The following is a 101803-nucleotide window of genomic DNA, read 5'->3' on the forward strand; positions in this document are numbered from 1 at the left end:
CCCTGATCGCGCGGCGCGACCTGCTCCGCGCGCTCGAGCGTGCCGGGGCCGAGGCCGCGACGGCGCGGGACGACGCCGGGGAGGCCGCGGACGCGCTCGATCGGGCGCTCGCCGAGGCCGGCTTCGCCGGGGTGGACGACCTCCGCGCCGCCGCGCTGCCCGTCGCGGAGCGGGAGGCGATCGAGACGGCCGTGCACCGCCACGACCAGGCCAGGGCGGCGGCCACGGCGCAGCTGGCGGAGCACGACGTCGCCGCGGCGCCGACGGCGCCGGCCGAGGTCGACGCGGCGGCGGAGGCGAAGCGGCTGGCGCTCGAGCAGCAGCGGGCGGCCCTGCAGAGGGAGGCGGACCTCGCGACGAGGGCGCAGCACGCCCTGGCGCTCGCCACCCGTGTGGCGGAGACGGTCGCGGCGACCGCGGGCGCCCGCGAGCAGCTGCGGGTCGCCGCTCCCCTGGCCACTGCGGTCCGAGGCGGCAACGCCCGGCGCATGCGGCTCGAGGCCTACGTGCTCGCGGCGCGCCTCGAGCAGATCGTGGCGGCCGCGAACCTGCGGCTCGCCACCATGACCGACGGCCGGTACACGCTGCGCCACGACGACGCGCTCGCCGAACGCGGCGCCCACTCGGGGCTCGGCCTCGAGGTGATGGACGAGCACACCGGCAGGACGCGGCAGATCGCCTCGCTCTCGGGCGGCGAGACCTTCCTCGCCTCCCTCGCCCTGGCGCTCGGGCTCGCGGAGGTCGTGTCGGACGAGGCCGGCGGCGTCCGGCTCGACACGCTGTTCGTGGACGAGGGCTTCGGCTCGCTCGACCGGCAGACGCTCGACACCGCGATGGAGACGCTCGACTCGCTCCGCGCAGGCGGCCGGGTGGTCGGGCTGATCAGCCACGTCGAGGGCATGCAGGAGGACATCCCGGCCGGTCTGCACGTCGAGCGGGAGGCCGACGGGTCCAGCTCGGTACGGATGCGGGTGGCCCTGACCGCGGTGTGACCCGCGACCGCGGCATCAGTCGCGGGCGGCGACGACCTGGGCGAAGCGCGCGCGGTAGCCGCCCTGCGTCAGCACGACGGTGCCGTCGTCGCGGTCGTCCACCCGGACGACCGCCGGCGCCGATCCGTCTCCGAGGAACAGCCGCGCCGCCCACGGGTCGACCGAGCCGGCGCCCTCGCACGCCTTCTGGCGCATCACCGCCCCGGTGAGGCGGTACCGAGCGGCCGAGACCGCGACGTCGGCCTCGCCCCCGTTGCAGTCGCCGCTCCAGAGGAGGTGGTCCCGGCCGCCGGTCCGCTCGATCCGATAGGTGATCGACCCGCCGCTCGGCGCGCTCGCGTCCTGCCCGTCGACCGAGCCGTCGAGGGACACGAGGACCACGCAGCCGTACGGGCCGGCCTCGAGCGCGTCCGTGCAGGGGGCGAGGCGCCTCCCCTGCCCGCCGCCGGTCAGCAGCACGACCGTCACCACGACCACGGCGACGACCGCGGTCGTGACCGCCGCGAGCACGATCGGCGGCACGCGGCGGAGCACGCTCAGACCGGCTCCGGCGCGAGCAGCGCCGCCACCCGCTCGACGACCTCCGCGACCGGCGTCGGGGTGCGCTCGCCGCTCGCCCGGTCCCACACCTCGACCATGCCGTCCGCGAGCCCGCGCCCGACGACGACGACGGTCGGCATCCCGAGCAGCTCGGCGTCGGCGAACTTGACGCCGGGCGACGCCTTGCGGTCGTCGACCAGCACGTCGGCGCCGCGCAGCTCGAGCTCGCGCCCGATGCGCTCCGCCTCCTCGAGCGTCGCCTCGTCCTTGCCGGTGGCGACGACGTGCACGTCGAAGGGGGCGATCGAGCGGGGCCACACGAGGCCCTTGTCGTCGGCGTTCGCCTCGGCGACGAGCGCCAGGTCGCGGGTCACCCCGATGCCGTAGGAGCCCATTGTGACCGTGACCAGCTTGCCGTTCGGGTCCAGCACCTTGAGGCCGAGCGCGTCGGCGAACTTCCGGCCGAGCGCGAACACGTGCCCGAGCTCGGTGCCGCGCGCGAGCTCGATGGGCCCGGAGCCGTCCGGCGCGGGGTCGCCGACCCGCACGTCGGCGACCTCCGCGGTTCCGTCGGGGGCGAAGTCGCGACCCGCGACCAGCGAGAGCACGTGCCGCTCGTCCTCGTTCGCCCCGGTGACCCACGCGGTGCCGTCGACGACGCGGGGGTCGACGAGGAAGCGGAGCCCGCTCGCCGAGTCGGCGCCGAGCACCGGACCGGTCGGCGACCAGGGGCCGATGTACCCCTTCACGAGCGCGGGGTGGGCGGCGAAGTCCGCCTCGGTCGCCGCCTCGACGACGGCCGGGTAGAAGGCCGCCTCGGCGCGCTTCAGGTCGGCGTCGCGGTCGCCCGGGATGCCGACGACGACGACCTCGCGGCGGCCGTCGACGTGGGTGAGCGCGAGCACGACGTTCTTCAGCGTGTCCGCGGCGCTCCAGGCGCGGCCGTCCTCGCGCGGGTGGTGGTCGTTCAGCAGGTCGACGAGCGTCGCGATCGTCGGCGTCGCGGGCGAGTCGAAGACGGCCGCTGCCGGCTGGCCCTCGATCTCGCTCGGCGCGGGCGCGAGGGTGCGGAAGGCCTCGACGTTCGCGGCGTAGCCGCCGGCCGTGCGGACGAACGTGTCGTCGCCGATCGGCGTCGGGTGCAGGAACTCCTCGCTGCGGGAGCCGCCCATCGCGCCCGCGTGGGCCGAGACGATCACGTAGTCGAGGCCGAGGCGGCGGAAGATGCGCTCGTAGGCGTCGCGCTGCAGGTCGTAGGAGGCGGTGAGGCCCTCGTCGTCGACGTCGAACGAGTACGCGTCCTTCATCGTGAACTCGCGTCCGCGCAGCAGGCCGGCACGTGGCCGCTCCTCGTCCCGGTACTTGTCCTGGATCTGGTAGATCGTGAGCGGCAGGTCCTTGTACGAGGAGTACAGGTCCTTCACGAGCAGCGTGAAGACCTCCTCGTGCGTCGGCGCGAGCAGGTAGTCGTCGCCCTTGCGGTCCTGCAGCGTGAAGATCCCGTCGCCGTACTCGGTCCAGCGACCGCTCGCCTCGTAGGGCTCGCGGGGCAGCAGCGCCGGGAAGTGGACCTCCTGGGCGCCCGCTGCCTCCATCTCCTCGCGGACGATCGCCTCGACCTTCGCCTTCACGCGCAGGCCGAGCGGCAGCCAGGCCCAGAGCCCGGGGCCCTGACGGCGGATGTACCCGGCGCGGACGAGCAGCCTGTGGCTGACGAACTCCGCGTCCGCCGGGTCCTCGCGCAGGGTGCGGAGGAACAGCCGGCTCATGCGCGTGACCACGGTGGACGAGCCTAGCGAGCGCCCGCCCCCCGCCCGGAACGCCGCGAGCCCCGGGCTGCGGGGTGCCCGGGGCTCGCGGTGAGGCGGGCGTTCGGGCCGCGCTGGTTCCTCACGCTAGGAGACTCAGGCCCGCCGCGCCGGTCGTGCCGCGCCCCCAGTCCGGGGCGCGCTGCGGGTCAGACGGTCACGACCTCCGGGGTGCCGGTCGCGCCCGGACCCATCTCGTCCGCGATGCGGTTCGCCTCGTCGATGAGGGTCTGGACGATCTCCGCCTCCGGGACCGTCTTGATGACCTGCCCCTTCACGAAGATCTGGCCCTTGCCGTTGCCGGACGCGACGCCGAGGTCGGCCTCGCGGGCCTCGCCCGGGCCGTTCACGACGCAGCCCATGACCGCGACGCGCAGCGGGACGCTCATCCCCTGCAGGCCCTCGGTGACGCTGTCGGCGAGGGAGTAGACGTCGACCTGCGCGCGCCCGCAGGAGGGGCAGCTGACGATCTCGAGCTTGCGCTCCCGGAGGTTCAGCGACTGCAGGATCTGCAGGCCGACCTTGACCTCCTCGGCGGGCGGGGCGGACAGCGAGACGCGGATGGTGTCGCCGATGCCCTCGGACAGCAGGATCCCGAACGCGGTCGCGGACTTGATCGTGCCCTGGAAGGCGGGGCCGGCCTCGGTGACGCCGAGGTGCAGCGGCCAGTCGCCTCGCTCCGCGAGCAGGCGGTACGCCTTCACCATGACGACGGGGTCGTTGTGCTTGACCGAGATCTTGAAGTCGTGGAAGTCGTGCTCCTCGAACAGGCTCGCCTCCCACACGGCGCTCTCGACGAGCGCCTCCGGGGTGGCCTTCCCGTACTTCTCGAGCAGACGCGGGTCGAGGCTGCCGGCGTTGACGCCGATGCGCAGGGAGACGCCCGCGGCCTTGGCGCGCCGGGCGATCTCGCCGACCTGGTCGTCGAACTTCCGGATGTTGCCGGGGTTGACGCGGACGGCGGCGCACCCGGCGTCGATCGCGGCGTAGACGTAGTTCGGCTGGAAGTGGATGTCCGCGATGACGGGGATCTGGCTCTTCTTCGCGATGATCGGCAGCGCCTCGGCGTCGTCGCGGGACGGCACGGCCACGCGCACGATGTCGCAGCCGGAGGCGGTGAGCTCCGCGATCTGCTGCAGCGTCGCGTTGATGTCCGGCGTCGGCGTCGTCGTCATGGACTGCACGCTGACCGGGGCGTCGCCGCCGACGAGCACCTTGCCGACCTTGATCTGGCGCGACTTGCGTCGCGGCGCCAGGACCTCGGGGGCGGGCTTCGGCATGCCGATGTTGAGAGCGGGCACAGTGCCTCCTTACGGCCTCAGGCTAATCGGCGGGGCCTGGACCGCTGCGCAGCCCGCCCCGGGGCCGCGCCCGCGTCCCGGCGCGAGGCTGCCACCGACGGCCCGCCGCGCAGCAGTCCTGGACGCGCGCGCTCGCGCCCTCAGCACGAGGCTGCAAGCCGGCGGCCCGCCTCAGGGCCGTCGTGCAGCAGTCTTGGACGCGCTCGCGCGTCCAAGACCATCAACTCAGAACAGCTGGACCGGGCGGACGATGTCCGCGTAGATGAGCAGCAGGCTCATCCCGCCGAGCAGGATCGCGACGGCGAACGTCAGCGGCATCAGCTTCGCCGTGTCGACGGGGCCCGGGTCCGGCCGGCGCAGCAGGCGGGCGAACCCGCGCCGCACGGCCTCCCAGAGGGCGCCGATCACGTGGCCGCCGTCGAGCGGCAGCAGCGGGACGAGGTTGAAGACGAAGAGGGCGATGTTGAGGCTGCCGAGGATCCCGATGAGGCTCGCGGCCTTCGAGACGATCGGCACCTCCTCGTTCGCTGCGATCTCGCCGGCCACGCGGCCGACGCCGACGACGCTGATGGGGCCGTTCGGGTCGCGCTCCCCGCTGCCGAACGCCGCCTGGGCGACCCCGACGAGGCGCGCCGGCAGGTTCACGATCACGCCGGCGACCGAGGTGACGTTGTTCCACACGGCGGGCACGACGGCGGTGACCGGCTGCTGCTGCAGCGCCTGCGTCGGCGCGATCCCGATGAAGCCGACCGTCGTGGTCCGGGTCGTGCCGTCCGCGTTCCGCACGACGTTGCCGAGCCGGTCGGTGACCGCCACCCGGTTCGTCCGCGGCGTCACCGTCACCTGCTCCGTGGCACCGGCGGCGGTGCGGACGGTCAGGTCGACGGGCGTGCCGTCGGAGGCGCGGATGACGCTCGTGATGTCCGTCCAGGTCCGCACGGCGGTGCCGTCGATCGCGGTGATCGTGTCGCCCGGGCGCAGCGCGGTGCCGGCCGCCGGCGCGGCGGGGTCGTCGGCGGTGCAGGTCTGCCGCGCCTGGGTCGCGGGCACGACGCACTGCGAGATCGACGCGACCGTCGTGGTCGGCGTGTACACGCCGAAGCCCATGAGGACGATGCCCGTGAAGAGGATCCCGAGCAGCAGGTTGACGAAGGGGCCGCCGAGCATGATGACGATCCGCTTCGGGACGCTGAGCCGGTAGAAGGCGCGGGCCTCCTCGCCCGGCTGGATCTGCTCGGCGCTCGAGGTGCGGGCGTCCTGCACGAGCGTGCTGAAGAAGCCGGTGGAGGCGGTGCGCGCGCGGGAGGGAGCCGCCTCCTCGACGGCCTCCTCGACCGCCTCGCCCACGGTGCCCGCGGGCTGCATCAGCCGGCCGCGACGGCCCGCCTTCTCCGGCGGGAACATCCCCACCATCGAGATGTAGCCGCCGAGCGGGATCGCCTTCAGCCCGTACTCGGTCTCGCCCCGGCGCCTCGACCAGACCGTGCGGCCGAACCCGATCATGTACTGGGTGACGCGGACGCCGAACAGCTTCGCCGGCACCAGGTGCCCGACCTCGTGCAGCCCGATCGAGAGCACGACGCCGACCGCGATCACGACGACGCCGGCGATGTAGAGCAGCACCTCGGTCACGACGGGCAAGGGTACGTCCCGGCCACCGCCCGCCCGCGCGGTTCAGCGGCACGCCGCTATGAAGCGCCCGAGCATCGCCCACGAGCTCCACGGCGGCGCGGCCGCGGTCGGGGCGACCACCCGCGGCGACGGAGGAGACCCCTGCTTGCGCCGGTCAGGCGCGGGCGGCGATCAGCCCGTCGGCCGCCTCGCGGGCGCGGCGGTCGGCCGCGAGGACGGCGTGACGGTCGATGCGGCCGCCCTCCTCGGGGACGCGGTCGAGCACGTCCTCGATCAGCGGCACGACGTCGAGGAAGCCGATGCGGCCGCCGTGGAAGGCGTGCACGGCCTGCTCGTTCGCGGCGTTGAACACCGCCGGCCGCGTGCGCCCGGCCTCGCCGACCCGCTTCGCGAGCGCGACCGACGGGAAGGCCTGCTCGTCGAGCGGCTCGAAGGTCCAGGCCTGCGGGCGCGTCCAGTCGAGCGGCGCCCCGACCCCGGGCACCCGGTGCGGCCAGTCGAGGCCGAGCGAGATCGGCAGCCGCATGTCGGGCGGCGACGCCTGCGCGATGGTGGCGCCGTCGGTGAACTCCACCATCGAGTGCACGATCGACTGCGGGTGGACGACGACGTCGATCGCGGTGAACGGCACGTCGAAGAGCAGGTGCGCCTCGATCACCTCGAGCCCCTTGTTCACGAGGGTCGCGGAGTTCGTCGTGACCATGAGCCCCATGTCCCAGGTCGGGTGCGCGAGCGCCTCGGCGGGCGTCACGCCCGTCAGCGACTCGCGGGTGCGCCCGCGGAACGGGCCGCCGCTCGCGGTCAGGACGAGGCGCCGCACCTCCCCGTGCGTCCCGGAGGCGAGGCACTGCGCGAGGGCGGAGTGCTCGCTGTCCACCGGCACCACCCGGCCGGCCGCCATCATCGGCTTCACGACCGGGCCGCCGATGATCAGCGACTCCTTGTTGGCGAGGGCGAGCACCGCGTCGCCCTCGAGCGCCGCGATCGTCGGCCCGAGACCGGCGGCGCCCGTGATGCCGTTCACGACGACGTCCGCCGCCGTGTCGCGCACGAGGCGTTCCGCGTCGTCCGCGCCGAGCGCGGTCGCGGTCACGCCGAAGCGCTCGGCCTGCGCGGCGAGTCCGGCCGCGTCGCGGCCGGCGGCGAGGCCGACGACCTCGAACCGGTCCTCGTTCGCCGCGATGACGTCGAGCGTCTGGGTGCCGATCGAGCCCGTCGACCCGAGCAGCAGGACGCGGCGGCGCGCCTGCCCGCTCATCGCGGCGCCTCCGGGTGGTGGTGCACCGGGAAGCTCACGGAGTTGGCGATGAAGCAGAGCCGGTTCGCCTCGGCGTGCAGGGAGTCGGCGAGCGCCCGCTGCGACTCATCTGCCAGCTCGACGCGGGGGTGCAGGTCCACGCGGAGGAAGCGGCCCGCCTCGTCGTCGGTGACCTCCATCTCGCCGGTGGCGCGGTCGGAGAACCCGGTGACGACGACGCCGTGCTTGACGGCGACGTGCAGGTAGGACAGCAGGTGGCACTCGCTCAGCGCCGCGAGCAGCAGCTCCTCCGGGTTCCAGCGGGCCCCGTCGCCGCGGAACGGCACGTCGGCGGAGGCGAGGAGGTCCGGCTTGCCGTCGGCGCGCAGCAGCACGTCCCGCCCGTAGTCGCGGTAGCCGGTCGTCCCCGCGCCGCGGTTCCCGGTCCACTCGGCGGTCAGCGCGTACGCGTGCCTCGATCCCACGCGACCCATTGTCCGGGGTCCTGCCGTCGAGGACGCCGCGTCGTCGGGATGCGCAGCCGGGCGGGACCGCCGCCGGGGGGCGGGCGATGCGGCGCCCGCCCTCGACCGGGTCAGGACGCGCGCTGGGTGGCGAGCACGTCGATCACGAAGACCATCGTGTCGGTGCCCTTGATGTCGCCCTGGCCGGCCTTCCCGTAGCCGTCCGCCGGCGGGATGATCGCCACGACCTGCGAGCCGACCTTCGTGCCGACCAGCGCCTCGCCGAAGCCCTTCACGACCTGGTTCGTGGCGAAGGTCGCGGGGGCGCCGCGGGACCAGGAGGAGTCGAACTCCTTCCCGTTGCGCCAGAGCACGCCCTCGTACTGCACGGTGACCTGATCGCCCTCGCGCACCGTCTCGCCGTCGCCGACCTTGCTCTCCGCGATCTTCAGCGTCGTCGGCGGGTCGGTCGCGGGGATCTTCACCGTCGGACGGCCGTCGGCGGCGAGCGTGACGGTGGGGAAGCCCGAGGGCAGCGCCTTCGGCGTGCCGGTCGCCTTGCTGGGCTGCAGCCCGAGGACGTCCCCGACGAACACGAGCGAGTCGCCCGCCTTCACGCCGATCTGCTCGGCGCCGGTGTCGCCGAAGGCCTGGGAGGCGGGGATGACCGCGGCGAAGCGCTCCCCCACCTTCGTGCAGCTCAGCGCCTGGACGATCCCGGGCAGCAGCGTGCCGTCGATGGGGAACACGGCGGGGCCGCCCCCGTAGCCCTGCGAGTCGATCCGCTTGCCGCTCGTCCCGTCGTACATCGTGTAGGCGACCTGCACCCGGTCGCCCTGCTCGATCGTCGTGCCGTCACCCGGCGTGAGGACGCTCCGCTGCGTCGCCGTCGCGTCGATGCCCTTCTTGAAGGACACCGCGGGCTCGACGCTCTTCCCCTTGTCCGTCACCGAGACGGCCTTCGACGCCGCGCCCGGCTGCGCGCAGGCGACGGCCGTCGCGGAGGCGGAGGGCGTCGCGCCCGTGCTCGCGCTCGGCGACGACGACGACCCGCCGCTCTGCGCGGCGGTGCAGCCGGCCGTCAGCAGCACGGTCCCGAGCGCGACGACGGCGGACAGGGTCTTGCGGGAGCGGAGCACCCGAGCATCCTGGACCACCCGGGCGACGGCCCTGCGCGGGCGCGACGGTTCTCACGCTCCTCTTCGACGGCCGTGACCCTCGCGGGCTTCTTAGACTGACGCCGTGACCAGCGTGCTGCCGTCCACCGACCTCGCGACCGACCTGACCGGCCGCCGGATCGTGACGGAGGTGCCGGGGCCGAGGTCGCTCGCGCTGCACGAGCGCCGGCTGGCCGCGGTGCCGGTCGGCGTCAGCTCGATGCTGCCGGTCTACATCGCCCGGGCGCACGGCGCGGTCGTGGAGGACGTCGACGGCAACCGCTTCATCGACCTGGGCGCCGGTATCGGCGTCACGACCATCGGGCACACCGACGAGGCCGTCGTCGCCGCGGCGCGCGCGCAGCTGGGCGACTTCCTGCACACGCTCTTCACGATCACGCCCTACGAGTCCTACGTGAGGGTCGCGGAGCTGGTCGCGGAGCGCACCCCCGGCTCGTTCGCGAAGAAGACGGTGCTCGTGAACTCCGGCGCGGAGGCGGTGGAGAACGGCGTGAAGATCGCCCGCAAGGCGACCGGACGACGCGCGGTGGCCGTGCTCGAGCACGCCTACCACGGGCGGACGAACCTGACGATGGCGATGAACTACAAGGCGTCCCCGTACGGGCTCGGGTTCGGGCCGTTCGCCGGCGACGTGCACCACGCGCCGAGCTCGTACCCGTACCGCGACGGCCTCACCGGCGCGGAGGCCGCCGCGCGGACGATCGGCCACCTCGAGAAGCACATCGGGGCGGAGGACCTCGCGATCCTGGTGGTCGAGCCGATCCAGGGCGAGGGCGGGTTCCAGACGCCCGCCGACGGGTACCTGCCGGCGCTGCAGCGCTGGGCGAACGAGCACGGCGTCGTGATCGCCGCCGACGAGATCCAGAGCGGCATGGGACGCACCGGCGCCTGGTTCGCGAGCGACCACTTCGGCTTCGAGCCCGACCTGGTCTTCTTCGCGAAGGGCGTCGCGGGCGGGCTCCCGCTGGCCGGCGTGACGGGGCGGGCCGAGATCATGGACGCCGCGCAGCCCGGCGGGCTCGGCGGCACCTTCGGCGGCAACCCGGTGGCCGCCGCGGCCGCGGTCGCGGTGATCGAGCGGATCGAGGAGCAGGGGCTGCTCGCCGAGGGCCGGCGCATCGAGGCGACGCTGCGGCCGGCGCTCGAGGACCTGCAGCGGGACTTCCCCGTGATCGGCGACGTGCGGGGCATCGGCGCGATGCTCGCGATCGAGCTCGTGCAGCCGGGGACCAAGGAGCCCTACCCGGCGGCGGTCGCGACCGTCTCGGCGTACGCCGGGCAGCACGGCGTGCTGCTGCTCACCGCGGGGACCTGGGGCAACGTGCTCCGCTTCCTGCCGAGCCTCGCGATCACGGACGAGCAGCTGCTCGACGCGGTCTCGGTGATCCGCGAGGGCCTCGCGACCCTTCCCTGACGGCGGAGCGATCGCGCCCTGGGCCCGGCGCTCCCCGACCGACGGACGGGCGCGGGAGTCAGGGGCGCGGGAGGCGGACGCGCCGAGGCTCGCCCTCCGGAGGCAGGAGGACCACGTCGTCGGGTCCGTCGACGGGCGGCAGCGGCTCCGCGCGGCCGAGCAGGCTCCTCAGCTCCCCGGGGCCGACCCGGTCGACGAGAACAGGCGCATCGGCGCGCAGCCGGTCGAGCGCCTGCCACCGGGCCTGCCACGCCGCGGCAGAGCCGACGACCACGCCCGCCGGGATCGAGTCGGCCGCGTCCGGCGACGCGGTCGGCACCCCCGCCGCGCGGAGCGCCGACTCCCGGTCGAGCGGACGCCCGGAGAGGAGCGCGAAGCGCCCCGCCGGCAGCGGCGGCACTGGGGCGAGCGGCGCGACGTCCGGCGGCGCGGTCGTCAGCCCCACCTGCACGAGGTGGCCGGCGTAGCGGCCGCGCCCCGGCGGTGCGGTGGCGACCCAGGTGTCGCGGCGGCCGGTGAGCGCGAGGTGGTCCTCGAGCCCGACGCGCAGCACGAGCACCTCGTCCGCGAGCCCGAGCAGGGGGCGCAGCGGCAGCCCGCTCCAGGCTCCCGGGCCGCGCATCGCCAGCACCGTCGGGGCGGCGCTCCGGTCGCGGAGCCGCGCGACCAGCCGCTCGACCGCGCTCGCGGCGTGGGTCTCGCCCAACCGGTCGAGCACCTGGTCGAGGTCGTCGACGAGGAGCGGCTCGTCGAGCCGGGCCAGGGCGTCCCACACGGCGGCTGCGGACGGGGGCTGCACCGCCGCTCCGAGGCCCGAGGCCGCGGCCGCGAGCGCGCTCGTGCGCCCGGACCCGGGGTCGCCGAGGATCAGCAGACGCGGCCGGCCGGGCGCGGCCCACCCGAGGACCGGCTGCCGCTGCTCCTCCGGCAGGTCGATCAGCCCGAGCGGCACCAGGCCCGCGGGGGCGTCGGGCAGCGCGAGCCGGTCGGGCAGCGGCGGCAGCCAGCACGGCTGGGCCCTCGGACCCGCGTGCCGGCCGCGCAGCGCGGCGACGGCCCGCTCCACCGCCTCCGGCTCCACGACCGGGACGCGCACGCGGCGGGGCCCCTCGACGGCGAGCACGGCGGCGCCGACGGGCTCGCGGCCGACGCGGGCGGCCGCGTCCGAGCCGACCACGGCCCGGCTGTCCTCGGCGCTCTGGACCCGCAGGCTCACCCGCACGCCGCAGTTCGCGAGCACCTCGTCGCGCACGGAACCGCCCGGCCGCTGCGTGCACAGCACGAGGTGCACCCCGAGGGACCGCCCCCTCGCCGCCAGGTCCGCGAACAGGGCGGCGAGCCCGGGCGACCGATCGACGAGCGCCCGGTACTCGTCGACGACGACGAGCAGCCGCGGCAGGCCCGCCGCCACCGCGTCGGCGACGCCGGCGTCCCTGGCCGCCTGCTCGCGGCGGCGCAGCTCGGCGCCGAGGCTCGCGACGGCGCGGTCCGCCTCGGCCGCGTCGAGGTCGGTGACGACGCCGGCGACGTGCGGCAGCGGCAGCAGCGGGTCGAAGGCGGCGCCGCCCTTGCAGTCCACGAGCAGCATGGCGAGCGCCCCGGGCGGGTGCGATGCGGCGAGGGCGAGCAGCCAGGCGGTCAGCAGCGCGCTCTTGCCGCTGCCCGTCGTGCCGCCGACGACGGCGTGGGGGCCGTCGCGGACGAGGTCGACCTCGACGGGGCCGTCCGCGTCGACGAGGAAGCGCGCCGCGAGCCCTCGCGGCGGCGCCGGATCCGCCAGCAGCGCCGAGAGCGGGACGGCACCGTCCGACGCGACCGCGGTCCCGTGCGCGGCGGCGGTCAGGTAGGCGGGGCGGAACTCGCGGACGACGCAGGCGGCCGCGGGTCCGCTCGCGTGCAGCACGGTGGCTGCGCCGTCGGCGAGGAGCCGGACGACGAGGTCGGCGGAGCCGCCGGTCGCCGCGTGCAGGACGGTGCAGCCCTCCGATCCGCCGCTGCCGCGCAGCCGGGCGACGGAGACGGCGCGGCCGAACGCGGCGACGAGCGGCGCGGGCCCGGTGACCGCGACGGTGGTGACGGCGGGCACGACCACGGGTGCGCCCGGCAGCACGCGGCCGGCCGCCAGCAGGTCGCGCTCCCGCTCGTCCGCGGGCGCGCCCGTCACGAGCGGTTCGCAGGGCACGTCGCCGGTGCCGATGCACAGCTCGCCGGACGCAGGCCGGCCCGCCCAGTCCTCGGACGTCTCGGCGAGCAGCGCCGCTCCCGGGCTCCGGCGCACCGCCTCGGCGACGGCTGCGGCGCGGCGCGCGGCGAGCTCCCGCTCGAGCGTGTCGAGCGCCTCGTCGTGCCGCCGGCGGTCGCGCCGCGTCCTGCGGCGCAGCTGCAGCCGCCCGTCGAGCACGGCGGCGACGGCGAGCACCGGGCTGAACACCGCGAGCAGCAGCACGGTCGGCGTGCCGAGCACCGCGAACAGGACGAGCGCGATGCCGACCGGGGCGACGACGCCGATCAGCGGGAAGGGCGGCGGGTCGGGCGGCTGCGGCCGGGTCGGGAGCGCCAGTCGGTCGATCACGGCGGCAGCGTGCCGTGCCCGACCGGCCCGCGGTCCGCCGGGCCGCGCTCCGGGCGGCGCGCGCCCCGTTCCGCGGCCTGGGGAGGAGCGGACTCAGCCGTCCGCGGGCTCGACCTCGATCACGTCGACGACGACGACGGTGACGTTGTCGCGGCCGCCGGCCTGCAGCGCCGCGTGCACGAGCGCCTGCGCGGTCGCCTCCGCGGGCGAGCCGGCCGCGACGAGGGCGTGGATGCGCTCCTCGCCCAGCTCCTTGCTCAGCCCGTCCGAGCAGGCGAGCAGCCTGAGGCCCGGCTCGACCGGCATCATCCAGTAGTCCGGCATCGGCGGCTCGTTGAAGCCGATCGCCCGCGTGATGACGTTGCTGTCCGGGTGCGTCTCGGCCTGCTCGCGGGTGATCGCCCCCGCGTCCACCAGCTCCTGCACCACCGAGTGGTCGACGGTCACCTGCTCGAACTCGTCGCCGAGGCTGCGGTAGACGCGGGAGTCGCCCACGTTGAACACCGCGAAGTACGGGTCGTCGCCGGACACCGTCAGCGCCATCCCGGTGACGGTCGTGCCCGCGCCGGTCAAGGACGTGCCCTCGAGGTGCGCGATGTCGTGGGAGGCCTGGGCGAGCGCCAGCCCGATCGCGGCGGGGGTGACGAACCCCTCGTGCGAGACGGCGCCGAGCCGGGTCACGACGGCGTCGCTCGCGAGGTCTCCGGCGGCGTGCCCGCCCATGCCGTCCGCGACCGCGAAGATCGGCGGCGTGGCGACCAGGCTGTCCTCGTTGACCTGACGGCGGTGCCCGACGTCGGTCGCGACGCCCCAGGCGAGGACGACGGCACCGCGCCCGGACGGCAGCGCGATGCGCCGGGGGCCGCTGCTGGCACCGATCTCGGTCACGGTCTGCTCCTTTGCGGCACGACCGGGGTCTGGTCAGCGATGGGCGAGGATCTCGATGACGTTGCCGTCGCCGATGTCGATGAGCGTACCGGGAACCACGTGCAGCGACTCACCCGACTCGAGGCGGCGGACGCCGCTGCCCGGCTGCCGGACGACCGTCCCGTTCGTCGACTCGAGGTCGGTGAGCACGAGCCCCTGATCGGTCGGGCGCAGCTCGATGTGCGTCGCGGACACCTCGCGGCTCGGGCTGTCGACCCGCACGAGCCGCGGCAGCATCGGGCCCGTCACCCGCGGGCTGCGCGGCTGGCGGCCGACGTAGACCGGCGAGTCGACGCGCTCCGGCTCGCGGTCCCCGACGCGGAACGCCGCCGCCTGCGCGGTCTCCGGCGTCGGTGCGGTGGCGGGCGGCTCGCCCCGGTGGCGCCTGAGGGACGCGGCGCGCCGGCCGAGGTCGCCGAGCACGTTCGTGTCGTGGGGGTCGAGCTGCTCCAGCTGCTCGAGGCTCGGGTACTGCCCCGACGCCGGCCGCTGGACGGGGGTCGGCGCCGACCGGGGCGCGAGCGGTTCGAGGGTCCAGCCGAGCCACGGGCCGAACACCACGCCGCCTTCGAGCGGCAGGTCGCCGGGTGCGGGCCGCAGGTCGCCCGGGGACCGCTGGAGCGGCCCGAGCGCGAACCGCTCGACCCCGGCCAGCTCGGCGACGTACCAGGGCTCGTTCCCGCGGGCGTCGACTCGGCGCATGCGCCCCGCCACCGACACATCGGCGCACCCGGTGCCGCGGACGACGAAGGTGGTGGTGCGGCCCGGGGCCGCCAGCGCGAAGGCGTCGACCGCGGACACGCCCCGGACCGGGATCGCGCCGACGAGGGCGTCGAAGCCGAGCGTCGGGTCGGCCGCGATCCGCCAGAGGGTGCTCATCGTCGAGACGGAGGTCGCGGGACCGAAGGCGCCGATGAAGCGGTCCGTCACCAGCAGGCGCCAGTCCGCCCCCGGCGACACCGGCTCGGGCGAGTAGAAGGCCCCCGAGGTGCGCGGCTCGACGCCCCGCTCGACGCCCGCCCCCGCGGCCCTGCGGCCGTGCACGGCCTCCACTCAGGCCCCGCAGCGGGGCGCGGGGCGCGGTCCGCGAGCGCGGGCCTTCGAATCGAGCGTGACACGGTCCCCGGGTCCCGATCCCATACCGGGAACCTATCGCGCGCGACCCCGCCCCGGCGCTCCCGCGCCCCGCGCGCTGCGCCGCTCGACGGGGACACGACCGCGCGGCGGGGCCGACACGCCGCGTGCACGAGGCGGCATCCGGCGTGTCGGCCGACCGCGGGAGGCCCCGGTCACGCGACCGCGCGAGCGGAGCGCTCCTCGACGGCCCAGCGGATCGGCACGGGCGGCAGGTCGGCGAACGCCTGCGTCCGGGAGGGGCGACCCTCGGTCGTCGGCAGCACCGTGTAGAGCCGGTGCTTGACGAACTCCATCGCCCCCTCCGGCGCGCGCTCCGCCCGGCGCAGCAGGCGGATGCGCCAGGAGTCGGGCCTGCGGCGGAGCGCCTCGGCGTCCCCCTGCGTCCGCGGGTCGGCGAGGGCGAGTGCCCAGAACTCGACGTCGGTCATCGCCGCGATCCTCGCTCGGGCGGCGGCACCGGCGCCCGCCAGCAGCGTGCGGGCGATCCGCTCGACCACCGCGTAGGCGACCACGTTCGAGGCGGCGCACTGCGACGCGGCCTCGTTGACGGCGTAGCCCGCCAGCAGCTCCGCCGTCCGCGCGTCGGTGTCGATCACGCCGTCGACGAGCCGCAGCCGCTCGAGCAGGCGGGCGGCCGGCTCGACCGCCCAGCCGTTGACCTGGCCGCTGCGCCCGAACGAGTCCAGGTGGTCGAGCCCGAGCAGCCCGGCCGAGCGTCGCGCAGCGGATCCCTCGTGCTGGTGCCGCGCGACCTCCTCGGCGTCGAGCCCGTGCCGCGCCAGCACGGGCGCCAGCTCGGCGAGGCGCTCGTCGCCGAGATCGTGGTGGTGGAAGCCCCCGGCGTGCTCGAAGGTGTGGCTGAGCGGCAGGTGCCCGATGTCGTGGAGCAGCGCAGCCGACCGGGCGAGGGCGTCGTCGGGGGCGAAGTGCGCCGTGAGCGCGAGGACGCCGAGCGAGTGCTCGAGGCGGGAGTAGGCCTGCACGGTCGTCCAGGCGGCGGCGCCGGCGTGCGCCACGTGGGCGAGCCTGCGGACCCACCAGGTGCGCAGCAGCTCCCGCTCGACCGGCAGCAGCTCGACGCGCACGCGCCAGAGCGGATCGGTCCAGACGCCCGACCCCGCGACGAGATCACCGCTGCAGTGCCCCATCGGCGCACGCTAGCGGGCCGGACCGCTCCTCCCCAGGCGCCCTGCCGCCGGCTTCCCGGATCCGCCTCCGTCCGCGCTCCGATGCGAGCGGCTGCGCTCCTACGGTGCGGCCGTGCTGAGCGACCCTGCGACGATGACGACCGTGAGCGCGACGACCGGCGACGACGGACGGCCCCGCTGCCCGTGGGCGGTCGGCGACCTGTACCGGGCCTACCACGACGACGAGTGGGGCGTCCCGCTGCACGGCGACTGCGCGCTCTTCGAGAAGCTGACGCTCGAGGGCTTCCAGAGCGGCCTGTCCTGGATCGTCGTCCTCCGGAAGCGGGAGACCTTCCGCACCGCGTTCGCCGGCTTCGACCCGGCCGCGGTCGCCGCCTTCGGCGACGAGGACGTCGAGCGGCTGCTCGCCGACGCCGGCATCATCCGCAACCGGCAGAAGATCGAGGCGGCGATCGGCAACGCGCGCGCCCTGGTCGCGCTGCAGGAGCGGGACGGCGACGACGCGCTCGACCGGTTGGTCTGGTCCTTCGCCGACGCGGCGCGGGCGGAGCACGTCGCGCCGGACGACCTCGCGGACGTGCCCGCGCAGACCCCGGCGTCGAAGGCGCTCGCCAAGGCCCTGCACGCCGAGGGACTCCGCTTCGTCGGCCCGGTCACGGTCTACTCGCTGATGCAGTCCGCCGGACTCGTCGACGACCACGTCGCCGGCTGCTGGCGCGCCGCCGCCCGCTGATGCGCGCCTCAGGTGCAGCTGCGGCGCATCGGTGCGCCGCAGCTGCACCTCAGCGCCGCAGCGGCGCCTGCTCGACGCGGAGGACGACGTCGGCGGGGCCCCGGGGCTCGAGCGGGACCCCGGCCGAGGCGGCCCAGGCGAGCAGGTCGTCGCGCGAGCCGACCTCCGCGCGGGTCTCCGCGAGGCGGCGCGTCAGCGCGCCCTTCGCGTGCTTGTTGAAGTGGTTCAGCGCGCGGCCCTCCGCGGTCTCCACGTGGAGCAGGGCGCTGCCGACGGGCGCGGCGCCGAGCGCCGCGTAGGCCGCGCTGCGGGCGTCGAGGACCCACTCCCCCGTCCCGGCGAGGGCGTCCGCCACGGCGTCGCGCCAGTGCGCCTTCAACGACAGCCCGGGCAGCGCGGTCGAGCCCGACAGCCGGTAGCGCGGGATGCGGTCGCCCGCCCCGAGCAGCCCGAAGAGCGCCGACGCGATGACGACGTGGCGCTCGATCCACGCGCGGCCGCCGTCGTCGAGGGATGCCGCGTCGAGCCCGTCGTAGAGCACGCCGGTGTACCGCTCGATGGCGGGCCGGGTCGGGCCGCTCGTCAGCACGCGGTTCCAGGCCGCCTCGTGGGCGTTCGTCCGCCCGAGCTTCAGGAGCGCGGGCGCGTCCTGAAGCGGCACGCGCCGCAGCGCGGCCGCGGCGGCACGGCGGCGTCCGCGCAGCGAGGGGAAGGACAGCGACGCGGGATCGAGCGCCCCGTCGCCGCCCTCCGACTTCGTCTCCGAGGGCGGCAGCAGGATCAGCATCGGCGTTCTGGTCCCGTTCCGGACATCTGAGCCCGCCGCAGCGGGCTCGGATGTCCGGAACGGGCCCGGGTGGAACGGATCAGGCGAGGGCCGCGGCGCGCGCCGCGATCGTCACCGTGTCGTTCTCGACCGAGATGAAGCCGTCCTCCGCGTTCGCGGTGACCCGGCCGCCGTCGGCGGCCGTGATGCGCACCTCGCCGGCCGCGAGCACGCCGAGCAGCGGCTGGTGCCCGGCCAGGATGCCGAGCTCGCCCTCCTTGGTGCGGGCGACGACCATGCGCGCCTGCCCGGACCACACCTGCTCGTCGGCCGAGACGACGGTGACCGTGAGATCGGCCATCGTCAGCGGTTCTCCTTCTCGATCTGCGCGGCCTTCTCCTCGACCATGCTGATCGAGCCGACGTTGAAGAACGCCTGCTCGGGCACGTCGTCGAAGTCGCCCTTCACGATCGCGTCGAACGACTCGACGGTCTCCTTCAGCGGGACGGTGGAGCCCTCGATGCCGGTGAACTTCGTCGCCATGTACGTGTTCTGCGAGAGGAACTGCTGGATCCGGCGCGCGCGGGCGACCGTGATCTTGTCCTCCTCCGACAGCTCGTCGACGCCGAGGATCGCGATGATCTCCTGCAGCTCCTTGTTCTTCTGCAGGATCTGCTTGACGCTCGTCGCGACGCGGTAGTGGTCCTCGCCCAGGTACCGCGGGTCGAGGATGCGGCTCGTGGACGTCAGCGGGTCGACCGCCGGGTACAGGCCGCGCGACGCGATCTCGCGGGAGAGCTCCGTCGTCGCGTCGAGGTGCGCGAACGTCGTCGCCGGCGCCGGGTCGGTGTAGTCGTCCGCGGGCACGTAGATCGCCTGCAGCGAGGTGATCGAGTTGCCGCGCGTGGAGGTGATGCGCTCCTGCAGCTGACCCATCTCGTCCGCCAGGTTCGGCTGGTAGCCCACCGCGGACGGCATGCGGCCGAGCAGGGTCGACACCTCGGAGCCGGCCTGCGTGAACCGGAAGATGTTGTCGATGAAGAGCAGCACGTCCTGGTTCTGGACGTCGCGGAAGTACTCCGCCATCGTCAGCGCGGACAGCGCGACGCGCAGGCGGGTGCCGGGCGGCTCGTCCATCTGACCGAAGACCAGGGCGGTCTTGTCGAAGACGCCGGCCTCCTCCATCTCGCCGATGAGGTCGTTGCCCTCGCGGGTGCGCTCGCCGACGCCCGCGAACACGGAGACGCCGCCGTGGTTCGCCGCGACGCGGTAGATCATCTCCTGGATGAGGACGGTTTTGCCGACGCCGGCACCGCCGAACAGGCCGATCTTGCCGCCCTGCACGTAGGGGGTCAGCAGGTCGATGACCTTGATGCCCGTCTCGAACAGCTGCGTCTTCGACTCGAGCTGGTCGAACGACGGCGGCGTGCGGTGGATCGGCCAGCGCTCGGTGACCTCGATCTGCTCACCGGGCTCCGCGTTCAGCACCTCGCCGATCACGTTGAAGACCTTGCCCTTGGTGACGTCGCCGACGGGCACGGAGATCGGGGCACCGGTGTCGCGCACCTCCTGGCCGCGGACCATGCCGTCGGTCGGCTTCAGGGCGATGGCGCGCACCAGGTCGTCACCGAGGTGCTGGGCGACCTCGAGCGTGATCTCGGCGGCGTCGTCCCCGATCGTGATCGTGGTCTTCAGCGCGTTGTAGACCTCGGGGATCGCGTCGTGCGGGAACTCGATGTCGACGACCGGGCCGGTGACCCGGGCGACTCGGCCGACGCCCGGCTCGCGGGTCTCCGTCGGCTCAGGAGCGGTGAGCGTCATGACTGGTGGTCCTTCCTCAGCTGCTCGGCTGGGTTCACGTGCTGGACAGCGCGTCCGCGCCGCCGACGATCTCGGAGATCTGCTGCGTGATCTCCTGCTGCCTCGCGTTGTTCGCGAGCCTGGTGTACTCGCGGATCAGCTTGTCCGCGTTGTCGCTCGCCGCCTTCATCGCCCGCTGCGTCGCCGCGTGCTTGCTCGCCGCGCTCTCGAGCATCGCGGAGTAGATCCGCGACTCGATGTACACGGGCAGCAGCGCGTCGAGCACCTCGGTGCTGTCGGGCTCGAACTCGTAGAGGGGCAGGACGTCCTGCTCCCCCGGCTCCTCGACGCCCTCGACGATCTCGAGCGGCAGCAGCCGCAGGATCTCGGGGGTCTGGGTGAGCATGGAGACGAAGCGGTTGTAGACGATGTGGATCTCGTCCACGCCGTCGTCGGCCGAGTCGCGCACGAACTGCTCGACGACCGCGTCCGCGATCTCCTTCGCGGTCTGCGCGTCGGGGTTGTCCGTGCCGCCGACCCAGTCGCGCTCGAAGGCGCGGCGCCGGAACCGGTAGTACCCGACCGCTTTGCGACCGACGAGGTAGGAGACGACCTCCTTGCCCTCGCCGCGCAGCAGCTCCGCGAGCTCCTCGCTCTTGCGCAGCACGTTGGCGTTGAAGGCGCCGGCGAGACCGCGGTCCGAGCTGAACACGACGATCGCGGCGCGGGTCGGGTGCTCCGACTCGCGCGTCAGGATGTGGTCGACGTTGGAGTACGTCGCCACCGCCGACACCGCACGCGTCACGGCGCGCGCGTAGGGCAGGCTCGCCGCCACGCGCTGCTGCGCCTTCGCGATGCGCGACGCCGAGATCAGCTCCATCGCGCGGGTGATCTTCTTCGTCGTCTGCGCGCTGCGGATGCGCCCCCGGTAGACGCGGACCTGGGCCGGCACGGCTAGCGCCGTCCGCGCGTGATCTGCGCCTGCTCGACGTCCTCGCGGTCCGCCGCCTCGAACGACTCCTTGCCCGCCGATGCGAGCGGCTTGCCCTCGCCGGTGGTGAACTGCCGCTTGAACTCGTCGACCGACTCGTCGAGCGCCTTCGCGGTGTCGTCGTCGAGCACGTTCGTCTCGCGCAGGGTGTCGAGCACCTTCGTGTTGTTCTTCAGGTACTCGATCAGCTCGCTCTCGAAGCGCAGCACGTCCTCGACCGCGACCTCGTCGAACTTGCCGTTCGTGCCGGACCAGATCGAGACGACCTGCTCCTCCACGGGGTACGGCGAGTACTGCGGCTGGCGCAGCAGCTCGGTGAGGCGTGCGCCCCGGGCGAGCTGGCGGCGGCTGGCGGCGTCGAGGTCGGACGCGAACATCGCGAACGCCTCGAGCGAGCGGTACTGGGCCAGCTCGAGCTTCAGCGTGCCGGAGACCTTCTTGATGCTCTTCACCTGGGCGTCGCCGCCGACCCGGGACACCGAGATGCCGACGTCGACCGCGGGGCGCTGGTTCGCGTTGAACAGGTCGGACTGCAGGAAGATCTGGCCGTCGGTGATCGAGATCACGTTGGTCGGGATGTACGCCGAGACGTCGTTCGCCTGCGTCTCGATGATGGGCAGGCCCGTCATCGAGCCGGCGCCGAGCTCGTCGGACAGCTTCGCGCAGCGCTCCAGCAGGCGGGAGTGCAGGTAGAAGACGTCGCCCGGGTAGGCCTCGCGGCCCGGCGGGCGGCGCAGCAGCAGCGACACGGCGCGGTAGGCCGCGGCCTGCTTCGACAGGTCGTCGAACACGATCAGCACGTGCTTGCCGTCGTACATCCAGTGCTGGCCGATGGCCGAGCCGGTGTACGGGGCGAGGTACTTGAAGCCGGCCGGGTCGGAGGCGGGAGCCGCGACGATCGTCGTGTACTCGAGCGCGCCGGCCTCCTCGAGGGCGCCGCGCACCGAGGCGATGGTCGAGCCCTTCTGGCCGATCGCGACGTAGATGCAGCGGACCTGCTTGGTCGGGTCACCCGAGTCCCAGTTGGCCTTCTGGTTGATGATCGTGTCGATCGCGATCGCGGTCTTGCCGGTCTGGCGGTCGCCGATGATCAGCTGGCGCTGGCCGCGGCCGATCGGGATCATGGCGTCGATCGCCTTGATGCCGGTCTGCATCGGCTCCTTGACGCTCTGGCGCTGCATGACGCCGGGCGCCTGCAGCTCGAGGGCGCGGCGCTCCGTCGTCTCGACGGCGCCGAGGCCGTCGATCGGGGCGCCGAGCGGGTCGACCACGCGGCCGAGGTAGGCGTCGCCGACCGGGACCGAGAGCACCTCGCCGGTGCGGCGGACCTCCTGGCCCTCCTCGATGCCGGTGAACTCGCCGAGCACGATGACGCCGATCTCGTCCTCGTCGAGGTTCAGCGCGAGTCCGCGCGTGCCGTCCTCGAAGACGACGAGCTCGTTCGCCATCACGTTGGGGAGGCCCTCGACGTGGGCGATGCCGTCGGCGGCGTCCACGACGACGCCGACCTCCGTCGCGGAGGCGCGGCCCGGGTCGTAGGCGGCCGCGAAGTCCGCGAGGGCGCTGCGGATCGCGTCGGGGCTGATGCTGAGGTCGGTCATCGTCGATGTCCTTGCACTTGTAGTCGGAAGGTCAGCCGGCCAGCCGCTGGCGGAGGTCGTCGAGCCGGGCACGCACGGTCCCGTCGATCACCTCGTCGCCGACGGTGACGCGCACCCCGCCGACGAGGGCGGGGTCGATCACCTGGTTGACCGAGATTTTACGCCCGTAGGCGGTCTGCAGCCGGTCCGCGAGGGCATCCGCCTGCGCGTCCGTGAGGGGCCTCGCGACCTGCACGACGGCGACGAGGAGCCCGCGGGCCTCCGCCACGACCTGCTGGGCGTGGCGCATCCCCTCGACCGGCTTGCGGCCGCGGGGCAGGAGCACGACGTGCCGGACGATCTCGCGGGTCGCGGGCTTGGCGTCCGTCAGGACCGCGTCGACGAGCGCCGTGCGCGCCTCGGCGGGCGCCGCCTGCCCGCCGAGCGCGAGCTCGAGCACGCCGTCGGAGGCGATGGTGCGCTGCACCACGAACAGCTCGCGCTCGAGGCCGTCGCCCCGGGCGCCGGCGGCGAGCGCGCGGAAGCCGAGCTCCTCGATGCCGCCCACCAGGTCGTCCGCGTCGGACCAGCGGCCGGACACGAGGGCGGCGAGCAGCTGCCGCGTCTGCGGCTTGGACGCGGCGAAGACGCGCGAGACCAGGGCCTCGCGCTGCTCCTCGGGCACGCCGGGGTCGGCGAGCACCGCGGTCAGCTGGTGCGAGGAGGCGACGGCGCGCGCGGCCGCGAGCAGCTCGGGGCCGATCGCGGCGTCGGGCCGCTTCAGCGCCGTCAGCGCCTCCACGGCCCGGGCGGTCGATGCGCGGGTGGCGGCGCCCATCAGCGCTCCCGTCCGCTCATCGGCCGGTGCCCGCGCGCTCGGTCTCGAGGTCGGCGAGGAAGCGGTCCACGTAGGCGGTCGCGTTCTCGTCCTTCGCGAGGTGCTGACCGATCACGCCGGAGGCGAGGTCGAGCGCCAGCGAGCCGACCTCCTGCCGCAGCTCGGACTGGGCCTTCGCGCGGCTCGCCTCGACCTGCGTGTTCCCCTGCGCGACGATGCGGTCCGCCTCGGACTGCGCCTGCTGGCGCGCCTCGGCGACGATGCGCTTCGCGTCGTCGCGGGCCTGCTCGCGGATGCGGCCGGCCTCGACCCGCGCCTCGGCGAGCTGGGCGTTGTAGCGCTCGAGCGCCTCGTCCGCCTCGCGCTGCGCGGCCTCGGCCTTCGCGATGTTGCCCTGGATCGCCGACGACCGCGCGTCGAGCAGCGCGTTCATGCGCGGCAGCCCGACCTTCCAGACCACGATCGCGATCACGATGAAGATGACGAGCGACCAGACGACGTCGTACAGCTCGGGGAAGAGCGGCCCCAGCGAGGTCTGCCCGCCGGAGGGCTCCGCCGCCATCAGGATGACTCCACCCATGACGAGTCCTTTCTCGGAGTTCGAAGGGGTGGGATCAGGTGAAGATGAAGCCGGTGGCGATGCCGATGAGGGCGAGCGCCTCGGTGAACGCGATGCCGATGAACATCTGCGTCTGCAGGCGGCCCTGCAGCTCGGGCTGCCGCGAGGTGCCCTCGATCGCCTTGCCGACGACGATGCCGACGCCGATGCCGGGGCCGATGGCCGCGAGGCCGTAGCCGACCGTCGCGATGTTGCCGGTCAGGGCAGCGAGAACGGTGGTGTCCACTGTCGTGTTCCTTTCATGGTCGGCGGGCGTCTCGCGCCAGCCGGGTCGGTCCGGCCCCCTGGGCCGGGAGGTCAGTGCTCCTCGGCGAGCGAGAGCTGGAGGTAGACGGCGGTGAGCAGCGCGAAGATGTACGCCTGCAGGGCGGCGACGAACAGCTCGAAGAGCGTGAAGGCGAAGCCGAAGACGAGGGTGCCGACGCCGAACAGCGAGAGCAGGTTCGGCCCCTGCTGGAAGAAGAAGAACCAGGTCGCCGAGAAGAACAGCACGAGCAGCAGGTGCCCGACGAGCATGTTCATCGTGAGCCGGAGCGTCAGCGTCACCGGCCGGAGGATGAACGTCGAGAAGAACTCGATCGGCGTGACGATGAAGTAGAGCGGCCACGGCACGCCGGGCGGGAACAGCGAGTTCTTGATGAACGCGCCCGGGTGCTTCTTCAGCCCCGCGTAGATGAAGGCGACCCAGGCGATCACGGCCATCACGATCGGCAGGCCGATGACGCTCGTCCCCGCGATGTTGAGGAAGGGGATGACGCTCGTGACGTTCATCCCGATCGTCACGAAGAAGATCGTGGTGATCAGCGGCAGGAAGCGCCGGCCGTCCTTCTCGCCGAGGATCTCGTAGGCGATGTTGTTCCGCACGAAGTCGAACGGCAGCTCGACGAGCGAGGAGCCGCGGCTCGGCACGACCTTGAGCGCACGGGTGCCGAGCACGACGAAGAGCACGAGCACGAGCATCACGAGCAGCCGGATGATCATGATCCGGTTCAGCGCGAAGGGGGTGCCGGCGAAGAGGACGATCGGCGGGAAGAACTCGGCGATCGACGGTGCATGGAACCCGCCGCCGTCTTCGGCGGCCTGCAACAGGGTCAGGGCGTAACGCAGGGTTCTCTCCATGGTCGTGGACGCGTCGTCGCATCACGCGGTCAGGGCGCCCCAAGCCTAGCGGACCGGCTCGCGCCCCAGGAATCGGGGGCGGGGATCAGCGCCGCGGGGAGCCCACGGGGATGCGGGCGCGCCCGACGACGAGCACGTCGACGACCAGCGAGGCGATCACCGTCGCGGCGACCGCGCAGAACAGGACGACCGGTTGCACCCACGGCTGGTCCCTGAGCGCGAGCATCGCGAGCAGGAAGACCACGAACTTCACGAGCCAGCCGCCGAGCAGCGCGGCGAAGAACGCGCTGGACTCGAGGCCGCCGAAGCGGTCGGCGACGAGCAGGCTGGCGGCGGTCACGCCGAGGAAGAGCAGGGCGAAGCCGGCCCCGACGACGCCGGAGAGGACGCCGGGCCAGCCGGTCAGGATCCCGCCGACGATCGAGGCCGCGAGCGCGATCGCCGCCGCCGCGATCGCGCCCTGCGCGAGCGCGCGGCGCATCACGCTCGACGCGGTGTCGAAGCCGCCGCTCATGCGGAGCGCTCCTTCGGCGAGGCCGGACGGTCGCGCGATGCGCGGTCCAGCGGGTCGAGCACCGCGATCTCCCTCGTCGTCGCCGCCTGCGGCCTGGTCTGCACCTCGTACTCCCGCCGCTTCCGGTGCGACAGCGGCGCGAGGGTCGCGATCGCGCAGACGACGAGCCCTCCCCCGATGAAGGACCAGGCGATCGTGAGGTCCGGCACGACGAAGAAGAGCAGGGACCCCACCGAGATCACCGCCGTCCAGGCGTAGAAGATGAGCGTCGCGTGCAGCCGGGAGTGCCCCATGTCGAGCAGCCGGTGGTGCAGGTGCTTCCGATCCGCGCTGAACGGGCTCTTGCCCGCCGCGATCCGCCGCACCACCGCCGAGCTGAAGTCGAGGACGGGCACGATCAGGATCGCGATCGGCAGCAGCAGCAGCATGAAGGACGGGGCGTACTGCGCCCGGGAGTAGCCCTCCGCCGTCTGGAACGTCTGCGGGGTGATCGAGGTGGTCACCGCGATCGACGCGACGGCGAACATCAGCCCGACCAGCAGGCTGCCCGCGTCGCCCATGAACAGGCGCGCGGGGTGCCAGTTCAAGGGCAGGAAGCCGAGGCACGCGCCGCACATCGCGGCGGACAGCAGCGTCCCGAGGCTGAAGTAGCTGGAGGCGCCGGTGGCCTGCAGCAGCATGTAGCTGTAGAGGAAGAAGGCGCCGTTCGCGATCACCGCGACGCCGGCGACCAGCCCGTCCAGGCCGTCGATGAAGTTCATCATGTTCATCACGACGACGATGACGACGAGCGTGAGCGCGAGTGAGGACCAGGACGAGGCCACCAGGATCCCGACGTCCCCGCCGACGGGCAGGTCGGTGATCTGCAGGCCGCCGAGGTAGGCGAGCAGGCCCGCCGCGATCAGCTGGCCGATCAGCTTGGTCGTCCAGTCCAGGTCGAAGAAGTCGTCGAGCACGCCCATGACGACGATCAGGGTCGCGGCGCAGAGGATCGCGATGATCTGCGGCTCGTTGCCCTGGAAGACCAGCCGGAACCAGTCCGTCCGGGTGGAGATCACCCAGGCGACGAGCATCGCCGAGAGCAGGCCCGTGTACATGGCGATGCCGCCGAGGCGCGGCGTGGGCCGCGTGTGCACGTCGCGCTCGCGGATCTCCGGGTGCAGCCGGAAGCGGATGCCGACCTTCCACATGACGATCGACATCAGGAAGCTGACGACCGCGGCGATCAGGCCGACCAGCAGGGTGACGATCATCCGGCGCCCCGCGGGCGCTCGTCGTCCGCGGCCGGGTCGTCGGGGACCGCGGTCTCGTCCTGCGGCTCCGGCTCGTCCTGCGACTCCGGCTCGGGCTCGGCGGCGATGAACGCCTCCGGCACGACGGCCTGCAGCGCCTCGGCGAGGATGGCGCCCTCGCGCAGCACGACGAGCGGCCCGGTGCCGTCGACGAGACCGGTCGCGTCGATGATCGTGGACGGCAGCGCGCCCGGCGTGCTGCCGGCGTCGAGGTAGACGTCGACCGCGTCGCCCAGCATGCCGAGCGCGTCCTGCGCGGTGGTCGCAGCGGGCTGCCCGGTCAGGTTGGCGGAGCTGACGGCGAGCGGCCCGGTCTCCGCGAGCAGCTCCAGCGCGATGCGGTCGTCCGGCATCCGGAGCGCGACGGTGCCGCCGGTCTCCCCCAGGTCCCAGACGAGCGTCGCGCGGGCCGGGAGCACGATCGTCAGCGCGCCCGGCCAGAAGGCGTCCGCGAGACGGTTCACGGCCTCGGGCACCTGCTCCGCCAGCGCGTCGAGCGTGCTGCGGTTCGGCACCAGCACCGGCGGCGGCGCCTGGCGCCCGCGGCCCTTCGCATCGAGCAGGGCCTGCACGGCGGCCGGCTGGAACGCGTCCGCGGCGATGCCGTAGACGGTGTCCGTGGGCATGACGACGAGATCGCCGCGTGCGATCGCGGCGCGTGCCTCGCGCATGCCCGGCAGCAGGGTGACCGGGTCGGTGCAGTCGACCACCGTCGCCATGGGCCTCACTGTAGCCCGGCGCCCCCGCTCCCCCGGGCACGGCCCGCCGCGGCTGGGGTCGACACGCGGGCCCTGCAGGGGAGCGGGAGGCCGTGCTCAGCGGAGGCGGGCCGTCGTGACGCGGTCGCGGCCGGTCAGGTCCGGGTGCGTGGCAGCCTCGACCCAGCGGTGCCCGAGAAGCGCGCGGACCGCTTCGCCCTGCAGCTCGCCGTGCTCCACCGCGAGCCCGCCGCCCGGGCGCAGCAGGCGCTCGGCCGTCGCGACGACGGCGCGCATCGGATCCAGGCCGTCCGCGCCGCCGTAGAGGGCGACGGCCGGGTCGAAGCGGTCGACCTCCGGGTCGCGCGGCACCATCCCGTCGGGCACGTACGGCGGGTTTGAGACGACCACGTCCACCGAGCCCTCCCACTCGGGGACGGCGTCGGCGAGGTCGCCCTCGACGATGCGCGCGTTGGGGGCACCGACCGTCGCGGCGTTGCGGCGCGTCCAGGGCAGCGCGTCGGGGCTGCGCTCGACGCCGACCACCTCGACGTCGGGGCGCTCGAGCGCGACCGACAGGGCGATCGCACCGCTGCCGGTGCCGAGGTCGACGATTCGGCCGGCGCCGGCGGGCAGCAGGCGCAGCACGTGCTCGACGAGCACCTCCGTCTCGGGCCGCGGCACGAAGACGCCCGGGCCGACCGCCAGGTCGATCCGGCGGAAGTGCGCGACGCCGGTGAGGTGCTGCAGCGGCTCGCGGGCGCCGCGGCGCAGCCCGAGCTCGCGGAACCGCGCCGCCTCGGCGACCGACAGCGACGAGCCGACCAGGGCGAGCGCCTGCGCGCGGCCGCGGGAGACCCCGAGCACGTGGGCGAGCAGCAGCTCCGCGTCCACGCGGGGCTGCGGCACCCCGCCGAGGCGCAGGTGGTCGACGACCGCGGCGAGGGCGACGTCGGCGCGGCGCGGGTCGGAGGCGTGCATCGCCTCCATCCTCGCGGTCACCGGCGCCGGGCGACGACGGCGTAGAGGGGGTCGCCGCCGTAGCGGCCGCCGCGGTCCGGACCCGGTGGCGTGCGCAGCGACGCCTCCGGCTCGGTGAAGCCGCCCGCCTGCCGCAGGTACTCCGCCGCGATCGCGCACCGCTCGTCCTCCGAGGCCAGGAGCCAGCCTCGCACGGCCTTCGTCGGGAAGAGGCGGTTCGAGAAGGTCAGGACGACGGGCGCCCCCGGACGCAGCACCCGCGCGGCCTCCGCCAGCACGGCCACCGGGCGGACGAGGTAGTCGATCGAGACGCAGCACAGCACCGCGTCGAACGACCCGTCGGGGAACGGCAGGGCCGTCTCCTCGTTGAGGTCCTGCACGACGCGCTCCGCCGCCTGCGGGTTCGCGTCGAGCTCGGCGCGGTTCAGGCCGAGCACGGCGAGGTGCTCCGGCGTCGCGCGGAGGTGCGAGACCCACGACGACATGAGGTCGAGGACGCGGCCGGACACCCCGAGCTCCTCGTACAGGGCGCCGACGGCGTCGATCGCGCCCGCGTCGATGTGGGTGACGAGGCGCGGAGCGCGGTAGAAGCGCGTGTCGGCGGACTCGTCGTCGCGGGCGAAGAAGCCGGGCGGGAACTGCACGGGGTCAGTCTGCGGCCGGTCCGCGGGCCGGGGTGGTCTCGAGGCTCCTTCGTCGCACCTCGACCAGCGGGGGGCGTCCGCGCCGGTCTGCCGAGTCATCGGGGTGCCGGGTGCGCCGGAGTCGCGGAGGTGGTCGGCGTGCGTTTTGTAGGAGGTTCTGCAGCGCGTCGCCTGGTGAACGATGCGCTGGCAGAACCTCCTACAAAATCTCGTGGGCTGGGGCTGGGGCTGGGGCTGGGGCTGCGGGCTGGGGCCGCCAGCCGGGTCAGTCCGCGAGGGCGGCGAGTCGGGCGGCCTCGTCGGCCTCGATCGCGCTCGTCACGATCGGGTCGAGGGCGCCGTCGAGCACCGCGTCGAGGTTGTACGCCTTGTACCCGGTGCGGTGGTCGCTGATCCGGTTCTCCGGGTAGTTGTACGTGCGGATCCGCTCGGAGCGGTCCACGGTGCGCACCTGGCTGCGCCGCGCGACCGACGCCTCGGCCTCCGCGGCCTCCTGCTGCGCCGCGAGCAGCCGAGCCCGCAGGACGCGGAGCGCTGCTTCGCGGTTCTGCAGCTGGCTCTTCTCGTTCTGCATCGACACGACGATCCCCGTCGGCAGGTGCGTGATCCGCACCGCCGAGTCGGTCGTGTTCACGCTCTGCCCGCCGGGACCCGACGAGCGGAAGACGTCGATCTTCAGGTCGTTCGGGTCGATCGTCACCTCCTCGGGCTCGTCGACCTCGGGGAAGACGAGCACGCCGACGGCGGAGGTGTGGATGCGGCCCTGCGTCTCCGTGCGCGGCACGCGCTGCACGCGGTGCACGCCGCCCTCGTACTTCAGGTGCGCCCAGACGCCCTGCGCGGGCTCGTTCGACGACCCCTTCACCGCGACCTGCACGTCCTTGTAGCCGCCGAGGTCGCTCTCGGTCCGCTCGAGCAGCTCGGTGCGCCAGCCCTTCGACTCCGCGTAGTGCAGGTACATCCGCAGCAGGTCGGCGGCGAACAGCGCGGACTCCTCGCCGCCCTCGCCCGCCTTGATCTCGAGGATGACGTCGCGCCCGTCGTCCGGGTCGCGCGGGATCAGGAGGCCGCGCAGCCGGTCGGCCGCCGCGGTCTCCGCCGTCTCGAGGTCGGGGATCTCGGCGGCGAACGCCGGGTCCTCCGCCGCCAGCTCCCGGGCCGCCGCGAGGTCGTCGCGGTACTGCCGGTAGGCGTCCCACGCGCCGACGATCTGCGCCAGCTCCGCGTAGCGGCGACCGACCCGGCGCGCGCGGCCGGCGTCGGCGGGCAGCGCCGGGCGGACGAGCTGCCGCTCCAGGTCGGCGTGCTCGGCGACCAGCGGCCCGACGGCCGCGAAGGGCTCGGCCGCGTCGGTCACTTCCCGCTCGGCAGCGACTTCTGCATCTGCACCAGGAACTCGACGTTCGAGGCGGTCTCCCGCAGCTTCGACACGACCGTCTCCAGCGCCTCCTGCGGCTCGCGACCCGCGAGGGCGCGCCGCAGCTGCCGGGTCACCTTGACCTCGTCGGGCCCGAGCAGCTGCTCGTCGCGGACCGTGCCGCTCGCCGACACGTCGACCGCCGGGAAGATCCGCTTCTCCGCGAGGGCGGACGACAGGACCAGCTCGCTGTTCGCGGCGCCGCGGAACTCGGCCAGCACGACCTCGTCGGCCTCGCCGGTCTCGGTGAGCGCCGTCGCCAGCACGGTCAGCGAGCCGCCGTTCTCGACGTTGCGCGCCGCGCCGAACAGCTGCTTCGCGGGCAGCAGCGCCGCCGCGTCCAGCCCGCCGCCCAGCTGTCGGCCCGCAGCGGGCACGGTCTGCGCGTAGGCGCGGGCGAGGCGGGAGATCGAGTCGAGCAGCACGACGACGTCGTAGCCCAGCTCGACGAGGCGCTTCGCCCGGTCGATCGCGAGCTCGGCGACCGTCGTGTGGTCCTCGGCGGGCCGGTCGAAGGTCGAGGCGATGACCTCGCCCTTCACGGTCCGCTGCATCTCCGTGACCTCCTCCGGCCGCTCGTCGACGAGCACGACCATCAGGTGGGCCTCGGGGTTGTTCGTCGTGACGGCGTTCGCGATCGCCTGCAGCAGCAGGGTGCGGCCGCTGCGCGGCGGCGCCACGACGAGGCCGCGCTGGCCCTTGCCGATCGGCGCGACCAGGTCGACGACGCGCGTCGAGATCTTCTGCGACTCGGTCTCGAGGCGCAGCCGCTCCTGCGGGAACAGCGGCGTCAGCTGGGCGAAGTCGACGCGGCCCTCGGACTCGGCGACGGGCAGCCCGTTGATCGAGTCGACCTTCACGAGCGCGTTGTACTTCTGCCGGCTCGGCTGCTCCTGCTCCGGGATCTGCCGGATCGAGCCCACGACGGCATCGCCGCGGCGCAGGTGGTACTTCTTCACCTGGCCGAGGGAGACGTAGACGTCGTTCGCGCCCGAGAGGTAGCCGGAGGTGCGGACGAACGCGTAGTTGTCCAGCACGTCGAGGATGCCCGCGATGGGGATGAGCACGTCGTCGTCGCGGACCTCCGGCTCGTCCCACTCGCCGCCGGAGCCGCGGCGCTTGCGGTCGCGGTAGCGCCCGCGGCGGCCCTCGCCCTCCTGCTGCTGCTCGGCTCCGCCGCGCTGGTCGCCGCCGCGCTGGTCACCGCCGCGCTGCTGCTCCGGCTGCTCCGCCTTCTGCTGCTGCTGCTGCTGACCACGCTGGCCGGACTGCTCCTGCTGCGCGTCCTTCTGCTGCTGCTGGTTGCCGCGACCCCGGCCGCGCCCGCGCCCGCGCCGACCGCCGCTCTGGCGCTCGCCCTCGTCGCCCTCGGACTCGCCCTCGCCGCCGTCGCGGCGCTGCAGCTCCTGCAGGTCCTCCGCGATGCCCGTCAGGCCCGCGTTCACGTGGTCGGCCGCGGCCTTCGGCGCCCCGGAGCCGCGCTGCTCCGCCGCCTCGTCGCCGATCTCGGCCCCGCCGGCCGCCTCGTCGGGCGACACCGCGTCGGACTCCTGCTCGGGCCGCTCGGGCTCCTGCTCCGCGGCGGGCTGGGACGCGCCCGCGTCGGACGCCGCCCCGTCCTCGGCCGTCGCCGCCGGCTCGGCGGGCGTCTCGACAGGGGCGGGCTCCGCGGGTGCCTCGGGCTGCGGCTCGGCCGGCGCCCCGGGCTCGTCCTGCTCCGCGGCCTCCGGCTGCGCGGCGGCCGGCTCGGCCTCGTGCTGCTCGGCCGCCTGCTGCTCGGTGTCCTGCTGCTCGGTGTCCTGCTCGACGGCGTCCGGGGCGGCCGCGCCGCCCTCCCGCTCGTCGGCCTCGACGGTGTCGTACCGCTCGTTGATCGCGTCCACGAGTGCGCCCTTTCGCATTCCGGTGGTGTCGCCGACGCCGAGCGACGCCGCGAGGTCGCGCAGCTCGGCCACCCGGAGGGCTGCGAGACGGCTGCGGGGGACGCGGGGGCGTGGTTCGACTTCAGTCACGATGATTTCGCTGGGTCCTCACGGCCCCGTGGGGCGAGACGGGTCCCTCCCGCGCCCCGGTGCCCGCGCGGGTGACCTGAGGCCAGACCCGCGCCGACTGCTCCGGCCTCTGAGAGGGCCGGAAGGCACCGTCCGCACTCCTCAGGAGGGAGCACGCAGGACGGGTGCCTGCTGGTCCCGAAGCGTAGCACCCTTGATGTCGACGGCGGGGAGGATCGCCTCCCACCGGTGCTCCGCGGCGGACCTGACGAGGGCGGCGGCCTCGAGCCGGCGCGACGGGTCGCTCGCGAGCACGAGGATCGACGGCCCCGCGCCCGAGACGACGGCGGCGTGCCCGGCGGCGCGCAGCAGCGCGATCATGCGGTCGGTCTCCGGCATCGCGCTCGCGCGGTACGACTGGTGCAGCCGGTCCTCCGTCGCGGTGTGCAGCAGCTCGGGCGACTGGATCAGCGCCGCGATCAGCAGCGTCGAGCGGCTGACGTTGAAGATCGCGTCCGCGTGCGGCACGTTGACCGGCTGCAGGCTCCGGGCGAGCGCCGTCGACATCGTGTGCTCGGGCACGAGCAGCAGCGGCGAGACGCTGCGGTGCGGCAGCAGGCGCTTGTGCTGCGGCCCGTCGTCGCCCGTCCAGGCGATCGTGAGGCCGCCGAACAGCGCCGGCGCGACGTTGTCCGGGTGCCCCTCCATCGCCGTGGCGATACCGAGCAGCCGGTCCCCGTCGAGCTCGACGATCCCCGCGAGCAGGCCGGACGCCGCGACGACGCCGCTCACGACCGCGGCGCCGGAGCTGCCGAGGCCCCGACCGTGCGGGATCGTGTTGCGGGCGACGAGGTCGAGGCCGGGCGGGGCCTCCCCCACCTCCGTGAAGACGCGCAGGATCGCCTGCACGACCAGGTTCGACTCGTCGGTCGGCACCTCGCCCGCACCGACGCCGTGCACCTCGACGCGCGCGCCGGGCACCTCCGACGCCGTCACGGTGAGCACGTCGTAGACGCTGAGGGCGAGGCCGAGGGTGTCGAAGCCGGGGCCGAGGTTCGCGGTCGTCGCCGGCACCTCGACCGTGACGCTGCGCCCCGCCGGGACGCGGGAGGCGGTCACGTGGTCGTCAGCCCCAGCGTCTCGGCGACCGCCGCCGGGTCGACGGGCACGCTGGTCGGCGTCGCCTCCTCGCCGCCCGGGCCCTTCAGCGCCCACTGCGGGTCCTTCAGCCCGTGGCCGGTGACGGTCAGCACGCAGGTCGAGCCCGCGGGGATCTCCCCCGCGTCGGCGCGCTCGAGCAGCCCCGCGACGCTGATCGCGCTGGCCGGTTCGACGAAGATCCCGACCTCGGCCGACAGGACGCGGTGCGCGGCGAGGATGCCGGCGTCGTCGATCGCGCCGAAGTAGCCGTCCGAGTCCGCGTGCGCCTCGAGCGCGAGCCGCCACGAGGCCGGGTTGCCGATGCGGATGGCCGAGGCGAGCGTCTCCGGGTCGCGCACCACGTGCCCGACGACGATCGGCGCGGAGCCGGCCGCCTGGAACCCGAACATGCGCGGCAGCCGGGTGGTCGCGCCGCGGTCCAGCTCCTCGCGGTAGCCGCGATGGTAGGCGGTGTAGTTGCCCGCGTTGCCGACGGGGATGAAGTGGAAGTCGGGCGCGTCCTCCAGCACCTCGACCACCTCGAACGCAGCGGTCTTCTGCCCCTCGATGCGGTCGTTGTTCACGGAGTTGACGAGGTGCACCGGGTACTGCTCGGCGAGCCCGCGCGCGAGCTCGAGGCAGTCGTCGAAGTTGCCCTGCACCTGCAGCAGCTGCGCGTCGTGCGCGATGGCCTGCGACAGCTTGCCGAGCGCGATCTTGCCCTCCGGGACCAGCACCGCCGCGGTGATGCCGGCGTGGGTGGCGTACGCGGCCGCGGAGGCCGACGTGTTGCCGGTCGAGGCGCAGATGACGGCCTTCGCGCCGTGCTCCACGGCCTTGCTGATCGCCATCGTCATCCCGCGGTCCTTGAAGGAGCCGGTCGGGTTCATGCCCTCGAACTTGACGAACACGCGCGCGCCGGTGCGGGCCGAGAGCGCGGGCGCCTCGATCAGCGGCGTGCCGCCCTCGCCGAGCGTCACGACCGGGGTCGCGTCCGACACGTCCAGCCGGTCCGCGTACTCGCGGATCACCCCGCGCCACTGCCGCGAGGTCCGCACCGCGGTCGCCGTCATCGTCACTCCTCCTGCCGCGTCCGCGGCCGTCAGCCCCGGTCGCCCTCGACGCGCAGCACCCCCGCGACGTCCTCGACCTCCGCCGCGCGGGCCAGCGCCTGCACGACGGCGGCGAGCGCCGCCTCCGGAGCCCGGTGGGTGCCGATGACGAGCGTAGCGGTGCCGCCGACGGCCGCCCGGGTCTGCTGCGCCGTCTCGATCGACACCCCGTGCTCGGCGACGAGCCCCGCGATGCGGGCCAGCACCCCGGGTTCGTCGCGCACCGCGAGCGAGATCTGGTACCGGCTCGTGACCACGCCCGGGTCGACCACGGGCAGCCCGGAGGACGGGGGCGCGGCGATGCCGGGCCCGCCGATGACGTGGCGCCGCGCGGCCGAGACGAGGTCGCCGAGGATCGCCGAGGCGGTCTCGGGCCCGCCGGCGCCCGCGCCGTAGAACATGAGGTCCCGCGCCGAGTCGGCCTGCACGAAGATCGCGTTGTTCGCGCCGTGCACCGCCGCGAGCGGGTGGTCGCGCGGCAGCAGCGCCGGGTGCACGCGGGCGCTGACCCCCTGGGTGCCGTCGGGCGCCGTGAGCCGCTCGCAGATCGCGAGGAGCTTCACGACGTGGCCGGTCTCCCGGCCGGCGGCGACCTGCTCCGCCGTGACGTGCTCGATGCCCTCGACAGGCACCGACTCGAGCGGCACCGTCGTGTGGAAGGCGAGCCCGGCGAGGATCGCGGCCTTGTGCGCGGCGTCGAGCCCCGACACGTCGCCGCTCGGGTCCGCCTCCGCGTAGCCCAGCTCGGTCGCGGTGGCGAGCGCGTCCTCGAACGAGTCGCCGTGATCGTCCATCCGGTCCAGCACGTAGTTCGTCGTGCCGTTCACGATGCCGAGGATGCGGCGGACGTCGTCGCCCGCGAGGCTGTCGCGGAGCGGCCGGATGATCGGGATCGCCCCGCCGACGGCGGCCTCGTAGTTCAGCTGCGCGCCGACCCGCTCCGCGGCCGCGAACAGCTCGGGGCCGTGCGTGGCGAGCAGCGCCTTGTTGCCGGTGATGACGTCCGCGCCGCTCTCGAGCGCCAGCAGCACCAGCTCGCGGGCCCGGTCGGTGCCGCCGATCAGCTCCACGACGACGTGCGCGCCGAGCACCAGGCTCTCGGCGTCGGTCGTGAGCAGGTCGCGCGGCAGGCTCGGCGTGCGCTTCGCGTCGAGGTCGCGGACCGCAACGCCGGCGAGCACGAGCGGTGCGCCCACGCGGGACGCGAGCTCGGGCGCCCGCGTGATCAGCTGGTGCGCGACCTCGGCGCCCACGGTGCCGGCGCCGAGCACCGCGACGCGGATGGGGAGCACTCCCGGGGTCATCGCGCCTCCGTCATGACGAGCCCGGCGTCGCGAGCGAGCACGTCGCCCACGGTCTCCCGGGTGATCAGCAGCCGGTCGGCGCCGCGGTCGACCGCGACGACGGCGGGCCGCCCGACCAGGTTGTAGTTGCTGGCGAGCGAGTGGTGGTACGCGCCCGTCGCGGCGACGGCGAGGAGGTCGTCGCGGCCGGCGTCCGCGGGCAGCAGGTCCGCGCGCACGACGACGTCGCCGGACTCGCAGTGCTTGCCGACCACACGCACCAGCACCGGCTCGGCGGACGAGTCGCGGCCGGCCAGCCGGACCGTGTAGTCCGCGGCGTAGAGCGCCGTGCGGACGTTGTCGCTCATGCCGCCGTCGACCGAGACGTAGCGGCGGACCGCGGGCCCCTCGTCGGACTCGACCACGACGTCCTTCACCGTCCCCGCGCGGTACACCGTCACGCCGGCCGGGCCGACGATCCAGCGGCCCGGCTCCATCGCGAGGTCCGGCACCGGGATCGCGAGCTCGGCGCACGCGGCGACGACCGCGTCGACGACGCCGCGCGCCAGGTCCTCGATCGCGGGCGCCTCCTGGTCGGCCGTGTAGGCGATGCCGAAGCCGCCGCCGAGGTTCAGCTCGGGCACCGGGCCGCCCGCCAGCAGGTCGCGGTGCACGGCGAGCAGCCGGCGCGCCGCCTCGGCGAAGCCCTCGGCCCCCGAGATCTGCGAGCCGATGTGGCTGTGGAGCCCGAGCAGCGCGAGCTCCGGCCGCGCGCGGACCGCCGCGGCGACGCCCGGCACGTCGGCCAGGGGCACGCCGAACTTCTGGTCCTCGCGCGCCGTGGCGAGGTACTCGTGGGTGGAGGCGTGCACCCCGGAGTTGACGCGGATCCGCACCGGCTGCAGGCGACCCGCGGCACGGGCGGCGTCGGCGACGCGGCCGACCTCCTCCGCGCTGTCGAGGACCACCGTGCCGACGCCCGCCTCGAGCGCCTGCGCGAGCTCCGCGTCGGACTTGTCGTTGCCGTGCAGGCCGAGGTCGGCCGCCGGGACGCCCGCGGCGAGCGCCAGCGCGAGCTCGCCGCCCGTGCAGACGTCGAGCCGCAGGCCCTCGTCGCGCATCCAGCGGACGACGTCGGCGGACATGAAGGACTTGCCGGCGTAGTAGACGTGCGCGGTCGCGCCGGCGCGCTGCGCCTCCCGGCGGAAGGCGGCGAGCGCGCGGCGGGCGCGGCTGCGCACCTCCCCCTCGTCGAGCACGTAGAGCGGCGTGCCGTGGCGCTCGGCCAGGTCGGCCAGGGCGACGCCGCCGACCTCGATGCGGCCCTCGTCGTCGCGGCGGGCGGACGCCGGCCAGACGTGCGGGGCGAGGGCGCGGGCGTCGCCGCCGGCGAGGCGCGCGGGGGCGAGGGGGTTCGGATGCGTCACGGCAGGGCCCTGTTCGATGCGGTCGATGCCGGCGAGCGGACCCGGCATGGTCCCTGAAGCCGCCGCGATCCTACCGGGCCCGGCACGCCGCGCCTCCGGCTCCCCCGCCCGCTCGCCCAGCGCGCCCTGGAGCGCACCCACCGGCGAGACCTTCAGCAGGAACGGAGAGCGTCAGCAGGAAGGAGGGCCGCCCCGGTTCCTGCCGACGGTCTCCGTTCCTGCTCGAGCGCTCGCGCGTTCCTGCTGACGGGCTCCGGGTTCCTGCTGACGCCCGCCGGGGCTGCCGGGTCCCCACCGCGCGCGCCGGGTCAGGAGCAGGTGCCGGTGTCGTCGAGGCTGAGGCGCTCGGGATCGAGGTCGCGGGCCTGCAGCGTCGCGCGCACCTGCCCGGGCCGCACCTGCAGCGCGGTCAGCCGGATCGGCTTCGGGAGGTACTCGGCCGCGCAGACGTCGACGCCGTTCGGCAGCAGCTGGCGGACGATCGCGGTCGCCGGCACGCTGGCCGGCCCCGCGGTCAGGGTCGCGTCGGACGGCTCGAGGTGCACGACCTGGTCCTCGAGGGTCGGCTTCAGCGCGACCCGCACGGTCACCGCGAGGCCGAGGAACGACTGCTGCAGGCTCGTCGTCACCGTGCCGTTCCCGAGCCTCGGGGCGGTCGCGTTCACCTGCTGCAGCGCGGGCAGGTCCCGGAACGCCCGCTGCCCCACGGTCAGGTGCACGGTGGCGTCCCCGATCGGGCCGCCGTCCACCGGCACGCCGTAGAGCTCGGCGGAGGCGGCGGAGTCCGCGCCGGCGACCGTCAGGCCGCTGGTGCGCAGGCTCACGTGATCGAACGAGCCGGCGGCCAGCTGCTGCAGCGCCGAGAAGCCGTCCACCGTCGCCGTGACGTCGCCCTGCACCCCGTCGGGCAGGTTCGCCTCGACGCTCTGCGCGATCTGCCGCTCCGCGCGGTCGCGCACGATCCCGTCCGCGACGATCGCGGCGATCACCGCGAGCGCGAGGACCACGACGACCACCACCGCGAGGACGATCGGCCAGCGGCGACGCCGGCGGCGCTGGGTCCGCACCGGCGCGGTGCCGGTCGGCCCGCCGCCGCCCTGCCGGGCGCCGACGGGCGGCGAGCCGCTCACATCCGCTCCGGCGCGGAGACGCCGAGCAGCCCCAGCCCGTTGCGCAGCACCTGCCCGAGTGCCTCGTTCAGGACGAGCCGGGTGCGGTGCACGGGCTCGATCGGCTGGTCCGCGAGCGGGATCACGCGGCAGCTGTCGTACCAGCGGTGGTAGGCGCCGGCGACCTGCTCCAGGTAGCGGGCGACCCGGTGCGGCTCGCGCAGCGCCGCCGCGCGCGCGACCGTGGAGGGGAACTGCTCGAGCACGCCGAGCAGCTCGGACTCGGTCGGGTCGGTGAGCAGCGACGGGTCGAACGCGTCGACGCCCTCGTCCTCGCGGGTGACGCCGGTCGTCGCGGCGTTGCGCGCCACGGAACGCGTGCGGGCGTGCGCGTACTGCACGTAGTAGACGGGGTTGTCGTTCGTGCGCCTCGAGATCAGGTCGAGGTCCACGTCGAGCGCCGAGTCGACCGAGCTGCGCACCAGCGTGTACCGGGCGGCGTCGACGCCGACCGCCTCCACGAGGTCCTCGAGCGTCACGACGGTGCCGGCGCGCTTCGACATGCGCACGGGGCTGCCGTCGCGGACGAGGTTGACCATCTGGCCGATGAGGATCTCGAGGTGCTCGTGCGGGGTGTCCCCGAAGGCCGCGACGACGGCCATGAGCCGCCCGATGTAGCCGTGGTGGTCGGCCCCGAGCATGATGATCGCCCGGTCCGCCCCGCGCTCGCGCTTGTCGAGGTAGTAGGCGATGTCGCCCGCGATGTAGGCGGACTCGCCGTTGCTCTTCACCACGACCCGGTCGCGGTCGTCGCCGAACTCCGTCGTCCGGAGCCAGAGCGCGCCGTCCGCCTCGTACATGTGCCCGAGCTCGGTCAGGCGGGCGATCGCCCGCTCGACGGCGCCGGACGTGTAGAGGTCGTTCTCGTGGAAGTAGACGTCGAAGTCGACGCCGAACTCGTGCAGCGACTGCTTGATCTCGGTGAACATCAGGTCCACGCCGCGGGCGCGGAAGACCTCGCGGGCCTCCTCGCGCGGCAGCGCGGTCAGGTCGCCGTCGTACTCGGCGACCACCCGCTCGGCGATCTCGCGGATGTAGTCGCCGCCGTAGCCGTCCTCGGGCGCCGGCTCGCCGAAGGCCGCGGCCAGGAGGCTGGCCGAGTAGCGGTCGATCTGCGCGCCGTGGTCGTTGAAGTAGTACTCGCGGACCACCTCCGCGCCCTCCGCCTCGAGCATGCGGGCGAGGCTGTCGCCGACGGCGGCCCAGCGCGTGCCGCCGAGGTGGATCGGCCCGGTCGGGTTCGCCGAGACGAACTCGAGGTTCGTCCGGACGCCGGCGAGCGCGTCCCCGCGGCCGTAGGCCTCGCCCTCGGCGACGATGCGCGCGGCCAGGGCGCCGGCGCTCGCCGCCTCGAGCGTGATGTTGATGAAGCCGGGCCCCGCGACCTCCACGCCCTTGACGCCCGGCAGGCCCGTCAGGTCGGCCGCCAGCTCGCCCGCGAGGTCGCGCGGCGGCACCCCGATGCGCTTCGCCACGCGCATCGCGACGGTGCTCGCCCAGTCGCCGTGCTCGCGGCTGCGGGGGCGCTCCAGCACCACGTCGCGATCGGCGATGTCGAGGTCGGCGGCGCCGCGTCTGGCGGCGGCCGACCGCACGGAGTCGCGCACGGCGACCTGGAGCTCGGCCGGAGTCATGGCGGACGAGCCTACCGGCGCCGATCCGCCCGGATCCGCCGCGCCGATGGCCCTCGCACTGGGGGTGCGGGGCCGTTGCTACCGTACGGCCCGATCCGGGCGGCGGGCCCGGCGGAGGAGGGGTCGCGGGATGCGGGGTATCCGGCGGATCGGCGGGGCGCTGCCCCTGGTCGCGCTCACCTGCGGGCTGCTGGCGGCCTGCACGTCGAACCCCGTGGGGGCCGTCGTCACGCCGAGCGCGACGCCGAGCGCGCCGCCTCCCGTGGTCACCCCCGCGCCCACCCCGACGACGCCGCCGCCCACGCAGTCGGCCGCGGACGCGACGCCCGTCGACCTGCGCTGCGCCGACCTGGTGCCGAAGGACGTCGCCCGGACGCTCGCGCCCGAGCTGACCCGGGTGAAGGACTGGACGCCGACGGCCGGCACTCCCGCGGCGCAGCTCGCCGATCTGAAGGGCACGGCCTGCGCCTGGACCGACGCCGCGGGCGACATGCTCGAGGTCGCGGTGGCGGAGCCGTCGCGGAAGGACGCCACGCAGCTGAAGAACGACCTCGTCCGGCGCAGCAACTCCGTGCCGACCTACGGCGGCGAGGCCTACTTCCAGATCGTCGACCACGTCGGGCGCGTCGACGCCTTCCGCGGGCGGACGTGGATCTCGGCGCGGTCGAACCGCTTCCTCGAGCCCGGGGACGCGGCCGGCGTCGTCGCGTCGGTCGACGCCGCGGCGGGCACCTCCCCCGTGACGGCGAGCCCCACGCCGACGGCGGAGCCGACCCCGTCTCCCGCGCCGACCTCCTGAGAGCTCGCCGAGCGCGGGCATAGCCGCAGGGCCCCGCGGTTGCACCGCTCCATGACAGTGCAGGACATCTCCACCATCGGCCTCATCGGCGCCGGCAACATCGGCTCGCAGCTCGCCCGCCTCGGCCTGCGGCACGGCTACCGCGTCGTGATCAGCAACTCGCGCGGGCCGGAGACGCTCGCCGACCTCGTCGCCGACCTCGGTGACGGCGCGCGCGCGGCGACGGCCGAGGAGGCGGCGGAGGCCGGCGACGTGGTCGTGGTCACCATCCCGCTGAAGAACATCGATCAGGTGCCGGTCGCCCCGCTGCGCGGCAAGCTCGTGATCGACACGAACAACTACTACCCGCAGCGCGACGGGCGGATCCGGCCGCTCGACGACGCGACCGACACGACGGCGGGGCTGCTCCAGGCGCACCTGCCGGAGTCGCGGGTGGTGAAGGCGTTCAACCACATCATGGCCGCCGACCTGACGACGAAGGGGTCGGAGCCGGGCACCGACGGCCGCCGCGCGCTCGCCGTGTTCGGCGACGACGCCGACGCCCGCGCGACGGTGGAGGCGATGATCGACGAGTTCGGGTTCGACGCGGTCGACGCCGGGCCGCTGTCGGAGAGCTGGCGCAGCGAGCGGGACCAGCCCGGCTACGTCAAGCCGATGGACGCCGACCAGCTGCGCGACGCGCTGACGAAGGCGGAGCGCGACATCAACTGACGCGCTCGGGGACCCGCGCATCCTCGAGCGGAGGCGCCGGGCTGCTAGCCTGGAGCCTCCCCAAGCCCCCATAGCTCAGGGGATAGAGCACTGCCCTCCGGAGGCAGGGGCCCAAGTTCGAATCTTGGTGGGGGCGCGCCCCGAACGAGGCCCGGCGCCGCGTGTGAAGCGGTGGCCGGGCCTCCACCCGTCCCGGCCGGTGCTGCGTGATCGCCGCCCCCGGAGGAGGACCCGAGTGCGCCGCCTCCCGCCCGTGGTCTTCGTGCTCGCCGCCGGCACCTTCCTGATGCTGACGAGCGAGTTCGTCGTGGCCGGGCTGCTGCCCGCGATGGCGCGGGACCTCGGCAACGGGATCCCCCAGGTCGGCACCGCGATCACGGTCTTCGCGGTCGGGATGATCGCGTCGCCCGCGACCGTGCTGCTCACGCTCCGGCTGCCGCGGCGATCGACGCTCGCCCTGCTGCTCGCCGTGTTCGCGGCCGGCCACGTCGCGGCGGCGCTCAGCCCCGCCCTCGCGCCGCTGCTGGTCGCCCGCTTCGTCACCGCCCTCGCCACCGGCGCGTTCTGGGCGCTGTCCGGCCTCGTCGCCGCCGACGCCGCCGGGGAGGCGGCGTCGAGCAGCGCCCTCGGCGTCATCCAGGGCGGCGGAGCGCTGGCGACCGTGCTCGGCGTCCCCGTCGGGGCGTTCGCCGCGCAGGCGGGCGGCTGGCGGGACCCGTTCTGGGCGCTCGCCCTGCTGGCGGCCCTCGCCTCGCTGCTCGTGCTGCGGACCGTGCCCGGCGGGCACGCGCGGCACGGCGCCCCGACGCTGCGCGGCGAGCTGCACGCGCTCCGCAGGGGCCGGCTGTGGCTCGTGCTCGGCACCTGCGCGCTCGTCGCCGCCGGCGTGCTGTCGATCTACGGCTTCAGCGCCCCGCTGCTCGTCGACTGCGCGGGGCTGCCGGAGGCGCTCGTCCCGGTCGCCCTGGCGGTCTTCGGCGGGGCGGGGCTCGTCGGCACGCTGCTCGCCGGCCGGCTCGGGGACCGCCACCCGCACGCGGTCGTCGTCGGGGCCGCAGCGATCACGCTGGCGGCGGCCGCCCTGCTCCTGCCGGCCTCCTCGTCGCCCGTGCCGGCGGTGCTCGTCCTCGGGCTGCTCGGGCTCAGCGGGCTGTCCGCCAACCCCGTGCTGGCCCTGCTCGCCATCCGGGCCGGCGGATCCGCGCCGACGCTCGCGAGCGCCCTCACGCCCGCCGCCTTCAACACGGGCACGGCGGTCGGCACCGGCATCGCCTCGGCGGCGCTCGCCGGGTCGGCCGGCGTGCTCGCCCCCGTCCAGATCGGCGTGGTCGCGGCGGCCCTGGTGCTCGGCGCGTCGATCGCGATCGCGCTGGTCGGACCGCGGGCACGACGCGCGGGCGGCGCCGTCGTCTGACGGACGGCTCGACCGGGCGCGGGCTCAGTCGCCGCGGACGACGGGGATCAGGCCGGTCTCCGCGGCGACGCGGCGCCGGTGGAGCATCCGCTGCTCGGGCAGCGACAGGTCGAAGCGCACCGCCAGCAGCCGGATGACCGCGGTCGTCGCCACCGCGGCGACGCCGGCCGCTGCGACGGGCACGCCGAGCAGGTGCAGCACCACCAGCAGCGCGGAGCCGGCGCCGGCGGCCACCGCGTAGAGGGAGCCCACGTGCATCACCGCGACCGGCAGCCCCATCAGCACGTCGCGGAGCACCCCGCCGCCGACGGCGGCGCAGACGCCGACGAAGACCGCGGGCACCACCGGCAGGCCGAGGAGGATCGCCTTCGAGGTGCCGAAGGCGCCGAAGAGGCCGATGACGACCGCGTCCAGCCCGACGATGAGCCCCGCGACCCGGTGCAGCGGCCGGGCGATCAGCATGCCGAGCAGCGCCGAGGCCGTCGCGGTGACGAGGTACCAGTCGCTGCGCAGCGTGGCCGGCTCGCGCCCGAGCAGCAGGTCGCGGATGATCCCGCCGCCCATCCCGAACACGAGCCCGATGATCGCGACGCCGAGCAGGTCCAGCCGCCGCTGGCCCCGGAAGCCGGAGGCGAAGAGCGCCCCCTGGAGCCCGCCGAGCGCGACCGCGCTGAGGTCCGCCCAGAGCGGGATGACGAAGCCCTGACCCACCCGCCCATGATCGTGCACCGTGCGCCGGCCGCCCGGCCCGACCGTCGCACGCCCCGACCGCCGGTGGGACCGGTCCGTTCGCCGATGGCGAACACGCCGGGACGCTTCCGGCCGGTTCCGCCGCACCCGGGTGACCGTGAGTCATGGCCGAGCCCCGCACGTCCGACGGCGTCGTCTCCGGCGCCCCCGAGCCCCTCGACGCGACCTGCACGCGCTGCCGCCGCGAGGGCGTCTTCAGCGTCGGGCTCTACGTCCTGACCGAGGACGGACCGGTGCGGGTCGGCGAGCGCGTCTTCTGCGTGTGCGAGACGCACCCGGCGTTCCGCGCCACCATCACGAACGGGGACGCCCGCCGCACCGGCGAGACGTGCGACCGCTGCCATCGCGTGTCCATGTACGCGGTGCCGTTCTTCGCGATGTCGAGCACCGGCGTCGCGCCCCACAGCGTCAAGGTCATCTGCCGCGACTGCGACACGCGCCCCAAGCGCTGACCGCCCTGCGGCCGCGTCCGCCCCTCTCGTAGGCTCGCCGGCATGCCGTCGCGGTTCATCGTGGTGCCCGAGTGGCAGGGGTCGTCGTCGAGCCGGTCGATGCGGCTGATCGACGGCGCCGAGGCCATCCGGGGCGACCTCCCCTCCAGCGCGACGACGACGGTGGAGGTGCCCCTCGGGGCGGGCGAGTCGCTCGGCACCGAGGTCGCCCGCTACTCCTCCCTCACCGCGGTGCGGGAGCGCGTCGCGGACGCCCTGCGCGCCGTGCCGGCGGACCACGTGCCGCTCGTCATCGGGGGCGACTGCGGCGTCGAGCTCGCCGCGGTCGAGCACGCGCTGCGGGCGGCGCCGGACCTCGCGGTCGTCTGGCTCGACGCGCACGCCGACCTGAACCTGCCGGGCGCCTCGCCGAGCGGCGCCTTCCACGGGATGGTCGCCCGCGCCCTGCTCGGCCAGGGCGCCGAGGGCCTCGTCGCCGACCCCGCGCTCGACCCGGGACGGCTGGTCCTCGCCGGCGTGCGCGCCTGCGACCCGCCGGAGGACGCGTTCATCGCCGAGGCCGGTGTCCCGATGGTCTCCCCCGCCGCCCTCGAGGACCCCGCGGCGCTCGTCGCGGCCGTCGAGGCGACCGGCGCGACCGCCGTCTACGTGCACGTCGACCTCGACGTGCTCGACCCGGAGGACATCGTCGGCGTCGCGGCGCCGGAGCCGTTCGGGGTGCGCGTGCCGGCGCTCACCGCCGCGATCCGGGCGCTGCGGGAGCGGTTCCCGCTCGTCGGGGCCGGCATCACTGAGTTCGCCCCCGCCTCCCCCGCGGACGCGCGCACGGACCTGCCGGCGGTGCTGCGCGTCCTGTCCGCCCTGACCGCGCGCGTCGGCTGACGCCCAGGGGACGTCCCGGCTCCCCCGGCTAGCGTGCCCGGATGACGGACGACAGCGCCCGGGTGGTCGTGGAGCGCGACGGCGCGATCCTCCGCATCGGGCTGAACCGTCCCGCCAAGAAGAACGCGGCGGACCGGGCGCTGCTGTCGGCCCTCGCCGAGGCCTACACCCGCCTCGAGCACGAGGACGGCGTCCGCGTCGGGCTGCTGTACGCCGAGGGCGACGACTTCACGGCCGGGCTCGACCTCGGCGACATCGGCGGCGATCTCGCATCCGGCGGCATCGACTTCCGTCGCGACGACCAGGTGGACCCGTGGGGGCTCGCCGGACCGCCGCGCACGAAGCCCGTCGTCGTGGCGGTGCACGGCCTCTGCCTCACCCTCGGGATCGAGCTGATCCTCGCCGCCGACGTCGCGGTGGCCACCGACTCCGCCTCCTTCGGCCAGATCGAGGTGGCCCGCGGCATCCTGCCGTTCGGCGGCGCGACCGCGCGGTTCCCCGCCGCCGTCGGCTGGGGCAACGCGATGCGCTGGATGCTGACGGCGGAGCGCTTCGACGCCGCCGAGGCGCTGCGCATCGGCCTCGTGCAGCAGGTGGTCCGCGACGGCACCGAGCTGTCGACGGCGACCGCGATCGCCGAGCGCATCGCCGCGCAGGCGCCGCTCGCCGTCTCCGCCGTGCTCGCCGCCTCGCGCGCGGCACGGGCCGCGGCCGAGCGCGACGGCCTCGCGGACGTGGGCGGCGCGCTGGCCCGGCTCACGACGTCGGCCGACGCCGCGGAGGGCGTGCAGGCGTTCCACGAACGACGCGACCCGGTCTGGACCGGGCGCTGATCGCGCCGAGCGCGCAGGGAGGACGGAAGCCGTGGCCCAGAGCTACGACCTGATCGTGATCGGAGCCGGCCCCGTCGGCGAGAACGTCGCGGACTACGCGACGAAGGAGGGCGTCCGCTGCGTGATCGTCGAGTCGGAGCTCGTCGGCGGCGAGTGCTCGTACTGGGCGTGCATGCCGTCCAAGGCGCTGCTGCGGCCCGGGGCGGCGCTCCGCGGAGCGCGGCACGTCGAGGGGGCGAAGCAGGCCGTGACCGGCGGCCTCGACGCCGAGGCGGTGCTCGCGCGACGGGACGCGACGGTCTCCGACTTCGACGACGGCGGCCAGGTCGCCTGGCTGCAGTCGGCCGGCATCGACCTCGTGCGGGGCGTCGCGCGCCTCGACGGCCCGAAGCGGGTGGTCGTCACCGCGGCCGACGGCGGCGAGACGGTGCTCGAGGCCCGCCACGCGGTCGCGGTCTGCACGGGCAGCGCCGCGCTCGTCCCGCCGATCGACGGGCTCCGGGAGGCGGAGCCGTGGACGAGCCGCGAGGCCACCTCGGCGAGCGCCGTGCCGGAGCACCTGATCGTCATCGGCGGCGGCGTCGTCGGCGCCGAGATGGCGACGGCCTGGACCGACCTCGGCGCGAAGGTCACCCTGATCGCCCGCGGCGGGCTGCTGACCGGCATGGAGCCGTTCGCGGGCGAGCTCGTCGCGGAGGCGCTCCGCGCCGCGGGCGCCGACGTCCGCACCGGGACGGGCGTGACGAAGGTCGAGCGCACCGGCTCCGCGGTCGAGGTGACCTGCGACGACGGCTCGACCGTCCGCGGCACGGAGGTACTCGTCGCCACCGGCCGCAGCCCCCGGACGGACGGGCTCGGGCTCGGATCCGTCGGGCTCGAGGACGGCGGGTGGCTCGGCGTCGACGACACGATGCTCGTCGACGCGGCGACGAACGCCGACGACCCCTGGCTGTACGCGGTCGGTGACGTCAACCACCGGGCGCTGCTGACGCACGAGGGCAAGTACCAGGCGCGCGCGGCCGGTCGGGTGATCGCGGCGCGGATGCGCGGCGACGACCCGGACACCGGGCCGTGGACGCGGTACACGGCCACCGCCGACCACGCCGCCGTGCCGCAGGTGGCCTTCACGGACCCGGAGGCGGCGTCGGTCGGGCTCACGGAGGAGGCGGCCCGCAAGGCCGGGACGAGGGTCCGCACGGCCGAGTACGACATGGCGTCGGTCGCGGGCGCCTCCGTCTACGACGACGACTACACCGGGAGGGCGAAGCTCGTGATCGACGACGAACGGGACGTGATCGTGGGGGCGACGTTCGTCGGCACCGACGTCGGAGAGATGCTGCAGGCGGCGACCATCGCCGTGGTCGGCGAGGTGCCGATCCAGCGGCTCTGGCACGCGGTCCCGGCGTACCCCACCATCAGCGAGGTCTGGCTGCGCCTGCTCGAGACGGACGGCCGCGCATGAGCGTCCAGCTGCCGCCGCCCGGGCGCATGGAGGGCAGGACCGTCGTCGTGACCGGGGGCAGCTCCGGCATCGGGCGCGCCGCCGCCCGGGAGCTCGCGCTGCTCGGCGCCGACGTCGTCGTCATCGGCCGGAACGAGGAGCGGACGAACGCCGTCGCGGCCGAGACGGGCGGCCGGGCGTACCTGGCCGACTTCAACCGGCTGGACGAGGTGCGGGGCCTCGCCGCACGCCTGCTCGAGGACCTGCCGCGCATCGACGTGCTCGCGAACAACGCGGGCGGCGTCGGCGCCCGGCGCGACACCCCGGACGGCTTCGACGAGACCTTCCAGCGCAACCACCTCGGCCCGTTCCTGCTGACGAACCTCCTCCTCGACCGGCTGCGGGAGACCGCGGCGGACACCGGGGACGTGCGGATCGTGCAGACCTCGTCGGCGGGCAACCTCGGCGGCCGCATCCGGCTCGACGACCTCGACACGCGGCGCGGACCGTGGCTCGGCGGCTTCCGCGCCTACGGGACCGCGAAGCTCGAGAACATCGTCTTCACGCGCGAGCTCGCGCGTCGGCTCGCCGGGACCGGCATCAGCGCCTACGCCTTCCACCCCGGCTTCGTCGCCACCGGGTTCGGGGGGCACGGTCCGGTCATCTCCCTGGTGAAGCGGGTGGCGATCACCCCGGAGGCGGGCGCGCAGCCGCTGGTGCGGCTGGCGGCCGCGCCGTCGGTCCCGGCGCCGTCGGGCAACTACTTCGACCGGCTGAAGGCGCCGGGGCGGACGGTGCCGCAGGCGGACGACGCCGCGCTCGCGAAGGCGCTGTGGGACGCGAGCGCGCTCCGCGCCGGGCTGTGACCGCGTCGGCGGCGCGCACGGGCGGCCGCCGCTAGAGTCCACCTCCGTGGTGCTGGCCGTCCTCGGGTCCGGCCTGCTGGTGCTCGGCGCCGCGGCGGTGGCGCTCGGCGTCCTGCCCGCGCAGGACGCGCTGGCGCTCGGCGAGCGCGTCGCCCCCGTCCTCGGCTTCGTCGTGGCGATCACGGTGGTCGCCGCCGTCGCCTCGGAGGCCGGGGTGTTCGACCGGCTGGCCGACCTCGCCGCTCGTGTCGCGCGGGGGCGCGGCGCCCTGCTCTGGCTGCTCGTCGCAGCGGTCGCCGTCGCCTCGACCGTCTTCCTCTCGCTCGACACCACGGCGGTGCTGCTGACGCCGGTCGTCGTGGTGCTGGCCCGGCGCGTCGGGCTGTCGCCGCTGCCGTTCGCGATGACGACGGTGTGGCTGGCGAACACGGGCTCGCTGCTGCTGCCCGTGTCGAACCTGACGAACCTGCTGGCGGAGTCGGACCCCGCCTTCGGCGCGGCCTACGTCTCCCGCAGCTGGGCGCCCGCGCTCGTCGCGGTGGTGGTCCCGCTCGCGATCCTCGCGGTCGTGCACCGGCACGCGCTCCGCCACCGCTACGAGCCGCCCGCGGCGCGGACCATCGGCGACCCCGTCCTGTTCCGCACCGCCGCGATCGTGCTGGCGCTGCTCGTGCCGGCGCTCGCCGTCGGCGAGCCGCTGCTCCACGTGCCGGTGTGGGTGCCGGCGGCGGCGGCGGCGGTCGTGCTCGTCGTCGCCGCCCGGCTGCGGGCACCCGCCGTGCTGCGGTGGCGCCTGCTGCCCGTGCCGCTCGTGCTCTTCGTCTGCGGCCTCTTCCTCGCGGTCGACGCGATCGGCCGCCTCGGCCTCACCGACCTGCTCGCCGCCGCGGCGGGCACCGGCGAGGGGCCCGGCGCGCTGCTGCGCCTCGCCGGCGTCGGCACCGTCACCGCGAACCTCGCGGACAACCTGCCCGCCTACCTCGCGCTCGAGCCCGTGGCCGGCAGCGAGCAGCGGCTGCTCGCGCTGCTGGTCGCGGTGAACGCCGGCCCGCTCGTCACCCCGTGGGCGTCGCTGGCGACGCTGCTCTGGCACGGCCGGCTCGAGGCCCTCGACGTGCACGTGTCCTGGTGGCGGTTCGCGGCCCTCGGGCTGGTCGCCGCGCCCGTGACGGTCGCCCTCGCGACGCTCGCGATCCTCCTGACCTGAACCCGCCTCACCAGAAGGCGGGCGGGTGGCGCCGGGGCCAGCCGAACCGCCGCTCCAGCTGCCGTCCCAGCGCGAGCAGGGCCGCCTCGCCGCCGGGCCGACCGATCAGCTGGACGCCCGCGGGCGCACCGTCGTCGGACGAGCCCACGGGGAGGCTGATCGCCGGCAGCCCGCTCACGTTCACGAACGACGTGAAGGGCGCCGCGAGCACCTGCCGGTCGAAGACCTGCGTCGCGCCGTCGCCGTCGCCGGTGTACCAGCCGAGCGGCCGCGGCGGCAGCGCGGTGGTCGGGGTCAGCACGGCGTCGAAGGGGGCGAAGGCGGCGATGGCGCGCCGCTCGAAGGCCGCCGCGGCGACCGCGGCCGAGACGACGCGCTCCGCCGGCATCGCGCGACCGCGCTCGACGATCTCCCGCGTGTAGGGCTCGAGCAGCGCCAGCTCCGCGGGGGTGCGGGCCGGGATCGGGGCGGCGCCCGCCAGCCACAGCACCCGGAAGAAGTCGGGGTAGTCCTCGCCGGGCAGCCGCACCGGCTCGAGGCCGTGGCCCAGCTCGTCGAGGGCCGCCGCCGCACGGGCGACGGCGGCGGCGTTGTCGGGGTCGACCCGCACGTCGAGCGCGTCGTCCCAGACCGAGCCGTCCAGGACCCCGATCGCGAACCGGCCCTCGCCGCGCACGGCGGTGCCGAGGAACGCCTCGTCGACGCGTGGCGGCTCGGTCGCGTAGCCGGCGGGCACCGGACGTCCCGCCGGCGCCACGAGCGCGTCGAGCAGCATGGCCGCGTCCGCGACCGTCCGCGCGATCGGGCCCGCGGTCACGAGCCCGGCGAACCCGCCCTGCCCGCCCTGCGCCGGCACCCGGCCCCGCGAGGGCTTCAGCCCGACGACCCCGCACCACGCCGAGGGGATCCGGATGGAGCCCCCGCCGTCCGAGCCGACCGCGAAGGGCACGAGGCCCGCGGCGACGGCGGCGGCCGCTCCCCCGCTGGAACCGCCCGCGCCCGTCGCGGGGTCCCACGGGTTCCGGGCCGGCGGCCGCCCGGCGGGCTCGGTGAACCCGGTCAGGCCGAACTCGGGCGCGGTCGTCGCCCCGAGCACGATCGCCCCGGTCGCGTCGGTCGCGCGGGCGACGTCGTCGGACTCCTCGACGACCGCGTCGGCGAAGAGCCGCGAGGCGCCCCACACGGTGCCGGCGCGGCGCACCAGCTCCTTCTCCCCGATCGGCACGCCCGCGAGCGGCGCGGGGCCCTGACCGGCGTCGTCGACGCGCGCGGCGGCGGCCGGCGCGGCGTCGGCGTCGACGCGGCTGAACGCGCCGAGCGCCGGGTCCAGCCGCTCGATGCGCTCGAGGTGGTGGCGCACCAGCTCCAGCGCGGTGACGTCCCCGCGTCGGATCCAGTCCCACTGCTCCTGTGCGGTGAGGTGGTGCAGCGCGAACGCCACGGCTACTTCACCGTCCGCTGCAGCATGACGGTGCCGATCCAGCGGCCGAACTTCTGCGCGACCCTGCCCATCCGCCCCGTCTCGTGGAAGCCGAGCGCGGCGTGCAGCGCCAGCGACGACTCCGCGCCGCTGTCCGCGACGACCGCGAGCAGCTGCTTCAGCCCCGCCTCCTTCGCGGCGGCGATCAGCGCCGTGAGCAGCGCGCGGCCGAGCCCCTTGCCGGTCGACGCGGGCCGGAGGTAGATCGACTCCTCCGCCGTCCAGCGGTATGCCCGCTTCTGGATCCACGGCTCGCAGATGGCGTAGCCGAGCACCTGGCCGGTCGGCGACACCGCGACGAGGAAGGGCAGGCCGAGGCGGCTGACGTAGGCGAAGGTCGAGCGCCACTCGCGCAGCGTCTTCGTGTCCGTGTCGAGCGTGACCATCGTGTTCACGACGTAGTGGTTGTAGATCGCCCGCACGTCGGGCAGGTCCTTCGCCGTGGCCGGCCGGATCTCGTAGGCGAACGGCGGCTCGGGCGGCTCGATGCGCCGCAGGTGGAACGGCTTGCGCCGGGCGGGCGCGTACTCCTCTTCCAGCACGGGCGCGGAGCCTAGCGAGCGGGCCTGACGCCGCTCCCGGTCAGTCGGGCAGCGACCAGTCGACGGCGTCGGCGCCCTGCTGCTCCAGCAGCGCGTCCACGCGGCTGAACGGGCGGGAGCCGAAGAAGCCGTGGCGCGCCGACAGCGGGCTCGGATGCGCGGACTCGATGCGCGGGACGTCGCCGAGCAGCGGTGCGAGGGCCTGCGCCTGCCGCCCCCAGAGCACCGCGACGAGCGGGCCGCCGCGGGCGGCGAGCGCCGCGACCGCCCGCGCGGTGACGCCCTCCCAGCCCAGGCCGCGGTGCGAGGCCGCCTGCCCGGCGCGCACGGTGAGGTCGCGGTTCAGCAGCAGCACGCCCCGGTCCGCCCAGGCGGACAGGTCACCGTGCGCCGCGGGGGCGAGGCCGAGGTCGTCGGCGCGCTCCCGGTAGACGTTGACGAGGCTGCGCGGCAGCGGGCGGACGTGCCGCGCGGTGGCGAAGGCGAGCCCGATCGCGTGCCCCGGCGTCGGGTACGGGTCCTGGCCGACGATCAGCACCCGGACCCGCTCGAGCGGCGTGCGGAAGGCGCGCAGCACCAGGTCGTCGGCGGGCAGCACGGTCGCCCCGGCGTCGCGGTCGGCGCGGACGGCCGCCTCCGCCTTCAGCAGGTCGTCCTCCGCCGGCGCGAGGGCGGACGCCCAGTCGCCCGCGATCAGGCCCCGCTCGGCGAGGTCGGCCAGCGCGCCGCTCACCGCGCGCGCAGCGGGCGGGGCGCCCGGGAGTGCCCGCGCCCGGTCTCGCGGCGCACCGCGACCCCGTCCGGTGCGGGCTCCGCCCACCAGGCGTTGCCGGCGCCCTCGACGTGCCCCTCGTCCCCGCGGATCACGAGCGCGGAGTCCTCGTCGATCGCGACGCCCCACTCCACCATGCCGGCCTCGACCGCCGTGACGAGCCGCGCCAGGGTGCCCCACTGCGCGGCGTGCACGTCCACCGAGAACGGGACGAGCCCGAGCCCGTTGCGCACCGAGAGCTCGGCGAGCCCCTCGGCGACGTCCTCCGCGACGACCGGCAGCCCCTCGTGCAGCCAGCCGCCGACGATCGCGCGCTCGGCCGCGATGGCCGACCCGGCCGAGAACCCGGCGTAGGGCACGCCGTCCGCCACGAGCGCGCGGATCGCACCGGCCAGCGGCGCGAGCACGTCGAGGTACTCGCTCATCAGGCCGCCGCCGACGAGCAGCCCGTGCACGTCGCCGGCGAGCACCTCGGCCGGCAGCCGCTCCCCCGCGCGGACCGCGAGCAGGACCGTCTCGACCGGGCCCTGCGCGCGCAGCGACTGGGCCAGCTTGGAGGCGTGCTCCGGTGCGTCGAGGTCCCGCACGGACACGACGAGGACGCGCGGCGTCGCGCCGCCGGCCCGCTCGGCGGCGTCGCGGAGGAAGCCGGCCCAGACGGTGCCCTCGCCGCCCCAGCCGGCGCCGACGAGGTGGATCGGGCCCGTCACGCGGCGGTGCCGGCGCCGACGACCGGCGGCTCCGCCGACCACGGGAAGACGATCCACCGGTCGGTCGAGCGCCACGACCAGTCCGGCTCGAACACGGTCTGCGGCTTCGTGTAGAAGCACGCGCTGCGGACCTCGGCTCCCATGCGGGTCAGGATCCCGACGGCGAGGCGCAGCGTCAAGCCGGACTGCGACACGTCGTCGGCGAGCAGCACCCGCTTGCCCGCGAGCGAGGCGCCGTCGAGGTGCGGCGGCAGCACGAGCGGCTCCGGCAGCGTCTCGTCGACCCCGGTGTAGAGCTCGACGTTCACCGATCCGCAGCTCTTGACCCCGAGGGCGTAGGCGAGCGCGCCGCCGACGAGCAGGCCGCCGCGGGCGATCGCGATCACGACCTCCGGCTCGAAGCCGTCGTCGGCGATGCGCTGCGCGAGCTCGCGCGTCGCCGTGCCGACCTCGCCCCAGGGCAGCACCTCCCGCACCGGCTCGCTCATCCGGCGACCGCGAGCTCCCGGCCGCGCTCGGCGCGCTCCTTGGCGGCCTGCAGCAGCTCGAGGTCGAGCCGGGCGTGCTCCCGGGCGATCGCGTCGGCGTCCTCGGAGCGGTGCTCGACGATCGCCGCGACGAGCTGCTCGTGCTCGCCGTTCGCCCGGTCCTCGTTGAAGGCGATGTGCTCCGGGTCGCCCCACACGTGGGTCGGCGCCCCGATGGAGATCTCGCGCTCCAGGTCGTGCTGCATCGTCTTCAGCGTGGCGTTCTTCGCCGCGTCGGCGATCGCGAGGTGCAGCGCGGCGTCCGCCAGCTGCTTCTGCCGGCCGCTCGGCGCCGCGCGGTACGCGGCGAGCCGCTCGGCGAGCACCGCGGCGTCCTGGTCGTCGCAGCGCTCCGCCGCGGCGCGCGCGACCGCGCCGTGCACGCGCCGCATCGCCTCGAGGCGGTCCTCGATCTCGCTCCAGCGGCTGCAGAGGGTGCGGAGGACCGCGTCGTGCGATGCGGCGGTCCACTGCTCCTTCACGAACGAGCCGCCCCCGCGGCCGCGCGCGGTCTCGATCAGGCCGTGGTCGTGCAGCACGGCGAGCGCCGCGCGCACGCTGGTCCGGCCGACGTGCAGCAGCACGGCGAGGTCCCGCTCGGCCGGCAGGCGGGAGCCGGGCAGGAACTCGCCGGTGGCGATCGCGGTGATCAGCCGATCGGCGATCTGGGAGACGAGCGGGGTCGCCGTGGACGTCTGGGGCATCGTGCTTCCTGGGACGGAGGGACCGGGTGCGGCGCTCGCGTCCGGGGGACCTTTGGAATGGATCGAGGCAGACCATATCGGACCGGGCTTGCCCTGGGAACCAAGGGTGCCATCTCCTCGTGGGCCGATGATGCCGCGGAGCCGGCACCCCTGTCGATGCGGCGCGCACCCGGTGGGCGGTGGCGCTGCGGTCGAGCGGCCGTCCAGGGTCGGAGCGGACCCTGGGCCCGATGAGCGAGCCGAACCTCTCCGCGCCCTCCGACGACGAGGTCGAGCTGCTCGACCGGTGGTGGCGCGCGGCGAACTACCTCTCCGTCGGCCAGATCTACCTGCTCGACAACCCGCTGCTGGAGGTCCCGCTCTCGGCGGAGCACGTGAAGCCCCGTCTGCTCGGTCACTGGGGCACGACGGCCGGGCAGAACTTCCTCTACGCCCACCTCAGCCGCGCCGTGCGGCTGCGCGACCTCGACGCGATCTACGTCTGCGGCCCCGGTCACGGCGGCCCCGCCGTCGTCGCGAACACCTATCTCGAGGGCACCTACAGCGAGGTCTACCCGCACATCGGGCAGGACGCCGAGGGCCTGCGGCGGCTCTTCCGGCAGTTCTCCTTCCCGGGCGGGATCCCGAGCCACGCGGCCCCGCAGACGCCCGGGTCCATCAACGAGGGCGGCGAGCTCGGGTACTCCCTGATGCACGCGACGGGGGCGGTGCTCGACTCGCCGGAGGCGGTCGCGTTCTGCGTGATCGGCGACGGGGAGGCCGAGACCGGGCCGCTCGCGACGAGCTGGCACGCGCCGGCGTTCCTCGACCCCGTGCGGGACGGGACGGTCGTCCCGATCCTGCACCTGAACGGGTACAAGATCGCCAACCCGGCCGTGCTCGCCCGGCTCCCGGAGGAGCAGCTGCTCTCCCTGATCCGCGGCTGGGGCTGGGAGCCCGTCGTCGTCGCCGGCGACGACCCCGCGACGATGCACCGCGATCTGGCCGCGGCGCTCGGCCGGGTGCTCGACCGCGTGGACGAGATCCGGCGCGAGGCACGGGAGCACCCGCCCGCCGTCCCGGTCGACGCCACGGCGCGCCTCGACGGCGCCGTGCCCGACGGCGGTCCGCGCCCGCCCGCGTGGCCGATGATCGTGTTCCGCAGCCCCAAGGGCTGGACCGGCCCCCGGACGGTCGACGGGCAGCAGGTCGAGGGCACGTTCCGGGCTCACCAGGTGCCGCTGTCCGAGGTGAGGACCGACCCGGAGCACCTGCGGCAGCTCGACGCGTGGCTGCGCTCCTACCGCGCGGAGGAGCTGTTCGACGAGGCGGGCGCGCTCCGGCCGGAGCTGCGGGCGCTCGCTCCCGAGGGCGACCGGCGGATGGGCGCGAACCCGCGCACGAACGGCGGCCTGCTGCTCCGCCCGCTCGAGCTGCCCGACTTCCGCGAGCACGGCGTGCGGGTCGCCTCGCCGGGCACCACGACCAGCTCCGCGACGACGGTGCTCGGGCAATGGCTCCGCGACGTGATGCGGGCGAACCCGGACCGCTTCCGCCTGTTCGGGCCGGACGAGACGGCCTCGAACCGCCTCCAGGCGGTGTTCGAGGAGACCGACCGGGCCTGGCAGCAGCCCGTCGTCGCCACGGACGACCACCTCGCGCCGGGCGGCCGCGTCATGGAGGTCCTGAGCGAGCACCTGCTGCAGGGCTGGCTCGAGGGCTACCTGCTGACGGGCCGGCACGGCCTGATGAGCTCGTACGAGGCGTTCGCGCACATCGTCGACTCGATGGTGAACCAGCACGCGAAGTGGCTGCACGACATCGAGCGGATCCCCTGGCGGCGCGAGATCGCGAGCCTGAACTACCTGATCACGAGCCATGTCTGGCGGCAGGACCACAACGGGTCGAGCCACCAGGACCCCGGGTTCATGGATCACGTCGTGAACAAGAAGGCCGAGATCGCCCGCGTCTACCTGCCGCCGGACGCGAACAGCCTGCTGGCCGTCGCGGACCACGTGCTGCGCAGCCGCCAGAGCATCAACGTGATCGTGGCGGGCAAGCAGCAGCAGCTGGACTACCTGTCGATGGACGAGGCGATCGCCCACGTCACGCGCGGGCTCGGCATCTGGGAGTGGGCGTCGACCACCGACGGCGAGCCGGACGTCGTCCTCGGCTGCGCCGGGGAGGTGCCCACCATGGAGGCGCTCGCCGCGGCGGACCTGCTGCGGCAGCACCTGCCCGACCTCAAGGTGCGGCTCGTCAACGTGGTCGACCTGATGCGGCTCGAGTCCCCGGCGCAGCACCCGCACGGCCTCGACGACGCCGAGTTCGACGCGCTGTTCACCGCCGACAAGCCCGTGGTGTTCGCCTTCCACGGCTATCCGACGCTGGTCCACCGGCTCACCTACCAGCGGTCGAACCACGCCCAGTTCCACGTGCACGGCTACATCGAGGAGGGCACCACCACGACCCCCTTCGACATGGTGATGCTGAACCGGCTGGACCGGTTCACCCTCGCGATGGACGTGATCGACCGGGTGCCGTTCCTCCGCTCGTCGCAGGCGGCCCTGCGGCAGCGCTTCGCCGACGCCCGGCTGGCGGCCCGCGCCTACACCCGGGAGCACGGGGAGGACGACCCGGCGATCAGCGGCTGGACCTGGCCCGGGCACTGACCGCCGGCGACGCGCGGTCGTCCCGCCGCGTCGCGCGGTCCCTGCGGCGTCGCGCGGTCGGCGCACCGGGCGCGGCGCCACGGCGACCGCGCGAGGGCGTCAGACCCGGCGGCGGAGCGCGGGGTGGGCGGGCTCGGTGAAGCCGAGCCCGCGGTACAGCGCGTCGCCCTCGGCCGTGGCGTGCAGGTCGGCGCGGACCACCCCGCGTCGCTCCAGCTCGTCCAGCAGCAGCCGCAGGCAGGCCCGCGCGTGTCCCCGGCGGCGGTGCCCGGGCAGCGTGCTCACCTGCGAGACGTGCGCGGAGGACGCGGACGGGTCCTCCGGGGAGGGCGCGCGCGGCAGCAGCACGGCCATCGCGGACGCGACGACGCCCGCGCCCGGCTCCTCGGCCACGGCGACGAGCGCGGCGCCGTCGACGGCGCCCTCGAACCATGCCCGTGCGGCGGCTCGCCACGGGGCGTCCTCCGCACCGACGTCCTGCCCGATCGCGGCGAACATCTCGGCCCGCAGCCGCACGAGCGCGGCCGAGTCCGCCGGGGTCGCGAGCCGCACCGTCGTCACCGCGCCATCCTGCCGTCCGGGAGGATGGCGGGATGCGCCTGACCGCCGTGAACGCCGTGCTCGCGCTCGTGCTCGAGCTCGCCCTCCTCGCGGCGGCCGTCGCCGTCGGCCTGCTGCTGCCCGCGCCCCTCCCGGTGCGCATCGTCGCCGCCGTGGTGCTGCCGATCGCGGTGATCGCGGTGTGGGCCGCCTGGGTCGCTCCGCGTGCGCCGCGCCGGCTGGGCGCCCGCGGGCGGCTGCTGCTGCAGACCGTCCTCTTCGCGCTCGCCGTCCTGGCGCTCGCCGTCGCGGGCGCGGTGGTCTGGGCCGCCCTGCTCGCGGCGCTGGTGGTCGTCCGGCTGGCGCTCGGCCTGCGGCTCGGCGAGGTCTGACCGGGCCGGTCCTCCCCGCGGACACCGCCCGGTGCCGCCGCTCAGCGCTTGACGCGCAGCGGCCCCTTCACCGTGGTCGAGCCGGCCGCCTGGGCGACCGGCTTCACGACGACGAGGTCGAGGTCGACGTGCGGGGGCAGCAGCACCGAGCGCACGATCGTCTCCGCGACGTCCTCCGCCGTCAGCGGGTGCTCGACGTCCGCGTAGACGGCGTCGGCGCGCGCCCGGTCGCCGCCGAACCGGTTCAGCGAGAACTCCTCGGTGGCCACGAGCCCCGGCGCGACCTCGATCACGCGCAGCGGCTCGCCCGCCAGCTCGAGCCGCAGCACCTGCACGAGGGCCGCCTCCGCCGCCTTCGCCGCGTTGTACCCGGCGCCGCCGACGTACGGCGTGCGGGCGGCGATGGAGGTCACGGTGACGATGTCGCCGCTGCCCGCGTCCTCGGCGCCGTCGCGCAGCGACGGCAGCAGGGCGGCGGTGACCCGCTGCGTCGCGATCACGTTCGCCTCGAACATCCAGCGCCAGTCCTCCGGGTCGCCGTCCTCCACCGAGGCGAGCCCCCGGGCGCCGCCCGCGTCGTTCACGAGGACGTGCAGCGGCCCGCCCGAGCGGACGTGCTCCGCCAGCGCCGCGACCTGCTCGGGATCGGTGAGGTCGGCGGCGAAGGGCTCGCAGCCGCACTCCGCCGCGAGCGCCTCGAGCCGCTCCCGCCGCCGCGCGACCGCGACGACCTCCCAGCCCTCGTCCCGGAACCGGCGCACCGTCGCCGCCCCGATGCCCGTGCTCGCCCCGGTGACCACCGCTCGCCTCGTCATGCCCCAATCCAAGCGCCGCGCCGCCGTGCGTTACCCCGGATTGCGGCACCCCCTGTCGCAGCGGGGGCGGTGCTCGTACCGTTCGGCACATGAGCGAGCAGAGCTGGCGGTTCGAGACGGAGCAGATCCACGCGGGCGCGGCGCCCGACCCCGTGACGAACGCGCGGGCGACGCCGATCTACAAGACGACGTCGTACGTGTTCAACTCCGCCGACCACGCGCGGAACCTGTTCGCGCTCGCGGAGTTCGGCAACATCTACAACCGCATCCAGAACCCCACCCAGGCGGTGGTGGAGGAGCGGATCGCGACGCTCGAGGGCGGCACGGCGGCGCTCCTGCTCGCCTCGGGGCAGGCCGCTGAGACGTTCGCCGTGCTCAACATCGCGCAGGCGGGCGACCACATCGTGTCGTCGAGCTCCATCTACGGCGGCACCTACAACCTGTTCAAGTACACGCTGGCGAAGCTCGGGATCGAGACGACGTTCGTCACCGACCAGGACGACCCGGACGCCTGGCGGGACGCGGTGCGCCCGAACACCAAGCTGTTCTTCGCCGAGACCATCGGCAACCCGAAGATCAACATTCTCGACATCGAGGCGGTCGCCGAGGTCGCCCACGAGGCGGGCGTGCCGCTGATCGTCGACAACACGATCGCGACGCCCTACCTGATCCGCCCGCTCGAGCACGGGGCGGACGTCGTCGTCCACTCCGCGACGAAGTTCCTCGGCGGCCACGGCACGGTGGTCGCCGGCGCGATCGTCGACGGCGGCCGGTTCCCCTGGAGCCGCCACGTCGACCGCTTCCCCGGCCTCACCGAGCCGGACCCCTCGTACCACGGCGCCAGCTACACGACCGCGGTCGGCGACGGGCTCGCCTACATCATCAAGGCGCGGGTGCAGCTGCTGCGCGACATCGGGGCGGCGGTCTCCCCCGACACCGCGTTCAGCCTGATCCAGGGCATCGAGACGCTGTCGCTGCGCATCGAGCGGCACGTGCAGAACACCCAGGCGATCGCGGAGTGGCTCGACGACCACGAGGACGTCGCGACCGTCAACTACGCGGGGCTGCCGGGCAGCCCCTGGTACGCCGCGGCGAACCGCTACGCCCCGAAGGGCGTCGGCGCCGTCGTCTCGTTCGAACTGAAGGGCGGCGTCGAGGCCGGCCGCCGCTTCGTGGAGAGCCTGTCCCTCTTCAGCCACCTGGCGAACATCGGCGACGTCCGCTCGCTCGTCATCCACCCCGCCTCGACGACCCACTCGCAGCTCACGCCCGAGCAGCAGCTGACGACCGGCGTCACGGGCGGCAGACAACGTCGCCGGCGCGGGCGCACGGCGTCACATTCGGCGGGGCGACGGGCCGCTTCTCCATACTGGGAGCGGCATGGACTGGCAGGACTCGGAGGACACCGTCGCGGCGAGACCCGTGACGGACGCCGAGGCGCGCATGCTCGTCGGCAAGCCGCCGGCGAGCGGCGCCTGGCGGGACGGCGATCCCGCCGGTGCGCGCCGCTTCACCGGCATCGGCACCATGACCACGGAGGCCGGCGCGCGGCTGCCGGGCGTCCGGATCGCCTGGGAGTCGTGGGGCGCGCTGTCCCCGCGGCGGGACAACGCGGTGCTCGTGCTGCACGCCTTGACCGGCGACGCGCACCTCACCGGACCCGCGGGGCCCGGGCAGCCGACCGCCGGATGGTGGGACGGCGTCGTCGGACCGGGCCTCGCCCTCGACACCGACCGCTACCACGTCGTCGCGCCGAACGTGCTCGGCGGTTGCGGCGGCACGACGGGTCCGGCGTCGCTGGGGCCCGACCACCAGGAGTGGGGCGGGCGCTTCCCCTACCTCACGATCCGCGACCAGGTCGCGGCGCAGCTCGCGTTCGCGGACGCGATCGGCATCGAGCGCTGGGCGGCGGTGATCGGCGGGTCCATGGGCGGGATGCACGCCCTCGAGTGGGCGGTGACGGCGCCGGAGCGCGTCGACCGGCTCGCGGTGCTCGCCGCCCCGGCCCGCTCGACCGCCGACTCGATCGCCCTGAACTCGGTGCAGACGGAGGCGGTGCGGGCGGACCAGCGCTTCCGCGGCGGCGACTACTACGGGGCCGCCGACGGCGACGGACCGCACCGCGGGCTCGCGCTCGCGCGTCGGATGGCGCTCCTGAACTACCGGAGCCCGTCCGAGCTGAACGACCGCTTCGGCCGCTCGTGGCAGTCGGAGGTGTCGCCGCTCGGGCACCACGGGCGCTTCGCCGTCGAGTCGTACCTCGACTTCCACGGCAACCGCTTCACCCGCCGCTTCGACGCGAACAGCTACATCCGGCTGGTGGACGCCATGAGCTCACACGACGTCGGCCGCGACCGGGGCGGCGTCGACGCCGCCCTCGCCCGGTTCACCGGGCCGGCGCTCGTGCTCGGCATCGACAGCGACCGCCTCTACCCGGTCGCCGGGCAGCGGGTCGTGGCGGCCGGCCTGCCCGGCGCCCTCGACGGCGACGAGCCGGTCGTGCTCGCCTCCGACTTCGGCCACGACGCGTTCCTCATCGAGCGCGACGCGGTCGGCCGCCGGCTCGTCCGCCTGCTCGAGGCCTGAACGCGCACGACGGCCCGTTCCAGCCCCTTACGATTCCTTGAGAATCGGAGGAGCCGATGACGGGATCCGTGCTGCAGGCGACGCGCCCGCGGGTGCGAGTGGCGCTCATCGACGAGCACCGGCTGCTGGTGGAGGGGCTCGCCGCCCGCCTGTCGTCCGGCCGGGCCCGCATCGAGGTCGTGGCCGCCCTGACCGGGTGGCCCGCGCTCGACGACCTGACCGAGCAGGTCGACGTCGTCGTGGTCGAGGTCGGCCTCGAGGACGGTCTGCCCTTCGAGGCGAAGATGCAGGAGCTGACACGCCTCGGCCTGCCCGCCGTCGCGCTCGGCCGGACGCCCGACCCCGCGGTGATCACGGCGGCGCTCGCGGCAGGCGCCGTCGACTTCGTGGCGAAGAGCGACTCGGCGGACGAGCTGGTCGCAGCGGTCCACGCGGCGGCAGCCGGTCGGCCGCACCGCTCCCCGACCGTGCAGGCCGCGCTCGACTCGTGGGCGAACCGCAGCGACCCGAACCTCGGCCGGCAGGAGCTGCTCGCCCTGCAGCTCTACGCGCAGGGCCGCAGCGTCCACGAGGTCGCCGAGCACATGGCGACCACCGACCAGACCGCGAAGAGCTACATCAAGCGCGGGCGCCGCAAGTACCGGCTGGCGGGCGTGGACCTCGGCACGAAGCTGCTGCTGCGCCGCCACGCGATCCGCGAGGGCTGGATCCAGCCCGAGTAGCGCGGAGCGCCGCGACGGCTCGTCCGAGCGCACCGGCGACGCACCGGGGCCGTCCCGGGATCGCACCCCGCAACCTTCAACCTCAGGTTCAACGGTGTGGCGCCCTCCCCCTGCACGGGGTGCGTGATTCCATGACCGCACGTCCCGCCATCGGGAACGCACCTCACGGAACCCGAGCGGAGTCATGGAACGCATCCAGAAGCAGCGCGACCGCCTGCTCGGCATCGCTGCCCGGCTGATCGGGCTCGTGAGCACCGGCACGTCCTTCGTGCTGCTGGTGCTCGGCGACGGCCGACCCGGCGTGCTGCTGGTGGCGCTCCCCCTCTACGCGCTGCTCGCCCTCGCGCTCGTGCGCCTCGGGGCGACGAAGACCCTCGGCTGGCCGATCGCCGTCGTCCTGCTGGGGCTCGCGGCCGCGGTCGTCGTCCGGCTCGGCGCGCTCGGCGCGCTCGACGGCCTGATCGGGGTGCGGGCGGACGACGCCCGCGGCACCGTCGACGCGGTCCGGCTGCTCGTGGCCGGGGCGATCGCGGCGGTCGGCGTGGTGCTCACCATGAGCCTCGGCCGGATGATCCTGCTGCTCGGCGCCTTCGCGCTCACCATGATCACGATCGTCGCGCTCTACGCCGGCGACCCCGACCCTGCCGTCCTTCGCCTTGTCGCGGTCTCCGCCCTCGCCGGCTGGTTCGGCCTCGTCGTCACGGGCGCCGTGCTTTCGGCCGGCCTGCTCCGCGCAGCACGGCGCGTCTCGTCCATCGGCCGGGCGCACCGCAGCGAGCGGCAGGCCAGCGAGACCGAGGCGCAGCGCCGCCAGGGCGCGCGCCTGCTGCACGACACCGTGCTCGCGACCTTGACCCTGCTCGCGCACAGCGGCGTCGGCGTCAGCCGCACCGCGCTGCGCCGCCAGGCGGGCGACGACGCGCGCCTGCTGCGCCAGCTCCGGCTCTCCGCCTCCCCGCTCTCCGTCGGCAGCGCCGGGGCGGAGGAGCAGGCGGGCGGCACCAACGTGAAGAGCGACTCGCTCGAGGCCGTCCGCACCCGCTTCGAGGGCCTGGGGCTCGACGTCAGCTGGCACGGCGCCGGCACGATCTCGCTGCGCCCCGACCGTCTGGACGCCTTCCTGCTCGCGCTGACCGAGTGCCTCGAGAACGTGCGCCGCCACTCCGGCGTCAGCGAGGCGCACGTCACGATCACCGACGACGACGCGACGGTCCGCGCCCTCGTCACCGACAACGGCGTCGGCTTCGAGCCGGCCGCCGTGCCCGCCGGCAAGCTCGGCTACCGCGAGTCCATCGTGGGCCGGCTCGAGGAGGCCGGGGGCACCGCCCGCGTCTTCTCGGCGCAGGGATCGGGCACCACCGTCGTGCTGGAGATGCCCCGATGACGATCACCGACGCCGCCGGCATCGAGGCCGAGCCCGTCTCGCCCGCGCCGCACCGCCGGGACCTGCGCGAGCGCGGACCGGCCGACGCGCACCGCCGCCTGCCGGCGCTGCGGATGCCGCACCTGCCGTCGGAGCGGCTGCGGTCCTCCCGCACCAGCCTCGGCACCGGCTTCCTCGGGTTCGCGGCCACGGTCGTCGCGGTGCTGCTGCTGTCCTTCGATGTCACGCACTTCGCCGTCCAGTGGCGCGACTACAGCGCACCCGGCTTCGCCGCCGCGGCCTGGCTGCTGCTCGCCGGCCTGCTGGTCGTCCTCGCCGTCGCCGCGCGCACCGCGGGCGACGTGCTCGACTCCCTCGTCTCCATCGGGATCTTCGCCGGCCTCGGGGTCGTGGTGGTGCTGGACGCCGCCGCGGTCTGGGACGCGCACGACCTCGGCGGGACGCTCACCGCCGCGCCGGCGGCCGGCTTCGTGCTGCTCGCCATGGTCGGGGTGCGCTCCGGCCGCAGCATCACGATCGCCGCCGGGCTGCTCGGCGCCGGCCTCGCCGCCCTCGTCGTGGTCTCCGCGGTCCAGGTGCCGCTCGACGGCGACGGCTGGACCGACGCGGCCGCGATGATCGCGCGGGCCGTGCTGCCGGCGGTCGTCGCGGCCTGGATCGTGCACGTCTTCCGCCGGATCGTCTCGAACGAGCTGGAGCGGGTGCTCGTCGCCTCCACGGTCTCCGCGCCGCGCTTCTCGGTCGGCATGCTCGCGTCGGAGGAGCTGGCGCGCCTCGACCTCGCCGCCGAGCAGCTGCTCGACGCCGTCTCGACCGGTCGCACCCGGCTGCCCCTGAACCCCGCGGCCGCGCAGGCCGCCGCCGAGCTCGCGACCGAGCTGCGCCTGCACCTGATCGAGGGCCGCCGGCAGACGTGGCTCTACCACGCGATCAGCGAGTCCGAGCTGCTCGGCCGCACCGTCACGCTGTCCGACGCCGAGTCCCTGGCGGGCCTGCTCGACCCGAAGCAGCGGGACGGCCTGCTGCAGGCGGTCTGGCTGATGCTCGGCGACTCGCCGGAGCGGTCCCGCCGCAGCGCGGCCCGGGTCTCCGTCGAGATCACGGTCGGCCCGGCCGTCGCCGGCGAGGGCCGCAGCCGCACCATGCACGTGCCGATCGTGGTCCAGACCACCGGCGTGGCGCGGAGCCGGGTGGACCCGGCCACGTGGGACGCTATGCGCAAAGTCGGGCGGCACACGGATTCGCAGCGGGCGGGCAGCCTCTGCGTCGAGATCGACTGCGTCGTCGACCGTCCCGCCGAGCGCTGACGCGCACCTCTTCCATCATCCCCCACCTCTGACATTGGAGCACCGCGTGAGGAACGACACCGGCACCATCCGACTCGCGATGGTCGACGACCACCGCATGCTGCTGGGCGGTCTCAGCCAGTGGATCCGCGACACGGCCGACGACATCGAGCTCGTCGCCGCCGTGACCACGTTCACCGAGCTGCTGACGCACCCGCGCTTCCCCGTCGACGTCGTGCTGATGGACGTCGACCTGAAGGACAACTCCCCCGTCTCGCTGCGCCTCAGCCAGCTGAAGATGACGGGCGTCGCGACGGTGCTGATGTCCAGCTACGCCGAGCCGCAGATCGTCCGCGAGGCGCTCGCCGCCGGCGCGCTCGGCTACGTGCCGAAGAGCGAGGACATCTCGATGATCGTCAAGGCGATCCGTGCGGCGTCGCGCGGCGAGTCCTACATCTCCGCCGAGCTCGACCTGGCGCTGCGCCAGGGCGACGTCGGCGGCTCGCCGAAGCTGTCCGCGCAGGAGCGCCGCGTCATGGCGCTGTACGGCGGCGGCGAGCCGGTGAAGACCGTCGCGTACTCCCTCGGCATCTCCGAGGAGACCGCGAAGTCGTACCTGAAGCGCATCCGCGAGAAGTACCGCGTCGCGGGCTTCGACGTGGGCACGAAGGTCGCGCTGCGCAAGCGCGCGATCCAGGACGGCATCCTGCTGCAGACCGACTGACCCCGGGTCGAGACGAAGGGCCGGCTCCCGCTCGGAAGCCGGCCCTTCGTCGTCCCCGGGGCGCGCCGGCGGTGTCCCGGTTCGTCACGCGTCTCAGCCCTGGATGCGTGCCGAAGCGAGCCGCGAGCAGGGAGGGCCCCCTCCTGCTGGCTCAGTCGGTCACGCTTCTCGGCCGGTCCGTGCCGGGGTCGGCCGCTCCGGCTGGATCGGCACCGGTGCCGTGTGCCGATCCGTCTCGACGCGCGCTTGCCACTCGTTGCTGCGACGCGCCGGAGCGATCCGCAACACGAGGCAAGTCCGCGTCGCCGGTGACGCGGACTAGCCTCGATTTGTCATGGCGCGCCGGAGCGAGTCGCGATTCGAGGCAAATCCGAGACCCGGAGCGTGCCGAAGCGAGCCGCGGCGCGTTGCGGGTCAGGCGTTCGCGCCGGAGGGGTCCGGCAGCGCGGCGGCGCGGAGGTCGCCGCGCCGTTCCGCCGTGAAGGCGACGACCGCGATCACGAGCCCCGCGAGCGTCATCGCGATGCCGACCTCGATCGGGGCGAGCAGCCCCCAGCCCGCCGCGATCGCCGCGCCGCCGACGGCGGCGCCGAGCGAGTTGCCGATGTTCAGCGCGGAGTGCGTGCTCGCCGCGGCGATCGTGGTCGAGCCGCGCGCGACGTCCATCAGCCGCAGCTGGATCGCGGGGCCGAGCGCGGCGGCCGAGACGCCGACCATCAGCACCCCGATGAAGAGCCCCGCCGGGGTGGCGCCCGCGGCGAGGAGCACGCCGAGCGACACGGCGACGGCGACCATCCCGACCAGCACCGCGCGCCGGGTGCCGCGGTCGGCGAACGGGCCGCCCGCGAAGTTGCCGATCACCATGCCGACGCCGAACACGACGAGGACGATCGGCACGGCCCCCGCGGCCAGCCCCGTGACCCCGGTCGTGATCGGCGCGATGTACGTGTACGCGGAGAACAGGCCCCCGAAGCCGATCGCCCCGAGCCCGACGGCGAGCCAGACCTGCGGCCGGGTGAAGGCCGCGAGCTCGCTGCGCACGGACGCGGTCGGATCGCCGGGCGAGGCCGGCACCGCCTGCCGGACGGCGACGAACGTGACGGCGAAGGCCGCGGCGACGACCAGGTAGGCGACCCGCCACCCGGCGGTCTGCCCGATCGCCGTGATCGCCGGGACGCCGACCACGTTCGCGACCGTCAGGCCGCCGAGCACCGCCGCGGCCGCCTTGCCGCGCTGGCCCGGTCCGAGCAGCTCGGCGGCGGCGAGCGCGGCGATGCCGAAGTACGCGCCGTGCGGCAGCCCCGCCACGAACCGTGCGGCGACCACGAGGCCGAACGTGGGCAGCACGGCCGTGAGCACCGTCGCCGCCACGAAGGCGACGAGCAGCCCGAGCAGCAGGCGCTTGCGCGGCATCCGCGCGCCGATCGCCGCGATCAGCGGCGCGCCCACGACCACCCCGGCCGCGTAGGCGGAGACGAGCACGCCGGCCTGCGCGACCGCGTCCTCGTGCGAGCGGGCCCACGCGGCGGGCAGCAGGTCGCGGGCGATCTCGGGCAGCACGCCCATCGCCACGAACTCGGTGGAGCCGATCGCGAAGCCGCCGACGGCGAGGGCCAGCAGGGCGACGCGGATGCGGGCGGCGGAGTGCGCCGGGACGTCCCGGCCGCGGACGTCGGGACCCATCGCGGTCAGGCTACCGCGCGGCGACCGACGGCGAGGCGGGTCGTGCGTCCGCCCCGGGCTCCGCGGGAGCCCGCAGCGAGGCGAGGGCGACCAGCGCCCACCCGAGCAGCCCCACCTCGATCGCGTTCCGCAGGGTCAGCACCGCGATCGCGGCCGGCTCCGGCACCACGACGCCCGCGTACCACCAGGGGTAGACCAGCTGGGTGAGCCCGGCGGCGACGAGCACCGCGATCGAGACTCCGCGGAAGCGGCGCGCGTCGACCAGCAGCCCGAGCAGGATCGGCGCGACGTACCAGGTGAGGTACTGCGGGGAGCCGACCTTGTTCAGCGCGATCACGGCGGAGACGAGCGCGAGCCCGGTCACGGCGACGAGCGGCAGCGGCGCCGCGCCGCGCGCGCGGGCGACGAGCGCCAGCGCGACGACCGCGGCGACCCCGACGAGCAGGACCGGGTTCATCGCGCCCGCCACGGCGGCGACGCCCGCCCCGCGCAGCTGGTAGGTGAGGATCGTCGTGTCGTAGTAGACCTGCACGCCCGGGTCGCCGAGCGCCGCCGACCAGAGCCACGGGATCGCCACCGGCGCCTCGACCTGCAGCCCCCGGTCCGCCTGCGCGGTGAGGAAGGAGAAGACCGCCCCGCCTCCGCCGGCGAGGACGGTGAGCCCGATGATCCCCGCCGAGGCGAGCGCCGCGGCGGTCACCGCCCCGGAGACGCGCTTGAGCGCGAGGAGCATCGCCGCGACGAGGGCGGCGGGCCAGACCTTGACCCACGCGGCCAGCGTGAAGAGCAGCGAGGCGAGCCAGGGGCGCGTCGCGACGAGCAGCACGCCGGCGATCGCGATCGGCAGCGCGATCGCGTCGATCCGGGACAGCGCGACGGGGCCGAGCAGGGCGGTGGAGCCGAGCCACCACCAGGCGAGCGAGCGTCTCCGCCTCGCCAGCAGCCACAGGGCGGCCGCGTCGAGCACGGTCACGATGCCGAGCCAGGTCCAGAGGTAGGCGCCGTCGCCGAGCACCGATGCGGCGAGCATCGGCGGCAGCGCACCGATCGGGTAGACCCAGGCGGTGTCGACGCCGACGAGCACGCCGGTCTGCCGCCAGTGGTCGATCCAGAAGCGGTAGACCCCGGTGACGTCGCCGGCCGGGTTGTAGGCGGTCGCGAGCACGTTGACGAGCGCGAGGCCGACGTGGACCACGAGGAATGCCGCGACGAGCGCGACGGCGCCCGCACGGCCCGGCGTCCCCCCGTTCGGCACGGCTCGACGGTAGCTGGCCGCGGGCGCGGCGCTCAGTAGCCCGCGAACGCGTCGGTGCGGACCCGGCGAGCCCCCGCCGCCCGCAGCAGGGCTCGCGCCTCGGCCACGAAGCGGGGCGACCCGGACACCAGCGCCGTGCGCCCCGCGAGACCCGGCACCGCGTCGAGCGCCTCCGCCACGTCCCGGACCGCCCGCCAGCCCTCCGGCAGCGGCGGCAGCGCCGCCGGGTCGGGCGCGACGAGCAGCACGGGGACGCCGGTCGCGGCGAGCTCCGGCAGGTACGCGACCTCGTCGGCGGCGGGGACGCGGACGACGAGCTGCACGTCCCGCGGGGGCGCGCCACCCGCCACCTGCCGCGCGCCGTGCGCGAGCTGGCTGACGAACGGGGTGAGGCCGATGCCGCTCGCGACGAGCACGAGGGGCGCGCCGCGGTCGTCGGGCAGCGTGAAGCCGCCGGTGACGGTCACGGCCCGCAGCTCCGCCCCGACCGGCAGCGCGTCGAGCGCGCGCTTGAACGTGCTGCCCGGCGGCCGCGTGCGCACCGCGACGCGGACCCGGCCGTCCTCCGGATCCGGCGGCGAGACGATCGTCAGGCTGCGCCGCACGCCGCGCCGGTCCGCGCCGCGGTGCGGCAGGTGCAGCTCGAGGTACTGGCCGGCCCGGTGGCCGAGCGGCCGGTCGGGCGTGAAGGCGTACTCGACGGCGGTCGGCGTGAGCCGGCGGCTGCCCGCGAGCCGCAGCCGCGCCGCGACGGGCCGGGCGAGCACGGCCGCGAGCACGTTCCCGACGACGAGCGCGAGCTCCGGCGTCGGCGCCAGGGTGCCGACGTGGATCGGCGCCGCCCACGGCAGGGCGAGCAGCACGGCGACGACCAGCGCCTCGGCGATCCGCTGCCCGGCGCGCGGCGGCAGCGTCACCGGCTCGGTGAACATCGTGCCCGCCAGGAACACGAGCGGGCCGGACAGCAGCGCGGTCCGCGCCGCCTCCGCCGGGTAGAACCCGGCCAGGGCGGAGGCGGCGGCGATGCACGCGGTCCCCGCGACGACGAGCACGCCGACCGGCACCAGCAGGCGCATCCGCCGGGCGATCACGACGGCGGCGATCGCGGTCACGGGCAGCAGCGCCGGGGTCCCGACCCACCAGGCGCCGACCGGCAGCCCGGTGAGCCCGACGAGCAGCAGCCCCGCGGCGGCCGGGTTCAGCACGTGCCGGCCGCCGATGCGGATCAGGTACTTGGAGGCCGTCGCGACCGCCGCGACGAGGGCCGCGGCCCCGAGCGCGCCCGGCTCGAGCGAGGGCGGCAGGATCAGGAACAGCAGCAGGCCCGTGACGAGCGCCGACTCGTCGTGCGCGGGCGAGCGGACGACCACCGCCGCGATCCTCCCCGTGCCCCAGGTGACGCCCACCGCGACGGCGAGCACGGCGAGCATGCCCGGCAGCGGGAAGGGGACGAGCCCGGTCGCGGACCCCACCAGGGCGGCGAGCGCGACGACGGCGAGCGCCGCGAGCACGAGCCGCACCATCGGCACCGCGCCCAGGCGGGCGTCCGCCCGCGCGACCCCGCCGCCGGCGACCGCGGTGGCGCTCACCGGAACAGCTCCCCGCGGATGCCCGCGGACGCGCTGATGCGCCCGTCCGTGCGCATGCGCACCCAGCGGAAGTCGAAGCGCTCCTCCAGGGCGTCGGGCGGGACGAGGAAGAGCGCGGTGGCGAGCGCGTCGGCGGTCATCGCGTCGTCGGCGAGCGCCCACGTCGCGGCGATCGACTCGACGGGCGCACCCGTCCGGGCGTCCAGCACGTGGTGCAGGCGCCGCCCGTCCGGCGTCTGCCAGGCGCGCCGGTTGGCGGCCGACCCGGCGATCGCGCCGTCCGCCACCTCGACGACGCCGACGGCCGCGGCGGGGTCGAACGGGTGCTCGAGCGCGACCCGGACCGGCGGGCCCGCCACGACGAGGTCGCCGCTGCCGTCGACCACGTGCCGGTCGTGACCGGCCGCCACGAGCTCGCGGGCGACGAGGTCGGCGAGCTGTCCCTTCCCGGCGCTGCCGACGTCGAGCAGCGCCGGCGGGGTCGCCCGCACCGAGGACCCGGCGACCTCCACCGTCGACGACGGCGCGGGCCGATGACCCGGTAGCGGGTGCAGCCGGACGTCGGCGTCGTAGCCGAGGTGTTCGAGCGAGGCGGCCACGAGCGGATCCATCGCGCCATCGGTCGCGTCGCGCAGCTGCGCCAGCAGGCCGAGCAGCGGCGCCGCCTCGTCGCCGAGGTCGACGGGCCCCCCGGTCGCGGCGAGGGCGTTCACGGCGCTGTCCGGCCGGAAGCGCGACCAGGTGCGGTCGTAGCGCGCGACGAGCGCGTCGATCCGCGCCCGCGTGGGCGGCTCGATCGGCCGGTCCGTCGTGAGGTGCCACGTGGTGCCGATCGCGTCGAAGGCGATGCGCTCGCCGGCGAGGACGACGGGCACGGCGCTACGCGGCGTCCGCGCGGATCTTGTCGACCGCCGCGTTGAAGCCGCGACCGGTCAGCGACGACCCGGAGACCGCGCCGACCTCGAGCGTCGCGAGCGGCTTGCCGACGACCGCCTGGTCGATGCCCGAGATGAACTGCGCCTGGTAGCGCTGCGAGTTCGGGGAGCCGCCGGAGCCGGTCACGGTGACGGCGGTCACCGTGCCGTCCTTCGCGGTCAGCTCGACCGTCACCGACTCCTGGCCGCCGGGCGTCTGGTAGTCCCCCGTCTCCGTCCACGTGCCGGTGGCGTCGGGCGCGGACGTCGCACCGGCCGCCGGCGAGCCCGACGAGCAGGCTGCAAGGGCGCCGAGCGCGGCGGCCGCGAGCGCGGCGGACGAGACCGCACGGACGGCGGCGCGGGTTCGATCGGGCACGGTGCGGGCTCCTCGTCGGGGCAACGGACCTCCGACGGTAGCGAGCACCGCCGACGGAAAGGCCATGGGCCGGCCAAGCAGCGCCTATGCGCCCGCCAGCAGGCGCCGGATCACCGCCGGCAGCGCCTCCGCGATGTCGAGGGCCGCGATGGGCGCGCCGCTGCCGGGCCCGGGGCAGCCGACCGCCGCGGTGCGCCCGGCCTCGCCGTGCAGCGCGGCGGCCGCGGCGGCGAGGTCCGCGACGACCCCCGGGTCGTCGTCGATCGCGTCGGCGTGCGTCGCCAGCAGCGCGCCGAGCACCCCGCCCAGCACGTCGCCGGAGCCGGCGGTCGCGAGCCACGCGGGCCCGGCCTGCACCCGGTGGCGCAGCCCCGACGGGTCGGCCACATAGGTCGTCGCGCCCTTCAGCAGCACGGTCGTGCCGGTCTCTGCGGCGGCGCGCACCGCCCAGCGCTCCGGCTCCGCGGCGATCGCCCCCTTGTCCGCGTCGACGCCCGCGGTCCGCAGCACGGCGACGAGCTCGCCGAAGTGCGGGACGACGACCGAGGGCCCGGTCGCCTCGGGCAGCAGGTCGAGCACGCCGGCGTCGAGCACGGTCGGCAGCCCCTGCCGCAGGCGGGCGACCAGGTCGTCCCGCTCCGCGTCGCTGCGCTCCGGCGGCATGCCGGACCCCATCAGCCACGCCTGCACCCGGCCGTCCGCGGTCACGACCTCCGGGCGCCGCCGGAGCACGAGGTCCGCGGCGCGGTCCGGGCCGAGGTAGCGGATCATGCCGACGCCCGTCCGGGCGGCCCCCTCCGTGCCGAGCACCGCCGCGCCGGGGAACCGCGTCGACCCCGTCACGACGCCGAGCACGCCGCGCGAGTACTTGTCGTCGCCCGCGGCCGGCACCGCGATCCACCGCGCCGCCTCCGCGAGCCCGAACCCGTCCGTCACCCGCCCATCGTCGCAGCGGTCCCCCGCGAGCAGCGTGGACGGCGCAAGTAGCGTGGACGCCGTGAGCATCACCCTGCCGGGCCGCGCCGTCGTGTTCGACTTCGGCGAGGTGATCTCGTTCACCCCGTCGGAGGCCGACCGGCGCGCGATGGTCGAGGCCGCGGGCGTGCCCGCCTCGGACTTCTGGGCGGCGTACCACGCGGACCGGGACCGCCTCGACCAGGGCCTGATCTCGACGACGGCGTACTGGCAGGGCATCGGGCGCGCGTGCGGCCGCGAGTGGGACCTGCCGACGGCGCAGCGGCTCTGGACGCTCGACATCCGCGGCTGGACGACCGCGGACCCGGAGGTCGTGGCGATCGTCCAGGAGCTCGCCGACGGCGGCACCCGGCTCGCGCTGCTCTCGAACGCGGCCGCCGACTACGGCGGCCTCTTCCGCTTCTCACCGCTCGGCGCGCTGTTCGAGCGGGTCTTCGTCAGCGGCGAGCTGCTGCTGCTGAAGCCCGACCCCGCGATCTACCGCCACGCCGCCGAGGCGCTGCGGCTGCCGCCGGAGGACCTGGTGTTCATCGACAACCGCGAGGTCAACGTCCGCGGCGCGGAGTCGATCGGCATCACCGGGCACACCTACCGCTCCCCCGCCGAGCTGCGCGCCTTCCTGCTCCGCCTCGCCTGACGCGCCCCGCCGTTCGAGGTGCGGCGACGCTCACGGGAGCGGGGTCTCGAGGCTCGCTCCGCTCGCACCTCGACCGACGGCGAGCAGCGGACCACGGGCGCGACCCCGCCCCGCCGGTCGAGGTGCGACGCAGGAGCCTCGAGACCGAGGACTCGCGGGCCACCCGCTCGGGTCAGCGGCGGCGGGCCGGAGCGAGCTCGCGGCGCGTGGCGTCCTGGACCTCGCCGACCAGCTCCTCGATGACGTCCTCGAGGAAGAGGATGCCGCGGCTGCCGCCCTCCTCGTCGAGCACGCGCGCGAGGTGCTGCCCCCCGCGCCGGAGGCTCGCCAGCGCGTCCTCGAGCTCGGTCCCGGCCGCCACGCTCGAGAGGCCGCGCAGCAGCCGGCCGGGCACCGGCTTGTCCGCCTCGTCCAGCTCGAGCACGTCCTTCAGGTGCAGGTAGCCGGTCGGCTCTCCCGCCTGGTCGACGACGACGTACCGGGAGAAGCCGCTCTGCGCGACCGCGCGCTCGAGGTCGGCCGGCGTCGCGCCGTAGGGCAGGCCGACGATCTCCGCCATCGGCACGACGATGTCCTCGACGCGCTTCTCGGTGAACTCGAACGCGGCGGTGAGGGTGCCCGAGGTGTCGACGAGCGTCCCCTCCCGGCGCGAGGTCTCGACGATGGTCTCGACCTCGTCGATCGTGTAGGTGCTGGTGGCCTCGTCCTTCGGCTCGACGCCGACGAGCCGCACGAGGGCGTTGGTCGTGCCGTTCAGGGCGTAGATCAGCGGTCGGAAGACCCGCTCGACGAACACGAGGGGCTGCGCGAGCAGCAGGACGGCGCGGTCCGGCACCGAGAAGGCGAGGTTCTTCGGCACCATCTCGCCGAGCACGACGTGCAGGAACGTGACGATCAGCAGCGCGAGGACGAAGCCGACGATCCCGACGACCTCCTCCGACAGCCCGATCGCGCCGAGCGGCACCTCGAGCAGGTGGTGGATCGCCGGCTCGGACACCTGCAGGATCAGCAGCGACGCCACGGTGATGCCGAGCTGCGTCGTCGAGAGCATCAGGGTCGCGTGCTCCATCGCGCCGAGCGCGACGCGGGCGCTCCGCTTGCCCTGCTCCGCCAGCGGCTCGATCTGCGAGCGCTTCGCGGAGATGACCGCGAACTCGCTCGCCACGAAGAACCCGTTGATCGCGAGCAGCACGACCAGCCATGCGAGCCCAGCCCAGTCGCTCATACCTTCGCCGCCAGGTCCTCGGGGTGGTTCGCGGGCGCGTCCGGGTCGGCGCGGAAGCGGATCCGGTCGATGCGCCGGCCCTCCATCCGCAGCACCTCGAGCGTGCCCTGGTCGATCGTGACGACGTCGCCGACCCGGGGCAGCCGCCCCAGCTCGCTGACGACGTAGCCCGCGACGGTCTCGTAGAGGCCGGACTCGGGGACGCGGACGCGCGCCTGGTCGAGGATCTCGTCCGGGCGCAGGATGCCGGGGAAGGTGAGCGAGTCCCGGGCGCGGACGATGCCGGCGCGGGTGCGGTCGTGCTCGTCGACGAGGTCGCCGACCAGCTCCTCCACGCAGTCCTCGAGCGTCGCGACGCCGGCCGTGCCGCCGTACTCGTCGAGGACGACCGCCATCTGGTAGCCGCGGCCGCGCAGCTCGCCGAGCAGCGCGTCGAGCGTCATGGTCTCAGGCACCCGCAGCGCCTCGGTCTCGATCGCCCCGACGGGCACGTCGGCACGGCGGTCGCGCGGCACGGCCATCGCCTGCTTCACGTGCACCAGCGCGACGACGTCGTCGACCCCCTGCTCCCCCGTCACCGGGAAGCGGGAGAAGCCGGTGCGGCGCGCGAGGTCGAGCACGTCCTGCGCGGAGGCGCTGCGGGGCACGGTGCTGAGCCGGGGCCGGGGCGTCATCACGTCGGCGGCGGTGTGGCCGGAGAAGTTCAGCGTGCGGGTCAGCAGGGTCGCGGTGTCGCTGTCGAGCACGCCCTCGAGCGCGCTCCGGCGGACGAGGGAGGACAGCTCCTGCGCCGTGCGGGCGCCCGACAGCTCCTCCTTCGGCTCGATGCCGATCGCGTGCAGGACGCGGTTCGCCGACCCGTTCAGCACCCGGACGGCCGGCCGGAACACCGTCGTGAACCCCGACTGGAAGGGCATGACGAACCGGGCCACCCTGACCGGCAGGGCGAGCGCCAGGTTCTTCGGCAGCAGCTCGCCGATGATCATCGAGATGACCGTTGCGATGAAGAGGCCGAGCACCGCGGCGATGGGCGTCACCGCGGCCTCGGGCACGCCGAGGCCGACGAGCGGCACGCCGATGAAGGCGCTGAGGGCCGGCTCGAACGTGTAGCCCGCGAGCAGCGTCGTCAGCGTGATGCCGAGCTGCGCGCTCGACAGGTGCGTGGAGGTGATCCGCAGCGCCGCGATGGTGCGGCCGAGCCCCTGCTCGCCGTCGCGCTGGCGGGCCTCGAGGTCGGAGCGGTCGAGGTTGACGAGCGCGAACTCGGCGGCGACGAACATGCCCGTCCCGGCGGTGAGCACGAGGCCGACGGCGAAGAGCAGCAGGTCGGTCCAGAGCATCAGCGGGCTCCGGGGGCCGGGAGTGGGTCGGGCGAGGGCGAATGGTCGTCCATCAGGCTGAGCATCCTACCGGCGCGGCCGCGGCAGCATGGCCCGATGCGGTACGTGGTCGTGGGAGCCGGCGGGGTCGGCGGGGTGATCGGCGGCCTGCTCGCGCACGCCGGTCACGAGGTGGCGCTGGTGGCGAGGGGTCGGCACGGCGAGGCGATCGCGGCCGAGGGCCTCCTCGTCCGTCGACCGGGCGCGGACCTGCGGCTGCGGACGCCCGTCGCCCCGACGGTCGAGGCGCTCGGCCTCGCCGCGGACGACGTGGTCGTGGTCGCGGTCAAGTCGCAGCAGACGGCCGGGGTGCTCGAGCAGCTCGGGGCGGTGCGCGTGGGCCGCGAGCGGGCGACGGACGTGCTGCCGCTCGTGCTCGCGCAGAACGGGGTCGCGAACGAGGACGCGGCGCTGCGGGTCGCGCCGGACGTGCACGGCGTGTGCGTGAACCTGCCCGCGACCCACCTGGAGCCCGGGGTCGTGATCGGCGAGGGCGACCCGATCGCCGGCGTGCTCGCGATCGGCCGGGCCGCGGGCGGCGCCGACGACCTCGACCGGGCCGTGGCGGCCGACCTGACCGGGGCGGGGTTCCGGGCGCGGGCCGTGGAGGACGTGATGGCGTGGAAGCGCGCGAAGCTGCTGCGCAACGTCGGCAACGCCGTGGAGGCGCTGTGCGGGCACGCCGACGAGGGCGCTGCGGCGCGCCTCGACGCCCTCGCGCGCGCCGAGGTCGAGGCCGCCTTCGCCGCCGCCGGGCTGCGGGTCGTCGACGACGCCGCCTACGCCCGCGAGGTCACCGGCTACGCGGCGACCGCGGTCGGCGGCCGGGCCCGGCAGGGCGGCTCGACCTGGCAGAGCGTCGCCCGCGCGCAGGGCTCGGTCGAGACGGACTGGCTGAACGGCGAGATCGCCCGTCTCGGCCGTCTGCACGGCGTGCCGACGCCCGTCAACGCGCTGCTGCAGCGGGAGATGCGGCGCCTCGTCGCCGACGGCGGAGCGCCCGGTTCGGTGCCCGCCGCGGACCTGCTGGCGCGGCTCGGCTGACGCTCGCGAGCGCCGTCACCAGCCGACCGGGAGCGGCTTGCCCTCCTCGTAGCCGGCGGCGGACTGCACCCCGACGACCGCGCGCTCGCGGAACGCCGCGAGGTCGGCCGCTCCGGCGTAGGTGAAGGAGGACCGGACCCCGGTCGTGATCGTGTCGAGCAGGTCCTCGACGCCCGGGCGCAGCGGGTCGAGCAGGATCCGGGAGGTCGAGATCCCCTCCGCGAACAGGCGCTTGCGGGCGAGCTCCCACGGGTCGCGGTCGCCGAACCGGGACTGCACCGCCTTCGTCGAGGCCATCCCCCAGCTCTGCTTGAAGAGCCGGCCGTCCTCGTCGCGCTCGAGCACGCCCGGCGCCTCGATGGTGCCGGCGAACCAGCTGCCGATCATCACCGAGGAGGCGCCCGCGGCGAGCGCGAGCGCCACGTCGCGGGGGTACCGCACGCCCCCGTCGGCCCAGACGTGCGCGCCGAGCCCGTGCGCCGCGTCCGCGCACTCGAGGACCGCGCTGAACTGCGGCCGCCCGACCGCGGTCATCATCCGCGTCGTGCACATGGCGCCCGGGCCGACGCCGACCTTCACGATCGTCGCGCCGGCCGACACGAGGTCGCGGGTCGCGTCCGCGGTCACGACGTTGCCGGCGACGAGCGGCAGCCCGAGCCCGAGCGCCGACACGGCCTCGAGCGCTCGCAGCATCCCCTCCTGGTGCCCGTGCGCGGTGTCGAGCACGAGCACGTCGACCCCGAGCGCGGCGAGCTCGCGGGCCCGGCCGGCGACGTCGCCGGTGATGCCGAGCGCGGCCGCGAGGGGCAGCCTCCCCGCGGCGTCGAGCGCCGGTGCGTAGACCTCCTGGCGCACCGCGCTGCGGGTGCTGGCCGTGCCGACGAGCACCCCGCCCTCGAGGACGGCCGTGAAGTCGCGGCCGCTGCCGTGCAGCGCGGTGAAGACCGCGTGCGGGTCGCCGATCGCACCGTCGAGCAGCGCGTCGCGGTCCGCCAGGTCGCCGAGCCGCGCGTCCGGCGCCGCCGCCTCGAGCCTCGCCGCATCGACGACGCCGAGGACGGCGCCGTCCTCGACGAGGACCACGCCGTGCCCGGCGCCGCCCGTCACCGACGCCCTCGCGTCCCGCACCGCGTCGCCGGGGGCGAGGACGAACGGCGAGTCCCAGCGCGGCGACTGCGCCTTCACCCAGGCCACCGCCTCCGCGAGCTCCGCGTGGGGCAGGTCCTGCGGCAGCACCCCGAGCGCGCCCCGCCGGGCGAGGGTCGCCGCCATCCGGGGGCCCGTCACGGAGTTCATGTTCGCGGCGACGATCGGCAGCGTCGCGCCGGTGCCGTCGTCCGGCGCGAGCGCGACGTCGAGCCGCGAGGCGACGCCCGATCGGCCGGGGACGAGGAACACGTCGGAGTACGTGAGGTCGTGCGCGGGCCGGTCGGCGAGGAGACGCATGTCCGAAACGGTATCCATCCGGCCTCCTGCTCGGCCTCTCGGGCGTACCCTCGGAGACCGGATCGAGCACGAGCACGAGCACGAGCGAGGGTGGCGAAGGCGACAGGTGTCCAACCAGCTGACGGGGACCGAAGAAGGCGCGGGCAACGAGTTCGGCGCGAACGAGTGGCTCGTGGACGAGCTGTACGAGCGCTTCACGGCGGACCGGGACTCGGTCGACCGCTCGTGGTGGCCGGTGCTGGAGGCGTACCGCCCGGTGGACCCGGACGCCGTGCTGCAGCCGCACGACGGCGCCGCGGGCGAGGACGAGCCGCGTCGTGACGGCACGTTCGCGGTCGACGAGGCGGAGGCCGCGGCGCCGGTGCAGCGGGCGCCCGCGGCGCCGGCGGCGAGCGCACCGCGCCCGCAGGCGAAGCCCGCGAAGAAGCCGATCCCGGCCGACGCGCCGACCCACGCGGTGCGCCAGGGCGCGGCGAACGACGACGCCGTCACGCCGCTGCGCGGCATGGCGAAGACGCTCGCGACGAACATGGACGCGTCGCTCGCGATCCCCACCGCGACCAGCGTCCGGACCATCCCGGCGAAGCTGATGATCGACAACCGCATCGTCATCAACAACCACCTGCGCCGCGCGCGCGGCGGCAAGGTCAGCTTCACCCACATCATCGGCTTCGCCCTCGTCAGGGCGCTCCAGGCCTTCCCGAGCCAGAACGTGCACTACGCGGAGGTCGACGGCAAGCCGTCGGTCGTGCAGCCGGGGCACATCAACCTCGGGCTCGCCATCGACATCCCGAAGCCGGACGGCACCCGCGCGCTGCTCGTGCCGTCGATCAAGCGGGCCGAGACGATGCACTTCGCCGAGTTCGTCGCCGCCTACGACGACCTCGTGAAGAAGGCGCGGGCGAACAAGCTCACCGCCGAGGACTTCGGCGGCACGACCCTGTCGCTGACGAACCCGGGCGGCATCGGCACGGTGCACTCCGTGCCCCGCCTGATGAACGGGCAGGGCTGCATCATCGGCGCCGGCGCGCTCGAGTACCCGGCGCAGTTCCAGGGCTCGGCGGAGAAGACGCTGATCGACCTCGGCATCGGCAAGACGATCACCCTGACCTCGACCTACGACCACCGCGTCATCCAGGGCGCCGGCTCGGGCGAGTTCCTGAAGATCGTCCACGAGCTGCTGATCGGCGGCGACCACTTCTACGAGGACCTGTTCGCCGCGATGCGGGTCCCGTCGGATCCGATCCACTGGGCGCAGGACCTGAACCTCGACCTCGCCGACCACGTCTCGAAGACGTCGCGGGTGCAGGAGCTGATCAACGCCTACCGCGTGCGCGGCCACCTGCTGGCGGACCTCGACCCGCTCGTCTACGCGCAGCGGTCCCACCCGGACCTCGACATCCGCAACCACGGGCTCACGTTCTGGGACCTCGACCGCGAGTTCGTCGTCGGCGGCTTCGCCGGCAAGCGCCAGATGCTGCTGCGCGACGTGCTCGGCCAGCTGCGCGACAGCTACTGCCGCACCGTCGGCGTCGAGTACATGCACATCCAGGACCCGGCGCAGCGCGCCTGGTTCCAGGACGCCCTCGAGCGCGCGTACGAGAAGCCGACGCACGCCGAGCAGATGCGCATCCTCGGCAAGCTGAACCAGGCCGAGGCGTTCGAGACGTTCCTGCAGACGAAGTACGTCGGCCAGAAGCGGTTCAGCCTGGAGGGCTCGGAGTCGCTGATCTCGCTGCTCGACACGGTGCTGCAGCGCGCGACCGACGAGGACGCGCTCGACTCCGCCGCCATCGGCATGGCCCACCGCGGCCGGCTGAACGTCCTGACGAACATCTGCGGCAAGACGTACGGGCAGATCTTCCGCGAGTTCGAGGGCACGCAGGACCCGGGCAGCCAGCAGGGCTCCGGCGACGTGAAGTACCACCTCGGCACGGACGGCACCTACGTCTCGGCGACCGGGACGACGCTGCCCGTGACGCTCGCGGCCAACCCGTCGCACCTCGAGACGGTGAACGGGGTGCTCGAGGGCATCGTCCGCGCGAAGCAGGACCGCGACCCCGTCGCGACCTACCGCGTGCTGCCGATCCTCATCCACGGCGACGCGGCCATGGCCGGGCAGGGCGTGGTGGTCGAGACGATGCAGATGTCGCAGCTGCGGGCGTACCGCACCGGCGGCACCGTGCACATCGTCGTGAACAACCAGGTCGGCTTCACGACCTCGCCCTCCGACGGCCGCACGTCGATCTACGCGACCGACGTCGCGAAGACGATCCAGGCGCCCGTCTTCCACGTGAACGGCGACGACCCCGAGGCGGTCGCCCGCGTGGCCGAGCTCGCATTCGCCTACCGGCAGCGGTTCCACCGCGACGTCGTCGTCGACCTCGTCACCTACCGCCGGCGCGGTCACAACGAGGGCGACGACCCCTCGATGACCCAGCCGGTCATGTACAACCTGGTCGAGGCGAAGCGCAGCGTCCGCAAGCTGTACACGGAGGCGCTCGTCGGCCGCGGCGACATCACGCAGGAGCTGTACGACGACGCGCACCGCGACTTCCAGGCGCGCCTCGAGCAGGCGTTCGCCGAGACGCACGACGCGCAGTCGCAGGGCGGCTCCGACGTCTCCCCGCAGCCCGACGCGAACGCCGACTCGGTCTCGGACCTCTCCATGCCGCGGTCGCAGCAGGGCGAGGGCGCGCCGGTGACGGGTGCCGGGTCCGTGTCGCAGGAGGTCCTCCAGTCGATCGGCGACGCGTTCGCGGCGGTGCCCGACGGCTTCGCGGTGCACCCCAAGCTGCGCGCCGTGATCGGCAAGCGGCAGGAGATGACCCGCAGCGGCGGGTTCGACTGGGCGTCGGCGGAGCTCTTCGCGTTCGGGTCGCTGCTGCTCGAGGGCACCAGCGTGCGCATCGCGGGGCAGGACTCGGGCCGCGGCACCTTCGTGCAGCGCCACGCGGTGCTGCACGACCGCGAGAACGGCGAGGAGTGGACGGCGCTGTCGCACCTGTCCGCCGATCAGGGCCGCTTCTGGATCTACGACTCGCTGCTCAGCGAGTACGCCGCGATGGCGTTCGAGTACGGCTACTCCGTCGAGCGGCCGGACGTGCTCGTGTGCTGGGAGGCGCAGTTCGGCGACTTCGTCGACGGCGCCCAGATCGTCATCGACGAGTACGTGTCGGCGTCCGAGCAGAAGTGGGGCCAGCGCTCCTCCGTCGTGCTGCTGCTGCCGCACGGCTACGAGGGCCAGGGGCCCGACCACTCGTCGGCGCGCATCGAGCGCTTCCTGCAGCTCGCCGCGCAGGACAACATGACGATCGCCCAGCCGTCGACCCCGGCGTCGTACTTCCACCTGCTGCGACGGCAGGCCGTCGCGCGCCCGCGCAAGCCCCTCGTCGTGTTCACGCCGAAGTCGATGCTGCGGCTGCGCGGCGCGACGAGCTCGGTCGAGGACCTGACGACGGGCGGCTTCGAGCCCGTGATCGACGACGCCCGCATCGAGGACCCGTCGGCGGTGACCCGGGTCGTGCTCCACAGCGGCAAGATCCACTACGACCTGCTGGCGGAGGCCGAGAAGCGGCAGGACCGCACCACCGCGCTCGTGCGGGTGGAGCAGTACTACCCGGTGCCGCGCGAGCAGCTGGGACGGGTGCTGGAGCGCTACCCCGACGCGGAGATCGTCTGGGCGCAGGACGAGCCCGAGAACCAGGGCGCCGCGCCGTTCGTCCAGCTCGAGATGCTGAACCGGCGGCACGACGACGCCCGCGCCGTCCGGGTGGTGTCCCGGCCCGCGTCGGCGTCTCCGGCCGCGGGGTCCGCGAAGCGCCACGCGCTGGAGCAGCGCGACCTCGTGGAGCGCGTCTTCGCCCGCTGAACTTCATCTCGTAGGCAGATCTCGGCGCTCCGCCGAGATCTGCCTACACGATGAAGGGGTCAGTGAGCGATCGTGACCCGCAGCTGCGTGATCACCTGCACGCGGAGCGCCTCCGGCGCCGTGTCCCGGCACGCGCGGCGCACCGCGTCGGTCAGGACCCGGCCGACGTGCGCCTCGTCGCTGCAGTCGGCGCAGTGCGCCAGGTGCTCGGCGATGTCCGAGTACTCCTCGCGCGACAGCTCCTGGTGGAGGTACTCCTCCAGATCGGCCTTCGCCTTCTCGCAACCGCAGTCGGTCATGGCCCTCAGGCCCCCTTCCTGGTCGGGGCGGACCGGCGCGACACGGCGCCGATCTGGATCCCGCGCTCGTTCGCGTAGTCGGTCAGCCGCTCGCGCAGCAGCCGGCGGCCGCGGTGCAGGCGGCTCATCACGGTGCCGACGGGCGTGTGCATGATGTCGGCGATCTCCTGGTAGGCGAAGCCCTCGACGTCCGCCAGGTAGACGGCCATCCGGAAGTCCTCCGGGATCGACTGCAGCGCGTCCTTCACCGTGGAGTCCGGCAGGTGGTCGATCGCCTCGGCCTCCGCGGAGCGCGAGATCCGGGAGTAGGACGTCGTGGACTGCGCCTCGCCGAGCTGCCACTCCTCGAGGTCGTCCGTGCTGCCCTTGTACGGGTCGCGCTGCTTCTTCCGGTAGCTGTTGATGTACGTGTTCGTGAGGATCCGGTACAGCCACGCCTTCAGGTTCGTGCCCTGCCGGAACGACCGGAAGGCGCCGAACGCCTTCACGAACGTCTCCTGCACGAGGTCCTGCGCATCCGCCGGGTTCCGCGTCATGCGCATGCCCGCCGCGTAGAGCTGGTCGAGGAAGGGCAGCGCCTGCTGCTCGAACAGCGCGCGCAGCTCCTGCTCGCCGAGCGTCGTCTCGTCGAGGACCTCCTCGACGGTGTCGCGGGCCTCGCCCTCGGCCTCGTCGACCGCGTCGTCGTCGAGCCCGCCGAGCGCCTCGCGGTCCGCGTGCTCGTCGTCCTCGGCGAGGTCCTCCGCGTCCGCGTCCGCGTCCTCGTCGTGCCGCTCCGCGTCGTCGACGGGCAGGTCCTCGTCGTCGGGACGGGGCTCGGATCCGGGTCGCGGCATGGGTCCGGAGTGTACTTCCGGGCCGTCGGCGACCCATGGGAGCAGCGGCGCGCGGGGGCGCTCGAGCAGGCTCACGGGCATCCGGCGCTCCTTTCCGCTGCAGTGACGTCGTTCCCGTCCCGGACCGCTCGCCGCGGTCGGACCTAGGCTGGAACCGATGCCCGCCGACGCCTATTCCGCACCGGACGGGCTGTGGCGCGCCCCCGTCGCACCGGGCCCCCTCGACGCCCGGGTGCGGCTGCCCGGATCCAAGAGCCTCACGAACCGCGAGCTGGTCCTCTCGGCGCTCGCCACGGGGCCCTCCCGGCTCGTCCGCCCGCTCGCCGCGCGCGACACCGACCTGATGGTCGCGGCGCTGCGGGCGCTCGGGGCGCGGATCGAGCCGGACGGGGAGGACCTCGTGGTCGAGCCGGGCCCGCTCCGGGGCGGCACGGCGGTCGACGTGGGCCTCGCGGGCACCCTGATGCGCTTCCTGCCGCCGGTCGCCGCGCTGGCGGACGGCGCGGTGCGCTTCGACGGGGACGAGCGGGCGCGGGAGCGGCCCATGGCGACGACGATCCGGGCGCTGCGGGACCTCGGCGTCCCCGTCGACGACGACGGCCGGGACGCGCTGCCCTTCGCCGTGGGCGGCGCGGGCGGCGTGCGCGGGGGCGCGGTGCGGATCGACGCCTCGGCGTCCAGCCAGTTCGTCAGCGGGCTGCTGCTCGCCGGCGCCCGCTACGACGACGGGCTGGTCGTGGAGCACCGCGGGCAGCGGCTGCCGTCCGTGCCGCACGTCGAGATGACGCTCGACGTGCTGCGCCGGCGCGGGGTGACCGTGGACGCGGAGGTCGCGGGCGCGACCGGCCGCTGGACCGTCGCGCCCGGTGCGATCGCCGGGCGCGACGTCGTGATCGAGCCCGACCTGTCGAACGCCGCGCCGTTCCTCGCCGCAGCGCTCGTGGCGGGCGGCAGGGTCTCGGTCCCCGACTGGCCGAGCACGACCACCCAGGTCGGCGACCGGCTGCGCGACTGGCTCGCGGCGTTCGGCGGCGAGGTCGCGCTGCACGGCGGGTCGCTCGCCGTCGAAGGGCCGGGCGTCGCGCACGGCCCGCTGCACCCGGTCGACCTGGACCTCTCGGAGGGCGGCGAGCTCGCCCCGACGCTCGTGGGGCTCGCGGCCTTCGCCGACGGCACCAGCACGTTCCACGGCATCGGCCACCTGCGCGGCCACGAGACCGACCGCCTCGCGGCGCTCGTCGCCGAGCTGGGGAACGTCGGCGTCGCCGCGGAGGAGACCGAGGACGGGATCGTCGTGCGCGGCGGCTCCCCCGCCGCCGGCCGGCCCTGGCGCAGCCACGCCGATCACCGCATGGCGACGACCGGCGCCCTGATCGGGCTCGCCGTGCCGGGCGTCGAGGTCGAGGACGTGGCGTCGACCGCGAAGACCCTGCCCGGGTTCACGGAGCTGTGGGCCCGGATGCTGCCGTGAGCTGGCTCGGGGGCGACGAGGACGAGCCGTACGAGGAGTACGACGAGTCCGCCGCGCGGGTGCGGCCGAACCGCCGCGGGTCGCGGCCGCGCACGAAGCAGCGCCCCGCGCACGACGACGCCGCGCCCGGCCGGGTCGTCACGGTCGACCGGGGCCGGATGCAGGTGCTCCTCGACGAGGACGGCGCCGACGAGCGGACGATCCAGACGACCCGGGCGCGCGAGCTCGGCCGCACGGGCGTCGTGACCGGCGACGAGGTCGACGTCGTCGGCGACCTCACCGGCGACACCGGCTCGCTCGCCCGCATCGTGCGGATCGCGCCCCGGGCCACGGTGCTGCGGCGCAGCGCCGACGACACCGACGAGGTCGAGCGGGTGATCGTGGCGAACGCCGACCAGCTGCTCGTCGTCGTGGCCGCGGCGAACCCCGAGCCGCGCCCGGCGCTGATCGACCGGTACCTCGTCGCCGCCTTCGACGCCGGCCTCGACCCCGTGCTGCTCGTGACGAAGACCGACCTCGCCGACCCCGCCGGGCTGCTCGCGGAGTTCGCGCCGCTCGACCTCCCGGTGGTCACGACGACGCGGGGCGGCGACCTCGCCGCGCTCCGCGCGCTGCTGCTCGGACGCACGACCGTCGCGGTCGGCCACTCCGGCGTCGGCAAGTCCACGGTCGTGAACGCGCTCGTGCCCGACGCGGCGCGGGCGACGGGTGACGTGAACGCGGTGACGGGGCGCGGCCGGCACACCTCCTCGTCCTCCGTCGCGCTCCGGCTGCACGCGAGCGAGGCGGAGCGCGAGGCCGGCCGGCCGGCCGCCGGCTGGGTCATCGACACCCCGGGCGTGCGCTCCTTCGGGCTCGGGCACGTCGATCCGGCGAACATCCTCCGCTCGTTCGCGGCGCGGGCGCACCCGGTCGCGGACCCGCCGGACGGCGTCGCCCTCGCGGACGCGCACGACTGGGAGATCGTCGACCGGGTCGCCGCCGGAGAGCTGGGCGACGCGGGCCGCCGCCGCCTCGAGTCCCTGCAGCGCCTCCTCGACGCGCAGGGCGGGCGGGTCGTCGGGGCCGACGAGCCGGACGACCCCGACGACGCCTGATCCCGCTCAGGCCGTGCGCCGCCTGGTGACGGCGCCGTAGACCAGCAGGGCGATGATCGCCCCGATGATCGAGCCGATGATCCCGGAGGGCTGGAGCAGGCCGTCCTGCGCGTCCGCGCGGAACAGCAGGTAGCCGAGGAAGCCGCCGACGAACGAGCCGATGATCCCGAGGACGATCGTCGCCCCGATGCCCATGGACTGCCTGCCGGGCACGACCAGCCGGGCGACCGCGCCCGCGATCAGCCCGACGACGATGACGGTGATGATGGTGCCGAGAACGCCCATGTCCGTTCCTTCCGCTGCGCGCCGGTCGGCGCCGTGAGACCGACGGGCTCGCCGGTCGGACCCATCCGAGCAGCAGGGCGACCCGTCCGGCACACCCCGCGGGGTGTACCGTCCGCGTCCATGACCGCGGCGACGACGAGGCCGATCACCGTCACGCTGGTCGACGACTACGAGGTCGTGCTGATCGGGCTGGCGCACCTGTTCGACGCCCACCGCGACCGCATCGTCGTCTCGGAGATCGACGCGAACCGCGACCTCGACGACGCGATCGACGTCGTGCTGTACGACTCGTTCGCGCAGCCGGAGTCGGACCACCAGCAGGTCGAGGACCTCGCGCGCGACCCCCGCAGCGGGTGCGTCGTCGTCTACACCTGGAACCTGCAGCCGGAGCTGGTCGAGCAGGCGCTGCGGGCGGGGGTGCGCGGATACCTGTCCAAGGCGCTGTCCGCAGAGGAGCTCGTCTCGGCGATCGAGCGGATCCACGCCGGGGAGGTCGTGGTGAGCCCCGCCCCGCAGGGCGAGCTCAGCACCGACGGCCTGGACTGGCCGGGCCGCGACCACGGGCTGACGGAGCGGGAGGCGGAGGTCCTCGCCCTGATCACGCAGGGCCGCAGCAACGCGGAGATCGCCCGGCTCACCTGGCTCAGCCCGAACACCGTGAAGTCGTACATCCGGTCCGCCTACCGCCGCATCGGCGCCGTCAACCGGACGCAGGCGGTGCTCTGGGGCGTCGAGCACGGCTTCCTGCCCGACCACCACCGCATCGACCACTGGCTCGGCGGCCCCTGACGCCGCCCGCCTAGGCTCGAACGCGTGCCGAGCCTCGACGACGACCTCGCCCTCGCCCTCCGCCTCGCCGACGCCGCCGATGCCGTCTCGCTCGGCCGCTTCCGCGCGCAGGACCTGCGCGTCGACACCAAGCCGGACCGGACGCCGGTCACCGACGCGGACCGCGCCGTCGAGGCGGGCATCCGCGACCTGCTCGCGGCCGAGCGGCCGGACGACGCCGTGCTCGGCGAGGAGCAGGGCGGCACCCGCGAGGCGGGGCGGCAGTGGATCGTGGACCCGATCGACGGCACCACGAACTTCCTGCGAGGCCAGCAGGTGTGGGCGACCCTCATCGCGCTCGCGGTCGACGGGGTGCCGCAGGTGGGCGTGGTCTCCGCGCCGGCGCTCCGCCGCCGCTGGTGGGCCGCGCGCGGCTCCGGCGCCTGGGCGGCGTCGCCCGACGAGGAGCCGCAGCTGCTGCAGGTGTCGCGGGTGACGGACCTCGCCGACGCCTACGTCAGCTACAACGCGCTCCAGTACTGGGACCGGGCGGGCTGGGTCGGCCGACTGCTCGCCCTGACCCGCGAGGCCTGGCGGGCGCGGGCGCTCGGCGACTTCTGGTCCTACATGCTCGTCGCGGAGGGGCAGCTCGACGCGGCCGGGGAGCACGACCTGCAGGTGTACGACGTCGCCGCGCTGGTGCCGATCGTCGAGGAGGCGGGCGGGCGGTTCTCCGACCTGCACGGCGAGGCGGCGCCGTGGCGGCCGACCGCGCTCGCGACGAACGGGCTCCTGCACGAGCGCGTCCTCGACGTCCTGCGCTCACATCCGCTCGACCCCGCGCGTTGACCTGATGTGAGCATCCCCTTCGAGCGGATCGTCGAGGCGCACGGCGACGTCGTCTGGCGGGTGTGCCGGGGGCTGCTGCCGCAGCACGACGCGGAGGACGCCTGGAGCGACACCTTCCTCGCCGCCCTGCGCGCCTGGGACCGCTTCGAGGGCGACCGCGTCAGCGGCTGGCTCGTGACGATCGCGCACCGCAAGGCGCTCGACGTGCTGCGCGCCGGCGGCCGCGTCGAGCACCCCGAGGACGGCGTGCCGGACCGCGCGGTCGAGCAGGCGCTGCCCGACCTCGACCTCTGGGCGGCGCTCGCCCGGCTGCCGGCCGGTCAGCGCGCCGCGGTCGTGCACCACCACCTCGCCGGCCTGCCGTTCGCCGAGGTCGCGGAGCTGACCGGGACGAGCCCCGCCGCGGCGCGCAAGGCGGCGTCGGACGGCGTCCGCCGGCTCCGCACCCTGATGATCCAAGCCGAGGAGGACTCGTGACGCACCCGCCCACCGACCAGGACCTGCTCGCCCCGCCGCCCGGACCGCTCGCGGCGCTGCACGAGCGCCTCGAGCGCGCCGCGACGGGCGCCGACGCCCCGGACGTGCACTACCGCACCCTCGACTCGGCGATCGGCGGCCTGCTCGTCGCCGCGACCGAGCGCGGGGTGGTCCGCGTCGCGTTCGAGCGCGAGGCCGAGGACGCCGTGCTGCAGTCGCTGGCCGACCGGATCGGCGCCCGCGTCCTCCGGACGCCCGCCCGGCTCGACCCCGCGGCGCGCTGGTTCGAGGCCTACCTCGCCGGCGCCCGCGACCCCTTCCCGCTGCCGCTCGACACCCGGCTGGCCCGCGGGTTCCGGCTGACCGTGCTCGACCGCCTGCGCGCGGTGCCGTTCGGGCAGCGCGTCACCTACGCCGAGCTCGCCGCCCGGGCCGACGCGCCGCGGGCGGTCCGCGCGGTCGGCACGGCGTGCGCCACGAATCCGCTGCCGCTCGTGATCCCCTGCCACCGCGTGACCCGCTCCGACGGGACGACGGGCGCCTACCTCGGCGGCGCGGAGACGAAGGTGCGGCTGCTCGCGCTCGAGTCCACGGGCCGCCTCCCCGCCTGACGACCTCCCGCCGGTCGGCGTCGCACGGTCGGCGCGTCACGTCGCGCGGTCGCAGCGGCGTCTCGCGGTCGGCGCACCAACGGCGCGACGCCGCTGCTACCGCGCGACGGCGGGGTCGGGGTCGCGGCGGCGGGCGACCAGGTCCGCGAGCGCGAAGCCGAGCGCGGCGAGCAGGATCAGGAACGCGAGGCCGCCGCCGCCGAGCACCGCGAGGTGGTAGTCCGCGAGCCGGGCTCCCCCGAGGTCCGCGTTCAGCAGGGAGAAGAACACGGCGCTCGCCCCCGCGACGCCGATCGCCGTGCCGACCCGCTGCCCGACCTGGCCGACGGACGCGGCGACGCCGCCCTTCGCCACCGGCACCTCCGACAGGGTCAGCGTCTGGTTCGGCGAGACGACGGAGCCGCCGCCGGCGCCCGCGATCAGCAGCGCGGCGGCCATCAGCCAGGGCGCCCAGGCGGGCGGCGAGAGCACGGCGGCGGTCAGCGTCGCGGCGAACCCGACGAGCGCGACCACGAGGCCGACGACGACGAGCGCCCGGCCGTAGCGGGAGACGAGCCGACCCGCGGTGTAGGAGGACGCGGCCGACGCGATCGCGAACGGGATCGTCACCATCCCGGCGAAGACCGGAGCGAGCCCGAGCCCCTCCTGCAGGAAGAGCGTGTTCAGCAGGAAGGTGGCGGGACCGGCGGCGAACCAGGCGGTGGCGACGAGGATCCCGTTGCGGTAGGAGCGGCGCCGGAACAGCTGCACGTCGACGGCCGGGGTGCGCCCCGACTCGCGGTAGCGCCGCTCCCACGCGACGAAGGCGGCGAGGAGCGCGGCGGCGGCGAGCAGGAACAGCCAGCGCCACGGGCTGTCGCCCGGCTGCCCGGTCGTGAGGACGAACGGCAGCATGAACGCGACGACGGTGGTGCCGAGCAGCCCGACGCCGAGCGGGTCCAGCGACTCGCGGTGGTCCCGCTTCGGCTCCCGCGGCAGGACGCGCATCGCGAGCACGAGCAGCAGGGCGCCGAGCGGCACGTTCATCCAGAAGATCGCCCGCCAGCCGTCCTGCTCGCCGCCGAGCAGGATCAGGGCGCCGCCGATCGTGGGGCCGAGCGCGGTGCCGACGCCGACGCTCGCGCCGTACGCGCCGAACGCGCGTGCCCGCGACTCCCCCTGGTAGAGCTCCTGCGCGATGCCGAGCACCTGCGGCATCTGCAGCCCCGCGCCGATCCCCTGCAGGAAGCGGGCGGCGAGCAGCAGCCCGGCGCTCGGCGCGAGCGCGCAGAGGAGGCTGAAGACCGTGAAGACCGTGAGGCCCACGAGGAACATGGTGCGGCGGGACAGCACGTCGCCGAGGCGGCCGCCCGGCACGAGCGCGAGCCCGAACGCGAGCGCGTAGCCGGCGACGATGATCTGCAGCTCGGTCGGCCCGGCCCCGAGGGCCCGGTCGATGGAGGGCAGGGCGACGTTCACCTTCGACAGGTCGAGGATCGTCAGCACCGCCACCGCGATGCTCACCGCGAACGCGCGCCGCTTGGCCCCCTCGTCGAGGTCCGCCGCCCGCTGCGCTGTCGCCGCGGTCACGGGGCCCGACGGTACGCCGACCCCGGTGCGCGCCCGCTGAGCGCGCTCGCCGGTCACGGACCGACGAGGAGAGGGCCACCCGAGGCGGGAGCCCCACGAGCGGAACAGCGGCCACGCCGGGGTGGAGATGGGGGGAATCGAACCCCCGTCCACTGCTGGAGAGCGACGTCTTCTCCGGGCGCAGTCTGCGTGTGTCGTTCTGCTCGGCCCCGATCCTTACCGCAGACGGATTGCGATCGACGGGCCCAGCCCTGGTTGAAGTCCCGTGACGCCCCAGGACGGAGCGATCACAGCGAGCCCCCTTGATGACGCCGGCTACCGGGGCGGAGGCGGACCCGGGCCGACGGCGTCACTCCGGCTGCTTACGCAGCGAGAGCGAACGCGGTGCGAGACTTACTGGCACCTATGTTTTGCGCGCAGCGTTGTACGAGATGAGCGCGCATCCTCGGCCCGCTTCCCGTCCCTGAACAGGCAATGTCGAAACCGATCATCCCCGTGCTGGGCGTGCGAGCCGCTGTTCCGCTGTGGAGTTGTGAGACCCCTCGCGGGGCCCGTCGAGTGTAAGGCACGGCCCCGACCGGGTATTCCGCCACCGCGCTGCTGCGGTCCCCAGGTGCAGTTGCGGCGGCACGTGCCGCCGCAACTGCACCTGGTCGCCGCACGAGCGGCGGCCGGCTCACAGCTCGAGCGCGAGGTACCGGCTGCTCGGGTCGTCCGTGTAGCCCGCGAAGGGCGCGCAGGGGCGGAACCCGTGCCGCAGGTACAGGCGCACCGCGGGCTCGAAGAACGGCTGCGTCCCGGTCTCGAGGCTGAGCCGGCGCCAGCCGGCGTCCCGCGCCGCGAGGACGAGGTGCGCGAGCACCGCGGTCGCGACGCCGCTTCCCCGCGCGGCCGGAGCGGTGCGCATCGACTTGACCTCGCCGGTGCCGTCGCCGAGGTCCTTGACCGCGCCGCAGCCGAGCAGCACCCCGTCGGCGTCCCGCGCCGTGACGAAGCGCACCGACGGTGCGGCGAGGGCCGCGGGGTCGAGGGCGTGCACGCTCTCGGGCGGGGAGGTGCGCCGCATGTCCGAGAGGTGCTCCTCGAGCAGCGCGACGACGTCCGGCTCGAGCGGGCTGCCGCCGGCCACCGTGAAGGTCACCCGCTCATCCTGGTGCCGCAGGTCCCGCCCGCGGACCCTCGGTCTCGAGGATCCTGCGTCGCACCTCGACCAGCGGGAGCGGTCCGCACCGACCCGGCGCGCGTCTACTCGCCGAGGCGGTTCCGCGTGCGCATCGCGCGCTGCGCCTCGCGCAGGTCCTGCCGCTCGCGCAGGGCGTGGCGCTTGTCGTAGTCCTTCTTGCCCTTCGCGAGCGCCAGCTCGACCTTCGCCTTGCCGTCGTTGAAGTACAGCGACAGCGGCACCAGCGTGTAGCCGCCCTCCCGCACCTGCGAGTGCAGCTTGAGGATCTGCTGCTTGTGCAGCAGCAGCTTGCGGGTGCGACGCGGCGGGTGGTTGGTCCAGGTGCCCTGGTTGTACTCGGGGATGTGGACCGAGTCGAGGAACGCCTGCCCGCCGTCGATGTAGGCGTAGCCGTCGACGAGCGACGCGCGCCCCTGCCGCAGTGACTTCACCTCGGTGCCGGTGAGCACGATGCCCGCCTCGTAGGTGTCCTCGATCGTGTAGTCGTGCCGCGCCTTGCGGTTCGTGGCGACGACCCGTCTTCCCTGCTCCTTCGGCATGAGCCCGCCTCCCTCCGCGTGCTGGCGACCCGCCATCGTAGCGAGGCCTCCGCTGTGGAGAACGGCGGGGGACGCCCCCGGATTCCGCTAGACGCGCAGGTAGCGGCTGATCGCCACGTTCGAGGAGACCGCGGCGAGCAGCACGCCCGCGCCGATCAGGATCGGCACGACGACGAGCGCGTCCGGCACCGTGACGAAGGCGACGTCGCGCTGCGCCCTCGCCAGGTAGCCCTGGACGAAGAACTGCACGATGCCGACGGTCGTCGCCGCTGCCAGCACCGACCCGATGAGCGAGGCGATGACCCCCTCCACCACGAACGGCGTCTGGATGAAGCGGTTGGACGCCCCGACGAGCCGCATGATGCCGAGCTCGCGCCGGCGCGAGAACGCCGAGAGCCGGATGGTCGTGGAGATCAGCAGCGTCGCGGCGACGAGCATCACCGCGGCGATCACCGCGGCCGTGATCGAGGCGGTGTTCAGGACGGCGAAGATCTGGTCGAGCAGCCGCCGCTGGTCGGTGACCGCGTCGACGCCGGGCATGCCGCTCAGCGCCTGCGAGAGCGCGTCGGCCTGGCTCGGGTCCTTGAGGTTGATCCAGAACGCCTCGTTCAGGATGCTCGGCGTCACGATGTCGGCGACCGGGTTGCCCTTGAACTGCTGCTGGAAGTTCTTGTAGGCCTGCGCCTGCGTCTCGAAGTAGTACTTCTGCACGAACGTGTTGACCGGCGGCGTCTTCAGCGCCTGCTCGACCGCCGCGGTCTCGGCCTTCGTGACCCCGGTCGGGCAGCTCGCCGACTGCACCGCGTCGTTGCAGAGGTACACGGCGACCTGCGCCTTGTCGTACCAGAAGTTCTTCATCTGGCCGATCTGCAACTGCATCAGCGCCGCCGTGCCGACGAACGTCAGCGACACGAAGGTGACGAGCACGATCGACACGACCATCGACAGGTTGCGCCGCAGCCCGCTGCCCGCCTCGGACAGCACGAGTCCCAGCCTCATGAGGACGGCCCCACCTCGTCGTCGTGGCGCTGCGCGAGGCCGAGCCTGCGCACGAAGTCCAGGTGGTCCGGCAGGTCGCCGCGGTGCCGGCCCGCGAAGCCGTCGTCCGCCTGCTCGTCGCCGGTGTTCTCCACCGACGCCCGCATCCCGCCGCGCTGCGGCCGGGCCACGGGCGCCGTCGTCTCGGCGGCGGGGGCGGGCGCGCCGACGACCGGGGACTGCCCCGTCGGCAGGCCGGTCTCCCGGCGCTGCGCCGGCACGGGCGCCGCGAAGAACAGGTTGCGGCCCTGCGCGTCGTCCGCGGGCTCCGGAGGCGCGAGCGGCGCCGCACGCCACGGCGCGTGCTCGCCGGGCACCAGCACCGGGCCGGTGTCGGTCCGCACCCAGATCTCGTTCGTCGCGGGAGCGGCGGTCGGCACGGGACCGGTGCGCGGCCGCGCGGGCGCCGGGGCCTCCTCCACCGCCGCAGCGGGGCGTGACGGGCGCGCCCACATGGGCGTCGACCCCGTCGCGGGCCCGGCCGGCTTCTCGCGCTTCGGCAGCTTCAGCGAGGAGGTGACGTAGGTCGCCTCGAGCTCGTCGCGGATGATATGGCCCTGCACCAGCTCCACGACGCGCTTCTGCGCCTTGTCCACGAGCGTGACGTCGTGGGTCGCCATCACCACGGTGGTGCCCTGGGCGTTGATGCGCTCCAGCACCTGCATGATGCCCTCGCTGGTGCGCGGGTCGAGGTTGCCGGTCGGCTCGTCCGCGAGCAGGATCGCCGGCCGGTTCACGACGGCGCGCGCGATCGCGACGCGCTGCTGCTCGCCGCCGGACAGCTCGTTCGGGAAGTTGTCGGCCTTCTCCGCGAGCCCCACGGTCTCGAGCACGTCGGGCACGGTGGTCTGGATGAAGCCGCGGGACTTCCCGATGACCTGCAGCGTGAAGGCGACGTTCTGCGCGACGGTCTTGTTGGGCAGCAGCCGGAAGTCCTGGAAGACGACGCCGAGGCTGCGGCGGAAGTACGGCACCTTGCGGGTCGAGATCGAGGTCAGGCGCTGGCCGAGCACGTGGATCTCGCCCGCGGACGGCTTCTCCTCGCGGAGCATCAGGCGCAGCAGGCTCGACTTGCCGCTGCCGGACGCGCCGACGAGGAAGACGAACTCGCCGGCTCCGATCTCGAGGGAGATGCCGTCGAGCGCGGGGCGCTGGGCGCCGCGGTAGCGCTTGGAGACGGAGTCGAAGCGGATCATGACGGCAGACACCATAGGTCCGGATCCGTGACGACGCGGCGCCGACAGGCGAACTGCACCGATGGGATTCGCCTGACCCGAGGGCCCCGCAATGGTCTGCCCGGCTCAGTCCGGCGCGCCCCCGCCGCCCGTGCCGCGCCTGATGAGGACCGCGATCCCGATGGCCGCGAGCACCGCCCCGGCGATGGAGGCGCCGACCCACAGGGTCTGCGCCAGGCCGTCGGTCGTGGCGAGCTGCGCGATCACGGAGACGAACAGCACGAGCACGCCGCCGAGCAGCAGCGCGGTGCCGAGCGCGGGCGGGCGGCCCGGCACGTCACGCCTCCGGGTCGCGCTTGCGCCAGCGGATGCCGGCGGCGAGGAACCCGTCGAGGTCGCCGTCGAACACGCTGGAGGGGTTGTTCACCTCGTGCTCGCTGCGGAGGTCCTTGACCATCTGGTACGGCGCGAGCACGTAGTTGCGGATCTGGTCCCCCCAGCTGGCGGTGATGACGCCGGCCAGCTCCTTCTTCTTCGCCGCCTCCTCCTCGCGCCGCTGGATCAGCAGGCGGGACTGGAGCACGCGCATCGCGGCGGCGCGGTTCTGGATCTGGCTCTTCTCGTTCTGCATCGACACGACGATCCCCGTCGGCAGGTGCGTGATCCGCACCGCCGAGTCGGTCGTGTTCACGCTCTGGCCGCCGGGGCCCGACGAGCGGAAGACGTCGACGCGGATGTCGTTCTCCGGCACCTCGATCTCGCCGGACTCCTCCAGCAGCGGGATCACCTCGACCGCCGCGAAGCTGGTCTGGCGCTTGCCCGCCGAGTTGAAGGGGCTCATGCGCACGAGCCGGTGCGTGCCGGCCTCGACCGACAGCGTCCCGAAGGCGTAGGGGGCGTCGACCTCGAAGGTGGCGGACTTGATGCCCGCCTCCTCCGCGTAGGAGGTGTCCATCACCGTCGCGGTGTACCTGTGCTGCTCCGCCCAGCGCAGGTACATGCGCAGCAGCATCTCCGCGAAATCCGCGGCGTCGACGCCGCCGGCGCCCGCGCGGATGGTGACGACGGCCGGCCGCGGGTCGTACTCCCCGTTCAGCAGCGTCTGCACCTCGAGCTCGTTCACCGTCGCCTCGACGGCGGCGAGCTCGGCCTCGGCCTCGGCCGCGCTCTCGGCGGCCTGCGCCTCGTCGTCCTCGGCGTTCACCAGCTCGACGAGCACCTCGAGGTCGTCGAGCCGCGCCTCGACCCGGGTGACCCGGGACAGCTGGGACTGCGCGTGGCTCAGCTCGCTCGTCACCTTCTGCGCCGCCTCCGGGTCGTCCCAGAGGTCCGGCGCCGCGGCGCGGGACTCGAGGTCGGCGATGCGGGCGGCGAGCGCGGTCACGTCGACCACCGCGAGCACGTCGCCGAGCGTCGAGCGGAGGGCGGCGATCCGGGGGCCGTAGTCGAGCTGCACGGCGCGCCATGGTAGTCGGGACGCATCCCCGGCACCGCGTACCGTGGTCCCCGATGACCGCCGCCGAGCCCTACCGCCTCGGCTCCGCCGCACTGCCGGTCTACCTGCCGTCGCTGCTGTTCGCGATCGGCGAGGGCGCGATCATCCCGGTGATCCCTGTCGACGCGGCCCGGCTCGGCGGCTCGCTCGCGCTCGCGGGCTTCATCTCCGCGCTGCTGATGGTCGGCACGCTGATCGGGGACCTGCCGAGCGGCTGGATCGTGAGCCGGGTCGGCGAGCGCAACGCGATGATCGGCTCCGCGCTCGTCGCCCTCGTCGGGCTCGCGCTCTGCTTCCTGGCGCCGGTGCCCGCGGTGCTCGCCGCGGGCGTGCTCCTGCTCGGCATCGCGACCGCCTCGTTCGCGCTCGCGCGGCAGGCGTTCATGACCTCCTTCGTGCCGCTGTCGCACCGCGCGAGGGCGCTGTCGCTGCTCGGCGGCATGTTCCGCGGCGGCTACTTCGTCGGCCCCTTCCTGTCGGCGGGCCTCATCGCGCTGACCGGGTCGACCCGCTCCACCTTCCTCATCGCGGCGGGCGCCTGCATCGTCGTCGCCGTCGTGCTGCTCGTGCTGCCCGACCCGTCCGAGGTGCTCGCGCGCCGCCGGCAGGAGGCGGTCGCGGCGTCGGCCGCGGCGCCCCAGGTGGACCGCGTGGGCGGCGCCGTCGCCGAGCCGGCGCGCGCCGGCCTGCTGCGGACGATCGCGCAGCACGGCCACGTGCTGGCCCGGATGGGCACCGCGGCCGCACTGATCGGCGGGCTCCGCTCCAGCCGCCAGGTGATCCTGCCGCTCGTCGGCGTCAGCCTCGGGATGCCGGAGAGCAGCATCGCGCTCGTGATCGGCGTCGCGGGCGCCGTCGACCTCGCGCTGTTCTTCACGAGCGGCCAGATCATGGACCGGTTCGGCCGGCTGTGGAGCGCGATGCCGTCGATGATCGGCCTCGGGATCGGTCACCTGCTGCTCGCCGTCACCCACGGGCTGCCGGGCGCGGTCGCGTGGTTCGTCGCGACGGCGGTCCTGATGTCGGTCGCCAACGGGCTCGGCAGCGGCATCCTGATGACCTTCGGCGCGGACCTCGCGCCGCGGCACGACCCCGCCCCGTTCCTCGGCGCCTACCGGTTCACCGGCGACGCGGGCAACGCCGCCACCCCGCTCGTGGTGTCGGCGGTGACGGCGGTCGCGTCGCTGCCGGCCGCCGCAGCGGTCATCGGCGTGCTCGGGCTCGCGGGCGCCGGGATGCTCGCCCGCTGGGTGCCCCGCTTCATCCCCCGGCCCGCCCGCGCCTGACCCCGGCCCGGCCGACGTCAGCCGAAGCGGGCGGCGGCGCGCGACTCGACCCGGACCGGGACCTCGACCGGCAGCAGCGCGTGCGCGAGCGGCGGCCGCCACACCGCTGCCACGACGACGGTGGCGACGCGCCCGTCGTCGGAGACCCGCGCGTCCACGAGCCGCAGGCCGACCAGGTCGCCGCGGTCAGCGGCACCGACCGCGGCCGCCGCCGCCTCGCGCACCCGGGTCCCGGTGAGCCGGGGCACCACCGCGTCCCCCTCCACCCGGACGTCCGCGACCCGGAACGACTCCGCCGAGGCGAGCGCGGCCCCGTCGGCGACGGTGAGCAGCCGCAGGCGGTCGAGGTGCAGCGCGGTCGCGCCCGCCGCCACGGCCACGAACGCGACGGCGACGAGCACGAGGACGAGCAGCAGCGGCAGGGCGGACCCGTCGTCCCGCCTCCTCATGGCTGCGGCCGGAAGGCCGAGACCCGCTGCACGGCGGCCGCGTCGACGGGAACGCTCGCCGGGGCGTCGACGGCGACCGCGGGCGGCAGCAGCAGCAGCGCGGTCGCGAGGAGCGCCGACACCCGCACCGCGCCGCGGGGCGTCAGGCAGTCGTCCGGCGCCGGCCGGCACTCGACCGCCACCGACGCCGCGCCCTCCGGCACCCGCCAGTCGGCGAGCGCCACCCGCACCGCGGCGTCCGCGGCGGCGCGGCCGGCCGCGTCGTCCTCGGCCAGCACGATGCTGCGGGCCGCCTGCCGTGCCGCCCCCTCGGCGGCGAAGGCGGCGCCCTGCAGCGCGGAGAGCGTCAGCACGAGGTAGACGAGCGGCACGAGCAGCAGCACGCCGAGCACGAACCCCTCGACGGCCGCGGACCCGGCCTCACTCCCCCGGCTCGAGCGCGGCATGCCCGGTCACCTCGATCCCGTCGGGCGGGCCCAGCAGGCCGATCACCGGCAGGGGGATGCGCGCCGTGACCCGGACGGCCGGCTGCTGCGCGAACGCGGTCCGCCCCGCCGTGATGGAACGGGCGTAGCGGGGTCCGAGGCTGTCCGTCAGCACCTGCCGCGCGCGCTCGACGCCGTCCTCCGTCGTGTTGCCCTCCACCGCGGCCCACCTCGCGCCCTCCGCGGCGGCGTCGAGCGCCGTGTTGCGCACCAGCAGCGCCGCGCCGACCTGCAGCACGCCGAGCACCAGCACCACGAGCACGGTCGCGGACAGCAAGAACTCCACCGGCGCCGAGCCGCGCTCCCCGTCGGGCGGGACGGCTGGGGCTCCGGGCACGGCAGCAGTGTGACCGGGACGCCGCTGACGCGTCCGGAGTTGTCCCCAGGCCTCAGCGCGCGACGATCGCGAGCCCCACGGTGCCGACGTACGCCGCCGGGATGCCGAGCCCCTCGAAGCCGACGCCCCGCCGATCGCGGACCAGCAGACCCGCGGCGAGGACGGCGGTGATCAGGATCGTCCCGCCGAGCAGGACGAGGCTCGTGGGCCCGGCCGCCCGGTAGATCGACCCGTCGAGGTAGAAGGCGTCGGCGACGGGCAGGGTGAGCACGTCGAAGACGTTGCCGCCGATGATGTTGCCGACGCCGAGGGTCAGCGCGCCCTGGCGGATCGCGGCGATGAGCACGATCAGCTCGGGCAGCGAGGTGACCGCGGTGGTGACCGTGAAGCCGGTGATCCCGCTCGGCCAGCCCGTCGCCGCGACGACCCCGAGCCCTGCCTGGCCGATCACCCAGCCCGTCACGGCCACGACGAGGCCGAGCCCCGCGAGCGTGCCCCACAGCACCGGCAGGGGACGGCCCTCGTCCCCGTCGTCCCCCTGGTCGTCGCGCGTGTCGCGCGTGCGGACCGGCTGCCACATCGGGTCGGTCTGCATGCGCTGGACGAGGCGCAGCCCCGCGACGTACAGGATCGGGATCGCGATCGTGACGGGGTGGAACCACCCGATCAGCAGCTGCGGGGTGGCGAAGGCGACGACGGGCAGCGCGAGCAGCCCCATCAGGACGACCGCCTGCAGCATGTTCTCGAGCGAGGCGGCAGCGTGCTCGAGGTTCGCCCGGCGGTACACGAGGTCCGCGATCGCGAGCCAGACGGTCTGCAGCGCGACGCCGCCGATCGGGTTCGCGAGCGCGAACTCCGCGTCGCCGGCGAGCGACCCGGTCGCGGTCGTCACGATGCCTGGCAGCGAGGTGATGACGCCGAGGAAGACGGCACCCGCGATCGCCTCGCCGAGCCCGGTGCGGTCCGCGAGCTCGTCGGCGGCGCGTGCGAGCCTGCTGCCCGCGAAGACGATGACGACGACGGAGCCGAGCAGCGCGAGCACGCTCGGCCAGAACGGCCAGGCGGTCACGGGGCGCCCCGCTTCGACCTCGGCGTCATGCGACCAGCCTGGTGGACGGCGCCTGCGGGCGCCCTCCTCGGCTCCCGGCCGGTCGGCCCGAGCCGGGTCAGTCGCTCCGCGCCGCGGAGGACAGGTCGTGCAGCGACCGCCCGGTCCGCGGCGCCCCCGTGAGGTGCGTGATGCGCTCGGCGCCGCCGGACGACAGCGCTACGGCGCCGGCACCGTAGAGCGCGGCGACCAGCGCGGCCGACTTGCCGAAGCCGATCCGGTTGCCGAGCCCCCGCCACACCGCGATGGAGCCGAAGAGCAGTGCCATGAGGCCCGAGACGGCCGCGCCGCCCACCAGCCCCGCCCCGACGGCGCCCTGCTTCGCGGTCTCGGTCAGCTCCGTCTTCGCGGTCGCGACCTCCTTGTCCACCAGGCTCGACACGTCATGGCCCACCTGCTCGGCCAGCTCGCTCAGACCGTCCCCGTCACCCCGCTCGTCGCTCATGACCACAGCGCAGCACCCGCGCCTGGACGCGGGGACGACATGGGCTCCGTGCGGACTCCACGCCGGGTGGGAGGTTCCGCCGGAGGACCGGCCGCCGCCCCCGGACCGCGCGTCAGGCCGTGTAGCCGGAGAAGTCCTCCTCGTGGATCCGCTTCCGCTTGACCCCCGCGTCGCGCAGGGCGTCGACCGCGGCGTCGACCATCCGGGGCGTCCCGACGACGTAGTGGTCGAAGTCCCGTGGCTTCCCGAGGACGGACTGGAGCAGCGCCTTCCCGAGGCGCCGCCGCTCGCCCTGCCACCCGGGATCACGGGTCATCACGGTCGCGAGGACGAAGCCGGGGTTCGCAGCGGCGAGCGCCCGCAGCTCGTCGAGGTAGGCGACCGACGACCGATCCCGGTTCACGAGGAGGAGTCGCACGTCGTGCAGCCCGCCGCGGTGGTCCAGCTCGCGGAGCATGCTGACGAAGGGCACGACCCCGATCCCGCCCGCGATGAACGACAGGGGACGGCGCCGCGACGCCGGCAGCACGAGGTCGCCCTTGACCCGTTGGATCCGCACCCGCTCCCCCGGCTCGAGGGCGGCGAGGGTGCGCTTGTACCCGCTGTCGCCGGACCGCACGGCGATCGTGATGCGGCCGGTCTCCGAGGGCGCGTTGACGATCGACAGCTTGCGGCTGCTCCTGCGGTCGGGCCACCGCAGGTGCTCGACCTCGACGCGGCAGTACTGGCCGGCGAGGAACGGCACCTCCTCCTCCGGCTCGAAGGCGAGCTCGAGGGTCCTGGCGGCGATCTCACGGCGGGCGACGAGGACCGCCCCGGTCGAGGCGCTCATGGACGCGTCCGCTCCTCGGCCTGATGCATCACGTGCCCGCCCCCTGTCCGGTCCGCTCGCGGCGCCGGGCGCTGCTCGCGGACTCGAGGCGAGGCGGCGGCCCTGCCGTCGGCGGTTCCGACGGTGCGGCGTGCACTGCTGAGCGTCCGTCGGCCCTCTGGGCGTTCTCTGGCCGCTCACCGATGACGGGCTGTCCGTCGAGGAAGCACCGGTTGAGTCCTCGAAGGACCGCAGGCCGGTCGCCCCTCGCTCGCGCTACATGCCGGAGACGCTCTGCATCGCCTGGTCGAAGAGCCCGGTCAGCGCCGGGCCGGCCACGCCCCACAGCAGGACGACGAGTCCCGCGGTCATCAGGGTGACGAGCACCCAGCCCGGCACGTCGCCCCGTTCGGCGTCGTCCGCGAGCGGTCGGCGGGTGGTCGCGAGCAGCGTCTTCATCGGGTCCTCCGGGCGGATCTCGGGTCGCCGTCAGTGTGCTCGCCCGGACGCTCGGGCGGCGGCGGTTCTCCACAGGACGTGGCCCGGGTGCGGTGCGCTCGACACCCGAAGTGGGAGCCGAGACGCCGCCGGCGCGTCCCTACGCTGCCGGACGGCCGGAGCGACGTGGAAAAGGACTGATGACCAGCAGGAACGCCGTCACGCGACTGAGCGCGGTCCTCGTCGCGCTCGGCGTCGTCGCGACCGCGGCGGAGGCCGCGCCCCGCGCCTCGGATCCGCTGGCCGTCCCCATGGCGCGGACGATCGCCGGGGCCCCGACGACGGGCGGCCCCGCGGGCCTGCACCCCGCCGACATCACCGACGCCTACGGGCTGTCCGGCGGGGTCGTGGGCGGCACCGTCGGCGTCGTGATCCCCTACGACACCCCCGAGCTGGAGTCCGACCTCGCCCGGTACCGCAGCACCTTCGGGCTGCCGGCCTGCACCACGGCGAACGGCTGCTTCCGCAAGGTCGACCAGGACGGCGGCACCTCGTACCCCGCCTTCGACGCCGGCTGGAGCCTCGAGGCGAGCCTCGACGTCCAGGCGGTCAGCGCGGCCTGCCCGTCCTGCCGGATCCTCGTGGTCGAGACCGCGAGCGCCGCCGTCAGCTCGCTGGGCACCGGCGTGAACACCGCGGTGGCGCTCGGCGCGCAGGCCGTGTCGATGTCGTGGGGCGCTCCCGAGACCGCCGATGCGTCCGTCGTCACCGCCCGCTACTTCACGCACCAGGGCGTCGCGCTGGTCGCCGCCACGGGCGACTCCGGCTACCCGCAGGCCACGATCCCGGCGACGCTGCCGACTGTGATCGCCGTCGGCGGGACGACGCTGAGCCGCGCGGGCGCCACCGGCGCCGCGCAGCGCCGGGCCGCGGACAGCGGCATCGAGGTGGCGAACGGCGACGCGACGCGCGCCGCGGGCATCACGCCGGAGCGGCAGCACCTCGCCACGCTCGCCGCCGCGAAGACGGCGCTCCGCACGGCGCGCGCCGGCGCACGCGCCGCCGCG

98 protein-coding genes, 1 tRNA gene, 1 other RNA gene and 1 pseudogene are annotated in these 101803 nt (G+C 74.8%); 32 read left to right on the forward strand and 69 right to left on the reverse strand.

Annotated features, from left to right (window positions below):
• Positions 1-992, forward strand: a 992-nt coding sequence (locus ACFSBI_RS08850) for an SbcC/MukB-like Walker B domain-containing protein (RefSeq protein WP_377934098.1), incomplete at its 5' end; no start/stop codon positions are given.
• Between the two features lie 15 nt (positions 993-1007).
• On the opposite strand, the gene ACFSBI_RS08855 is transcribed toward ACFSBI_RS08850, so the two are convergent.
• The 7 genes from ACFSBI_RS08855 to ACFSBI_RS08885 all read right to left on the reverse strand — a co-directional run bounded on the left by ACFSBI_RS08855 (position 1008) and on the right by ACFSBI_RS08885 (position 9113).
• Positions 1008-1526 (reverse strand): dCTP deaminase/dUTPase family protein, encoded by a 519-nt coding sequence (locus tag ACFSBI_RS08855; RefSeq protein WP_377934100.1) that lies wholly within the window; start codon positions 1524-1526, stop codon positions 1008-1010.
• Between the two features lie 2 nt (positions 1527-1528).
• Positions 1529-3313: a proline--tRNA ligase gene (locus ACFSBI_RS08860; RefSeq protein WP_377934102.1), complete on the reverse strand. Its 1785-nt coding sequence runs from the start codon at positions 3311-3313 to the stop codon at positions 1529-1531.
• Between the two features lie 176 nt (positions 3314-3489).
• Positions 3490-4620 (reverse strand): flavodoxin-dependent (E)-4-hydroxy-3-methylbut-2-enyl-diphosphate synthase, encoded by a 1131-nt coding sequence (ispG, locus tag ACFSBI_RS08865; protein WP_377934265.1) that lies wholly within the window; start codon positions 4618-4620, stop codon positions 3490-3492.
• Positions 4621-4866: 246 nt separating this feature from the next.
• Positions 4867-6273, reverse strand: coding sequence for a M50 family metallopeptidase (locus ACFSBI_RS08870; RefSeq protein WP_377934104.1), 1407 nt, complete (start codon positions 6271-6273; stop codon positions 4867-4869).
• Positions 6274-6427: 154 nt separating this feature from the next.
• A complete protein-coding gene (locus tag ACFSBI_RS08875) occupies positions 6428-7531 on the reverse strand; it encodes a 1-deoxy-D-xylulose-5-phosphate reductoisomerase (protein WP_377934106.1) in 1104 nt (367 codons plus the stop codon).
• Entirely contained in the window at positions 7528-8004 is a 477-nt protein-coding gene (locus ACFSBI_RS08880; RefSeq protein WP_377934108.1) for an OsmC family protein, read from the reverse strand. The genes ACFSBI_RS08875 and ACFSBI_RS08880 overlap by 4 nt, the downstream gene beginning before the upstream one ends.
• Positions 8005-8105: 101 nt before the next feature.
• Entirely contained in the window at positions 8106-9113 is a 1008-nt protein-coding gene (locus ACFSBI_RS08885) for an FKBP-type peptidyl-prolyl cis-trans isomerase (RefSeq protein WP_377934110.1), read from the reverse strand.
• A 103-nt stretch (positions 9114-9216) separates the two neighbouring features.
• Between ACFSBI_RS08885 and gabT the strand changes: the two genes are divergently transcribed.
• Complete coding sequence (gabT, locus tag ACFSBI_RS08890; protein WP_377934111.1) at positions 9217-10566, forward strand: 4-aminobutyrate--2-oxoglutarate transaminase; 1350 nt, start codon at positions 9217-9219, stop codon at positions 10564-10566.
• Positions 10567-10624: 58 nt separating this feature from the next.
• Here the strand turns inward: gabT and ACFSBI_RS08895 are convergent, their stop codons facing one another.
• From ACFSBI_RS08895 to ACFSBI_RS08910, 4 genes are all read right to left on the reverse strand, one after another.
• Complete coding sequence (locus tag ACFSBI_RS08895) at positions 10625-13138, reverse strand: FtsK/SpoIIIE domain-containing protein (protein ID WP_377934113.1); 2514 nt, start codon at positions 13136-13138, stop codon at positions 10625-10627.
• Between the two features lie 93 nt (positions 13139-13231).
• Positions 13232-14026: a PP2C family protein-serine/threonine phosphatase gene (locus tag ACFSBI_RS08900; protein ID WP_377934115.1), complete on the reverse strand. Its 795-nt coding sequence runs from the start codon at positions 14024-14026 to the stop codon at positions 13232-13234.
• A gap of 33 nt (positions 14027-14059) precedes the next feature.
• The gene (locus ACFSBI_RS08905) at positions 14060-15109 is read right to left on the reverse strand and encodes an FHA domain-containing protein (RefSeq protein WP_377934117.1); all 1050 of its coding nucleotides are present in this window, start codon (positions 15107-15109) and stop codon (positions 14060-14062) included.
• Between the two features lie 245 nt (positions 15110-15354).
• Positions 15355-16350 (reverse strand): HD domain-containing protein, encoded by a 996-nt coding sequence (locus ACFSBI_RS08910; RefSeq protein WP_377934119.1) that lies wholly within the window; start codon positions 16348-16350, stop codon positions 15355-15357.
• A gap of 133 nt (positions 16351-16483) precedes the next feature.
• Here ACFSBI_RS08910 and ACFSBI_RS08915 point away from each other — a divergent pair, with 133 nt between their 5' ends.
• A complete protein-coding gene (locus tag ACFSBI_RS08915) occupies positions 16484-17083 on the forward strand; it encodes a DNA-3-methyladenine glycosylase I (protein ID WP_377934121.1) in 600 nt (199 codons plus the stop codon).
• Between the two features lie 49 nt (positions 17084-17132).
• Here the strand turns inward: ACFSBI_RS08915 and ACFSBI_RS08920 are convergent, their stop codons facing one another.
• The 22 genes from ACFSBI_RS08920 to argS all read right to left on the reverse strand — a co-directional run bounded on the left by ACFSBI_RS08920 (position 17133) and on the right by argS (position 40098).
• On the reverse strand, positions 17133-17870 hold the full coding sequence (locus tag ACFSBI_RS08920; protein ID WP_377934123.1) for a YaaA family protein: 738 nt from the start codon (positions 17868-17870) through the stop codon (positions 17133-17135).
• 79 nt (positions 17871-17949) lie between these two features.
• A complete protein-coding gene (locus tag ACFSBI_RS08925; protein ID WP_377934124.1) occupies positions 17950-18210 on the reverse strand; it encodes a F0F1 ATP synthase subunit epsilon in 261 nt (86 codons plus the stop codon).
• Positions 18211-18212: 2 nt separating this feature from the next.
• Positions 18213-19670 carry a F0F1 ATP synthase subunit beta gene (atpD, locus tag ACFSBI_RS08930; protein ID WP_377934125.1) on the reverse strand — a complete coding sequence of 486 codons (1458 nt, stop codon included), beginning with the start codon at positions 19668-19670 and terminating at the stop codon, positions 18213-18215.
• A 34-nt stretch (positions 19671-19704) separates the two neighbouring features.
• Positions 19705-20601 carry a F0F1 ATP synthase subunit gamma gene (locus tag ACFSBI_RS08935; RefSeq protein ID WP_377934129.1) on the reverse strand — a complete coding sequence of 299 codons (897 nt, stop codon included), beginning with the start codon at positions 20599-20601 and terminating at the stop codon, positions 19705-19707.
• A gap of 2 nt (positions 20602-20603) precedes the next feature.
• Complete coding sequence (gene atpA, locus ACFSBI_RS08940) at positions 20604-22241, reverse strand: F0F1 ATP synthase subunit alpha (RefSeq protein ID WP_377934131.1); 1638 nt, start codon at positions 22239-22241, stop codon at positions 20604-20606.
• Between the two features lie 31 nt (positions 22242-22272).
• A complete protein-coding gene (locus ACFSBI_RS08945) occupies positions 22273-23058 on the reverse strand; it encodes a F0F1 ATP synthase subunit delta (protein ID WP_377934133.1) in 786 nt (261 codons plus the stop codon).
• 16 nt (positions 23059-23074) lie between these two features.
• Positions 23075-23638: a F0F1 ATP synthase subunit B gene (locus tag ACFSBI_RS08950; RefSeq protein ID WP_377934134.1), complete on the reverse strand. Its 564-nt coding sequence runs from the start codon at positions 23636-23638 to the stop codon at positions 23075-23077.
• Between the two features lie 34 nt (positions 23639-23672).
• The gene (gene atpE / locus ACFSBI_RS08955) at positions 23673-23903 is read right to left on the reverse strand and encodes a F0F1 ATP synthase subunit C (protein WP_377934136.1); all 231 of its coding nucleotides are present in this window, start codon (positions 23901-23903) and stop codon (positions 23673-23675) included.
• 71 nt (positions 23904-23974) lie between these two features.
• Entirely contained in the window at positions 23975-24796 is an 822-nt protein-coding gene (atpB, locus tag ACFSBI_RS08960; protein WP_377934138.1) for a F0F1 ATP synthase subunit A, read from the reverse strand.
• 85 nt (positions 24797-24881) lie between these two features.
• On the reverse strand, positions 24882-25310 hold the full coding sequence (locus ACFSBI_RS08965) for a hypothetical protein (protein ID WP_377934140.1): 429 nt from the start codon (positions 25308-25310) through the stop codon (positions 24882-24884).
• Complete coding sequence (locus ACFSBI_RS08970; protein ID WP_377934142.1) at positions 25307-26563, reverse strand: MraY family glycosyltransferase; 1257 nt, start codon at positions 26561-26563, stop codon at positions 25307-25309. The genes ACFSBI_RS08965 and ACFSBI_RS08970 overlap by 4 nt, the downstream gene beginning before the upstream one ends.
• A complete protein-coding gene (locus ACFSBI_RS08975; protein WP_377934144.1) occupies positions 26560-27321 on the reverse strand; it encodes an L-threonylcarbamoyladenylate synthase in 762 nt (253 codons plus the stop codon). The genes ACFSBI_RS08970 and ACFSBI_RS08975 overlap by 4 nt, the downstream gene beginning before the upstream one ends.
• Before the next feature lie 96 nt (positions 27322-27417).
• Entirely contained in the window at positions 27418-28290 is an 873-nt protein-coding gene (gene prmC / locus ACFSBI_RS08980; protein WP_377934267.1) for a peptide chain release factor N(5)-glutamine methyltransferase, read from the reverse strand.
• An 8-nt stretch (positions 28291-28298) separates the two neighbouring features.
• The gene (locus tag ACFSBI_RS08985; protein WP_377934146.1) at positions 28299-28925 is read right to left on the reverse strand and encodes a class I SAM-dependent methyltransferase; all 627 of its coding nucleotides are present in this window, start codon (positions 28923-28925) and stop codon (positions 28299-28301) included.
• Positions 28926-29190: 265 nt separating this feature from the next.
• Complete coding sequence (gene prfA / locus ACFSBI_RS08990; RefSeq protein WP_377934269.1) at positions 29191-30243, reverse strand: peptide chain release factor 1; 1053 nt, start codon at positions 30241-30243, stop codon at positions 29191-29193.
• A 35-nt stretch (positions 30244-30278) separates the two neighbouring features.
• On the reverse strand, positions 30279-32297 hold the full coding sequence (gene rho / locus ACFSBI_RS08995; protein ID WP_377934148.1) for a transcription termination factor Rho: 2019 nt from the start codon (positions 32295-32297) through the stop codon (positions 30279-30281).
• 198 nt (positions 32298-32495) lie between these two features.
• Positions 32496-33452: a homoserine kinase gene (thrB, locus tag ACFSBI_RS09000; RefSeq protein ID WP_377934150.1), complete on the reverse strand. Its 957-nt coding sequence runs from the start codon at positions 33450-33452 to the stop codon at positions 32496-32498.
• Entirely contained in the window at positions 33449-34546 is a 1098-nt protein-coding gene (thrC, locus tag ACFSBI_RS09005) for a threonine synthase (protein ID WP_377934151.1), read from the reverse strand. The genes thrB and thrC overlap by 4 nt, the downstream gene beginning before the upstream one ends.
• Before the next feature lie 29 nt (positions 34547-34575).
• Positions 34576-35889 (reverse strand): homoserine dehydrogenase, encoded by a 1314-nt coding sequence (locus tag ACFSBI_RS09010; RefSeq protein ID WP_377934153.1) that lies wholly within the window; start codon positions 35887-35889, stop codon positions 34576-34578.
• A complete protein-coding gene (lysA, locus tag ACFSBI_RS09015; protein ID WP_377934155.1) occupies positions 35886-37343 on the reverse strand; it encodes a diaminopimelate decarboxylase in 1458 nt (485 codons plus the stop codon). Before lysA ends, ACFSBI_RS09010 begins: the two co-directional genes overlap by 4 nt.
• A gap of 260 nt (positions 37344-37603) precedes the next feature.
• Entirely contained in the window at positions 37604-38425 is an 822-nt protein-coding gene (locus ACFSBI_RS09020) for an LmeA family phospholipid-binding protein (protein WP_377934157.1), read from the reverse strand.
• On the reverse strand, positions 38422-40098 hold the full coding sequence (argS, locus tag ACFSBI_RS09025; protein WP_377934159.1) for an arginine--tRNA ligase: 1677 nt from the start codon (positions 40096-40098) through the stop codon (positions 38422-38424). The genes ACFSBI_RS09020 and argS overlap by 4 nt, the downstream gene beginning before the upstream one ends.
• A 130-nt stretch (positions 40099-40228) precedes the next feature.
• Here argS and ACFSBI_RS09030 point away from each other — a divergent pair, with 130 nt between their 5' ends.
• From ACFSBI_RS09030 to ACFSBI_RS09045, 4 genes are all read left to right on the forward strand, one after another.
• Positions 40229-40897: a hypothetical protein gene (locus ACFSBI_RS09030; protein WP_377934161.1), complete on the forward strand. Its 669-nt coding sequence runs from the start codon at positions 40229-40231 to the stop codon at positions 40895-40897.
• Positions 40898-40948: 51 nt separating this feature from the next.
• Positions 40949-41608, forward strand: a complete 660-nt coding sequence (locus tag ACFSBI_RS09035; protein WP_377934163.1) for an NADPH-dependent F420 reductase — start codon at positions 40949-40951, stop codon at positions 41606-41608.
• A 64-nt stretch (positions 41609-41672) separates the two neighbouring features.
• Positions 41673-41744 (forward strand) — tRNA-Arg (locus ACFSBI_RS09040).
• Positions 41745-41843: 99 nt separating this feature from the next.
• Positions 41844-43022, forward strand: a complete 1179-nt coding sequence (locus tag ACFSBI_RS09045; RefSeq protein ID WP_377934165.1) for an MFS transporter — start codon at positions 41844-41846, stop codon at positions 43020-43022.
• Between the two features lie 24 nt (positions 43023-43046).
• Here ACFSBI_RS09045 and ACFSBI_RS09050 read toward each other — a convergent pair whose 3' ends face one another.
• Positions 43047-43733 (reverse strand): trimeric intracellular cation channel family protein, encoded by a 687-nt coding sequence (locus ACFSBI_RS09050; RefSeq protein ID WP_377934167.1) that lies wholly within the window; start codon positions 43731-43733, stop codon positions 43047-43049.
• Between the two features lie 143 nt (positions 43734-43876).
• Between ACFSBI_RS09050 and ACFSBI_RS09055 the strand changes: the two genes are divergently transcribed.
• The 6 genes from ACFSBI_RS09055 to ACFSBI_RS09080 are packed head-to-tail and all read left to right on the forward strand — an operon-like array spanning position 43877 to position 49453.
• Positions 43877-44224, forward strand: coding sequence for a hypothetical protein (locus ACFSBI_RS09055; protein ID WP_377934169.1), 348 nt, complete (start codon positions 43877-43879; stop codon positions 44222-44224).
• Positions 44225-44266: 42 nt separating this feature from the next.
• Entirely contained in the window at positions 44267-45106 is an 840-nt protein-coding gene (locus ACFSBI_RS09060; RefSeq protein WP_377934170.1) for an arginase family protein, read from the forward strand.
• A gap of 41 nt (positions 45107-45147) precedes the next feature.
• Positions 45148-45939: a crotonase/enoyl-CoA hydratase family protein gene (locus ACFSBI_RS09065; RefSeq protein ID WP_377934172.1), complete on the forward strand. Its 792-nt coding sequence runs from the start codon at positions 45148-45150 to the stop codon at positions 45937-45939.
• A gap of 31 nt (positions 45940-45970) precedes the next feature.
• Positions 45971-47401, forward strand: coding sequence for a dihydrolipoyl dehydrogenase family protein (locus tag ACFSBI_RS09070; RefSeq protein WP_377934174.1), 1431 nt, complete (start codon positions 45971-45973; stop codon positions 47399-47401).
• A complete protein-coding gene (locus ACFSBI_RS09075; RefSeq protein ID WP_377934176.1) occupies positions 47398-48246 on the forward strand; it encodes an SDR family NAD(P)-dependent oxidoreductase in 849 nt (282 codons plus the stop codon). The genes ACFSBI_RS09070 and ACFSBI_RS09075 overlap by 4 nt, the downstream gene beginning before the upstream one ends.
• A 46-nt stretch (positions 48247-48292) precedes the next feature.
• Positions 48293-49453 (forward strand): ArsB/NhaD family transporter, encoded by a 1161-nt coding sequence (locus ACFSBI_RS09080; RefSeq protein WP_377934178.1) that lies wholly within the window; start codon positions 48293-48295, stop codon positions 49451-49453.
• A 7-nt stretch (positions 49454-49460) separates the two neighbouring features.
• Here ACFSBI_RS09080 and ACFSBI_RS09085 read toward each other — a convergent pair whose 3' ends face one another.
• The 6 genes from ACFSBI_RS09085 to ACFSBI_RS09110 are packed head-to-tail and all read right to left on the reverse strand — an operon-like array spanning position 49461 to position 54188.
• Positions 49461-50894 carry an amidase gene (locus tag ACFSBI_RS09085; protein WP_377934180.1) on the reverse strand — a complete coding sequence of 478 codons (1434 nt, stop codon included), beginning with the start codon at positions 50892-50894 and terminating at the stop codon, positions 49461-49463.
• 2 nt (positions 50895-50896) lie between these two features.
• Positions 50897-51475, reverse strand: a complete 579-nt coding sequence (locus ACFSBI_RS09090) for a GNAT family N-acetyltransferase (protein WP_377934182.1) — start codon at positions 51473-51475, stop codon at positions 50897-50899.
• Positions 51476-51515: 40 nt separating this feature from the next.
• Complete coding sequence (locus ACFSBI_RS09095; RefSeq protein WP_377934183.1) at positions 51516-52208, reverse strand: uracil-DNA glycosylase; 693 nt, start codon at positions 52206-52208, stop codon at positions 51516-51518.
• The gene (locus tag ACFSBI_RS09100; RefSeq protein ID WP_377934185.1) at positions 52205-52999 is read right to left on the reverse strand and encodes a Type 1 glutamine amidotransferase-like domain-containing protein; all 795 of its coding nucleotides are present in this window, start codon (positions 52997-52999) and stop codon (positions 52205-52207) included. Before ACFSBI_RS09100 ends, ACFSBI_RS09095 begins: the two co-directional genes overlap by 4 nt.
• Positions 52954-53445: a phosphoribosyltransferase gene (locus ACFSBI_RS09105; protein ID WP_377934187.1), complete on the reverse strand. Its 492-nt coding sequence runs from the start codon at positions 53443-53445 to the stop codon at positions 52954-52956. The genes ACFSBI_RS09100 and ACFSBI_RS09105 overlap by 46 nt, the downstream gene beginning before the upstream one ends.
• Positions 53442-54188 (reverse strand): FadR/GntR family transcriptional regulator, encoded by a 747-nt coding sequence (locus ACFSBI_RS09110; RefSeq protein ID WP_377934189.1) that lies wholly within the window; start codon positions 54186-54188, stop codon positions 53442-53444. The genes ACFSBI_RS09105 and ACFSBI_RS09110 overlap by 4 nt, the downstream gene beginning before the upstream one ends.
• A gap of 230 nt (positions 54189-54418) precedes the next feature.
• On the opposite strand from ACFSBI_RS09110, the gene ACFSBI_RS09115 reads away from it, so the two are divergent.
• Positions 54419-56839 carry a phosphoketolase family protein gene (locus tag ACFSBI_RS09115; RefSeq protein WP_377934191.1) on the forward strand — a complete coding sequence of 807 codons (2421 nt, stop codon included), beginning with the start codon at positions 54419-54421 and terminating at the stop codon, positions 56837-56839.
• A 99-nt stretch (positions 56840-56938) separates the two neighbouring features.
• On the opposite strand, the gene ACFSBI_RS09120 is transcribed toward ACFSBI_RS09115, so the two are convergent.
• A complete protein-coding gene (locus ACFSBI_RS09120; RefSeq protein ID WP_377934193.1) occupies positions 56939-57400 on the reverse strand; it encodes a GNAT family N-acetyltransferase in 462 nt (153 codons plus the stop codon).
• A 32-nt stretch (positions 57401-57432) separates the two neighbouring features.
• Here ACFSBI_RS09120 and ACFSBI_RS09125 point away from each other — a divergent pair, with 32 nt between their 5' ends.
• Entirely contained in the window at positions 57433-57771 is a 339-nt protein-coding gene (locus ACFSBI_RS09125) for a DUF2568 domain-containing protein (RefSeq protein WP_377934194.1), read from the forward strand.
• Between the two features lie 41 nt (positions 57772-57812).
• Here the strand turns inward: ACFSBI_RS09125 and ACFSBI_RS09130 are convergent, their stop codons facing one another.
• The gene (locus tag ACFSBI_RS09130) at positions 57813-58586 is read right to left on the reverse strand and encodes an SDR family oxidoreductase (RefSeq protein WP_377934196.1); all 774 of its coding nucleotides are present in this window, start codon (positions 58584-58586) and stop codon (positions 57813-57815) included.
• Positions 58587-58675: 89 nt separating this feature from the next.
• Between ACFSBI_RS09130 and ACFSBI_RS09135 the strand changes: the two are divergent.
• From ACFSBI_RS09135 to ACFSBI_RS09160, 6 genes and pseudogenes are all read left to right on the forward strand, one after another.
• Positions 58676-59899: pseudogene (locus tag ACFSBI_RS09135) on the forward strand (bifunctional o-acetylhomoserine/o-acetylserine sulfhydrylase); the annotation flags it as partial.
• A 67-nt stretch (positions 59900-59966) separates the two neighbouring features.
• Positions 59967-61172: a homoserine O-acetyltransferase MetX gene (metX, locus tag ACFSBI_RS09140; RefSeq protein ID WP_377934198.1), complete on the forward strand. Its 1206-nt coding sequence runs from the start codon at positions 59967-59969 to the stop codon at positions 61170-61172.
• A 56-nt stretch (positions 61173-61228) separates the two neighbouring features.
• Positions 61229-61894, forward strand: a complete 666-nt coding sequence (locus tag ACFSBI_RS09145) for a response regulator (RefSeq protein ID WP_377934200.1) — start codon at positions 61229-61231, stop codon at positions 61892-61894.
• Between the two features lie 184 nt (positions 61895-62078).
• Positions 62079-63278, forward strand: coding sequence for a sensor histidine kinase (locus ACFSBI_RS09150; protein WP_377934202.1), 1200 nt, complete (start codon positions 62079-62081; stop codon positions 63276-63278).
• Entirely contained in the window at positions 63275-64585 is a 1311-nt protein-coding gene (locus tag ACFSBI_RS09155; protein ID WP_377934204.1) for a hypothetical protein, read from the forward strand. The genes ACFSBI_RS09150 and ACFSBI_RS09155 overlap by 4 nt, the downstream gene beginning before the upstream one ends.
• Positions 64586-64664: 79 nt before the next feature.
• A complete protein-coding gene (locus tag ACFSBI_RS09160) occupies positions 64665-65288 on the forward strand; it encodes a response regulator (RefSeq protein ID WP_377934271.1) in 624 nt (207 codons plus the stop codon).
• A 414-nt stretch (positions 65289-65702) separates the two neighbouring features.
• Here ACFSBI_RS09160 and ACFSBI_RS09165 read toward each other — a convergent pair whose 3' ends face one another.
• From ACFSBI_RS09165 to ACFSBI_RS09190, 6 genes are all read right to left on the reverse strand, one after another.
• Positions 65703-66971: an MFS transporter gene (locus tag ACFSBI_RS09165; protein ID WP_377934206.1), complete on the reverse strand. Its 1269-nt coding sequence runs from the start codon at positions 66969-66971 to the stop codon at positions 65703-65705.
• A gap of 10 nt (positions 66972-66981) precedes the next feature.
• Positions 66982-68226: a glycosyltransferase 87 family protein gene (locus tag ACFSBI_RS09170; RefSeq protein WP_377934208.1), complete on the reverse strand. Its 1245-nt coding sequence runs from the start codon at positions 68224-68226 to the stop codon at positions 66982-66984.
• Between the two features lie 32 nt (positions 68227-68258).
• Positions 68259-69815 (reverse strand): FAD-dependent oxidoreductase, encoded by a 1557-nt coding sequence (locus ACFSBI_RS09175; RefSeq protein ID WP_377934209.1) that lies wholly within the window; start codon positions 69813-69815, stop codon positions 68259-68261.
• Positions 69812-70690, reverse strand: coding sequence for an FAD:protein FMN transferase (locus ACFSBI_RS09180; RefSeq protein ID WP_377934211.1), 879 nt, complete (start codon positions 70688-70690; stop codon positions 69812-69814). Before ACFSBI_RS09180 ends, ACFSBI_RS09175 begins: the two co-directional genes overlap by 4 nt.
• A gap of 4 nt (positions 70691-70694) precedes the next feature.
• The gene (locus ACFSBI_RS09185) at positions 70695-71108 is read right to left on the reverse strand and encodes an FMN-binding protein (RefSeq protein WP_377934213.1); all 414 of its coding nucleotides are present in this window, start codon (positions 71106-71108) and stop codon (positions 70695-70697) included.
• Between the two features lie 84 nt (positions 71109-71192).
• Positions 71193-72044, reverse strand: a complete 852-nt coding sequence (locus ACFSBI_RS09190; RefSeq protein ID WP_377934215.1) for an ADP-dependent NAD(P)H-hydrate dehydratase — start codon at positions 72042-72044, stop codon at positions 71193-71195.
• A gap of 61 nt (positions 72045-72105) precedes the next feature.
• On the opposite strand from ACFSBI_RS09190, the gene ACFSBI_RS09195 reads away from it, so the two are divergent.
• Positions 72106-72720, forward strand: a complete 615-nt coding sequence (locus ACFSBI_RS09195) for an HAD family hydrolase (RefSeq protein ID WP_377934217.1) — start codon at positions 72106-72108, stop codon at positions 72718-72720.
• 172 nt (positions 72721-72892) lie between these two features.
• On the opposite strand, the gene ACFSBI_RS09200 is transcribed toward ACFSBI_RS09195, so the two are convergent.
• Both ACFSBI_RS09200 and ACFSBI_RS09205 read right to left on the reverse strand, forming a co-directional pair.
• Entirely contained in the window at positions 72893-73945 is a 1053-nt protein-coding gene (locus tag ACFSBI_RS09200; protein ID WP_377934219.1) for a hemolysin family protein, read from the reverse strand.
• On the reverse strand, positions 73942-75285 hold the full coding sequence (locus ACFSBI_RS09205) for a hemolysin family protein (protein WP_377934221.1): 1344 nt from the start codon (positions 75283-75285) through the stop codon (positions 73942-73944). Before ACFSBI_RS09205 ends, ACFSBI_RS09200 begins: the two co-directional genes overlap by 4 nt.
• Before the next feature lie 96 nt (positions 75286-75381).
• Between ACFSBI_RS09205 and ACFSBI_RS09210 the strand changes: the two genes are divergently transcribed.
• Positions 75382-76368, forward strand: coding sequence for a ketopantoate reductase family protein (locus ACFSBI_RS09210; protein WP_377934223.1), 987 nt, complete (start codon positions 75382-75384; stop codon positions 76366-76368).
• A 15-nt stretch (positions 76369-76383) separates the two neighbouring features.
• On the opposite strand, the gene guaB1 is transcribed toward ACFSBI_RS09210, so the two are convergent.
• Positions 76384-77814 carry a GMP reductase gene (gene guaB1, locus ACFSBI_RS09215; RefSeq protein ID WP_377934225.1) on the reverse strand — a complete coding sequence of 477 codons (1431 nt, stop codon included), beginning with the start codon at positions 77812-77814 and terminating at the stop codon, positions 76384-76386.
• 106 nt (positions 77815-77920) lie between these two features.
• Here guaB1 and ACFSBI_RS09220 point away from each other — a divergent pair, with 106 nt between their 5' ends.
• Positions 77921-81685: a multifunctional oxoglutarate decarboxylase/oxoglutarate dehydrogenase thiamine pyrophosphate-binding subunit/dihydrolipoyllysine-residue succinyltransferase subunit gene (locus ACFSBI_RS09220; RefSeq protein WP_377934227.1), complete on the forward strand. Its 3765-nt coding sequence runs from the start codon at positions 77921-77923 to the stop codon at positions 81683-81685.
• 59 nt (positions 81686-81744) lie between these two features.
• Here the strand turns inward: ACFSBI_RS09220 and ACFSBI_RS09225 are convergent, their stop codons facing one another.
• Positions 81745-81984, reverse strand: coding sequence for a zf-HC2 domain-containing protein (locus tag ACFSBI_RS09225; protein WP_377934228.1), 240 nt, complete (start codon positions 81982-81984; stop codon positions 81745-81747).
• Positions 81985-81989: 5 nt separating this feature from the next.
• The gene (locus tag ACFSBI_RS09230) at positions 81990-82820 is read right to left on the reverse strand and encodes a sigma-70 family RNA polymerase sigma factor (protein ID WP_377934229.1); all 831 of its coding nucleotides are present in this window, start codon (positions 82818-82820) and stop codon (positions 81990-81992) included.
• A gap of 157 nt (positions 82821-82977) precedes the next feature.
• On the opposite strand from ACFSBI_RS09230, the gene aroA reads away from it, so the two are divergent.
• Together aroA and rsgA are read left to right on the forward strand one after the other, a co-directional pair.
• Entirely contained in the window at positions 82978-84291 is a 1314-nt protein-coding gene (gene aroA / locus ACFSBI_RS09235; protein ID WP_377934230.1) for a 3-phosphoshikimate 1-carboxyvinyltransferase, read from the forward strand.
• Positions 84288-85388 (forward strand): ribosome small subunit-dependent GTPase A, encoded by a 1101-nt coding sequence (rsgA, locus tag ACFSBI_RS09240; protein ID WP_377934231.1) that lies wholly within the window; start codon positions 84288-84290, stop codon positions 85386-85388. The genes aroA and rsgA overlap by 4 nt, the downstream gene beginning before the upstream one ends.
• A 6-nt stretch (positions 85389-85394) precedes the next feature.
• On the opposite strand, the gene ACFSBI_RS09245 is transcribed toward rsgA, so the two are convergent.
• Positions 85395-85673, reverse strand: coding sequence for a GlsB/YeaQ/YmgE family stress response membrane protein (locus ACFSBI_RS09245; protein ID WP_377934232.1), 279 nt, complete (start codon positions 85671-85673; stop codon positions 85395-85397).
• A gap of 120 nt (positions 85674-85793) precedes the next feature.
• Between ACFSBI_RS09245 and ACFSBI_RS09250 the strand changes: the two genes are divergently transcribed.
• The 4 genes from ACFSBI_RS09250 to ACFSBI_RS09265 are packed head-to-tail and all read left to right on the forward strand — an operon-like array spanning position 85794 to position 88378.
• Complete coding sequence (locus tag ACFSBI_RS09250; protein WP_377934233.1) at positions 85794-86462, forward strand: LuxR C-terminal-related transcriptional regulator; 669 nt, start codon at positions 85794-85796, stop codon at positions 86460-86462.
• A gap of 24 nt (positions 86463-86486) precedes the next feature.
• Complete coding sequence (locus ACFSBI_RS09255) at positions 86487-87290, forward strand: inositol monophosphatase family protein (RefSeq protein WP_377934235.1); 804 nt, start codon at positions 86487-86489, stop codon at positions 87288-87290.
• 6 nt (positions 87291-87296) lie between these two features.
• Entirely contained in the window at positions 87297-87767 is a 471-nt protein-coding gene (locus tag ACFSBI_RS09260) for an RNA polymerase sigma factor (RefSeq protein WP_377934237.1), read from the forward strand.
• Positions 87764-88378, forward strand: coding sequence for a methylated-DNA--[protein]-cysteine S-methyltransferase (locus tag ACFSBI_RS09265; protein ID WP_377934239.1), 615 nt, complete (start codon positions 87764-87766; stop codon positions 88376-88378). The genes ACFSBI_RS09260 and ACFSBI_RS09265 overlap by 4 nt, the downstream gene beginning before the upstream one ends.
• A gap of 96 nt (positions 88379-88474) precedes the next feature.
• On the opposite strand, the gene ACFSBI_RS09270 is transcribed toward ACFSBI_RS09265, so the two are convergent.
• From ACFSBI_RS09270 to prfB, 8 genes are all read right to left on the reverse strand, one after another.
• Positions 88475-89947: an MFS transporter gene (locus ACFSBI_RS09270; RefSeq protein ID WP_377934241.1), complete on the reverse strand. Its 1473-nt coding sequence runs from the start codon at positions 89945-89947 to the stop codon at positions 88475-88477.
• Between the two features lie 119 nt (positions 89948-90066).
• Positions 90067-90442, reverse strand: a transfer-messenger RNA (tmRNA) gene (ssrA, locus tag ACFSBI_RS09275).
• A 181-nt stretch (positions 90443-90623) separates the two neighbouring features.
• Positions 90624-91088 carry a GNAT family N-acetyltransferase gene (locus ACFSBI_RS09280; protein ID WP_377934243.1) on the reverse strand — a complete coding sequence of 155 codons (465 nt, stop codon included), beginning with the start codon at positions 91086-91088 and terminating at the stop codon, positions 90624-90626.
• Positions 91089-91192: 104 nt separating this feature from the next.
• Positions 91193-91669: an SsrA-binding protein SmpB gene (gene smpB / locus ACFSBI_RS09285; RefSeq protein ID WP_377934245.1), complete on the reverse strand. Its 477-nt coding sequence runs from the start codon at positions 91667-91669 to the stop codon at positions 91193-91195.
• 87 nt (positions 91670-91756) lie between these two features.
• Positions 91757-92668 carry a permease-like cell division protein FtsX gene (ftsX, locus tag ACFSBI_RS09290; protein WP_377934247.1) on the reverse strand — a complete coding sequence of 304 codons (912 nt, stop codon included), beginning with the start codon at positions 92666-92668 and terminating at the stop codon, positions 91757-91759.
• A complete protein-coding gene (ftsE, locus tag ACFSBI_RS09295) occupies positions 92665-93903 on the reverse strand; it encodes a cell division ATP-binding protein FtsE (RefSeq protein WP_377934273.1) in 1239 nt (412 codons plus the stop codon). The genes ftsX and ftsE overlap by 4 nt, the downstream gene beginning before the upstream one ends.
• A gap of 105 nt (positions 93904-94008) precedes the next feature.
• Entirely contained in the window at positions 94009-94218 is a 210-nt protein-coding gene (locus tag ACFSBI_RS09300; protein ID WP_377934248.1) for a hypothetical protein, read from the reverse strand.
• Position 94219: 1 nt separating this feature from the next.
• Positions 94220-95314 carry a peptide chain release factor 2 gene (gene prfB / locus ACFSBI_RS09305; protein ID WP_377934275.1) on the reverse strand — a complete coding sequence of 365 codons (1095 nt, stop codon included), beginning with the start codon at positions 95312-95314 and terminating at the stop codon, positions 94220-94222.
• Between the two features lie 77 nt (positions 95315-95391).
• Here prfB and ACFSBI_RS09310 point away from each other — a divergent pair, with 77 nt between their 5' ends.
• A complete protein-coding gene (locus tag ACFSBI_RS09310; RefSeq protein WP_377934250.1) occupies positions 95392-96663 on the forward strand; it encodes an MFS transporter in 1272 nt (423 codons plus the stop codon).
• Between the two features lie 17 nt (positions 96664-96680).
• Here ACFSBI_RS09310 and ACFSBI_RS09315 read toward each other — a convergent pair whose 3' ends face one another.
• From ACFSBI_RS09315 to ACFSBI_RS09345, 7 genes are all read right to left on the reverse strand, one after another.
• Positions 96681-97112, reverse strand: a complete 432-nt coding sequence (locus ACFSBI_RS09315) for a hypothetical protein (protein WP_377934251.1) — start codon at positions 97110-97112, stop codon at positions 96681-96683.
• Positions 97109-97558, reverse strand: coding sequence for a hypothetical protein (locus ACFSBI_RS09320; RefSeq protein ID WP_377934253.1), 450 nt, complete (start codon positions 97556-97558; stop codon positions 97109-97111). Before ACFSBI_RS09320 ends, ACFSBI_RS09315 begins: the two co-directional genes overlap by 4 nt.
• Complete coding sequence (locus ACFSBI_RS09325; RefSeq protein WP_377934255.1) at positions 97533-97934, reverse strand: TadE/TadG family type IV pilus assembly protein; 402 nt, start codon at positions 97932-97934, stop codon at positions 97533-97535. The genes ACFSBI_RS09320 and ACFSBI_RS09325 overlap by 26 nt, the downstream gene beginning before the upstream one ends.
• A 52-nt stretch (positions 97935-97986) precedes the next feature.
• Positions 97987-99003 (reverse strand): sodium:calcium antiporter, encoded by a 1017-nt coding sequence (locus ACFSBI_RS09330; protein WP_377934257.1) that lies wholly within the window; start codon positions 99001-99003, stop codon positions 97987-97989.
• Between the two features lie 97 nt (positions 99004-99100).
• A complete protein-coding gene (locus ACFSBI_RS09335; protein ID WP_377934259.1) occupies positions 99101-99487 on the reverse strand; it encodes a phage holin family protein in 387 nt (128 codons plus the stop codon).
• A gap of 112 nt (positions 99488-99599) precedes the next feature.
• Complete coding sequence (locus ACFSBI_RS09340; protein ID WP_377934261.1) at positions 99600-100319, reverse strand: FAD-dependent oxidoreductase; 720 nt, start codon at positions 100317-100319, stop codon at positions 99600-99602.
• Between the two features lie 255 nt (positions 100320-100574).
• A complete protein-coding gene (locus ACFSBI_RS09345) occupies positions 100575-100757 on the reverse strand; it encodes a hypothetical protein (RefSeq protein ID WP_377934263.1) in 183 nt (60 codons plus the stop codon).
• 179 nt (positions 100758-100936) lie between these two features.
• Here ACFSBI_RS09345 and ACFSBI_RS09350 point away from each other — a divergent pair.
• Positions 100937-101803 (forward strand): S8/S53 family peptidase (locus tag ACFSBI_RS09350; RefSeq protein ID WP_465252514.1); only part of this gene is annotated, 867 nt, incomplete at its 3' end.

The sequence above is a fragment of the Amnibacterium endophyticum genome, assembly GCF_042680685.1.
Taxonomy (GTDB): Bacteria; Actinomycetota; Actinomycetes; order Actinomycetales; family Microbacteriaceae; genus Amnibacterium; species Amnibacterium endophyticum.

Excerpts from the sequence above, each read along its gene's own strand:
- ispG (WP_377934265.1), bottom strand. The coding sequence starts at position 4,620 with ATGCCGAAGCCCGCCCCCGAGGTCCTGGCGCCGCGACGCAAGTCGCGC.
- ACFSBI_RS08875 (WP_377934106.1), bottom strand. The coding sequence starts at position 7,531 with ATGAGCGGGCAGGCGCGCCGCCGCGTCCTGCTGCTCGGGTCGACGGGC.
- ACFSBI_RS08880 (WP_377934108.1), bottom strand. The coding sequence starts at position 8,004 with ATGGGTCGCGTGGGATCGAGGCACGCGTACGCGCTGACCGCCGAGTGG.
- ACFSBI_RS08910 (WP_377934119.1), bottom strand. The coding sequence starts at position 16,350 with ATGGGGCACTGCAGCGGTGATCTCGTCGCGGGGTCGGGCGTCTGGACC.
- ACFSBI_RS08915 (WP_377934121.1), top strand. The coding sequence starts at position 16,484 with ATGACGACCGTGAGCGCGACGACCGGCGACGACGGACGGCCCCGCTGC.
- ACFSBI_RS08920 (WP_377934123.1), bottom strand. The coding sequence starts at position 17,870 with ATGCTGATCCTGCTGCCGCCCTCGGAGACGAAGTCGGAGGGCGGCGAC.
- ACFSBI_RS08925 (WP_377934124.1), bottom strand. The coding sequence starts at position 18,210 with ATGGCCGATCTCACGGTCACCGTCGTCTCGGCCGACGAGCAGGTGTGG.
- atpD (WP_377934125.1), bottom strand. The coding sequence starts at position 19,670 with ATGACGCTCACCGCTCCTGAGCCGACGGAGACCCGCGAGCCGGGCGTC.
- atpA (WP_377934131.1), bottom strand. The coding sequence starts at position 22,241 with ATGACCGACCTCAGCATCAGCCCCGACGCGATCCGCAGCGCCCTCGCG.
- ACFSBI_RS08945 (WP_377934133.1), bottom strand. The coding sequence starts at position 23,058 with ATGGGCGCCGCCACCCGCGCATCGACCGCCCGGGCCGTGGAGGCGCTG.
- ACFSBI_RS08950 (WP_377934134.1), bottom strand. The coding sequence starts at position 23,638 with ATGGGTGGAGTCATCCTGATGGCGGCGGAGCCCTCCGGCGGGCAGACC.
- atpB (WP_377934138.1), bottom strand. The coding sequence starts at position 24,796 with ATGGAGAGAACCCTGCGTTACGCCCTGACCCTGTTGCAGGCCGCCGAA.
- ACFSBI_RS08965 (WP_377934140.1), bottom strand. The coding sequence starts at position 25,310 with ATGAGCGGCGGCTTCGACACCGCGTCGAGCGTGATGCGCCGCGCGCTC.
- ACFSBI_RS08970 (WP_377934142.1), bottom strand. The coding sequence starts at position 26,563 with ATGATCGTCACCCTGCTGGTCGGCCTGATCGCCGCGGTCGTCAGCTTC.
- ACFSBI_RS08975 (WP_377934144.1), bottom strand. The coding sequence starts at position 27,321 with ATGGCGACGGTGGTCGACTGCACCGACCCGGTCACCCTGCTGCCGGGC.
- prmC (WP_377934267.1), bottom strand. The coding sequence starts at position 28,290 with ATGGAGGCGATGCACGCCTCCGACCCGCGCCGCGCCGACGTCGCCCTC.
- thrC (WP_377934151.1), bottom strand. The coding sequence starts at position 34,546 with ATGACGGCGACCGCGGTGCGGACCTCGCGGCAGTGGCGCGGGGTGATC.
- ACFSBI_RS09010 (WP_377934153.1), bottom strand. The coding sequence starts at position 35,889 with ATGACCCCGGGAGTGCTCCCCATCCGCGTCGCGGTGCTCGGCGCCGGC.
- lysA (WP_377934155.1), bottom strand. The coding sequence starts at position 37,343 with ATGCCGGGTCCGCTCGCCGGCATCGACCGCATCGAACAGGGCCCTGCC.
- argS (WP_377934159.1), bottom strand. The coding sequence starts at position 40,098 with ATGACTCCGGCCGAGCTCCAGGTCGCCGTGCGCGACTCCGTGCGGTCG.
- ACFSBI_RS09030 (WP_377934161.1), top strand. The coding sequence starts at position 40,229 with ATGCGGGGTATCCGGCGGATCGGCGGGGCGCTGCCCCTGGTCGCGCTC.
- ACFSBI_RS09035 (WP_377934163.1), top strand. The coding sequence starts at position 40,949 with ATGACAGTGCAGGACATCTCCACCATCGGCCTCATCGGCGCCGGCAAC.
- ACFSBI_RS09055 (WP_377934169.1), top strand. The coding sequence starts at position 43,877 with ATGGCCGAGCCCCGCACGTCCGACGGCGTCGTCTCCGGCGCCCCCGAG.
- ACFSBI_RS09060 (WP_377934170.1), top strand. The coding sequence starts at position 44,267 with ATGCCGTCGCGGTTCATCGTGGTGCCCGAGTGGCAGGGGTCGTCGTCG.
- ACFSBI_RS09065 (WP_377934172.1), top strand. The coding sequence starts at position 45,148 with ATGACGGACGACAGCGCCCGGGTGGTCGTGGAGCGCGACGGCGCGATC.
- ACFSBI_RS09075 (WP_377934176.1), top strand. The coding sequence starts at position 47,398 with ATGAGCGTCCAGCTGCCGCCGCCCGGGCGCATGGAGGGCAGGACCGTC.
- ACFSBI_RS09105 (WP_377934187.1), bottom strand. The coding sequence starts at position 53,445 with ATGAGCGAGCCGGTGCGGGAGGTGCTGCCCTGGGGCGAGGTCGGCACG.
- ACFSBI_RS09110 (WP_377934189.1), bottom strand. The coding sequence starts at position 54,188 with ATGCCCCAGACGTCCACGGCGACCCCGCTCGTCTCCCAGATCGCCGAT.
- ACFSBI_RS09115 (WP_377934191.1), top strand. The coding sequence starts at position 54,419 with ATGAGCGAGCCGAACCTCTCCGCGCCCTCCGACGACGAGGTCGAGCTG.
- ACFSBI_RS09125 (WP_377934194.1), top strand. The coding sequence starts at position 57,433 with ATGCGCCTGACCGCCGTGAACGCCGTGCTCGCGCTCGTGCTCGAGCTC.
- ACFSBI_RS09130 (WP_377934196.1), bottom strand. The coding sequence starts at position 58,586 with ATGACGAGGCGAGCGGTGGTCACCGGGGCGAGCACGGGCATCGGGGCG.
- metX (WP_377934198.1), top strand. The coding sequence starts at position 59,967 with ATGGACTGGCAGGACTCGGAGGACACCGTCGCGGCGAGACCCGTGACG.
- ACFSBI_RS09145 (WP_377934200.1), top strand. The coding sequence starts at position 61,229 with ATGACGGGATCCGTGCTGCAGGCGACGCGCCCGCGGGTGCGAGTGGCG.
- ACFSBI_RS09150 (WP_377934202.1), top strand. The coding sequence starts at position 62,079 with ATGGAACGCATCCAGAAGCAGCGCGACCGCCTGCTCGGCATCGCTGCC.
- ACFSBI_RS09155 (WP_377934204.1), top strand. The coding sequence starts at position 63,275 with ATGACGATCACCGACGCCGCCGGCATCGAGGCCGAGCCCGTCTCGCCC.
- ACFSBI_RS09160 (WP_377934271.1), top strand. The coding sequence starts at position 64,665 with ATGGTCGACGACCACCGCATGCTGCTGGGCGGTCTCAGCCAGTGGATC.
- ACFSBI_RS09165 (WP_377934206.1), bottom strand. The coding sequence starts at position 66,971 with ATGGGTCCCGACGTCCGCGGCCGGGACGTCCCGGCGCACTCCGCCGCC.
- ACFSBI_RS09200 (WP_377934219.1), bottom strand. The coding sequence starts at position 73,945 with ATGAGCGACTGGGCTGGGCTCGCATGGCTGGTCGTGCTGCTCGCGATC.
- ACFSBI_RS09205 (WP_377934221.1), bottom strand. The coding sequence starts at position 75,285 with ATGCTCTGGACCGACCTGCTGCTCTTCGCCGTCGGCCTCGTGCTCACC.
- ACFSBI_RS09210 (WP_377934223.1), top strand. The coding sequence starts at position 75,382 with ATGCGGTACGTGGTCGTGGGAGCCGGCGGGGTCGGCGGGGTGATCGGC.
- guaB1 (WP_377934225.1), bottom strand. The coding sequence starts at position 77,814 with ATGCGTCTCCTCGCCGACCGGCCCGCGCACGACCTCACGTACTCCGAC.
- ACFSBI_RS09225 (WP_377934228.1), bottom strand. The coding sequence starts at position 81,984 with ATGACCGACTGCGGTTGCGAGAAGGCGAAGGCCGATCTGGAGGAGTAC.
- ACFSBI_RS09230 (WP_377934229.1), bottom strand. The coding sequence starts at position 82,820 with ATGCCGCGACCCGGATCCGAGCCCCGTCCCGACGACGAGGACCTGCCC.
- aroA (WP_377934230.1), top strand. The coding sequence starts at position 82,978 with ATGCCCGCCGACGCCTATTCCGCACCGGACGGGCTGTGGCGCGCCCCC.
- ACFSBI_RS09245 (WP_377934232.1), bottom strand. The coding sequence starts at position 85,673 with ATGGGCGTTCTCGGCACCATCATCACCGTCATCGTCGTCGGGCTGATC.
- ACFSBI_RS09250 (WP_377934233.1), top strand. The coding sequence starts at position 85,794 with ATGACCGCGGCGACGACGAGGCCGATCACCGTCACGCTGGTCGACGAC.
- smpB (WP_377934245.1), bottom strand. The coding sequence starts at position 91,669 with ATGCCGAAGGAGCAGGGAAGACGGGTCGTCGCCACGAACCGCAAGGCG.
- ftsX (WP_377934247.1), bottom strand. The coding sequence starts at position 92,668 with ATGAGGCTGGGACTCGTGCTGTCCGAGGCGGGCAGCGGGCTGCGGCGC.
- ftsE (WP_377934273.1), bottom strand. The coding sequence starts at position 93,903 with ATGATCCGCTTCGACTCCGTCTCCAAGCGCTACCGCGGCGCCCAGCGC.
- ACFSBI_RS09310 (WP_377934250.1), top strand. The coding sequence starts at position 95,392 with ATGACCGCCGCCGAGCCCTACCGCCTCGGCTCCGCCGCACTGCCGGTC.
- ACFSBI_RS09315 (WP_377934251.1), bottom strand. The coding sequence starts at position 97,112 with ATGAGGAGGCGGGACGACGGGTCCGCCCTGCCGCTGCTGCTCGTCCTC.
- ACFSBI_RS09320 (WP_377934253.1), bottom strand. The coding sequence starts at position 97,558 with ATGCCGCGCTCGAGCCGGGGGAGTGAGGCCGGGTCCGCGGCCGTCGAG.
- ACFSBI_RS09335 (WP_377934259.1), bottom strand. The coding sequence starts at position 99,487 with ATGAGCGACGAGCGGGGTGACGGGGACGGTCTGAGCGAGCTGGCCGAG.
- ACFSBI_RS09340 (WP_377934261.1), bottom strand. The coding sequence starts at position 100,319 with ATGAGCGCCTCGACCGGGGCGGTCCTCGTCGCCCGCCGTGAGATCGCC.
- ACFSBI_RS09345 (WP_377934263.1), bottom strand. The coding sequence starts at position 100,757 with ATGAAGACGCTGCTCGCGACCACCCGCCGACCGCTCGCGGACGACGCC.